Origin of the sequence: Saccharopolyspora hirsuta (assembly GCF_008630535.1) — a bacterium.
GTDB classification, from domain to species: domain Bacteria; phylum Actinomycetota; class Actinomycetes; order Mycobacteriales; family Pseudonocardiaceae; genus Saccharopolyspora; species Saccharopolyspora hirsuta.
Genome location: NZ_VWPH01000016.1, coordinates 114693 through 205768 on the forward strand (window position 1 = coordinate 114693; position 91076 = coordinate 205768).

Below are 91076 nucleotides of genomic sequence, written 5' to 3' on the forward strand. Positions count from 1 at the left end.
ACGAGGCGCTGGCCGCGCTGGCCGACGGCAGCCTGAAACCGCTGGTCGGGGACCCGTTCCCGCTGTCCCGGGCTGCCGCCGCGCACGAGGCGCTGGAGAATCGGCAGACTTACGGCAAAGTGGTGCTGGTGCCGGAAGGGCGCTGAACCAGCACGAGGAACCACGGAGGTCGCACCAGTGGAACAGGTGGTACTGCTCGACGAGTCCGGTCAGGCGGTCGGGGTCGAGGACAAGACGACCGTGCACCACCGGGAAACCCCGCTGCACCTGGCCTTCTCGTGCTACGTGTTCAACGACCGGGGCGAGTTCCTGCTGACGCAGCGGGCGCACCACAAGCGCACCTTCCCGAGCGTGTGGACCAACACCTGCTGCGGCCACCCGGCTCCCGAGGAGGAGATGAAGGCCGCGATCGCCCGGCGGCTCGGCGAGGAGCTGGGGTTGACCGTGCACGGCCTGGAGCTGGCGCTGCCCGGCTTCCGCTACCGCGCGGTGATGCCCAACGGGGTGGTCGAGAACGAGATGTGCCCGGTGTTCTTCGCGTTCACCGAGCACGCCCCGCGGCCCAACCCGGACGAGGTCGCCGAGACCCGCTGGGTGGACTGGGCGGAGTTCAGCGCCGGGGTGCTGTCCGGGGCGACCGAGGTGTCGCCGTGGTGCGAGCTGCAGGTCCGCCAGCTCGTCGAGCTCGGCCCGGAACCGGCCCGCTGGCCCAAGGGCACCCCGACCGGGCTGCCGCCCGCCGCCCGCGTCGCCTGACCCCGGTCAGCCGCCCGGGGCCTCGTACTGGTGCTCGGGGCGGCCGCTGGCGCCGTAGCGCAGCGTCATGCGGGCCTTGCCGTCCTGGGCCAGACCGGCCAGGTAGCGCTGCGCGGTGGCGCGGGCGATGCCCAGCTCGGCGGCGATCTCGGCCGCCGAGCGCGGGCCGTCCGCCGCGCGCAGCGCGTCCTGCACCAGCCGGGAGGTCACCGCGGACTGCCCCTTCGGCGCGCCGGGCCGGTCGCCCTCGTGCAGCAGGCGGATCGCGCGGTCGATCTCGTCCTGGCCGACCTGGCCGCCGGTCGGCGACAGCCGCGCGTGGTAGCGGGCGTAGGCGCTGAGCCGGTCCGCGAGCTGTTCCGCGGTGAACGGCTTGACCAGGTAGTTCAGCGCCCCGGCGGACAGCGCCGCGCGCACCGATGCGGCGTCGGCGGCCGCCGTCAGCATGATCGCGTCGACGTCGAGGTCGGCCAGCAGGGCGATGCCGGAGCAGTCCGGCAGGTAGTTGTCCAGCAGCACCAGGTCCGGGTTGCTGGAGACGATCAGGTCGCGCGCCTCGGCCGCCGAGTGCGCGGTGCCCACCACCTGGAACCCGGCGACCCGCTCGGTGAACTCGGCGTGCACCCGCGCCACCCGGAAGTCGTCCTCCACCACCAGCACGCGGATCATGCACCCTCCTCGCTCTCGGTCACCGCACCGGGCAGCCACGCGTGGAACACCGCGCCGCGCTCCGCGCCGCCCGGGTCGGCCAGCCGCACGTCGCCGCCGAAGCTGCGGGCGGCCTGCCTGCACAGCGCCAGGCCGAGCCCGTGGTCGCCGTCCTCGGTGGACACCCCTTCCACGAACAGGTCCTCCCGCAGTTCCGGCGGCACCCCAGCACCACTGTCCACAACGGACACGTGCAGTGTCGCACCGTCGGCCAGCAGGTCCACCTCCACCCGGGCCGGACGCCGCTCGCCGAGCTGCGCCGCGCGCACGGCGTTGTCCACCAGGTTGCCGACCACCGTGGTCACCTCCACCGGCGCGCGCACCCGGCCCGGCACCCAGCTGGTCTCCCCCAGCTCCAGCACCACCGACTTCTCCGCCGCAACCGCCTTCTTGGCCGCCAGGAACGCCAGCAGCACCGGGTCCCGCACCGCGTCCCCCGCCGGGCCCAGCCCGGCGACCGGCCCGCTGGTCAGGGCCTGCAGGTAGGAGACGGCGTCGTCCTGGTGCCCGGTCTGCAGCAGCCCGGACAGGGTGTGCAGGCGGTTGCTGAACTCGTGGCGCTGCGCCCGCAGCACGTCGGTCATGCCGCGCACCGACTCCAGCTCGCGGTTGAGCACTTCGAGGTCGGTGCGGTCCCGCAGGGTGAGCACGCTGCCCAGGTCCGCGCCGTCCCGGCTGACCCGGCGGTGGTTTGCCACCAGCACCCGGTCCCCGGCGACGGTGATCAGGTTCTGCACCGGCTGCCTGCTCTCCAGCGCGCTGCGCAGCCGGGCCGGGACCTCCAGCTCGCTGACCGGGGTGCCGGGTGCGACGCCGGTGCCCAGCAACTGCTCGGCCTCCTGGTTGGCGAACGACACCCGCCCGTCGGCGTCGACGGCCAGCACGCCCTCCCCGATGCCGTAGAGCACCGCCTCGCGCTCCCGCACCAGATCGGCCAGCTCGTGCGGCTCCAGCCCCAGGGTGCGGCGCTTGAGCCCGCGCGTGAGCAGCGCTGCACCGATCACCCCGACCACGAGGGCGCCGCCGGTGAAGATGGCCGTGGTGCCCAGCAGCCGCAGCAGCACGTGGGCGATGTCCTCGGTGTCGAACCCGACGCTGACCTGCCCGACCACGGTCCCGGTGCCGTCGCGCAGCGGAACCTTGCCGCGCGCGGAGTACCCGAGCGTGCCGCGCTGCACGTCGACCACCTCGTGACCGGCGAGCACCCAGCTCGGGTCGGTGCTGACCGGTTTGCCGATCTCGCTCGGGCTCGGGTGCGCCAGCCGGATGCCCCGCCGGTCGGCGACCACGATGAACAGGGCCCCGGTGCTGGTCCGGATCCGCTCGGCGCGGTCCTGCACCGCCCCGCTGCGGTCCTCGCGGGCCACGGCGGCGACGAGATCGGCGTCCGCGGCGGTCGCGCGCGCCACCGCGAGCGCCCGCTGGCCGAACTGGTCCTCCAGGGCGCGGTCCAGCAACGACGCGACGAGGACGAACCCGATCCCGACGACGAGCGCGATCAGACCGATCTGCAGCAGCAACGCCTGCCGCGCGAACCGCATCGGTCGGCGTGACATGCGTCGACCTTAGCTCGCGAGCAGAACGCGCAGAACGCGGAGAACGCGGCCTAGGCGGACAACGCGCACAAGACTCCCGGGATCCCGAACCGTTCACCTACGGTCTCGCGGAACGAAACACCGCTGTTACGCGGACCACTCCGGTCCGACGGGAAGGAGGAAGGCGTTGATCGCGCTCCTCGGCTTGTGCATGGTGACCGTCTTCCTCTTCCTGGTGATGACCAAACGGGTCTCGCCGATGGTCTCGCTGATCGTGGTGCCCGCGGTGTTCGCGCTGCTCGGCGGCTTCGCGCCGGAGCTGGGCGACATGATCGTCGACGGGATCGGGTCGGTGGCCCCGACGGCGGCGATGCTGCTGTTCGCCATCCTCTACTTCGGGATCATGATCGACGCGGGGTTGTTCGACCCGATCACCCGCGCGGTGGTCCGGCTCACCGGCAACGACCCGCTCAAGCTGATCGTCGGCACGGTGGCCCTGGTCGCCGTGGTGTCGCTGGACGGCGACGGCACCACCACCTTCATGATCACCGTCTCCGCGCTGCTGCCGCTGTACAAGAAGCTGGGCATCAGCCCGGTGCTGATGACCGGCCTGGCCTGCCTGACCAACGCGATCCTGAACGTGGTGCCGTGGGGCGGCCCGTCGGCCCGCGCCGCCAGCGCGCTGGGGCTGGACCCGCAGGAGCTGTTCGTGCCGATGATCCCGCCGCTGGTCGCCGGGCTGGCCACGGTCTTCGTGCTCGCCTGGGTGCTCGGCCTGCGGGAGCGCGCCCGGGTGCGCAGCGGCGAGCTGGTGCTCGCCGGCGGGGGCGGCGGCACCGGCGGGACCGGTGGCAGCGCCGGTGACCCCGCCGACGGCGACTTCGACGTGCTGGCCCCGGACCGCGAGTCGCTGCGGCCGAAGCTGATCTGGTTCAACGCCGCGCTGACCGCCGCCCTGCTGGTGTCGCTGATCGTCGGCGTGCTGCCGATCGCCGTGCTGTTCATGATCGGCACCGGGATCGCGCTGCTGGTCAACTACCCGCGCCTGGAGCAGCAGCGGACCCGCATCGCCGCGCACGCCGACAGCGTGGTCTCGGTGGTGTCGATGGTGTTCGCGGCCGCGGTGTTCACCGGCGTGCTCTCGGGCACCGGGATGATCGAGCAGATGGCGCACTACCTGCTCAGCGCCATGCCGGACGGCCTGTACCCGTTCTTCAGCGTGATCGTCGCGGTGCTCAGCGTCCCGTTCACCTTCTTCATGAGCAACGACGCGTTCTACTTCGGCATCATGCCGATCCTGGCCGAGGCGGGCGCCCAGCACGGGATCGCGCCGATCGAGATCGCCCGCGCCTCGCTGCTGGGGCAGCCGATCCACATGCTCAGCCCGCTGGTGCCCGCGATGTACGTGCTGATCGGCCTGGCCAAGGTGGACCTCGGCGACCACCACCGGTTCGCGATCAAGTGGGCGCTGGTGGTGTGCGCGGTGGTGATCGCCACCGGGCTCGGCCTCGGCGTGATCTCGATCCACTGAGCTGGACACCCATCTCGGACAGGTTAGCCTTAGCTAACCTGTCCGAGATTGCGAGGTCCACCCCAATGCCCCCGACCCTCCCCGCGCGCTTGCGGCGCCGCGCCGCCGCGCTCCTCAGCGCCCTTGCCGCGCTGCTGCTGGTCACCTCCTGCGGCAGCGCGAGCAACGACCAGGAGCAGCCGTCCGGCGACGGTGCCTTCCCCGTGACCATCCAGCACTCGCAGGGCACGACGGAGATCCCCAAGCGCCCCGAGCGCGTCATCGCGCTCGGCTACACCGACGTCGACCCGCTGCTCGCGCTGGACGTGATCCCGGTGGCCATGCGCCCGTGGAGCGACCTGCCGGGCCCCGGCTCGTGGGCGAAGGACCGGTTGCGCGGCGCGCAGCCGTACCTGTTCCAGACCCAGGGCGACGTCGACCTGGAGAAGATCGCCTCGCTGCAGCCGGACCTGATCGTGGCGGTCAACGCCGCCGTGGACGACGCGCTGTACCAGCGGCTGTCCGCCCTGGCCCCGACCATCGTGCGCCCCGCGGGCTACCCCGACTTCGGCACGCCGTGGCAGGACACCACCCGGATGATCGGCAAGGCCGTCGGCAAGTCGGAGCAGGCCGAGAAGCTGATCACCGACACCCAGGCCCGCATCGACCAGGTCGCCGCGCAGCACCCGGAGTTCGCCGGTGCCACCGGCGCGGTGGTGCTGATCAACCCCCAGGGCGGCTACTGGCCCTACACCCGCAACGACGCCCGCGGCCGGTTCCTGGACCAGCTGGGCATCAAGCTGCCGCCCGCCGCGCAGGCGCTCGACGACGGCAAGAGCTTCTACCTCAACCTCAGCCCCGAGCAGACCTCGGTGCTGGAGTCCGACGTGCTGGTGGTCATCGACCAGAAGGGCGACTCGCAGCGGCTCGCCCAGGACCCGCTGTTCCAGCGGCTGGACGCGGCCAAGCGCGGTGACGTGATCGTCCTGCCCTTCACCGAGGCCGGGATCGCGCTGGCGCACAACACCGTGCTCAGCATCCCGTACTCGCTGGAGACCGTGGTCCCGCAGCTGGCCGACAAGCTCAGGTGAGGCCGGTCGGTGCCGCGTCGGCGGCGCGGCACCGACCACCCGCTCACAGCTTGGTCGCGTCGGTGTCCGGCGTGCGGTCGGTGGCGTGGTCCTGCGCCGGGATCGCGGCCGCCGGGTCGGCCAGGACCTCGCGCGCCCGCTCCCGGTCGAAGGCGCCGTCCCACTTGGACACGATGAACGTGGCCACGCAGTTGCCGAGCAGGTTGGTGACCACGCGCATGGTGTCCATGAACCGGTCCGCGCCGAGCATCAGGGCCACCGCGGCGACCGGGATGACGCCGACCGCCGACGCGGTGGCCGACAGCGCGATGAACGCCGAGCCCGGAACACCGGCCATGCCCTTGGACGTCAGCACCAGCACGAGGATCACGGTGATCTGCTGGCCGACGGTCAGGTCGACGCCGACGGCCTGCGCCATGAACAGCGTGGCCAGCGAGAGGTAGATCGAGGCGCCGTCGAGGTTGAACGAGTACCCGGTCGGCACCACGAGCCCGACGGCTTCCCTGCGGCAACCGGCGCGCTCCAGCTTCTCCATCATCCGCGGCATGACGGCCTCGCTGGAGGCGGTGCCCACGGCCAGCGCGAACTCCTCCCGCGTGTAGCGCAGGAAGCGCAGCAGGCTGAGGCCGGTGACGGCGCGGAGCAGGACGCCGAGCAGCACGCAGAACAGCAGCGCGGCGCCGTAGCAGGCGGCGATCAGCTTGGCGTAGGTGCTCAGCGAGGACAGCCCGTACTCGCCGATCAAGTAGGCCATGGAGCCGAACACCGCGATCGGCGCGAGGCGCATGACGTAGCCGATGATCTTGAAGATGATCTCGCCGGTCTGGTCGACGAAGGCGAAGACCTGCGGGGCGCGGGTCACCCCGACGTGCAGCAACCCGGCGGCGAACAGCACGGCGAACAGCAGCACCTGCAGCAGCTCGTTCTCGGCGAACGCGGCGACCGCGCTCTCCGGGATCATGTGCAGCACGAACTCGGCCGGACCCGGCATCTGCTCGCCGTGGGTCTTCTCCACCACCCCGGAGGCGTCGAGGGTGGCCGGGTCGACGTCGAGACCGGCGCCGGGCTGCAGGACGTTGCCCGCGATGAGCCCGAGCGCCAGCGCGGCGGTGGTGACGACCTCGAAGTAGATCAGCGCTTTGAGCCCGATGCGCCCGACCGAGCGCATGTCGCCCGCCTTGCAGATGCCGACCACGACCACGCAGAAGATCAGCGGCGCGATCGCCATCTTGATCAGCCGGATGAACCCGTCGCCGATCGGCTTGAGCGCCGCGCCGAAGTCCGGCCAGAAGTGGCCGACCGCGATGCCGATCGCCGCAGCGATGAGGACCTGGACGAACAGCGAGGACAGGATCCTCCTGGCCCGGCTCGCGGGGGTCTTGCGTTCGGATGACCGCATGATCACACTCTTTCGCGCTGCGGAAAATCGATTTCGCCAAGTGGTCAAGGAGTTTCCGCAGCCGCGGCGCATCCGTCAAGAACCGCGGGAGAATCAACAAAAAGTTGAGAATCCGCCGCTCACCGCGAATCAGCGCGCAGCCGCGCGGACCAGTTCGGAGACGAACGCCCGCGCGGCCGGGGTGCTGCGGCCCTCGGGAGTGGCCACGGCGACGGAGCGGCCGACCCGCGGTTCGCAGGACAGGTAGCGGACCCCGGGCGCGCTGAGCCGCTGAGCGATGCCGGGGACCAGCGCCACCGCGAGCCCGGCGGCCACGATCGACAGCACGGTGGCGTAGTCGGTCACGCAGTAGTCCACCTCGGCGTCGACGGAATGCGCGCGCAACGTCTGGACCAGCGCCTCGTGCGCTTCGGTGCCGGGCGGGCAGCTCGCCCACCGCAACCCGGCCAGCTCGCCGACGTGCACCGATTCCCGCTCCGCCAAGGGGTGATCCGCGGGCACGGCGAGCTGCACGTCCTCGGTGAGCAGCTCGGTCAGCTCGACACCGGCGGGCATGCGCGCGGGCCAGCCCGCCCAGCTCTCCAGGACGACGGCGTCCAGCTTCCCCAGGCGCAGCGCGGGAATCAGGTCGACGACCTCGCCGTCGCGGATCGCGGGGCGCAGCCTCGGGTGCTGGGCGGTCAGCGCCCGCAGCGCGTCCAGGACGAAGAACCGCAGCGCGCTGGCCACCGCGCCGATCTGCAGCCGTCCGATGATCTGCTGGTGGATGTTGGCCAGGTCCCGTTCGGCCGCGGCGACCGAGGCGGTGATCGAGCGCGCCGCCTCGGCCAGCACCTGCCCGGCGTTGGTCAGCCGGATCCCGCGGCCCGCCGGCTCGACCAGGCGGCACCCGGCCTCGCGTTCGAGCTTGCGCAGGTGCTGGGAGACGGCGGGCCGGGTGAGGTGCAGGGCCTCGGCCGCGGCCGTGACGGACGACTGCTCGGCCACCGCGGCGAAGACCCGGAGGCGGTCCCAATTCATCATGAAGCCACGCTAACCAGCAGATGCCAGAAATGGTAAATAGTGCTTCCGGCTCTTCGCTGACACAGTGAACTCCGTGGTCACGACTTCCCGGCCCGCTGCCCGGCAGCGGAACTCCAGATCGCCCGCCCGGACAGCGGGCCCGGTGCTGGTGATGATCGCGGGAGCCGGTTGCCTGTCGATCTCGGCGATCGTGGTCAAGCTCGCGGAGGTCAACGCCGGGACCGCGGCGTTCCTCCGCTGCGCCCTCGCGCTGATCGCGCTGGTACCGTTGGCCGTCCGCGAGTGCCGGCGGCACGGCCGGTTCGAGCCCGGCCTGGTGTGGTGCGCCCTCGTCGCCGGGGCGCTGCTGGGCGCGGACTACGTGATGTGGACGGCGAGCGTCCTCGACGTCGGCGCCGGGATCGCCACCGTGCTCATCAACGTCCAGGTGGTCGTCTTCCCCCTGCTGGCAAGGCTTTTCGACCGAACCCCGATCTCGGCGCGCTTCGCGCTCACCTGCCCGGTCATGCTCGCCGGGATCGCGCTGGTCGGTGGCGCGCTCTCGCACGACCCGAACGCACAGCACCAGGTGCGCGGGACGCTGCTGGCGCTGGCCGCCGGTGCCGCCTACGCCGGTTACCTCTACCTCAACCGGCGATCCGGACAGCGCAGTCCGCAGCACGTGGTCACGCCCGTGTGCCTGGCGACCGCTTCTGCCGCCGCGGTCGCCGGGTTGCTCGGCTGGGCCACCACCGGGGTCGACCTCGACGTCCCACCTGCGTCCTGGCTGTGGCTGGCGGTGCTGGCCCTGATCAGCCAGGTCGCCGCGTTCCTGCTGATGGCGGCCGCGAGCCCGGAGCTGGCCCCCAACACCTCCGCCTCGCTGCTGCTGCTCCAGCCGGTTCTGGCCGTGGCGCTCGGCGTGGTCGTCCTCGCCGAGACACCCGCTCCGAGCCAGCTGGTCGGCTGCGCCGTCGTGGTCGCCGCGGTCTGGTTCGCCGGTCGCAACCCGCGCCACGAGTCGAACACCGGCTCCGGTTGAGGTCACACCGTCACGCGTGCTGCAGGTCGCGCGACCAGCACCACTCCCCCGGCTCCGGCGCGCCGACCAGCTTCAGGCCCGCGCCGCGCAGGGTCCGGGCGATCGCGGTGTTGTCGACGTGGGTGTGCGCGGTGAGCGCGCGCAGATCGAGCTGGCGGGCGTGCTCGACCAGCTGGCGCGCGAGCGCCGTGCCCACGCCGCGCCGCTGCCAGTCGTCGCGGACCAGCAGGGCGAGCTCGCCGGTGTCGCCGTCGTACATCAGGTTTCCCATGCCGACGACTTCGCCGTTCGCGGAGATCGCGAGCAGCGAGCGCCCCAGGGCCGGGGTGAGCAGCCGCTGCAGGCCGCGTTCGCCGGGGGCCGGGCCGGGGCTGAAGTAGCGGCGGAAGCGGGCTGCGCTGGAGCAGCGCTCGTGGAACTCGGCGACCGGACCGAGGTCGTCGCGGTCGGCGGGGCGGATCGTCAGCTCCTCGCCGTCCGCGGTGCGCGCGGTGTGGGACGCTGGGCGGAGGTGGGTTCGGCAGGCCGCGGCGAGGTCGACCATCGCGGTCGCCCGGGCGAACTCGGCCGGGGTGAACGAACCGCTGGGGCGCTCCAGGACCAGTGCGCCGCCGCCCGGGGCGGGCAGGCACATCGCCGAGTCGGTGTGCGCTGGCTCCTCCTGCCAGTGGACCTCCACCCGACCGAGCAGTGCGCGCAGTGCACGGACGAGGTCGGTTCGGCCCCGGACCAGGTCGGTGGCCAGGTTCGCGGTTCGCGTCGGCACGTCGTCGAGTTCGCGGACGTCCGCCCGGGCGACGACGACGTCCCGGCCGCCCGCTGCCTCGACCGCCTCGATCAGCTCCCACCGGCTGATCCGGTCGGGGACGTGCAGCAGCACCTCGTCGACCGCGCCGTCCGGAACCGGGTGCACCTGCATGGTTCGGATGTCGCCGCCGAGGGCGGCCAGGCCTCCGGCCAGGCGGGCGAGCCTGCCCGGGGTGTCGGTGACCGAGGCGCGCACCCGCCACAGCGTCTGCCGCACGGCGACCTCGTCCTGAACGGGCTCCGGGACGGGCGCCGAAACCCGGGGCGGCCGCCTGCGGCACCGGCGAACCGCCGCGACGCCCAGCAGGACGGCGCCGATCGACAGCAGCACGAACGGACCAACGGCCCCGGCGTGCACGCCGGTCACGGCGAGGTTCACCGCGCCCGCCGCCAGGAACAGCGCGGCCAGCTCGACGAGTTCGCGGGTCCAGTCCCCGCGCACGTGGCGATGCGGTGTGGGAGTCATGCACCCATGCTCGCGAGCTCGTGTTGCATCCGCTCGAACCCCGATTTCGGCGAGGTAACACGGGCGACGTCACACTCCGGGGCGGCGCTGTTCTCTCACCACCGCGCGGAAAGTTCTGCCCTCTGGGCGCTTTCCCGTTCATCGTGCGCGTTGTGCACCGGCGAACCGTTCCGGGGCACCACGTGCGGGGCGTCGGCTCCGCAGCGGCGGGACCGCGTCTCACCTCAGGTGGACCTGCGCACCGGGATGTGCATGGGGGCGCGAATTTTTCGCGTGCGGCTGACAAGTTTCGAACAGCGAGCTCGTCACCCGTTGCCCTCCACAACCGTCCGCTGTTGGCTCTGGTGTCGTCCAACGCGCATCCCCGCACGACCGCACCGCGAGTGCGGACGTGCGGCCGTCCTTCCCGGAGAGCGAACATGACAGCTGCACTGCGTCGCGGGGCGAGCGCGGTGATCGCGACGGCGATCACCGCCACCGCCCTGGTCGTCACGGGTCCGGCCGCGAGCGCCGACGAGGCGTTCTACCAGCCACCGGATCCGCTGCCCGCCGGGCGCGACGGCGATGTGATCAAGTCACAGCCGTCGAACATCGCCGGTGCCCAGGCGACCCGCATCATGTACCTGTCCCAGGACGAGGACGGCACGGCGATCCCGGTCACCGGGACGGTGCTGGTGCCCGACAAGCCCTGGGAGGGGCCGGGACCGCGCCCGATCGTCGGGTACGCCCCGTTCACCGCAGGCATCGGGGACCAGTGCGCACCGTCGAAGACCCTGGCCGGAGAACCGGGCGGCGACATCACCACCGAGTTCCAGCGCGGGTTCATCAACCAGCTGCTGGACCGGGGCATCGCCGTGGCCCAGACCGACTACCAGGGCCTGGGCACCCCCGGCGACCACACCTACGTGATGCGGGAGGTCAGCGCGCACGCGGTGCTCGACGGGATCCGGGCCGCCCAGCGGCTGCCCGAGGCCGACCTCCCCGACGACGGGCCCGTCGGCATCACGGGGTACTCCCAGGGCGGCGGCGCCGCGGCGGCCGCGGCCGAGCTGGCACCGCAGTACGCGCCGGAACTGGACCTCAAGGGCGCTTACTCGGGCGCCCCACCGGCCGATCTCTCCGTGCTGGCCGAGTCCATCGACGGCAGCTACGCCGCGGGGTTCGGCGGCTTCGCCCTGATCGGCACCAACGCCGCCTACCCGGAGCTGCGGATCGTCGAGGACCTGGCCAACGACAAGGGCAAGCAGTTCTTCGAAGAAGCGCGCAAGGTCTGCACCCTCGAAGCGCTGGTCAAGTTCGCCGGCATGAAGACCAGCGACCTCACCGCGGACGGGCGCTCGCTCGCCGAGTACCTGGCGGTCGAGCCGTTCCGGACGGTCGCCGAGCAGCAGCGGGTCGGCAACCTCGCCCCGGCGGTTCCGGTGCAGGTCGGCCACAACCCGGCCGACGACATCGTGCCCTACGAGCAGGGCAAGCAGATGGCGCGCGACTGGTGCGCCAAGGGCGCCAGCGTGCAGTTCACCGACCTGCCCGCGGCGCCGGTGTTCGCCCACGTCGGCGCCCTGCCACCGGCCCAGGCCGACTCGGCGAACTGGCTGGTCGACCGGTTCACCGGCAAACCGGCGCCGAGCAACTGCGGGCAGTTCTGAAGCGCCTCGCACCGCGACGTCGTCCGAGGTGCCGGGCGGGCTCGCCTCGCACCTCGGACGCGGAACCCGGATAGGAGCAGGGCATCGTGGTGAACGCAATCCCAGCGCGGACGTGGCAGCAGGTGGTGTGGCGCCGAACGCGCCGCGTGCTGTCCTCGCGGATCGTCAACGCCCTCGCCGAACCCCACGGCGTCGACCGCTATTTGGGCCTGATCAATCCACTGTGGTCGGTGGACGAGGTGCGGGCGCTGGTCGTCGCGGTGTCCAGGCGCACCGCCGACACCACCACCCTGACGCTGCGCCCGAACGCCAACTGGCGCGGAGCCGAGGCCGGGCAGCACGTGCGGCTCTCCGTCGAGATCGACGGTGTGACCCGCACCAGGTGCTTCTCGCTGGCCAACTCGGCCGACCGCCGCGACGGCACGCTCGAGATCACCGCCAAGGTGAACCCGGCGGGCACCGTCAGCCGATGGCTCCGCGAGCACGCGAAGCCGGGTCTGGTGGTCGGGCTGTCGCAGGCCGGAGGCGGCTTCGCACTGCCCGACCGGCCCGGTGAGCACGTCCTGCTGATCAGCGGCGGCAGCGGCATCACACCCGTGATGTCGATCGCGCGGACCCTGCTGGCCCGCGGCCACCCCGGCCGGATCAGCTTCCTGCACTACGCGCGCCGCCCGGAGGACGTCGTCTACCGCGCGGAACTCGCGGACATGGCCCGGGCGCACCCACACTTCGCGCTCGCCCTCTCCTTCACCCGCCGACCCGGACGAGGGCAGTTCGACGGGCGGTTCGACGCCGTCCACGTCCGCGCGCTCGCCCCCGACTACCAGAACGCCCTCACCTACGCCTGCGGACCGGCACCGCTGCTCGCCGACGTCGGTGCGATGTGGACCGGGGAAGGCCTCGCCGAACGGCTGCGGATCGAGCGGTTCGCGCTGGCCCCCGCGCCATCCGCCACCGCCGAGCAGACCGCGGGCGAACTGCGGTTCACCCGCAGCGGCATCACCGCGCCGGCCGACGGGCGAACGCTGCTCGAACAGGCCGAGAGCGCCGGTCTGCGTCCCGAGCACGGCTGCCGGATGGGCATCTGCCACACGTGCAGCAGCGTCAAGTCCTCCGGTGCTGTGCGCGACGTGCGCAGCGGTGCGGTCAGCACCGAACCGGACGAGCGGATCCAGCTGTGCGTGATGGCCCCGGTCGGGGACGTCGACATCGCGATCTGACCGCGCGCGGACCGCGTGCGGCACCGACAGCCGAGAAGGAGCAGAAGGTGAGCCGAACCAGCGTTGCCCGCCTGACCGACGAACAGCTCGACGCGCTCGGCGCGGAGCTCGACGCGATCCGGCGGGAGCTGATCGACGACCTCGGCGAGCAGGACGCCGCCTACATCCGCCGGATCGTCGACGTGCAGCGGCGGTTCGAGGTCCTCGGCCGCGCGCTGCTGTGGGCCGGGTGGTTCCCGCCCGCCTGGCTGGCCGGGACGGCGGCGCTGTCGATCTCCAAGATCCTGGACAACATGGAGATCGGCCACAACGTGATGCACGGCCAGTACGACTGGATGGGCGATCCCGAGCTGAACTCCAAGATGTTCGAGTGGGACACCGCCTGCCCGTCCGAGCAGTGGCGGCGCACGCACAACTACGTGCACCACACCTACACCAACATCCTGGGCAAGGACCGCGACATCGGCTACGGCCTGCTGCGCATGCTCGACGAGCAGCGGTGGCGCCCGTACTACCTCGGCAACCCGGTGTACGCGTTCCTGCTCATGGTCGCGTTCGAGTGGGGCGTGATGCTGCACGACCTCGAGATCGACCGGATCCTCAGCGGCCGTCGCACGTGGTCGGAGACCAAGGGCATCCGCAGGCAGATGTGGCACAAGGGCGTCAAGCAGGTGCTCAAGGACTACGTGCTGTTCCCCGCGCTCAGCGGGCCGAACGCGCTGCCGACGCTCACCGGCAACGCGGTGGCCAACCTGGTGCGCAACGTGTGGGCGTTCAGCATCATCTTCTGCGGGCACTTCCCCGACGGCGTGGCCAGCTTCACCGAGCACGAGTGCGAACGGGAGTCGCGCGGGCACTGGTACTACCGGCAGATGCTCGGCTCGGCCAACATCCGCGGCGGTGCGCTGTTCCACGTGCTGAGCGGGAACCTGGGATTCCAGATCGAGCACCACCTCTTCCCCGACATCCCCTCGCCCCGCTACCAGCAGATCGCGCCGCGCATCCGGGAGATCTGCGACCGATACGGCCTGAACTACACCACCGGGCCGCTGAGCAAGCAGATCGGCAACGTCTGGAAGAAGATCTTCCGGCTCGCCCTGCCACCCCAGCACGGCAGCCGATCGCGCGGTACCCCGGCACTTCGCGATGCGAAGAAGGTCGCATGACCGCCAACCCGAGTTCTGCGCCCGCCCAAGACCCGCACGACCGCACCCCGGGGGAACGTGACGCGACCCGGCCGCGGAAACCGCCGAACGCGAGATCAACGCGAAACGCGGCCACCGCTGTGGATCGCGGGGAGGAGGGATGGGGATGAGCACCGCTCCGGACGCGGTCGGCGTCGCCCCTCCGGCCGCTCACGCGTGCTCGGCCTCCCGGATCTCGCTGATCGTCGCGGTCGTGGCGTTCGTGACCACATTGGACAACACGATCATCGCCGCCGCCGCGCCGTCGATCGGCCGGGAGCTGGGGCTGGAGCTGTCCACCCTGCAGTGGGTGAGCGTGGCCTACATGCTGCCCTACGGCGGCCTGCTGCTCGGTGCGGGCGCGCTGATCGACCAGTGGGGCCGCCGCCGCGCTCTGCTCGTCGCGTGCGCGTTGTTCGCCGCGGGTGCGCTGTGCGGCGGGGTGGCGCGTTCGGCCGAACTGCTGATCGCTGCCCGGGTCCTGCAGGGCACGGCGGCCGCCTTCCTCGTGCCGGGCACGCTCAGCCTGATCCGCACCGAACTGCCCGGCTCCGAGCGCGCCCGGGCCATCGCGGTGTGGACGGCGTCGCTGGCCGCCGCGCTCGCGCTGGGGCCGTGGCTGGGCGGGGCGCTGGCCGAGCACGCGCACTGGAGCTGGATCTTCCTGTGCAACATCCCGTTCCTCGCGGTGGCGGGCGGGCTGCTGGCGCGCACGGCGGAGCTGGTGCACCGCAGGCCCGGTGCGCCGGGGCGGGTGGGCTCGGCGGTGCTGGTCACCCTCGGCCTGGTGCTGCTGACCGCGTCCGCGGCTGCCTCGTGGGAGTCCGGCGCCTGCCAGCTCGTCGCCGCCGGGCTCGGGGTGACCGGGCTGGTCGTCTTCGCGGTGCGCGAACACCGCTCCCGCACCCCGCTGGTCCCCGCCGCCCTGCGCTCGAACCGCGTGTTCCTCGGCGCGAACGCGCTGATCCTGCTGTGGGGGCTGGGAATCAGCGGGATCGTGTTCTTCACCCCCGCGGTCTTCCAGGAGTCGCTCGGGCTGGCTCCCCAGGCGGCCGGGCTGCCGCTGGTCGTGGTCGCCGTCGCGGTGGTCGGCGCGACCCCGCTGGTGCCCGCCGCGACCAGGGCGCTGGGCGCGCACCGCGCGGTCTTCCTGGGGCTGCTCGCGCTGTCGGCCGGTCTGCTGCAGCTGGCGGCGGTCAACGACGAGACCTCGATGGCACCGCGGATCGCCGGTCTGGTGCTGGCCGGGATCGGCTCGGCGTTCACCGCCCCGATCACCGGGCGCGCGCTCGACCTCATCGGCGCGCAGGAGTCCGGTGCGGCCTCGGGGGCGCTGACCGCCTCGCGCGAGCTGTCGAGCGCGTTCGGGGTGGTGCTCATCGGTTTCGTGCTCACCGCGGTGCAGGCCGCCGAAGTGGGCGGTGGTGCTCCGCGGGGACCGGCGCTGGCCAGCGGGTACGCGGCGGCGCTGGTCGTCGCGGCCTCGCTGCAGGCGGCCGGTGCAGTGCTCGCGCTCGTGGTGCTGCGCGCGCGGCGAGCCGGGGGATCGACGTCGGCCGAGAATTGCGAGGGAGCATGAGCAGCACGGAGCTGACCGCGAACTCCGCACCGCGCGGTGCGGCTCAGTGGCGGGCATGGCTGACCGAACAGATCGCGGCGGTGACCGGGGCGCCGCTCAGCGAGCACGACGCGCACCGGCCGCTGCTGGAGTTCGGGGTGTCCTCGCGGGATGCGGTGGCTCTGGTGGCGCGGGCGGGCGAACTGCTCGGCCGGGAACTGCCGGGCACGCTGGTGTGGTCGGCGCCCACGATCGCCGAACTGGCCGAGGTGCTCGCCGGTGATCCCGCAGGTCGAGCGATGTCCGGAGCTCCCGGGCCCCGGCGAGCTGCCGAGGAGGACGTCGCGGTCGTCGGCCTGGCCTGCCGGATGCCCGGGGCGCACGCGGCCGAGGAGTTCTGGCGGCTGCTCCGCGACGGCCGGTCGGCCATCGGAGCGGTTCCGGCCGGGCGCTGGGAGCGGTTCGTCCCCGACGTGGCCGAGCGCGATCTTCCCGCCCGCGGCGGGTTCCTCGACGACGTGGCCGGTTTCGACGCCGAGTTCTTCGGGATCAGCCCCGGCGAGGCGGAGGTGGTGGACCCGCAGCAGAGGTTGCTGCTCGAGGTGGTCTGGGAAGCGCTGGCGCACGCCGGGATTCCCGCGGGATCGCTGCGGGGCACCGACTGCGGGGTGTTCGTCGGCCTGTCGGCCACCGAGTACGCGCAGCTGACGATGACCGACCTCGACCGCATCGACACCTGGTCGGCCACCGGCGCCGCGGCTTCGATCGCCGCGAACCGGGTGTCCTACCAGCTCGGCGTGCACGGCCCGAGCCTCACCACCGACACCGCCTGCTCCTCCTCCCTGGTCGCGGTGCACCAAGCCGTGCGCGCGCTGGTGGACGGCGAGGCCAGCGCGGCGATCGCCTGCGGGGTCAACCTCCTGCTGTCCCCGGCGATCACGCAGAACTTCCACCGCGCCGGGCTGCTCTCGGCCGACGGCCGGTGCAAGCCCTTCGACGCCGCCGCCGACGGCATCGTGCGCGGCGAGGGCTGCGGTGCCGTGGTGCTCAAGCGGCTCGGCGACGCCGAGCGCGACCAGGACCGGATCCTCGCGGTGATCAAGGGCAGCGCGGTCAACTCCGACGGCCGCTCCAACGGCCTCATGGCACCCAACCCGGCCGCGCAGCAGCAGGTTCTGGCGCGCGCCTACCACCGCGCGGGGCTGCGAGCGCGCTCGGTGGACTACGTCGAGGCGCACGGCACCGGCACGCTGCTCGGCGACCCGGTCGAAGCGGGTGCGCTGGCCGCGGTCCTCGGCGCCGGGCGCCGTCCGCGCCAGCCGCTGCTGATCGGCTCGGTGAAGTCCAACATCGGGCACCTGGAGGGGGCGGCCGGAATCGCCGGGCTGATCAAGGTGGTGCTGGGCCTGCGGCACGGGCGGATCCCGCCCACGCTGAACTTCACCGCCCCCAACCCGGGAATCGACTTCACCGGCCTGGCCGTCGTCACCGAAGGCACCGAGTGGCCGCGCTACAGCGGTGTCGCGCGGGCCGGGGTCTCGTCGTTCGGGTTCGGCGGGACCAACGCCCACGTCGTGGTCGAGGAATGGCCCCGCACACCTCCCCCGGTCCGCCGGGACTCCCCCGGCAGGCCGGAAGTCGTCGTGGTGTCCGGACGTTCGCCCGAGCGGCTGCGCACCCGGGCACGCGCGCTGGCCGACTGGCTCGACGGTCACCGCGACGAGGGGATCGCGGCGATCGCCGCGGCGTGCGCCCACGCCTGCGACGACGAGCCCGCCCGCGCCGCGGTGTCCGCGCGCGACAACGGGGAGCTGGCCGAACGGCTGCGCCGGATCGCCGGGGGAGCCCCGGTGCGCACCGCCGAGCCCCGCGGCCCCGGTCCGGTCTTCGTGTTCTCCGGGTACGGTTCGCAGTGGCCGGGAATGGGCCGCCGCTTGCTGGCCGAGGAACCCGCGTTCGCCCGGGCCGTCGACGGGCTCGCACCCGCGTTCCGCCGGATCGCCGGGGTCGAGCTGGCCGACCTGCTGTCCGGTGTGGACGACGGCACCGACGCACCCGTCTCGATCGAGCAGCTGGCGCTGTTCGGCACCCAGGTCGCGCTGGCGGAGCTGTGGCAGGCGCACGGGGTCCAGCCCGCCGCGGTCCTCGGTCACTCGATGGGCGAGGTGGCCGCAGCGGTGGTGATCGGTGCGCTGGAACCCGACGACGGGCTGCGCGTGATGCTGCACCGCACCGGGGTGCTCGACGAGCTCCAAGCGCGCGGCGCCGGGGCGATGGCGGCCGTCGGCCTGTCCGCCGATGAGGTGGCCGAGCTCGCTGAGCGCTTCGACGGGGTGGCCGTCGCGGTGCACGCCTCCCCCGCTCAGTGCACTGTGACCGGTCCGGCCGACCAGGTGCGCGCGCTGGTGGACCACGTGGTGGCGGGTGGCGGTCTGGCCCGGGTTCTGCTGTCCGGCGCGGCGAGCCATTCCGCGGCGGTCGAGCCGCTGCTCGACGGGTTCACCACCGCGCTGGGAGGACTCCGGCCCGCACCGGGAAGGCCGGAGGTCGCGTGCTACTCGAGCGTGCTGGACGATCCGCGGCGACGACCGGACTTCGGCGCCGGGTACTGGGCGGCGAACCTGCGCGAGCAGGTGCGCTTCACGCAGGCGGTCGCGGCGGCCGTAGCCGACGGGCACCGGCGGTTCATCGAGATCGCACCGCATCCCGTCGTGGCCGCGGCGATCGAGCAGACCGCGGCCGCGACCGGCGTCGACGACGTGGCGGTGATCCCGACCCTGCGTCGTGATCCCGGCGGGACCACCGGTGGTTTCGCGGCCGCACTGGCCGATGTCAGCGCCTGCGACGGGGCCGCCGTCCTGCGGCGCCGCTATCCCCGGGTGGTGCTCGACCTCCCGGCACCGGTCTGGCAGCACCGGCACTACTGGGTCGACACCGGTGGCCGGGCGGGCGCCCGGAGCGGGCACCCGTTCCTCGGCGAGCCCGTCGAGGTGCCGGGGGCGGAAACGCGGCTGTGGCGGGCCGAGATCGGGTCGGCGGCGCATCCCTGGATGGAGCGGTGCGCCGTAGCGCCCGCTGCCGTGCTCGTCGAGCTGATGCTGGCGGCGGCGAGAGCGGTGTCCGGCGCGAACGAGCTGCGAGACGTGGTGCTGCACGAGCCGCTGCCGCTGGCCGACCGCACGGTGGTGTCGGTCGCCGCGACGCCCGCGCGCGACCGCGGTCTGGAGCTGGCGGTGTCGGCCAAGGTGGGTGGTGCGTGGACGTGCTGCGCCACCGCCGCGGCCAGCGCCTCGGTGGAGGCCCTGGAGGGGGCGATCGGTGCACACCTGTCCGAGGTCAGGCACCCCGACGGCCACGGGAACTCGGGGTTCGCGCTGCACCCCGCGCTCGCCGAGGACTGCCTCCGCGCGCTGGTGCCGCCGACCGAGGACGGCCAGGCGCGCCGGGTCTTGCGGATCGGACGCGTGCACCTCGCCGGGGACCCCCGCCAGGTCGCCACCGTGGCGCGTTCCGGCCCGAGGTCGCTCCGCCTGCTCGACCGGACGGGCGCGGTGCTGGCCGGGATGGACGACGTCGAGCTGACCGAGTTCTCCCGCGCCGAGATCGTCCTCCCCCCGGAACGGCTCGCCTTCGGCACGAGCTGGGTGCCCGCCGAGCCTGCCCCGGGCGGCAGCGGGCGTTCCGGGGACTGGCTCGTGCTCCACTCCCCCGACGCGGACCCCGCCCCGCTGCTGCAACGGCTTTCCGAGCGCGGTCGCCGCGCCATCGCCGCGCCGCTGGACCGGTGCGGCGAGCTCACCGGGCTCGTCGAGGGGTGCGATGCGCTGGCCGGTGTCGTCGTGCTGCCCCCGACACCGGGTTCGCCGGGCGCGTTCGACGAGGCGCGCGGGTCGGTGCTGGCCACCGCCGCGGTCGTCGGTCAGCTGACCGAGCTCACCGGCCGGGGCTGGGCACCGCCGCGGCTGTGGCTGGTCACCAGCGGCGCCTTCGCGGTGCGCCCGGATGAAGCCGGACGACCGGCGGTCGCCGCGTTGCGCGGCCTGGTCCGGGTGCTGGCCTACGAGCATCCCGAACTGCACGTCACCGCCGCCGACTTCGACCACGGGTCACCGGCCGGTGCCCCGGAACTGGTTCCCGAGCTGCTGTCCGACCCGCCCGAGGACGAACTCGCGTGGCGGGGCGGCCGCCGTTTCGCGCACGTCGTCGACCAGGCCGCGCTGCCGTCCGGGCAGCCGCGGGTCCCGGTGGTCGGCGACGGCGCGTACGTGATCACCGGTGGGCTCGGCGGTCTCGGCATCGAGGCCGCTCGGTGGCTGGCTTCCGCGGGCGCCGGGCGGATCGTGCTGTCCGGCCGCCGCCCGCCGTCGGCGCGGGCGCGGGACGCGATCGAGGAGATCACCGCACGCGGCAGCGATGTCGAAGTGGTGACCGGTGATCTCACCGAGCCCGGCATCGCCGGAGAACTGGTGCGCGCGGCAACAGCGGGCGGTGTCGCGCTGCGCGGTGTGCTGCACGCGGCCGGGGCGCTGGCCGACAGCGCCGTGCTCGCCACGTCGTCCGAGGACCTGGCGACGGCTTGGCGCGCCAAAGCGGAGGGAGCGCTGCTGCTGCACGAAGCGTGCGCGGGCAGCTCTCTGGACTGGTGGTTGTCGTACTCCTCGGCCGCCGCGCTGTTCGGCTCTCCGGGCCAGGCCGCCTATGCGACCGCCAACGCCTGGTTGGACTCCTTCACGACGTGGCAGCGCGCTCAAGGCGTTCCCGCTTCGGCGATCCAATGGGGAGCGTGGGCGCGGATCGGGGCCGCGGTCGGCAAGCACAACCCCGTGCTGGAACCGATGCCACCGCGCGAGGCGATGGCCGCGCTGCCCGCCGTGCTCGCTTCCGGACGCGCGCACACCGCGATCACCCGCCTGCGCACCGACGTGGTGTTGGAGATGTTCCCGGGGCTGGCCGACCGCCCGTTCTTCTCCGAGCTGATCGGCGCTGCCCGGCCAGAACCCGGTGGGTCCGAGGGCACCGCTGCCGCAGCGGAGCTGCGCGCACTGTCCGAAGAGGATCCGGAGCGCGCCGGGGAGGCGGTCGCCGACCACGTGGCGTCGCTGATCGCCGAGATGATGTGGCTGGACTCGGCGAGCCTCGACCGGCACGCACCGCTCACCTCGCTCGGCGTCGACTCGCTGCTGGCGATGCGCGCTCGCGGCGCGCTGGAGCGGGACTTCGGCCTCACCCTCCCGCTTCCAATGCTGCTGAGGGGAGCGACCATCGCCGACGTCGCCGAGCACGTGGTCGCCGTGCTGCGCGGCGGGGACCGCGCACCGCAGCGCCGGGCAGGACGCGGCCCGGGGCCGCGCGATTTCGCCGAACGCTGGGTGGCGGGCGAGGTCGCGCGCGCCCTCGGCCTGGCCGACGGCGACCTCGGCGTGCACGTGCCGCTCACCGAGGTGGGCATGGACGGCGAAGCGGCCGAGCGGCTGCTCGCGGCCATCGGCAACGGACTCGCCAGGCCGGTCACCAGGGCGGAACTGCTCGCGAAGCCGACCATCGCCGGGATGGCCGAAGTGCTGCGCGAGGAAGTGGAAGGAGCGGTGACCGGCCCGGTGCGAGCGCTCGGCGGCGGTGGTGGCGCACCGCTCTACCTCTTCCACGCCGCGGGCAGCCCGACGGCCGTCTACCGGCCCTTCGTGGCGCAGTTGCGCAGCGACGCCACGTGCTTCGGCATGGAACGCCTCGACGAGCTCCGCACCGTGGAGAGCAAGGCGGCGCGGTACGCCGAGATCATCCGGCAGCAGCAGCCGACCGGCCCGTACCGGCTGGGCGGCTGGTCGTTCGGCGGGCTGCTCGCGTTCGAAACGGCGCAGCGGCTCGCCTCCGCCGGGCACGAGATCGAGCTGCTCTTCCTGATCGACACGATCCTGCCGCTGCCCCCGGCCGAGCACGCGCCCGAGCGCGCGCGGCTGCGCCGCTTCGTCGACTACGTCGAGCAGACCTACCAGGTCGATCTGGGGCTGCCCGACGGCGAGCTGGCGGCGCTGCCGGAACCGGAGCGCGACGCCCTCGTCATGCGCAGGCTCGCCGAGCGGGTCGCGGCGATGGGCCCGGCCGTGCTGGAGCACCAGCGAACGTCCTATCTGGACGCCCAGATCGCCGAGCAGTACACCCCGCGCCACTACCCGGGGCGGGTCCTGCTGTTCCGGGCCAAGGACCCGCACCCGCTGACGACCGCGCTCGACCCGCGCTACCTGCGCACCGACGACGCGCTCGGCTGGGACGAGTTCTGCCCGCGCCTGGAGACCGTCAAGGTCCACGGCGACCACATCACGGTCGTCGACATGCCGCACGTGGCGGTCGTGGCCGAGCGCGTCTCCGACGAGCTCGACCGCCGCGAACCCGCGGTCACGCCCCCGCACAGGGAGAAGAGGACGAGATGAGAGGAACACGACAACGCCGTCGCCGTTCGCCGAGAGCGCTCACCGCCGGGATCCTGGCCGCGCTGGTCCTGCCGCTCGCCGGAGCCGGAGCGGCGGCCGAACCGGACCCGCCGGCGGCCGACGACGGGGCGCGGGTGGTCGCCGAGACCTGGATCGACGAACGCACCCTCGACCTGAAGATCGAGACACCGGCGCTGCCCGGCACGGCCATGGTGCGGCTGCTGGTCCCGCGGGGCTGGTCGAAGGACGCCACCCGCACCTGGCCGGTGCTCTACCTGCTGCACGGGTGCTGCGATCCCGCCGAGTACCAGTCCTGGACGGCCTTCACCGACGTCGAGGAGTTCACCGCGGACAAGCCGGCGATCATCGTCATGCCCAGCGGTGGCGCGATCGGCATGTACAGCCAGTGGTGGAACTACGGGCTCAGCGACAAACCGGACTGGCCGACCTTCCACACCACCGAACTCCGCCAGATCCTGGAGCGCGGCTACAAGGCCGGGACGGACCGGGCCGTCGCCGGGCTGTCCATGGGCGGCTACGGGGCGATGGAGTACGCCAGCCGCTTCCCGGGGATGTTCTCGGCGGCGGCCGCCTACAGCGGTGCGCTCAACACGCTGGCGCCGCCGATCCCCGAGGTGACGCAGCTGAACATGATCGCGCAGGGGTTCCCGGTCTGGGGCGTGCTGTGGGGCGACCCGTGGTCGCAGCGGCTGCGGTGGATGGACCACAACCCCTTCGACAAGGTGGAGAGGCTGCGCGGCACGAAGCTGTTCGTCTCGGCCGGTGACGGCCAGCCCGGCCCGATCGAGGACCCGTCCGGTCCGCCCCCGGCCGGGTCGCTGCTGGAGGAGGTCGCCCTCGGCAACTCCCGGACGTTCACCGACCGGTTGCAGGCTGCGGGCATCCCGGTCACCACCGACTACTACGGCCCCGGCACCCACACCTGGCCCTACTGGGAACGCGCGCTGAAGCGCTCGTGGCCGCTGCTGGCCTCCGGCATGGGCATCGCCGGTTGAGCCCAGCACCGCTTGCCCCTCGCCCCGACTTGGAGGAATTCATGACGAGCACCTGGAGCGTCCGCGACACCGGCAGCACGGCCGAGGCGGACGCCGAGACCCTTCCCTCGGTGCTGGCCCGCTGGGCGCGCACCCGCGGTGCCGACCGGGCGTTCACCTTCGTCGACTACCGCGACGATCCCGCTGGCGCGCCGGTGTCGCTGACCTGGCGCGAGCTCGACGACCGGGTGAGCGCGGTGGCGCAGTGGTGCCAGCGGCACGCCTGCCCCGGCGAGCGGATCGCGGTGCTGGTCGAGCAGTCGCTGGACTACGTGATCGCGTTCCTCGGCGTGCTGCGCGCGGGGTCGGTCGCCGTGCCGATGTACGAGCCGAGCCCGCTGCCGGGGCACCTGACGCGGCTGGCCACCGCGCTCGCCGACGCCGCTCCGTCGGTGGTGCTGACCACCCGGCGGCACACCGACGCGGTGCACGACTTCCTCGACGAGCACGACCTCGACGCGCACCTGGTGGCCGTGGACGTGCTGCCGCACCGCCCCGGCGAGGAGTTCCGGCCACCGGCGCTGTCGCCGGACGACCTCGCCTACCTGCAGTACACGTCGGGCTCCACGCGGAACCCGGCAGGCGTGATGATCTCGCACGGCAACGTGGCGGTCGCGGCCGCGCAGACCGTGCGGGTGTACGAGGGAACCCCCGGCAGCGAGGTGGTGAGCTGGCTGCCGCTGTTCCACGACATGGGGCTGATCGTCGGACTGGCCGCACCGCTGATGGGCGGGCTGTCGTCGACCCTGCTGGACCCGCTGGCGTTCCTCACCCGCCCGGTGCGCTGGCTGGAGCTGATGGCCGAGGCGGGCCGGGCGATCACGGTCGCGCCCAACTTCGCCTACGGCTACACCGCGTCGCGCACCACCGACGAGGACAAGGCAGGGCTGCGGCTCGACGACGTGGCGACCTTCGGCGACGGCAGCGAGCCCGTCGTCGAGTCCACCGTGGACACCTTCTACGCGCGGTTCGCCGACTGCGGCGCGCGGCGGAGCATGTTCCGCCAGGGCTACGGGCTGGCCGAGGCCGTGCTGCTGGTGTCCTCCTCACCGGCCGGTGAACCGCCGAAGCCGCGGACCTTCGACCGCGAGCTGCTGGCCGCGGGCCGGGCGGTCGAGGTGGCGTCGGGGTCCACCCTGGTGTCGGCGGGACAGCCGGTGGAGCAGCGGGTGCGGGTGGTGGATCCGGACTCCCACCGGGTGCTGCCCGACGGCCGCGTGGGCGAGATCTGGACCAGCGGCCCGAACGTCTGCCGGGGCTACTGGGGCAGGCCCGAAGCCGAGTCCGCGGCGGTGTTCCGGGCCGTGGCGCGCGACGCCGACGGGCGGGAGGTCGAGCCCTACCCCGGCTGCCGGGGCTGGCTGCGCACCGGCGATCTCGGGGTGCTCGTCGACGGCGACCTGTTCGTCACGGGGCGGTTGAAGGACCTGATCATCGTCGACGGGCGCAACCACTACCCGCAGGACGTCGAGCACACCGCGGAGAACGCGCACCCGGCGGTGCGGCGGCACGCCGTCGTCGCGTTCGCGGTGTCCGACGAGACCGGTGAGCACGCGGTGGTGGTCGCCGAGCGGGCCAGGCAGGTGCCGCCAGCGGAGCTGGACCGCGCGGAAGTCGCGGCGGCCGTCCGCGAGGCGGTGGCCGCCGAGCACGGGCTGGCAGTGCGCGATGTCGTGCTCATCGAGCCCGGTGAGCTGCCGCGCACCTCCAGCGGCAAGGTGCGGCGCACCACCTGCCGCGCGGCCTACCTCGACGGCGCTCTCGTCACCGCCGCCTGACCGCGATGGCGACCACGGAAGCACCGGCGGTCGGCGAAGTCCAGCGCCAGCAGCCCGCGCCGTTCGCGCGCGGGCCGGTGCTGGCCATCGCCGCCGCGGTGGGCGCGGTTCTGCTGGCGGTCAGCGGCCAGTTCGGCTACTTCGGCGACGAGCTGTACTTCCTGGCCTCCGGCCGCTACCACTGGGCGTGGGGGTACGCGGACAACCCGTGGCTGCTGCCCGCGCTGGCCCGCGGGCTCGACGTGCTCTTCCCCGGCTCGGTCGTCGGCCTGCGGCTGCTGCCGATGCTGCTCACCTGCGCCGGAGTGGTGCTGGCCGCGCTGATCGCCCGCGAGTTCGGCGGCGGGCGGCGGGCGCAGGTGCTCACGGCCGGTGCCTACGCCCTGTCGTTCCAGCTGCTGGCGTCCGGGCACGTGCTGGCCACCTCGACGGTCGACCCGTTCTGCTGGGTGCTGGTGAGCTGGCTGGTGGCGCGCTGGGTGCGCACCGGCAGCGACCGCCTGCTGCTGGCGGCGGGGCTGGTCACTGCGGTGGCCATGCAGGGCAAGTTCCTCATCGCGTTCTTCTGGCTGGCGCTGGCCGCCGGGGCGCTGCTGGCCGGACCGCGCCGCCTGCTCACCCGCCCGCGGCTGTGGGCGGGCGGAGCGGTGACGGTGCTGGTCAGCGTGCCAACGCTGCGCTGGCAGATCGACCACGGCTGGCCCTACCTGAGCATGCACGAGGTGGTGGCCGAGCAGAACGCCCGGATGCTCGGCGGACCGGCGGCGATGATCCCGCTCGCGCTGCTCGCCTCCGGGCTGCTGGTGGGCGTGTTCCTGGTGTGCCACGGCGGGTACGCGCTGCTGCGGGCACCGGAACTGCGCCCGTACCGGTTGTTCGGCTGGGCATCGGTGCTGGTGCCCCTGATCTTCCTGGTCACCGCGAGCCGCTACTACTACGTGGCCGGGTTGTACGCGGTCCTGTTCGCCGCGTCGGCGGTGGTGATCGAGCGCCGCAGCACCGCCCGCTGGTGGCGGTGGGTGCCCACCTGGCCGGTGTACGCGCTGTCGGTTCCCCTGATGGTGTTCCTGGCGCTGCCGGTCCGCCCCGCGACGGCGTTCACCGGAGTGTCCGTGGTGGACTTCGTCGCGAGCGGGAGCTACGGCTGGACGCGCTTGGCCGACACCGCCGCCACCGAGTACTGGAACCTCGACCCCGGTGCGCGCCACCGCACCGCGGTCATGGGCGACAGCTACTGGCAGGCCAGCGCGCTGGACGTCCACGGCCGCGAACGCGGCCTCCCCCGCGCGTACGGCCCGGAACGCGGCTACTGGTACGCCGGGCACCCGCCGCGAGAGGTCGACCAGGTCCTCTACGTCGGAGGCGATCCGGCCTGGCTGCGCCAGTTCTTCGGCGAGGTCCGCCAGATCTCCGCGGTGCGCCTGGACGTCGAAGCCCAGGTGGCCAACCAGAACGTCCCGATCTGGCTGTGCACCCGCCCCACCGACCCGTGGCCGCAGCTGTGGACCCGCATGCACCGGCCCTGACCGCTGCTCCCCGCACGCAGAACTTCACTCTTCGGCCCGGCGGGGCACCCCCGCCGGAACGCTGCCCCGCCGATGTCGGCTGCCTGTGATTCGGCGCCACCAGGTGACGGGAAGACCTCTCAGCTGGCAGGCGCGCGGCCGAGGAGGAGGACCACCGCGCGGAGCGCCATTTCCAGGGCGAAACGCGCGTCCGGGTCGCGCAGCACCTGGCCGTACAGCGGCTCCAGCGCGTCGAGGCGCTCGCGCACCTGCCCGGTGGTGGTGCCCAGTCCAGCGGCGATCGCGGCCACCTCGCCACCGCCGCGGATCCACCACAGCAGCGTCTCGGCCAGCGGGAGCCAGCCGTCCGGGTCGAGCGCGATCAACCGGCCGAGGTGGCGTTCAACCAGTTCCAGCACCAACGCCTCATCGCTGAGCAGCAGGACGCTGGGCAGGTGGTCGCCGCACCAGGTCACCCGGCGATCCGGCAGCAGCCCCTGCCGCACCAGCGCCGAGGTCCGCCTGGCCCACCGCAGCGCGTTCGGGGCGTCGTGCAACGCCACCGGCCCGGTGACCACCAGCCGCCGTCCGGCGAAGGCGGAATCCCAGTCGACGACCACGTCGGCGGGGACCAGCACGCACGGCTCGCCCGCCTCCAGGTCGGCCAATCCGCCGGTCGGGACCTCGAACTCGCCCACCGGCCGGTCGGCGACCGCGACGACCACGTCCGGCGGCAGCGGCCACCGCGCGGCCACCGCCGCCTCTTCCAGCGCGGCGGCCGGTGCCAACGGCTCGTCCACCAGCAGGCCGAGCAACCGGCGGCGATGACGGGCCAGCGCCCTGAGATCGACCTCGGCCGCCAGGTAACCGTCGACGGCGGAGTTCGCCAGGGCGTCGACGTGGGCGATGATCTCCTCACCGAGCAGGGTCAACGTCCCGCGCGGAATCTGCGCGCGTTCGCCGACGGTCATGAACCTCCGCAGGCTCAGCCGCGCCCCGATGCGGTAGGCCCGGTGCAGGCCGTCCAGGCTCCGACCGGCCAGCATCTCGTTGCGCCCCAACGCCCGGTGGGTGTGCTCGCACCGCTGTTGGGGGCTGCCGCGGGCGATGCGCTCGATGAACCCGTGCAGCGACTCCGCCACACCGCAGCTGAGCGAGCCCACCCGGTCGGGGCCGACCGGCGGCCCGAGCTCGGGAATCTCGCGCCGGATCTCGTCGAGGATGCGCGCGGCCAGGTCGTCGACCTCCGGCCGGAGCAGCCCCGCCAGCCACCGCGGCAGGGTCTGCACCTGTGCGATCTCGGTGGACGTCGCGCTCATCGGCCACTCCCTCGGAGCCGGTCACGAACTGCCTGCTGTCGAGCAAGAAGAGCCTACTGGCGAGCACCGGGAGTCCGAACGGTCTTCTCGCGCGGCCGTCGGAGATGCTCAGCGGGAGCAGAGGAACGCCCGCCGGAATTAGCAGCGGTATCACAACAGCGGGCCCGGTGCGGAACGGGCGCTTGCCGCTTCGCACCGCAGCGGATTGAGTGGGAGGTCATCCGGGATCTCCGGGCACACCGCGCCCCACACCGATTGGACTTCCTGTGAACGCCTTTTCGCACGCCTGGCGCAGATCCGCGCGAACAGCTCACGGGCTGCGCGTGATGGCCCGCGCCGGAATGGTCCACGGACTCGCTCTCGGTCGAGCGCTGGGCGCGCTCAAGGAGGTGCGCCGCTGGGGGCCGCTGGTGAGCAGCGTGCGCTACTCCGCCCGCAACCACCCGGACTCGATCGCGCTCGTCGACGAGATCGGCCCGCTCACCTACCGCGAGCTCGACCTGCGGTCGACCGCGCTGGCCGCGGCCCTGCACGCGCGCGGGCTCCGCGCCGGAGCGACCGCAGCGGTGCTGTGCCGCGATCACCGCTGGATGATCGAGTCGATGCTGGCCTGCGGCAAGCTCGGCGCGCACGTGCTGCTGCTCAACACCGGGTTCGCCGGGCCGCAGCTGGCCGACGTGCTGGAACGCGAGCGGGCCGAAGTGCTCATCCACGACGAGGAGTTCACCGAGGTCACCGCCGCGGCTGGCGCCAAGCTGCCCCGCTACCTCGCTTGGCCCGGCTACGAACCCGTCCGCCCCGGGCCGCCCGCGCTGGAAACGCTGATCGCCGAGCGCCCCGAACCGAAGGCGGAGGCGCCGCCGCGGCCGGCCACCGTCGTGCTGCTGACCAGCGGCACCACCGGGTTGCCCAAGGGCGCCAAGCGGGAGGTCCGCTCCGGAACCACCGCTGCCGACTTCCTGGACCGGATCCCGCTGCGCGCCCAGGAATGCACCTTCATCGCCGCACCGGTGTTCCACGCGATCGGATTCTCCCAGCTGACCCTGGGATTCGCCCTCGGGTCCACTGTGGTCGTCAACCGGCGGTTCGACGCCGAGGAAGTGGCGCACGCCGTGGAGCGGAACCGGTGCTCGGCGCTGGTTCTCGTGCCGACGATGCTGCGGCGGATGCTCGATCACCACGGCGAGGCGCTGCGGGAACGGCTGGCGACCGTGCGAGTGCTGCTGGTCTCCGGGTCACCGCTGCAACCGTCGCTGGCCGAGCGGGCGCAGGAGGTGCTCGGCGACGTCCTCTACAACCTCTACGGTTCCACCGAGGCGGCCGTGGTGTCGGTGGCGACCCCGGAGGAGCTGCGCACCGCTCCGGGCACCGTCGGCCGAGCACCGCGCACCTGCGCGCTCCGGCTCTACGACGAGAGCGGAGCGGAGATCACCGAACCGGACGTGTCGGGCCGCGTCTTCGCCGGAGGCGCGCTGGCGTTCACCGGCTACACCGACGGCAACCGGGGAGCGCGCCGCAGCGGACTGGTGAGCACCGGCGATCTGGGGCACTTCGACCGCAACGGGCTGCTGTTCCTCGACGGCCGGGCCGACGACATGATCATCTCCGGTGGGGAGAACGTCTTCCCGGTCGAGGTCGAGAACCTGATCGCCCGGCACTACCAGGTCAAGGACGTCGCGGTCGTCGGGGTGCCGGACGAGGACTTCGGGCAGCGGCTGCGCGCCTTCGTCGTGCCCATCCCGGGATCCGGCCTGCGGCCCGAGGAGATCACCGACTACGTGCGCGCTTCGCTGGCCCGGCACAAGGTCCCGCGCGAGGTGGTGCTGGTCGACCAGGTGCCGCGCAACGCCACCGGCAAGGTGCTGCGGCGGGCGCTCATCGACCCGCGGCGCTGAGCGCAGCAGCCCGAAACCCGTTGCCGGTACCGGGAATTTCCGGTGCCAGCAGCGCCCTGTTCAGCGCCGTCGCGCCGGTGACCGCCGCTGCCGCTCGACCTCGGCGATGATCCAGCGCACCGGATACCCGCCGTCGTCGGCGTGGTGCTGCGCGCGCGGCACCCGGCGCCAGCGCCGGGTCAACGCACTGCCCGCAGCGGCTCCCAGCGCGTTGAGCAGCACGTCGTCGGTGGAGGTGACCCGGCCGCTGACCAGCAGCAGCTGCGTCAGCTCGATCCCGGCGGAGACCGCCAGCGCCGCCAGGAACACCTTCGGCGTGCGGCTCAGCCAGCGCACCCGCATCGGCGCCAGCACCCCGAACGGCAGCAGGAGCAGCAGGTTCCCGGTCAGCTGCAACCACGGCAGCAGGTCACCGGGCTCGGCGCGCAAGGCCACCAGCACGTCGGCGCCGGGCTGCAGTTCGATCCGCGATCCGGTCCCGGACTGCGGGGCGAACACGATGCCCCCGATGAGCACCGCGCTGTAGACCAGCGCGGCGTCCACGAACGGGTCGCGCGGCTGCGACCGAGAACCGACGAAGGTCCGCAGCACCAGCGAGACTGCGGTGGTCAGCACCGCCAGCGGAACCGGCGCGCACACCACCGGGAGGATGCCGTCCACGATCGCTGGAAGCTGGTCCACGAACACGCCCCGTCATCAGTGCCGCTCTCGAACTGCCCCCGGCCCGACTGCCGGATGACGGGCCTCGCCGCGGCCGGAGACCTCCTCCGGAGCACGCCTCAGCGAGCCCGCACACCGGTGATGCGCCACCTCCCGCCGATCTCCTCGGCGGTCACGCTCAGCTGCGCCCCACCCGAGCTGCTCTCCCCGGTATCCCCGCGGGTGGCGAGCTGGTCCAGGAAGACCACGACGTGCGCCCGCGATCCCTCCAGCGAGCGCACACCGGACGCTGCGACGCGGGATCTGAGCGTGAGCTGTTCCTGCTCGCGCACCGGCGCGAAGAGCCGCTCGTACTCGGCGACCGCCGGGCCCCCGAAGGCCTCGGCCACCGCGCGGCGCGTCGGCTCCGGGTCGTCGTGGCGGTAGGAGAACGCCGCCTCCAGCGCCGCGCCGACCTGATCGCGCACGGCAGCGGTGCGGGCGGCGTCGACGAGCGCCTCGTTGCCGGTACCGCGCGGCTGCACCGCGAACCAGCAACCCAGTCCGCTGAGGACGATGGCCAGCATCGCCAGGAACTGGGAGATCCGCAGGCGCAGCAGCACGATCCCGCGCTGCGGCCACCAGTGCCCGCCCACTCCTGCTCCCCTCATGGTGCGGCGACGGCCACCTGGCCGATCGCGCCGAGCTTCCAGCCCGCTCCGGTGCGGACGAGCCGCGCCTCGATGCGGTCGACCTTGCGCCCCGGCGGCGCCCCCTCCCGGGAGATCTCGACCTCCACCGAGGCGATGACCACCGCGGTCCCGGCCACCTCGTCCAGTTCGGTCACCGCCGCGTCCAGCACCCCCGCCCCGGTGGCCGCCGCCGTCCCGGCGAGCCGTCGCACGGCGTCCCCGCGCTGCCGCGCGAGATCGTCGTGCAGCGCACCGGTCGAGATCGCCAACCAGCGGTCGAAACCCTCCTCGGCACGCCGGGAATCGAGCGTGTTGAACGCCACCACCGCCTGCTCCCCCGCTCTCAGCGCGTCGTCCCGCGCCACCTCCCGGGCTCGGGACGAGGCCCACCACGCCCATCCCGCCGTCGCGGCGAACACCGCCGACAGCACGACCAGAGCGGTGGCCACGACCACCGGCCAGCGGCTCGTCCACAGTGGAGCTCTCATCGCGGCACCGGCACGTTCTGCGATCCCCGCACACCGGTCGGGTCGCCGTAGGGCAAGGTGCAGGCGGCGTCGAGGTTCAGCGGCGCTCCCGGCGAGACGTCGAGCCCGTCGCGGTAAGGCGTGCCCTCGTATCCGCTGTTGCAGGGCGGCGGGTCGAAGAAGGTCAACGACAGGCCGAAGTGCGCGCCGCCGGGGCGCACCGCCGACTCCCCGGCCGCGACCGCTCGCGGCCCCATCACCAGCAGCTGGCGCAACCCGGACCGGCGGATCTCGACCACGTCCGCGGTGGTCAGCAGGTTCGCCATCAGCACGCCCATCCGGGGGCCGGTGTCCCGCAGCACCGAGCTGACCTCCCGAGCGGCTGGCGGGATCGCGGTGATCAGGCCGCGGATGTCGCCGTCGGAACGGCGCACCTGACCGGCCAGCAGCCGGGCCTGCGCGCCGAAGTCCCGGATCGCGTCGGCGTGTTCCAGCTGGGTGCGCAGCACCACCTCGGCGTCGCCGATCAGGCTGGTGGTCTGCGGCACGTGGTCGGTGGCGGCCCGGACGAACTCGATGCCGTTGTCCAGCAGCCCCTCCAGGTGCGGCCCCGCCCCGGAGGTCGCCTCGTGCAGTTCGTCGACGACGGTGCGCAGTTCCTCCCGGGGCACGGAGGACACGAAGGAGTCCAGGTTGGCCAGCACCGAGTCCACCGGCAGCGGGATGGCGGTGTCGCTCTCCTCGATCACCGACCCCTCCCGCAGCACCGGGCCCGAGGGGCGGCGCGGGCGCAGGTCGACGTACTGCTCCCCCGCCGCCGACCGGTTGGCCACCACCGCCTCGGTGTCGGCCGGGACCGACGTGCCGGATTCGAGGAGCAGATCGGCTTCCACCCCGGTGGCGGTCAGCCGCAGCTGCCCGACCCGGCCGACCGGCACCCCCCGGTAGGTGACCTCGGCGTTGGTGAAGATGCCGCCGGACTTGGCGAACCGGGCGCGCACCGTGTAGCCGTCGTCGCGCACCAGCTCGTGCAGCCCCGCGTAGTTCGCGCCCACGTAGCTGACGCCGAGCAGGGCGATCACCAGGAACAGCGTGACCTGCCTGCGGACGACCCCGCTCAGCATCAGCCGCCACCTCCCCCGGTCGTGCGGGCGTCGAAGTTCAGGTAGGAGTTGAGGTAGTCGCCCCGGACGGCGTTGAGCGCCTCGTCGGGGAACGGGAAGGTCAGCAGCGTCTGCATCGCCTCCGGCAGCGCCGCACCGGATTCGGCGAGCCGGCGCAGCGTCGGTTCCAGGGCGCGCAGGTCGGCGACCAGGTCGTCCTTGCCCCGGTTGACGGTGTCCACGGTGACGTCGCTGAGCTCGGCCAGCGACTTGAGCAGGCCCACCAGCGCCTCCCGCTGCTGCGACAGCGCCGCCACGCCCGGGGGCAGATCGGTGAGCGCGGTGCGGATCAGCGGTTCCTCCCCGTCCAATGTGGCGGAGAGCCGGTTGACGCCGTCCAGCGCCCGGGTGATCTCGGCGCGGTGCTCGTCGAGCCCGCCGATGAAGGTGTCGAGGTTGCCCAGCAGTTCCCGAGCCGCGGTCTCGTTGCCGCCCAAAGCGTCGTTGAGCTCCTGGGTGATGTTCTGGATCTGGCCGATTCCGCCGCCGTTGAGCAGCAGGGACAGCGCACCGAAGACCTCCTCGACCTCCGGGCTGCGGTCGGTGCGGTCGGCGGCGATGCGCGCCCCGTCGGCGAGCTCGCCCCGCGGCGACTCCAGCTCCGGCGGCGCCAGCTCCACGAACTTCTCGCCGAGCAGGCTGGACTGGCGCAGCCGCGCGACGGCGTTGGCGGGCAGCTGGACGTCACCGTTGAGCACCAGGCCGACCAGCGCGGTGCGCCCGTCCGGCGCCAGCTCGATGCGCTCGACCTTGCCGACCGCGACGTCGGCGACCTTGACGCTGGACTGCGGCACGAGGTCGAGCACGTCGGGGAAGGCAACGGTGACCCGGTAGCCGTGGCTGCCGACGTCGGGGCCGCCCGGCAGCGGGACGTCGTAGAGCCCGTTGTGCCCGCAGCCAGCTGCGATCAGCAGCACCAGCACCGCTACCACCGCTCGCAACCGCCGCATCAGCGCTGCCCTCCCGCGCTCGGCAGCGGCAGGACCGGGCCCTGCGCCGCGAACTCCAGCAGGTTGCCGCGCGCCTCGATGAGCCCGGTCCGCGGGTTGTAGGCCTCGACCACGTTGGTCAGCGCGTTCGGCGCGGTGTCCAGCGCTTCGGCCACCGACTGCTTCTGGTCGGCCAGGATCCGGCTGATCGCCGCGAGCTTGTCCACGTTGGAGTGGATCCGGCCCCGGTTGTCCCGGATGAAGTCGCGCACCGCGGTCACCGCGTCGTCGAGCTCGGCCAGCGCGGCGCCGAGGTCGTCGCGGTCGGCGGCCAGCACCTCGGTGATCGAGGACAGCTGTTCCAGCGCGTGCCCCGCCTGCTCGTCGTTGGCGGCCAGCACCGCGGTGAAGGCGCTGAGCTCGTCCACCGTGGTGAACAGATCTCCCTTGGAGTCGTTGAGGGTCCGGGCCAGGTCGCCGAGCTGGCGGATGCTCTCGCCCAGCGGAGCGCCGTTCCCGGCCAGCGTCCGGGCGCTCTGCCGCAGCAGTTCGCTCACCGCGCCGTCGGCGTTGGCGCCCTCCGGGCCCAGCGCGGTGGTGAGCTGGTCGAGACTGGTGAACAGCTGGTCCAGCTCCACCGGGGTCGCGGTTCGGCTCACCGGGATCTGGGCGCCGTCGGGCAGTTCCGGGCCCCCGGTGCGGACGGAGGCGAGCTGGACGTAGCGGTCGGCGACGACGCTCGGCGTGACGATCAGCGCGGTGGCCTCGGCCGGTACTGGCACGTCGGCGTCCACCGTCATCGTCACCGCCACGTGATCACCGCGCGGGACCACCGAGTCCACGGTGCCCACGGTCACGCCCAGGACCCGGACGTCGGACTGCGGGTAGATGCCGACCGCGCTGGTGAAGTGCGCGGTGATCCGCTTGCCGCCGCTGCCCGCCAGCGCGAACCAGCCCGCGCCGGCCAGCAACGCGGCCACCGCGATCGCGATCCACCACTTCCGCCCGCGCATCAGCGACCTCCTGCTCTCGGCGGGGTGCAGCTCCCGGAGGGGCTGGGGACCAGCCCGCAGATGTAGGTGTCGACCCAGCGGCCGTTGCCGACGGCGTTGCCGATCATCCGGTAGAACGGCCCGGCCCGGACCAGGCTCTCGGTCAGCCTGTCCTGGTTGCGCTGCAGCACGGTGCTGACCCGCTCCAGCTGGTCGAGGGCGGGCCCCAGGGTCCGCTGGTTGTCGGCCACCAGTCCCTTGAGCTCCACGGCCAGGTTCCGGGTGCCGGTGAACAGCTTGCCGATGGCCTCGCGGCGGGCGTTGAGCTCGGTGAGCAGCCGGTCGCCGTCGCGGATCAGCGACTCGAAGGCCGCGCTGCGGTCGCCCAGCGTCGTGCTGATCCGCGCGGTGTTGTTCAGCAGGTTCGTCAGCTCCTCGTCACGGGAGGCCAGCGTGTGCGACAGCGCGGAGAGGCCGTCGAACGCCGCCCGGACGTCCTGCGGCGTCGAGGCGCTCAAGGTCGCCGACAGGGTGCGGAAGCTCTCCGCGAGCTGGGCGGTGTCGATGGCACCGGCCGCCTCGGCCAGGTCGCCGAAGGCGTCGTTGACGTCGTACGGCGAGGTGGTGCGCTCGCGCGGAATGACCTCGTCCGGGTCGAGCTCGGCCGAACCGACCGGGTCGAGCACCAGGTTCTTCTGCCCCAGCAACGTCTTGATCCTGATGGCGGCGCTGGTGCGGTCGCCCAGCCAGACGTCCTCGACGCGGAAGGCGACCCGCACCCGGTCCCCGGCCAGCGCCACGTCGCGGACCTCGCCGACCTTCACCCCGGCCACCCGCACCTCGTCGCCCGGTTTGAGCCCGGCGGCCTCGTCGAACTCGGCCGCGTAGGTGGTGCCACCGCCGATGACCGGCAGCTCGTCGGAGAAGTAGGTGCCCAGCCCCAGCAGGGTCATCAGCAGCGCGCCGACGATGCCGACGGCGACCGGGTCGCGTTGCCGGAACGACTTCACCGCAGGCACCTCGCTTGCTCGACGGGACGCCCGACCGGCGGGCCGCCCGGGGCGGGCGCGGCGTCGGAGGACACCGAGCACAGGTAGAAGTTCAGCCACGACCCGTAGGAGGCGATCCGGCCCAGCCGCTCGTACTTGACCGGCAGGTTGTGCAGGAACCGCTCGAAGGTCGGGGTGTTGTCGGCCAGGCCCTTCGCCAGGTCCCCGAGGGCGACGATGTCCTGGCGCAGCGGCTCGCGCCCCTCGGCCAGCAGCGCGGCCGTGCTGGAGCTGAGCTCGCCCAGACCGCCGATCGCCTCGCCGATCGGCTCGGCGTCGGCCGCCAGGCCCCGCACCAGCTGCTGGGTGGTGGTCACCAGGGTGCCCAGCTGGTCGCCCTTGCCGTTGATGGTGTCCAGCACCCGGTTGAGGTTGGCCACGACCTCGCCGATCACCCGATCCCGGTCGGCCAACGCGGACGTCAGCGACGCGGTGTGCCGCAGCACGCTGTCGACGGTGCCGCCTTCGCCTTGCAGCACCTGCACGATCTCGAAGGACAGCTGGTTGACGTCCTGCGGGGACAGCGCCTGGAACAGCGGTTTGAAGCCGTTGAACATCGCGGTCAGGTCCACCGCCGGGCGGGTGCGCTCCAGCGGGATGCGGCCGCCGGGCGGCAGGACGCCGTCCACCGGTCGCGGCCCCTGGTCCAGCGCCAGGTAGCGCTGGCCCACCACGTTGCGGAAGCGGATCGCGGCGGTGACGTGCCGCGACAGCTGGCGGCGCGCGTCGACCGCGAAGGTGACCTCCGCGAACCGGCGGTCGGCGACCTCGACCTCGGTGACCTCGCCGATGCGCACCCCGGCCATCCGCACGTCGTCACCGGGGTTCAGCGACGTCGCGTCGGTGAACCTGGCGGTGTAGGTGGCCTGGTCGCCGATGCCGCGGTTGGCGATGGTCACCGCCAGCACCGAGGTGGCCAGCACCGTCACCACCAGGAACACCGCACCTTTGACCAGCGGTCCGAGCAGTCCTCTCATCGCGGTCGCACCTCCGGTCCGCGCAGCAGCGGGCCGACCAGCAACGTGCCCCAGTCCGGCACGTGCGCGGGCGGGACGCCCGGCGCCACCAGATCGGTGACGAGTCGCCGTTCCTGCGGCGAGTTCGCCGCAGGCACCCCGCCCGCGGGGCCGCTACCGGGCGGGTAGCACTCCGGGCCGCCGGCGGCGTCGTAGACCGGGTCGTCGCGGCCCGGCAGGTACTTGCCCCGGGCGGGCTGGGCGGTCAGGTTCACGTGCAGACCGGGCTCGCCGGTGCCCTTGCCGAGCACCCGCTCCATCCGCGGGGTGAAGCGGTTGACCGCGTCGAACAGGCACGGGAACTCCGGGGAGTACTCGCCGAGCAGCTCCAGAGCGGGGCGGCTGGACTCGGCGAGCCCGGTGAACTCGTCGCCGTGCTCCCGGACGAACCCGGTGAGCTCGTCGGAGGCGGCGGTGCCGTCGCGGTACAGCGCGGCCAAGTCCGCCCGCTGCTCGTCGATCGTGCGACCGGTCACCGACAGGTCGGCCAGCGCCCGCAGGATGTCGGGCGCGGCGGTGTCGTAGACACCGGACACGTCGGCCAGCGCGCTGATGTCCGAGCGCAGCTGCGGCAGCAGCGGATTGGCCTGGTGCAGCAGGTCGTTGAGCCTGCGCACGCTGTCGCCCAGCGGTTCGCCCCGGCCGTCGAGGGCCAGCGACACCGACCCCAGGGAGGCCGCCAGCTTCTCCGGTTGCACCGCGCGCAGCAGCGGCAGCGCGTTGCTCAGCACCCGTTCCAGCTCGATGGCGTTCTCCGAGCGGTCCTGCTCGATGACGTCGCCGTCGGACAGCGGTCGGCGGGCCGGTTCGGCGGGCAGCACCAGGTCGACGTAGCGCTCGCCGAACAGGGTCTTCGGCACCAGCCGGGCGGAGACGTTGCGCGGCAGCTGGTGCAGGGTCGCCGGGTCCATCGCCAGCTCCAGCTCGGCGCCGCCGCCGCGGGTGCGCACCGCCCGGACGGTGCCGAAGGGCACGCCGCGCACCTTGACCTCGGCGTTGGGTTCCAACTGGTTGCCGATCCGGTCAGTGCGCAGCGTCACCAGGCTCACCTGGACGAACCGCTTGTCGTAGACCGCGACCGCCAGCCACAGCACCAGCGCCATGATCACCAGCAGCGCGATTCCGGCCAGCTGCGTGCGAATCCGGCTCATCCGGCCACCTTCACCGTCGTGTTCGCACCCCAGATCGCCAGGCTCAGCAGCAGATCCAGCACGCTGATGAGCACGATCGAGGTGCGCACCGCGCGGCCGACGGCCACCCCGACCCCGGCCGGGCCGCCGCGGGCGCGGTACCCGTAGAAGCAGTGCGCGAGGATCACCGCGACGCTGAAGACCAGCACCTTGCCGAACGACCAGAGCACGTCCTCGGGCGGCAGGAACAGCGAGAAGTAGTGGTCGTAGGTGCCGCCGGACTGCCCGAAGAACCACACGGTGACCTGCCGCGAGGCCACGTAGGAGGTCAGCAGGCCGATGACGTACAGCGGGACCACCGCGACGAACCCGGCCACGATCCGCGTCGTCACCAGGTACGGCAGGCTGCGCACCGCCATCACCTCCAGCGCGTCGATCTCCTCGGAGATCCGCATCGCCCCCAGCTGCGCGGTGAAACCGGCGCCGACGGTGGCCGACAGCGCCAGCCCGGCCACCAGCGGCGCGATCTCGCGGGTGTTGAAGTAGGCGGTCATGAACCCGGTGAGGGTGGAGATGCCGATCTGGTTGAGCGCGCTGAAGCCCTGCAACCCCACCGTGACGCCGGTGAACACGCACATGCCGAGGATCACGCCGATGGTGCCGCCGATGACGGCCAGCGCCCCGCTGCCGAAGGTGACCTCGGCCAGCAGCCGCACCACCTCCCGGAAGTGGCGGCGCACCGCAAGCGGCGCGGCGCTCAGCGCCCGCAGGTAGAACAGCAGCTGGTCGCCGAGTCCGAACAGGAGGTCGCCGGGCCGGCGCAGGGCGAGCCGGGCGCGCTGACGGATGGTGGTCACGTCTCACGTCCCCTTCGCCGGTACGAGTTGCAGGTACAGCGCGGTGATCACGGTGTTGACGAAGAACAGCAGCAGGAAGGTGATCACCACCGACTGGTTCACCACGTCGCCGACGCCCTTCGCCCCGCCTCGGGGATTCATGCCCCGGTAGGCGGCCACGACCCCGGCCGAGAAGCCGAACACCAGCGCCTTGAACGTCGAGACCCACAGGTCGGGCAGCTGCGCGAGCGCGTTGAAGCTGGCCAGGTAGGCGCCCGGGGTGCCGCCCTGCACGACCACGTTGAAGAAGTAGCCACCGGCCACGCCCACGACGCTGACCAGACCGTTGAGCAGCACCGCGGCCAGCATCGCCGCCAGCACCCGCGGCACGACCAGCCGCTGCACCGGGGAGACGCCGAGCACCTCCATCGCGGCGATCTCCTCGCGGATGGTGCGCGAACCGAGGTCGGCGCAGATCGCCGAGCCGCCCGCACCGGCGACGACCAGCGTGGTGACGATCGGGCTGGCCTGCTGCACGACCGCCAGCACGCTGGCCGCGCCGTTGAACGACTTCGCGCCGATCTGGGCCGTCAACGTGCCCAGCTGCAGCGAGATCACCGCGCCGAACGGGATCGCCACCAGGATCGCCGGGGTGATGGACACGCTGGCCAGCAGCCAGAACTGCTGGACGAACTCGCGGAACTGGAACGGTCGCCGCACCAGCAGCACCGCCACGTCCAGGCCGAGCGCGAACATGCGGCCGAACTCGCGCACCGCCGCCGTCGCGCGCGCCGCGACAACTCCGGTCATCGGTGATCACGCCCCTTCCGGCGGGCAGTTCTGGTCCCGGAAGCAGCGCAGCACCAGGTTGGTGCGCAAGGTGTTGCCGGGTCCGGAGATCAGGCCGGTCAGCAGCGGGTCGAGGTCCTCGGTCGCGCCGCACCCGGTGAACGGGGGGATGTCGTAGGTGGTCTCGACCGGCGTCGGCGGCACGCCCTGGGGGTCGTTGCGGAAGATCAGCTTGCCCTGGATGCGGATCGCCGCCGGGCTCGCGGTCCGGCAGTCCGGCCCGACGTCCAGCGGGATGCCGTCGACGGCGACCGCGCGCAGCGCGATGGTCACCGGGATGGTGGTGTCGACCTCGCCGACGACATCACCGTCGACGAACTGGATGTTCTTGAGGTTGCCGGTGGTCCCGCCGCCCTGCACCAGTTCGACGGTGCTGGTCACCGGCGCGAAGCCGAAGGTGACGAAGTAGCCCTCTGCCGCGGGCAGCTGCACCGTCCCGGTGATCGGGTAGGGCGCCTGGAGCACCGCCCTGGCGTCGAACCGGCCCCGGCCGATCGACAGCTCCGAGCCGAGCTTGGCGATCCGGGTGACCGAGTCGTCGATCCAGTACGACACCGGCAGCCCGGCGGGCGCGGCGGGCGCGGGCAGCGGTTCGGGGTCCGCTCCCGGCCCGGCCGCGCCCGCCACCGGCACCTCGGCGAGCACTGCGGGCGCTGCGGCCCCGGGGTCGCAGGCCACGCCGGATGCCGGTTCGCGGAGGCTCAGAGCGGCGGTCACGCCGTGCAGTTCGAAGCTCACGTCACCCTGCGCGGTGACTTCGGGCGAGTCCGCGCGGGCCTCGACCCGGAGGCCGCCGACCGCGGGCAGGGCGGTCTCGGCCAGGGGCACGGGTCCGGTGGACAGGTCGTGCACCTGACCTCCGGTGCGCGCGGCCAACCGGATGGTGACGGCGCCACCGATTCGGCTGATCCCGTTGTCCCGCAACGCGTTCACCAGTTCCGGGGCGAGCTCCAGCACGGCGGTCAGACCGGTGGCGCGCACCGGCCGCCCGCGCGGCACCGAGGTCGGGAAGGTCGCCGCCACCACCGCCGGAACCCGCTCCGCCCCGTGCGGGAAGGCGCACTCGGTCGTGGTGCCGCGCGACACCGGCTCGGCAGTCGCCACGACCCCGCTCGCACCGGCCGCGGTCACGATGGCGGCGGTGGCGAAGGCGGCGGCGCGCGGCACGACCGAACTCGGAGTCCACATCAGACCGAATGTCCCCTCGACGGGAGAGTTCCTGAATTCGCCGCGGTTTTCCGACGGCGCGACGGGACGTTACCGACCTCTCGAGAACGGCGACAAGGAGGAATCCGCCCCGCTGCGGGGATTTGTCATCCGCATGACTGCCCGCACCGGGACGGCACGTTCGCGGAGCACAACTCCGCCTCCGCACCGCACCGGTTCGCGCACCCCGGTGCTAAGAACCCGTCGGCGAACTGCGACGCGGATGACTAGTACCGGCATCGCCCGCTCCGCAACACTGCCCGGGGCAGCAGCGAACCTCCCCTCATCGCCCGGTGGCCGCGAGAAGGCGCCCGGCACCGATCGGAAGGCATCGCCTGCGCCGCAATGCCACCGAGCCCGTTCCCCCGGGGCACCGCCGCGCAAGCCGAGTCGGAACGAGCTCACCGGAACCGCGGACCGAAGGAGTCGAACATGCGGCGGGTTCTCGCAGCTGCGGCAGCACTGGCCATCCTCTGCGGTGCGGAGACGCCCGCGCTGGCCGGTGCTCCGCCGCGCGCTGGCGCACCCTGTTCAGCCACCGACGAGGAGATCTACGCGCCTCCGGCGCAGCTTCCGGGCCGACCGGGCGACGTGCTCGCCTGCACCCCGGCGCAGTTCCCGAAGATCCCAGGCGAGATACCGATGCGCGCCTGGAAGGTGCAGTACCAGTCGACCGACGTGCGCGGAGCCCCGGTCGCGGTGTCGGGCATGGTCGCCGTCCCGGAAGCCGCCTGGCCCGGCCCCGGGCCTCGCCCGGTGGTGGCGTTCAACCCCGGAACCGTCGGGCTGGGTCCGCAGTGCGCGTACTCCAAGCAGATGTCGGGGGCCTACGACGACGCCTACGAGCTCGACCAGCTGGCCGCCGCCCTCCAGGCCGGATACGCCGTGGTGGCCACGGACGGGGTCGGCTACCTCGACGGCCAGCAGCACACCTACATGGTCGGGCACAACGCCGGGCACGCCCTGCTCGACTCGCTGCGAGCCGCTTCGCGGCTGCCCGGATCCGGCATCGACCCAGCAGCGCCCGCGGCGTTGTGGGGTTACTCGGAGGGCGGCCAGGCGGCGTTGTGGGCGACCCAGCTCGCCGCGTCCTACGCACCGGAACTCCCGCTGGTCGGCACCGCCGCGGGCGGGGTTCCCGGCGACCTGCGCATGGTCGGCAACGAGCTCAACGGCAGCCGGTTCGCCGGGTTCGCCGCCGCCGCGCTGGTCGGGTTCCACGCCGGGTACCCCGAGATGCCGTTCGACGAGCTGCTCAACGACGACGGCCGGGAGGCGGTGGCCAGGCTCGGCGCCAGCTGCCTGGTGGACACCATCTTCGGCTTCTCCGGCGAACGCGTGGAGGACTACACGCTGGACGGGCTCACCATCGACGAGATCTACGCCCTGCCCGGACCGGACGGCACCACCTGGGGACAGCTGGCCGACCGGCACCGGCTCGGCGACGGCATCGGCACGCCGGGATCCGGTGCGCGCTACGAGATCGCGATCCCGGTCATGCAGTACCGGGGCGCCGACGAGCAGATCATCCCGGTGCTGACCGAGGAGCGGACCCGCGACGCCTACTGCCGCGCGGGGGTGCCGACCCGGTGGAAGCCCGACGTCGACGGCGACCACCTGATCGCCGCCAAGGCCGCGATCCCCGACGTGCTGGCGTTCTTCGCCGACCGGTTCGCCGCGAAGCCACCCGCTGACGACTGCTGAGCGGACCGGGGAGCCGCCCGGGTTCCCCGGCCCCGATCGACCCGCTGGTGGTGATCGCGTGCTCGACCCGCCGTCCTCGACGCCCGTCGGCTACGACTCGCTGACCGCGCCGGCCCACGCCGACGCCGGCCGGGCTCGGCGGTTGTGGGAACTGCTGCCCAGCGGCCTGGCCGGGGTGTTCCGGCCCAAGGTCGCCGACGTCACCGGCGAGGTGGTGCGCGAGATCCAGCAGTCGTTGCCGGAGTACACCGGTCGGCTGGAGGGCGAGTTCGGCAGCACCGTCGCGCTCGGCGTGCAGCAGGCCATCCACCACTTCCTGGACCGGCTGGGCAACCCGGCCCAGGGCCACGAGGACCGCAGCCGGGTGTTCTACCAGCTCGGCAGGCACGAGATGCAGCAGGGCCGCAGCCTGGACATGCTGCAGCGGGCCTACCGGGTCGGTGCTCGGATCGCCTGGCGGCGCACCTCGTCGGTCGGCATCCGGGCAGGCATCCCGGTCAGCACCCTGTGCCTGCTCGCCGAGGCGATCTTCGCCTACATCGACGAGCTCTCGGCGCTGTCGATAGCGGGTTACACCGCCGCGCAGGCCGAAGCCACCGGGACGCTGCAACGCAGGCGGCGCCGACTGCTCGACCTGATCCTCGCCAGCCCGCCCAGCGCACCGCACGTGCTGGCCGAGTGCGCCGAGAGCGCGCGCTGGCCGCTGCCGGACCGGGTGGTGGCGGTGGCGCTGGAACCGGTGGAGGACGACGCGGCGGTCCCCGCACTCGGTGACGGGGTGCTGGTGAACTTCGAGGACGCGGCCCCGTGCCTGGTCGCACCGCACCGCAGTCCCGTGCTCGCGCAAGGGGTTCCGGGGTGGCACGCCGCGGTCGGACCGGCGACGCAGATCCGCCACGCCTCCGACTCGCTGCGCTGCGCGCGGCGCGCGTTGGACCTGGCCCGCCACGGCGTGCTGCCCTCGGCACCGGTGCTGCACTGCGACCAGCACCTGCTCGAACTGTGCCTGTTCGACGATCCGCTCCTGCTCGGCGAACTGGTCTCGGCGACCCTGGCACCGCTGGCACCGCTGGCGGCCAAGCAGCAGCGCAAGTTGTCGGAAACGTTGCTGGTGTGGCTGGAAGCGCGCGGGAACGTCCGCGAAGTCGCGCAGCGGTTGTCGCTGCACCCGCAGACCGTGCGCTCGCGGCTCCAGCAGCTGGAGGACTTGTTCGGTCCCCGGCTGCAAGATCCGCTGCACCGCTTCGACCTGATGCTCGCCCTGCGCGCGCGACGATCGACCGACTAGCGCCGCATCGCGTTCCGCACCAACGGGTTTCCGGCGGCCCCCACCGGAGCCAGGCGTTTCCGGGTCACCGGTTCAGCAGGCGTTCGGCGCGCAGCGACACCTCCAGGCTGAGGCGCTCATCAGGGTCGTTGAGGCGGTCGCCGAAAAGGCGCTCCAGCTGGTGCATCCGGTAGCGGATCGTCTGCGGGTGCACGCCGAGGCGTTCGGCGAGCTCCGGCGCGCTGCCCCGGGACTGCAACCAGGCGAGCAGCGTCTCGGTCAGCCGCGCTCGCTGCTTGACGGTCAGGCCGTCGAGCGGCGCGAGACTGCGCGCGCTGAGCTCGCGGATCAGGAACTCGTCGTTGAGCAGCCACAGCGTCGTGAGGTGGTCGGTGCAGCAGGTGACCGGCGCGCTGGGCAGGATCCCGCGCTGCACGAGCCCGATGACCCGGCGCGCCCAACGCAACGACAGGGCAGCCTCGCTGAGGCGCACGTGCGGGCCGATCGCCGCGCGCCAGCCGCGCAGTCCGCTCTCCAGCGCGGCAACGTCGGTGATCTGCCCGGCGACGAGCAGGCACGGCTCGGCCCCTTCGAGGTCGACGAGCACGTCCGCGTCGATCGAGGGCGTGCTGCGCGCGTGCTGGTCGGCGATCGGTTCCAGCGCGATCATCGTGACCCACTCCGGCAGCTTCCAGCGGGCGTTGTTGGCCAGGTCGGCCAGCGTCTGCGGGGATGCGGGAGGATCGGCCAGGATCAGCTCCAGCAGCCGCCGGCGGCGCCGCGCCATGGTGCCCGCAGCGCGCTCCTGCGCCTCGGCGTAGCCCTCTATCGACAGCGCGGAGAGCTCGTCGACGTAGGCGAAGATCGCCTCCGCGCAGGAGCACAGCACCTCGACCGGTGCTCCGTGCCGCTGGCCGAACTCCGCGATGTGGCGCCACGCGACCCGCCCGCCGACGCGGTAGGCGGTCTGCAGGCAGTCCAGGCTGCGTCCTTCGTGGAACTCCAGCTTGCCGCGCAGCCGGAAGACCTCCCGCCAATCCTCGTGCGAGCGGACGTCGTCGCGGATGTTCGACAGCGGGTAGAGGATCGCCTGCTCGATGGCCTGCGTGAAGTAGACGCCGAAAGCGCTGTTGAGCGGCTGGGCGTAGGCCGGGACCACCTGCTGGATCTCGCGCACCATGGCCTTGGCGAGCCTGCCGACGTAAGGCCGGAACCGCTCGGCGTACTCCTTGGGCAGCACCGACCAGAGCCTCCTGGCGCGACCGACCGCGCTCTGCTCGCCTTCGATGGCGGTGCGCACCTGCGGTGCGCCCCGGGGTGGATCGCCGCGCCGGACGCGCGGTGTCCGATCTCGGCTCGCGCGCGGGCTGAACCGGGTGTCGCTGGTACCGACGTCGAACGTCATCGTTTCCCCTACGTCACAGAATCAACGGCACATGCAATCACCACGCAACACCGCTTTGTGACCCCGGAAACATAATTTCGCCGCGCAGGCCGTGTCAACACGACCCATTTCATATTCACCAAAGCAAACGCTCCCCGGCGCCGTTCGGGTGAATCACGCGGAAATTAACAACAATTTTCGCCCCCGATTCGCGCGCCCCGGCCGAAAGTTGTCACGCCCGCACCATCCGGACCGGTCGGTATGCCACCCGAAGCGCGGGACCCCCGGTCAAATCTGACACCCTTTCATGTTTAAGCATAAACTACCCGCCTTCACCACCGGCGCCGGTCGCCCCAGCGCGGCCCGCACCAGTCACCACGACGCGGGGCACCGCACCAACGATTCGTCCGCCCGTGACAATTTCCCGAGAACGCGGCGAAACATGCGCAACGGGATCGACGCGGCCTTGCCACCGCTGTTCACGCCGCACTAATCTCCTCCGGCACCAGGGCATTCGGATTCGCCGAAACGAATTCCGGCCACTCCCCCTTTCACCGGCCACTCCCCGATCGGGCCGGAAAAAGCACGCCCGGAATCGGCCCTGCGCATTCCCCGAGCACGACGAGGAGACGACAATGCCAGTCACCGCGAAGTCCGTCCGCGCGACCGCCGCCGTCCTGGCGGCCGCCGGAATCGCCTCGCTGACCGCGGTCGGCACCGGCTCGGCACTGGCCGAACCGGACACCGCGAGCGACCCGCGCGGTCAGGTGACCAAGGAGGTCAGCTTCACCTGCGAGTTCCCGATGGTCGGCGCTCGCCCGACGAAGGCCGTGGTGAACGCGACCTTCCCGGACGCGGGCAAGGTCGGCGAGGCCATCAACGTCACCGATTTCAAGGTGGACGTGGTGATCGACGCGCAGACAGCCGACGCGCTTCGCCTGGTCGGCGGGGCCAGCGTGGAGGGTTCCGCCTCGACCGGGGTCGACCTCAAGGTCAACGGCACCGACCTGGGCGTCACCCTCAACGGCCTGAGCATCCCGTCGACCCCGGTCCCGGAGAGCGGGGAGCTCAGCACCACCATCACCGGACCGGTGCCGGGCCTGACGATCCACCAGCCCGGCGAGGTCACCTTCGCCGTGGGCAGCACCTTCCTCGGCAAGATCACGCCGAAGCAGGCCGACGGCAGCGAGACCGAGCTCGGCACCTTCGACCTGCCGTGCACCCTCGACGAGGGCCAGGACCCGGCGCTGGCCGCGGTGCCGGTGCAGTGACCCCCTCCGGTGGCTGGCCCCCGCGCCAGCCACCGCACCCCGTCGCAGCCCGGCAAGTGCTGCTCCTCCCCCTTCCCAGCGCCGACCTGCCGCTCGGCGTTTTTCCCCGATACCAGGAGATCCGGACATGGTGCGAATTCAACGTCGCTGGAAGACCGCCGGTACCGCCGCGCTCGGCACCGCCGCAGCGCTGGTGGGCACGCTGCTCGGTCCCGGCAGCGCGGCGGCGGCCATCGACCTGAGCTACGAGGTCAGCGGCACCGCGCACGTGGTGAAGATGAACGCCGACATCCCCGTCGAAGGCGTCATCGATGTCCAGCTGAGCCCGACCGGCGAGTTCACCGGCAAGTTCCGCCAGACCAACGTGCCGAGGGTGAAGTTCAAGGCCTTCGGTGCATTCGACAGCGAGGTCGACGTGGAGTTCTTCGAGGCCGCCCCGTCGCGCGGCAAGATCGAGAACGGGCAGGTCGACTTCGAGCTGCCGCTGCAGATCCGGCTGCAGAACGTCACCGCCCTGGGGGTGCCCATCGGCGGTGGCCCCGACTGCGTGCAGCAGCAGCCGCCCTCGCTGGTGCTGAAGTCCACGACGCCGTTCGTGCCCGCCGAGGGCGGCGAGCTGGCCAGCGCCCCCTACGAGCTCTCGGAGTGGTCGGAGGGCTGCGGCCCGCTGACCGGCTTGATCAACATGAACTCGACCGGACCGGACAACACCGCCGAGGTCAAGCTCACCCACGTCGGCTGACCCGGCACGACCGCTCGCCCCGGCGCGACCGCGCTGGGACGAGCTCCCCCCGGTGGCGGGCGGGGTCCGCGACGAGATGGCCCGCGTCGCCCGGCAGCGGCTCTTCCCAGCCGCCGCGAGGATTCCGGAACCAACAGGAGGTGCTGCGATGGCCGAGCGCGCCGAGCGGCTCACCGCGGTCGTCACGGGACTGCTGCTGGCGCTCACCCCGGTCCTGGCGCTGTCCGGTGACGCGGTCGTCGAACCAGTGGCCGCCGCAGCGCCCGGACCAGAACCGGTGCCCGGCGATCCCGGTGCCACCGGGCGGCTTCCGGTCAGCACCCGGTTCGACTTCGCGCACGTCGGGGCCGAGGAGTCCCGCCGCACCGACGCCGCGCCGGCGGCCCGGCCGACCGGGCGGGGCGTTCCCGGCATCGTGCTGGAGGCCTACCAGCAGGCCGCGCAGGACCTGGCGCGGACCCGGCCCGGCTGCGGGCTGCACTGGTCGGTGCTGGCCGGGATCGGCCAGGTCGAGTCCGGCCACGCCCGTTCCGGCCGGGTCTCGGCCAACGGCACCACCACGTCGCCGATCCTGGGCCCGGTGCTCAACGGCGCACCCGGCGTCGCGGCCATCACCGACACCGACCGGGGCGCGCTCGACGGCGACCGCACCTGGGACCGGGCCGTCGGGCCGATGCAGTTCATCCCCACCACCTGGCGCCGCCACGGCGCCGACGGCAACGGCGACGGAATCCCGGACCCGCACAACGTCTTCGACGCCGCACTGACGGCGGGCCGCTACCTGTGCGCCGCCGGAACCGACCTGCGACGGCGAAACCACCTGGCTGCGGCGGTCTTCCGCTACAACCACTCCGATTCCTACGTGCGCACCGTTCTCGCCTACGCCGACGCCTACGCCGACGGGAGGGCCCTGCGGCCGATCGTGCTCGCCGACCCGCCGCCCCCGTTGCCGCCACCGCCGACGACGGCACCACCGGTCGAACCACCGCAGACCACGCCCCCACCACCGTCGACAACACCGCCACCAACGACTTCCGAGCCTCCGCCGACCAGCGGAACACCGCCCACCACAGAACCTCCGCCCACCACAGAACCTCCGCCCACCAGCGGAACACCACCCACCACAGAACCTCCGCCCACCAGCGGGACACCAACGACTACCAGTCCGCCTCCCACGACCTAGCCCACCTCGCGAACGCAGTTCAGGTGAAACGAATACCGCACGAGCAATTTCGGCTCCCGGGGCCGCAGACGGGGAAGCGGACGGAAAGAGGCCGCACCGGGGGAATCACGAGCACTCGTTCCGCACTTCGCGCGTTTCCGGTCGAACGTGCGCTCACGCGCCTTGCCCGGGCAGTTCGGCGAGACGGCGTTCCAGCTCGGTCACCGCGTCCTCGAACGCCGCGTTGACCCGCTCTTCGTCGCCGGTGGTGATCAGGTCGACCAACAGGCCTCGCACGGCCGCGAGCACCGATGTCGCGATCGGCTGCGCGCTCGTTCGCGGGCAGCCGCGGAGGACCAGGCCGTCCGCGATCAGCTGGGTTCGCTGCCGCATCGAGGATGCGACAGCTTTCCGCAGCACGGGGTCGCCGTACACCGCCTGGGCGATGATCGCGGCGAAAAGCTTGATGTGGCGGCGTCCCTCCGCCCCGGTCGCTCGGCGCCAGACCTCGCGCAGCGGATCCGGGTGGTCCAGCGGCAGGTCGGGAACGGCCAGCGTCTCGGCCAGCACGCCCTCGACGATCTCGGTGATCAGTTGTTCCTTGGTCGTGAAGTGGTGCACCAGGGTCGCGTGGCTGACCCCGACGGCCTGCGCGACCTTGCGCAGCGTCAGGTCTTCGAGCCCGTGGTCGAGCGCGTGCTCGGTGGCGGCGCGGAGCATTTCGCCGCGTCGGTGCACGTAGCGCAGCTTCCGGCCGTCGACACGTTCGGTCATGCCACCAGGCTAACGACCGGTCCGCGATGATTGATTGACCAGTTGGTAGAGCTAGTTTACGATCAGCCGCATCACCGCGTTCACCCGCTTCACTTCAGGCACGTCGCTCCACACCGGTCACCGCCTCGCGGATCAACCGGGACGACCGCACAGCTCGCGCAGCGAGCGGCCGGGACGCCCGGGAGGTCGGGGCGCGTCCCAGGAAGGACGGTTCCATGTTCGCAACGCGTGCTCCTGCAAGACCTTCACCGCTGCGCCGCTCACTGATCGTCAGCACGGCCGTGCTCGGACTGCTGGTGGGCAACACAGCGCTGGCGCAGTCGGCCGAGGCCTCGCCACCGCACGGGCCCGACCCGACAGAGGAGAGCATCACCGCCCCGCGGGGGCCGTTCGAGATCGATCAGAAGACCGTGTCGCGTGCCAGCGTCCGGGGCTTCGGGGGCGGGACCATCTACTACCCCACCGACACCTCCGAGGGCACCTTCTCCGCGGTGGCCATCGCCCCCGGCTACACCGCCGGGCAGGAAAGCCTGGCCTGGTTGGGCCCGCGGCTGGCCTCGCAAGGCTTCGTGGTGTTCACCATCGACACGCTCACCCGCTACGACCAGCCCGATTCCCGCAGCCGACAACTGCTGGCCGCGCTGGACCACCTCACCGACGACAGCGACGTGGCAGACCGCGTCGACCCGGCCCGGCGCGGCGTGATGGGACACTCGATGGGCGGTGGCGGCTCCCTGCAAGCCGCTCTGGACGACCCCGACCTCAAGGCCGCGATCCCGATGACTCCGTGGCACACCACCAAGGACTTCTCCGGCGTGCGCACCCCGACGCTGATCATCGGCGCGCAGAACGACACCGTCGCCCCGGTGTCCCAGCACGCCAAGCCGTTCTACGAGAGCCTGCCCGACGACCCGGGCAAGGCCTACCTGGAACTGGCCGGTGCCAGCCACTTCGCACCGAACGTGGACAACACCACCATCGCCAGGTACAGCATCGCCTGGTTGAAGCGGTTCCTCGACGACGACACCCGCTACGAGCAGTTCCTCTGCCCGCCGCCCCCGGATCCAGCCATCTCCGACCACCAGTCGACCTGCCCGTACTGACCCGCGGCCGGGAAGCCCAGCGGCGAGCGCGGTGGCACCACCCGGGACCGGGCAGCGCCACCGCGCTCGTCGACATGATCATGCTGTGCGGGCGCACCACCGCGGCGTTCCCCGGGCACATCGCCCCCGCACTGCGGAAGACCGGCACTCACACCGTCCGATGTGGATCCACCGGGGCGGGGAGCAGAGCGCTGCCGCAGCGCACCGCGACGCCCTCGGGAACTTCGCGTGACGGCCGCTCCCGCTCAGCGGGGCTGCTGGCCGTACCCGGCGAAGAGCTCCGCGCAGCGGGCCATTTCCTCGTCGCTGAGCAGGTTCGGGTCGCCGACCCGCTTCGCGGTCAACCAGAGCTCGCACAGCCACTCCAGCTGGCGGGCGCGGTTGTAGGCCTTCGGCAGCGAATCCGCGATCGTGACCGTGCCGTGGTTGCGCAGGATGCAGCCGGTTCGGTCGGTCAGCGCCTTCGACATCGACTTCGCCAGCTCGTCGCTGCCGAACGTCGCGTACTCGGCCACGCGCACCGGGCCGCCGAAGTCCGCCAGCTGGTAGTGCACCGCCGGAACGTCGTCGCGCAGCAACGACAACGCCGTCGCGTGCAACGAATGCGTGTGCACCACCGCACCCGCGTCGTGCTCGCGGTAGGCGGTGAGGTGCATCGGCAGTTCCGAGGTGGGCTTGAGCTCGCCCTCCACCACTTCGCCGTCGAGGTTCACCACGGGGATGTCGGCGACCTGCAGGTCGTCGTAGTCGACGCCGGACGGCGTCACCGCCACCAGATCACCGCAGCGGACCGACACGTTGCCGGACGTGCCGACCACCAGCCGGTCCGCCGTCATGCGCTGGGCGATGGCGATGACCTCGCTGCGCTGCGCGGCCAGTCGCGAACTGCTCACATCACACCTTCGTTCAACAGGAGACGCCGGGGACGTCCGACGCCGACTCGTAACCGCTGATCGCCGCCACCTTCTCAGCCGACGGCGACGACTCGTCGAAGCGGTAGCCCAGCCACTCCGACGCGAGCTTGCGGGCCAGCTCCAAACCCACCACGCGCTGGCCGAAGCACAGCACCTGGGCGTTGTTGCTCAGGATCGAACGCTCCACCGAGTAGCTGTCGTGCGCGGTGACCGCGCGGATGCCCGGCACCTTGTTCGCGCTGATCGCCACGCCCAGCCCGGTGCCGCACACCAGGAGCGCGCGGTCCGCCTTGCCCTCGGCGACCAACCGGGCCGCGTTGACCGCCACGTGCGGGTACGCGGTGTGCTCGTCCGAGCCCACGCCCACGTCGACCACGTCGGCGACCCGCGGGTCGTTCTCGAGGTCCTTCTTCAGCGCGTCCTTGTACTGCAGCCCCGCGTCGTCGGAGCCGACCACGATGCGCAGCGGCGCCTGCTCAGTCACTTCTGTTCGTCCTTCCTGTCACCGGCGAGCACCTCGCCGATCCGGGTCAGGGCCAGCGCCAACGACGTCGCGCCGGGGTCCGGCGTGCCGACGCTGCGCTCCGCCAGCGGGCGGGCGCGGCCGGTGCGGGGGCGCAGGTCCGCGGTCTTCGCCGCCGCGTCCGTGGCGACCTCCGCTGCGCGCGCCCAGGCCTCTCGGCCGCTCGCGCCGCCGTCGACCTCGCTGCGCAGCGCCTCCACGAACGGCACCAGCGCATCGACCAGGGTCTTGTCGCCGAGCTCCGCGCGACCCAGGCGCTGCACCGCGGCCAGCGCCGCCGACGCTCCGGCCACCAGGTCGCCCGGCAGCGCCGCGCGGTGGTCGGGCAGCAGGTCACCGAAGGAGCGCAGCGCCGCACCCCACAGGACACCCGAGGTGCCACCGGCCTTGGCCGCCCACGCGTCACCCGCAGCGACCAGCACCGCGGCCGGGCCGACGCCCTGCTTGGCCGCTTCCTCCGCCGCTTCGATCGCCGCCGCGCTGCCGCGCGTCATGCCGCGGCCGTGATCGCCGTCGCCAGCGATCGCATCGAGACGCCCCAGCTCCTCTTCCTTGTCGTGCAGCAGGTCCGCGATCGCGCGCAGGCCCTGCACCACGGTCGCCGCCGTCGCCTGGCCCTCCGGCGGGGCCACCACGGCCACCTTCTCCGGCAGCTCCGGCAGCTCCTCGTCCTCCACCGCCGCATCCGCGGCCGCGAGTTCGACGTTGCCCTTGCGGTAGGCCGGGGTGTCCGCCGGGGCCTGCCACAGCCGCTCCAGCTCGTCGTCCAGCCAGGTCAGCGTCAGCGAGCAGCCCGCCATGTCGAGGCTGGTCACCAGCTCGCCCACCTCCGGTGCGACGACCTCCACCCCGGCCTCGGCCAGCAGGCGGGACACCGTGCCCCAGACCACGAACAGCTCTTCGTACTTGGTGGCGCCCAGCCCGTTCAGGATCGCCGTCACGCGGCGGGAACCGGTCTCCGGCGCCTCCGCCAGCAGGCCGTCCACCAGGATCTTCGCCAGCTCCGACGCCGACGGCATCTCCCGCTCCGACACACCCGGCTCGCCGTGGATGCCCAGCCCCAGGCCCATCCGGCCCTCCGGCACCTCGAACAGCGGCTTGTCCTGGCCGGGCAGCGTGCAGCCGTCGAAGGCCACGCCCAGGCTGCGGGTGCGCGCGTTGGCGTGCTCGGCGACCCGCACCACCTCGTCGAAGTCGTAGCCCTCCTCGGCCGCCGCCGAGGCGATCTTGAAGACCACGAAGTCGCCCACCACGCCGCGGCGCTTGTTCTGCTCCGCCGCCGGGGCGCTGGCCACGTCGTCGGTGACCACCACGTTGTGCGCGCGGATCCCGTCGCGCTCCAGGCGCTCCACCGCCAGGCCGAAGTTCATGTTGTCCCCGGCGTAGTTGCCGAAGGAGAACACCACCCCGGCACCGCGGTCCACCGCGCGGCCCACCGAGTACGCGTCGTCGGCCGACGGCGAGGTGAAGACGTTGCCGATCACCGAACCGTCGGCGAAGCCCGGACCGACCACCCCGCAGAACGCCGGGTAGTGCCCGGACCCACCACCGGTGACCACCGCGACCTTGCCCTGCCGGGGCCGCTTGGCCCGCACCACACCGCCCGGCACCTGCCGGACGTAGGAGGGGTGCGCGGCCACGAAGCCGGTCACCATGTCCTCGGTGAACGTCGCCGGGTCGTCGTACAAGCGCGTCATCGCACTTCTCCTCAAGCAGCAGTCAGGAGCTCGCGCCCCAGTGCGGGCGGGCGCGGTCGATCGAAACCAGGTACTCGCGGTAGCCGCGTTCGTAGAACTCCACCGCGTTCGGGTGCGGCTGCACGGTACGCCGCGCCGCGGCCCACAGCTCGCGGTCCACCGGCTCGCCCAGCGAGTCCCACGCGGTCATGGCCGCGCCGCGCGCGCCCACGCCCTCCTCGTAAGGCACGTGCAGCGGCCGACCGAGCACGTCGGCGAAGATCTGGCTCCACGCCGCCGAGCGCGCCCCGCCGCCGCAGGCCGAGACCTCGCCGGTCAGCCCGGCGGACTCCAGGTTGTGCCGGGCCGCGTAGGCCACCGCCTCGCACATCGCCCGCACCAGGTCCGCCTGCGAGGTGTCCAGCGACAGCCCGGTGAACTGGCCGCGCGCGTGCGGCGCCACGAACGGCGCCCGCTCCCCCGAGGTGGACAGGAACGACAGCGCCGAGACGCCACCGGCACCGGGCTTGCTGCTGGCCAGCAGCGTCTCCAGCTGGTCCACCCCGGCACCGACCATGGCCAGCACCCAGTCCAGGTTCGCGGTGCCGACCATCGCCGGCATCACCCGCAGGTAGCGCTCCGGCAGCGGGGTGGCCAGCCACATGCCCGCGACCTCGCCCCGCGGGTCCACCGCGAACTCGTCGCGCAGCACCTGGCAGCCCAGGGTCGTGCCGATGACCAGGCTGCCGTCGCCGACGTTGCTGACGCCGGAGCCGAAGGCGCAGGCGGGCAGGTCGAACGGGCCGGCCGACACCGGCAGCCCGGCGGGCAGCCCGAGCTCCTTCGCCGCCTTGCCGTCCAGCGCGAACAGCTTGTTCGGCGGGGCGGGTTCGGCCAGCAGCCTGCGGTGCTCGGCGATCCCGCACGCCTCCAGCGCCTCCACCGAGTAGCTGCGCGTGGTCACGTCCAGGAACGGCAGCGAGGCGTCGGAGGCGTCCACTGTGATCTCACCGGTGAAGCGCTGCACGATCGCGTCCACGCAGTAGCCGGCGACCGCGGCCCGCTCCAGCCGCTCCGGGGAGTGCTCGGCGAGGTGTGCCAGCAGCGGACCCGCCGACCCCGGGAACATGCCCGACCCGGTCAGCCCGAAGACCTTGCGCTGCACACCGGACTCGCCCCAGCTGTCCAGGACGTCGGCGGCCCGGGCGTCCAGCCAGGAGATGGCCGGGCCGACCTGCTGGCCCTGGTGGTCGCGCAACCACAGGCCGTCGCCCTGGCCGGTGATGGCCAGGGCCTCGACCGGTTCGCCGGTGCTCTCGGCCACCGCGGCGACCTCCCGCACCACGCGGACCACCGAGCTGATGACCTCGTCGAGGTCCTGCTCCACCCGGCCGCCGGGCAGCCGGTTGAGGGTGCTGCGCATGCTGTGCGTGACCAGGGCGGTTCCGTCGCGGTTGAGCAGCGACGCCTTGGTCACCGACGTTCCGACGTCAACCCCGATGATCATGGCTGCAGGCCCTCGAACTTGGCCAGCACGTCCGGGTTGGCCACGAAGCGCGGGCGCTTGCCGTCGAGGAACAGCGCCACCTCACCGGCCACGATCTGCGCGGCGCGGTGCGCGGTCTGGCGCGTGGCACCGGCCAGGTGCGGGGTGGTGATGACGTTCGGCGCGTCGAACAGCGGCCAGTCGCGCGGCGGCGGCTCGATGTCGTAGACGTCCACCGCCAGCGCGCCGAGGCGGCCGGACTTCAGCATCTCCGGCAGGGGCGCGTAGTCCAGCAGGCCGCCGCGCGCGGAGTTGATCAGCACCGCGCCTTCCGGCAGCAGCTTGAGGTTGTCGGCGTTGAGCAGGTTCTTGGTCTCCGGCGTCAGCCGCGCGTGCAGGCTGACCACCGAGCTGCGCCGCAGCAGGTCGTCCAGGTCGACCAGCTCGACGCCGTCGCGCGCGGCGTCCTCGGCCTTGACGAACGGGTCGGAGACCAGCACGTGCGAGCCGAAGGCCTTGAGCACGCGGGCCACGATCTTGCCGATCGCGCCGTAGCCGACGAGACCGACGGTGGCGCCCTCGAGCTCGATCCCGGCGTTCTCGTAGGCGTAGTAGTCACCGCGCCAGTTGCCCGACTTCAGCTCGGCGTCGGAGCCGGGGATGCGGCGCAGCGCCGCCAGGGTCAGCCCGACGGCGAACTCGGCGGCAGCGGCGGCGTTGCGGCCCGGCGCGTAGCTGACGATCACGCCGTTGTCGGTGGCGGCCTGCAGGTCGACGTTCACCGGCCCGCCGCGGCAGACGCCGACGAACTTCAGGTTCGGGGTGGCGGCCAGCACGTCGGCGGTGAACGGCGCCATCTGGGTGGCCACGATCTCGGCGTCGCCCAGCGCGTCGAGCAGCTGCTGCTCGGTGCCGCTGGCCTCGTGCACGTTGCCGACCGGCCCGAACGGCTCCACCGGCCACGGCAGCTTCAGGGTGCTGAACTGCAGGTCGTGCGCACCCGCGCTGCTGCGCAGCGCGTCGACGAACACTTCGGGGGCGACGAAGTGGTCACCTGCGGCCAGGACGCTGGTCATGAGGACTCCTTTGTCACGGGGCTGGCTTGCGGCGCCACCCCGATTCTGCGTGCTCAGAACCGGGGTCGGCCCGCCTGGGGGAACGTGGTCGTCAGCTGCCGACCGGCTCGGGCAGCGAGCTCACCAGGCGCTGCCGCACGTCGTCGAGGTCCGAGGCGATGTAGCTGGCACCGGCCAGCGCGTCCTCGGCCGGGGGGTAGTCGGAGTTGGGGATGGCCACCACGGTCATCCCGGCGGCGGCCGCGGCGCGCAGCCCGTTGCTGGAGTCCTCGACCGCCAGGCACTGCTTCGGGTCCTGGCCGAGCTTCTCGGCGGCGGCGAGGTAGACGTCCGGGCTGGGCTTGCCCTTGGGCACCTCGGCGCTGGAAACGGTGGCGCTGAAGTGCTTGATCAGGCCGTGCCGGTCCAGCACGGCGTCGATCAGGCGGCGCGGCGCGGAGGAGGCGAGCGCGATCGGGGCGCGGGCGGCGGCCTCGGTGACCATCCGGGCCGAGCCGGGCAGCAGCTCGATCTCACCGCCGTCGAGGGCGGCGATCATGTCGTCGACCACGATCTTCTCGGTGGCCTCGGCGGATTCGGTCGCCTCGGCGAACTCGGCGAGGAAGGCCGACCACTCGGGAGCGCTCATGCCCTGGACCTGCCGGGTCTGCTCGACGGTCCAGGTCTTGCCGCGGGCGGCGGCGAACTTGGCCCACATCCGCTCCCACAGGTGCTCGCTCTCGACCAGGACGCCGTCCATGTCGAACACGACCGCGCGGTGGGCGCCGTTCGGCTGCTCGGACAGGGTCATCTCATACCTCCCGCACACTCACTGACGGGTCTCAAATTAACATGATCAACGTTAATTGTCACCCTTTGAATGATAGTTCAGTGTCACGTCCCTACCGGCCCGCTGCGCGCGGCAAGATGGCCGCATGGCGTCCGCACCGAAGAAGCAGTCCCCCCGCCTCCTGCGCCAGCAGAAGATCATCGACCACGTGGTCGCGCAGGGCTTCGCCAGCGCCGCGGAGCTGTCCGAGCTGACCGGCGTCAGCCTGATGACGGTGCACCGCGACCTGGACGACCTGGTCACCCGGGGTCTGCTCCGCAAGTACCACGGCGGGGTCTCCGCCCAGCCGTCCACGGTGTTCGAGAGCAGCTCGGACTTCCGGCTGCACACCCACACCGCCGAGAAGGACGCGCTGGCCAGGGACGCGCTGCGGTTCATCACGCCCGGCATGTCGGTGATGCTGGACGACTCCACCACCGCGCTCGCGCTCGCCCGGCTGCTGCCGGACGTCGGCCCGCTCACCGTGGTCAGCAACTACCGGCAGGTGCAGGAGACGCTGCGCGACGTGCCCGACATCCGGCTGATCGGCCTGGGCGGCGAGTACTCCCGCACCCACGACTCCTACCTGGGCCTGCCCTGCCAGGAGATGATCAGCGCGTTCTCGGTGGACATCGTGTTCCTGTCCACCTCGGCGATGAACGCGCGCCTGACCTACCACCAGGAGCAGGAGATCGTGCTGGTCAAGCGGGCGATGCTGGCCAGCGCGACGACCAAGGTGCTGATGATGGACGCCAGCAAGGTGGCCCGCTCCGCGCTGCACCAGTTCGCCCCGGTGAGCGCCTTCGACCACGTCCTGCTGGCCGGCGAGCTGGACCCCGCCCTGGTGGAGGAGATGCGCGAGCAGACCGACGTCCGCCTCGCGCCCCTGGAGTGACCCCTGGTACCGGTGTGAACACGCGGTGTGCTCCGGCGGGCGGTGCGCCGAATTTCTCCAAATTAACGTCTTGCGCGTTAATATGAACGAGGTGCATGATAGCCAGCACTCGTAGACCGGCCCGCTGTGAGCGTGCGCCGAGAACTTCCAATCCTTGGAGACAGTGATGTCCCAACAGACCACGGCGGAGACCGAGGCGACTCGCCCGGCCAGCGGACTCGACCGCATCGGCATCCCCAAGCCCCTGTTCTGGGGCTTCGTCGCCGTGCTGATCTTCATGATCGGCGACGGCGTGGAGACCACCTTCCTCTCGGACTACCTGCAGCAGCCCGAGGGCGGCGGCCTGCCCGGCTCGACCGCGGCGTTCGCCACGGTCACCATCTACGGCGTCGCGGCGATGATCGCTTCGTGGTTCTCCGGGACGCTGTCGTCGATCTGGGGCCCGCGCCGGGTGATGTGGCTCGGCGGCGCCTGGTGGATCGTGTTCGAGCTGCTGTTCCTGTTCGTGGCGCTGCCCTCGCACAACGCGACGCTGATCGTGGCCACCTACGGCATCCGCGGCTTCGCCTACCCGCTGTTCGCCTTCGCGTTCCTGGTGTGGGTGCAGATCGCCAGCCCGGTCAAGATGCGCGGTTCGGTGGCAGGCTGGTTCTGGTTCGCCTTCACCGGCGGCCTGCCGACCCTGGGCGCGGCGCTGGCCGCGGTCGCGATGGGCGGCTTCGGCCTGAGCCAGCACGGCACCCTGGTGCTGTCGCTGATCGTGGTCACCGTCGGTGTGCTCATCGGCAGCTTCGCGGTCCGCGAGAAGCACGGCCTGCAGCCGATCGCCGACGAGACCGTCGAGAACCCGCGCAGCCTCAAGCGGCTGACCGAAGGCGTGGACATCCTGTGGCGCGACCGCCGCACCCTGGCCGGTGGCCTGATCCGGATCGTCAACACCGCGCCGCAGTACGGCTTCTTCGCGATGTTCCCGTTCGTGCTGGGCCCGGCCACGCCGGGCGGCGGCTTCCTGACCGCCTCGCAGGTGGCGACCCTGGCGTCGATCAGCTACGGCGCGAACATCGCCGCGAACCTGTTCTTCGGCGTCTTCGCCGACCGCTTCGGCTGGCGGCGCACCATCACCTGGTTCGGCTGCGTGGGCTGCGCCATCGCGACCCCGGTCTGGTACTTCACCGCGGTGACCACGCAGAGCTTCGCGGTGACCGCCACCTTCGGCGTCGTCTACGGCATCCTGCTGGCCGGGTTCGTCCCGCTGTCGGCGCTGATGCCGTCGATGGTCTCGCCCAAGGACAAGGGTGCCGCCCTGGCCATCCTGAACTTCGGCGCCGGTGGTGCCGCGTTCGTCGGCCCGGTCGTGGTCACCGTGCTGTTCCCGCTGGTCGGCGGTGGCGGTGTGGCGATCGCGTTCAGCGTCCTCTACATCCTGGTGGCGATCCTGAGCCTGAAGGTCAAGGACCCGTCCGACCCGGGCGAGGCGCGCAAGCTGGCCGCGGCGGCGGGTGCCGTGCGGACCGCAGCCTGAGCGCACTGATCGTGGAGCCCGCGTCCCCGTCCGGGGGCGCGGGCTCACTCGCATCTTGCCGTCGTCGCCCAGCGCGACCACGAACCGGCCGTCCGGGGTGAGCGCCGGATCCCCCGCGGTCGGCCCGGGCACGGCGGTTCGGGCTGTGTCGAACACCTCGACCCGGCCGTCCGCACCGCGGACCGCGAGGATCGGCGGATTCCCCGCCGCCAGCGCCGGATCGGAGGTGGCCGCGGCCGCCACCCGGCGAACGACAGCCCATCCGGCCTGCTCTCCCAGCACCACCAGGTGCCCGGTCCCCGCCTCGCGGAACGCCGCGCAGGAGAACTTCCCGCGCGCCACCGCGATCGCCCCGGCCGGACGGTGCGCGGACGGCGGTGAGACGAGCTCCGCGCCGGTCCCGGTCAGCTTCCAGTGCAGCAGCCCGGCCCGAGCCGCGGCGAACACGTGCACCTCCCCCGCCGACGTGGCGAGCACCGACACGTCGTCGTGGACGTCAGCGCCCCCGAGATCGGTCCACTCCGGCGCGTCGGCGAACCTGGTGCTGACCCCGCCTGCGGGGTTCTTGACCGCGACCACGACCCGACCGCCGGGAACCACAGCAGCTGCTGGTGCGCCCACGTGCGTCAGCTGTTCGGCAGCACGGGGCGCACCGAGCGCGAGCCACGGATTCCCGTTCGCCCGCAGGAAGATTCCGCCGGTGTGCCGATCCTGCGCGACGATCGTGCGCGCGTCCGCGAGAACCGGCGAGCGCGGCACGAAACCGGGCGTGTCCACCACGGACTCCTCCGCCCCGGACCCCGCGATCAGCCGATCACCGCGCACGAAGACGTGCACTTCCCGTCCGCTGCTGCCGGTCGCGGCCCAGTTCGCCCCGCGCGGCCAGCGCTGCCGCATGCTCCGCAGCCACGTCGCGTACGGCTCGTCGAGGCTCACCACGGGATCGTGCCGGGCGTAGCGCTCGAAGATCGCCCGCTTGTCCGCCACCACCTCCGGTGGCAGGTTCGGCGGCGCGTCGGCGATGTCGTAGTCGCGGTAGTTCACGAGGTGCGCCGGGATCGCGGCGCGGCGCACCGCGGTTTCGGCGAACCGCGCGGTCATCACGTGGTCCGGGTGGTTGTGGTGGACTCCCCACTGCGGCTGGTTGCGGGGATCGGGCTCGGGATCGTGGGTGCGGACGATGGCAGGCTCGAACCGCCGGTGGAGATCGGCCAGCAGCCCGATGAGCGACGCCCGGTCGTGCTCGGCGACCGCCACCGCGGACCCCTCCGGCCGCAGCGTGGCAACCCGCGCGGCCGGGTCCTGCCAGAGCCGTGTGAGCGCGTGCTTGCCGCCGCTGGCGTCCGGGTCGTTGTCGTCGGGCAGGTTCAGGAAGACCAACCGGATTCCCGGCCGGGCCCGCAGCGCCTGCACCTCGACCTCCCGGCCGCCGATCCGCAGCACGCCGCGGCGCCAGTCGTCGACGGCCCCGGCCATCGCCGCGAACGCTGCTCGCGCACCGGCTTGCCGCTTCGCGGCGTACTGCGCGGCCGGGCGCACATCGCTCTCCCCGGCCGTCAGGAACACCGTGGTCACCTCCGCCCCGGACCGCACCGACATCGCCAGGTCCGGGTTCATGAACAGGATGTCGTCGTCCGGGTGCGCCACGACCTGGAGGTGCGAGCGCCCCGGATCCGCAGCGACCGGCGCGGCCAGCACCACGAGCAGCGCCACGACGACGAAGACGACAGCTCTCATCTCGACCCCCGCAGCGGTACCGCGGAGAGGACGGCGGCCAGCGCCGCTCCGACGCACAGCAGCGCGATGTGCCAGGCGAAACCGGGCGGGCTCCAGGAGAGCGCGAGCACGCCGTTCGAGGAGCTCGGGAGGCTCACCCGGAGCAGCCCGGCCTCGGTCGCTCCGACCGGCACGGGACGGCCGTCCACCTCGGCCCGGTAGCCGGGCCAGGCGAGGCGCGCGAACACGAGCTCGGACCGCTCCCCCGCATCAGCGAAGCGCACGGTCTCCTGAACCTGCCCGTGCTGCACGTCGTCGAGCACCCGCACACCGCGCGCCGCCCCCAACCGGCCCTCCGGCCAGGCGATGGGCGCTTCCCTGCTGAGCACGACGACTTCCGGGTCCCGCCGTGCGATGCGCCAGCCTTCAGGAGCCGCCGACACCTCGCGCAGCCGACGCTGCACCACGACGTGTTCGGCGCGGAGCTGATCGGCCAGCCCGTCTGGTTTCCACAAGCGGTCGTAGGCGTGCGGACAGGTGGCGCCGAAATAGTTCAGGCAGAGCTCGGTGTGCAGGGCGTCGTACCCGATTCCGGTGTAGGATACCAGATTCGCCATCCCCGCCGCCGCTGGCATGTTGCCGAACAGCAGCCGCGACCACGCCTGCCGCGAGGCGATCTGCTCGGGCGGGATCAAGCCGCGGTCGGCGATCTGCACGACGGTTCCGGTGTTGAGCGGGGCGAAACGCGCGCGCAACTCCCCCACGTCCGTAGGGAAGTTGTAGGCCGCAATGTCGCGGTTGACCGGGAACCACAGCACCTGCAACGCCAATACGCAGGCCGTACCCAGGTGCAGCACCGCAGCGAGCATCCGCGTGCGCAACACCAGCAGGACCAGAACGCCGACCACGAGCAGCGAAACCAGGTGCTTGGGCGCTTGCGCGGGCCACGCGGCGACCGCCAGGTACCCGGCCACCAGCATCGAACCGGCCGAACACGCCAACCTCACCTTGAACCGGTCGGTGCGCAGGCCACCGGACAGCGCGACGGCGAGCAGGACGGCGACGGCCAGGTGCAGCACCACGACGTTGCGCAGCGGCCAGCGGAACAGCCACAGGTTCGACGGCCCCAGGCAGAGCAGGAAGTAGCAGCCCGCCAGCACCACCGCGCAGCTGCGCCACCGGACGGCGCGCCAGTCCAGCCAGGCCAGCAGCGGAACCGCGAACCAGGCGAAGTAGGTCCCGGGCACCGACATCCGGAACGTGCCGAACGTGGGGATCTGCGGGAGGAACGACGGCAGGCTGGCGTTCAGGAGATCGCCGATGCCGGGCACCAGCTGGCCGATGTTGAAGAACGCGTACCCGGACCGCCACCCCACCTCCGATGCCGACAGCACCGGGCCGTAGACCAGCGGCAGCACAGCGGCCACCGCGACACCCAGCAGCACCAACCGCACCCGGCTCCGGCCGCCCTCGACCAGCAACCCGACGAACACCAGGCACAAGGCCAGCACGCTGTAGGGATCACCGGCCGAGACGCACAGGAAGCACAGCAGCCAGGCCACGAACGCCGGAACGCGGTCGGTGCCGCGCAACGCCCACCAGGCCCACGGCACCCAGGCCAACCCCATGAGCCCGCCAGCCCACGAACCGGCCTGAAAGTACAGCACGAATCCGGAGACCGGCAGCGCCGCACCGAGCGCCGAGGCGATGCCGCGGGTCGCGCCGTAGCTGCGGCACAGCAGGAACGTGCCGACACCGAGGATCACCAGGAACTGCGTCTTCACCACCGCCGCGGCGATCGCGAGGTCGCCGATCCACACCACCAGCAGGAAGTCCAGCAGGTGCACCGGGTTCCAGATCCCGAACAGCGCCTCGGCGGCCAGGTTCCCGCCCATCCACGAGTCCAGGTCCAGCGCCAGCGGCCAGTCCCCGGCCAGCAGCCGCTCCCCCAACCGGTGCCACATCGGCAGGAACTGCGCCGCGCTGTCGTCCCAGAAGTAGAACGACGGGTTCACCAGCAACGGGATCTGGCCCAACACCGCGACGACCGCGGCAACACCGGCCGCGACCGGCCAATCACCGCGGGGCGCCCCGCGCTGCGAGGTCAGCACCGCGCGGCTCGCGACGAACGTCGCGGGCAGCACGGCAGCACCCCCGACGAACGGCGCCAGCACCGGGTCCACCCCGACCGCGACCGCACCGGCCACCGCCGCCGTGCTCAGCCCGATCAGCGCCAGGTTCGCCAGCGGGAACAGCAGCAAGGTGCGGGCCTTGACCGGAACGCCGAAGGTGAACCGGCAGTTGAGCAGGTAGGAGCACAGCGTGGCCACCGCGGTCGCGACCACGTGCGCCAGCAGGTACGGCAGCAGCGCGAACAGGCCGAAGTAGACCGCGCAGTGCACGGTCGTGTTCGCCCCGCCGACCAGGGCGAACCGCCCGAGCTGCGCCCCGCGCCGCATCACGACACCAGCTCGGCGGGCCACAACCGGCGCGCCGCGACGTCCGCGCCCAGCTCCGGGCTGAGCTCCTTGACCAGGTAGTGCGGTCGGCGCTTGGCCTCGAAGTAGCTCCGCCCCAGGTACTCCCCGAGCACCCCGAGGAAGCACAGCTGCAGACCGCCCATCCCGGCCAACCCGACCAGCAGCACCGCACCGGCCGACGGCCACGAACCGTCCACAATGGCCTGCCACGCCGAGCGGACCGCCCACGCGCCCGCCGCCGACACCACCAGCGCACCCAGGTAGATCGAGGACCGCAGCGGTTTGGCGTTGAACGAGGTCAGCCCGTCGATCCCGTGATCGACCAGCGCGCCGAACGTCCACTTCGAACGACCGGACCGCCGCGGCACGTCGCGGAAGGAGACGTAGGCGGTGCCGAAACCGATCCAGGCGAACAGCCCCTTGGAGAACCGGTGGTGCTCCGGCAGCGCCAGCACCGCGTCCACCGCACGCCGCGACAGCACCCGAAAATCCCCCGCACCGTCCGGGATCCGGACCCCGGTGAACCGGCGGGCCGCGCGGTAGTAGGCCCGGGCCGGGAGCGACCGCCAGCGCCGCTCCCCGCTCCTGGTGCGGCGCGCGACGACCTGGTCGTAACCGGAGTCCAGCAGCGGCACCATCCGGCGCAGCAGCTCCGGCGGGTGCTGCAGGTCGGCGTCCAGCAGCGCCACGCGGTCGCCGCGCGCGTGCCGCAGCCCGCAGAGCATCGCCGGTTCCTTCCCGAAGTTGCGGCTCAGCGACACGTAGCGGAAGCGCGGGTTGGCCGCCGCCAACCGGCGGGCCTCGCGCAGCGTCCGGTCGGTGCTGCCGTCGTCGACCAGGATCACCTCGTAATCCCGGACGTGCTCGGACAGCGCTGCGACCAGCGCGTCGTGGAACCGTTGCAGTCCGCGCTCCTCGTTGAAGCACGGCACCACCAGCGACAGGTACATGGCAGGTCTCATCCGTCTCGGCGGCCCCGGCTGATGAGCCGAAGCCGCTGCGGTCCTTGAAGATTCGCCTCGAAGGTAGGTTCGACGCCGACCCGCACCCCCGCCCGACACACCGGCGGATAATCCGTCCGCGTGGCAGATCGAAGCCTGCTCGCACCGCGGCGCACCGCGAATGGCAGGCTGGATCCATGTCGTCCGCGTCATTCCCCCGCCGCAGCGCCCGAACGCAGGGCTTCACCCTGGGCGCTCCCCGGAACTTCACCGCCACCGCCGACGGTGCGGCGGTGCTCTTCCTGCGCTCGGCCTCCGGCACCGATCCCCGGAACTCCCTGTGGGCGCTGGACACCGCGACCGGCCAGGAGCGCGTGTTGGCCGACCCGACGGCGCTGCTGGACAGCGACGAGGTGTCCCCCGAGGAGCAGGCCCGCCGCGAGCGCGCGCGGGAACGCGCCGGGGGAATCACCGGCTACGCCGCGGACCGCGCCGGCAGCTCGGTTGTCTTCATGCTGTCCGGTCGGCTCTTCCACACCGCAGTCGCGACCGGCGAGACCCGCGAGCTCCCGGTGCAGCGCCCCGTCGCCGACCCGCGGCTGGACCCGGACGGCCGCCGGGTGTCCTACGTGTCCGGCCGCGCACTGCGTGTGATCGAAGTGGACGGTTCCGGCGACCGGGCGCTGGCCGCGCCCGACGGCCCGAACATCACCTGGGGCGCGGCGGAGTTCATCGCCGCCGAGGAGATGAGCCGCTTCCAGGGCTACTGGTGGGCGCCGGACGGCTCGCGGCTGCTGGCGGCCCGGGTGGACGAGTCCCCGGTGCAGAACTGGTACCTCGGCGACCCGAACGACCCGGGACGCGTCCCGACCCCGGTGCGCTACCCCGCGGCCGGGACGGCCAACGCCGAGGTCACCCTCGCGCTGGTCGACCTCGACGGCAACCGCGTCCCGGTGGACTGGGACCGGCAGGCGTTCCCGTACCTCGTCACCGCGCACTGGTCGCGGCACGGCCGCCCGCTGATCGCCGTGCAGACCCGCGACCAGCGCACCCAGCTGGTCCTCGCCGTGGACCCGGACACCGGGCGCACCACCGAGGTGCACCGCGACACCGATCCGCACTGGGTGGAGATCAAGCCCGGCTGGCCCGCCTGGACCCCGGACGGCCGCCTGGTGCGCATCAGCGCCGAGGACGGCGCGTACCGGCTCGTCGTCGGCGACCGGCCGTGGACCTCGGCTCCGCTGCAGGTCCGCAGCGTCCTGGACATCGGCGAGGACGACGTCCTGATCTCCGGTTCGGAGCAGGACCCGACGCAGGTGCACCTCTACCGCGCCACCGAAACCGGCGTCGAGCGCCTGACCACCGCGCCCGGCGTGCACACCGGTACCCGCGGCGGCGACGTGCTGGTGGTCGCCAGCGCGACCTTGGACGAGCCGAGGACCCGCGTCTTGGTGCGGCGGGACGGCCGGGAGGTCGCCGAGATCGCCAGCCGCGCCGAGGACCACGGCATGGACCTCAACGTCGAGCTGCTGCGCCTCGGCGACCGCGACCTGTACAGCGCCCTGCTGCTGCCCAGCGGCTACCAGCCGTCGGACGGTCCGCTGCCGGTGCTGCTGGACCCCTACGGCGGCCCGCACTCGCAGCGGGTGCTGTCCCGCCAGCAGGGCTTCCTGACCTCGCAGTGGTTCGCCGACCAGGGCTTCGCGGTGCTGGTCACCGACGGCCGCGGGATGGCCGGGCGCGGCCCGGACTGGGACCGAGCCATCGCCGGGGACCTGGCCAACCCGCCGCTGCAGGACCAGGTCGACGCGCTGCACGCCGCAGCGGCGCAGCACCCGGAGCTGGACCTCGACCGCGTGGCGATCCGCGGCTGGTCCTTCGGCGGCTACCTCGCCGCGCTGGCGGTGCTGCGCCGCCCGGACGTCTTCCACGCCGCAGTGGTCGGTGCCGGAGTGGTGGACTGGCGCCTGTACGACACCCACTACACCGAGCGCTACCTCGGCGACCCGAACGAAGCGCCCGAGGTCTACGAGGCGAACTCGCTGCTGGCCGACGCCGCGAAGCTGGACCGCCCGATGCTGATCGTGCACGGAACGGTGGACGACAACGTGGTCCTGGCGCACGCCCTCCGCCTGTCGGCGGCGCTGACGGCAGCGGCGCGACCGCACACGGTCCTGCCGCTGCCGGGCGTCAGCCACATGCCCACCGACGAGACGACCAGCGAGAACCTCCTGCTCCTGCAGGTCGACTTCCTCCGCAAGGCCCTGGCCGACTAGCGGCTCAGAGGATCTCCAGCGGGACGGGGTGCTCCGGCGCCGGGAAGGCCGCGTCGAGCTCGGCGAGGTCCTCGGCGGTCAGCTCGATGTCCAGCGCCGCGCGGTTCTGGTCGACGTGCTCCGGGGTGGCCGCCTTCGGGATCGCGCACACCCCGTCCTGCGCCAGCACCCAGGCGATCGCGATCTGCGCCGGGCTCGCCGCGTGGCGCTCGGCGACCCGGCGCAATGCCGGTTCGCCGAGCAGGCGGCCCTGCTCGATCGGCGAGTACGCCATCACCGGCAGCTCCTGCTCCCGGCACCACGGCAGCAGGTCGACCTCGATCCCGCGCCGGGTCAGGTTGTAGAGCACCTGGTTGGTCGCCGACTGCCGACCGAGGTCGCTGGCGAACAGCTCGTCCACGTCCTCCGGGTCGAAGTTGCTCACCCCGAAGCGCTTGATCTTGCCGTCGGACCGCAGCTGCTCGAACGCCTCCAGCGTCTCGGCCAGCGGCGTGCTCCCGCGCCAGTGCAGCAGGTACAGGTCCAGGTGGTCGGTGCCGAGGCGGCGCAGGCTGCGCTCGCAGGCCTCGACCGCGCCGCGACGGCTCGCGTTGTGCGGGTAGACCTTGCTGACCAGGAACACCTCGTCCCGGCGCCCGGCGATGGCGGCGCCGACGACCTCCTCTGCCCCGCCGCTGCCGTACATCTCGGCGGTGTCGATCAGCCCGACGCCCAAGTCCAACCCGCGGCGCAGCGCGGCCACCTCGGCCGCTCGCTGCCCGCGCCGCTCCCCCATGCCCCAGGTGCCCTGCCCCAGCACCGGCAGTTCTCCGCCACCGGGCAGTTGGATGCCACGCATGCACGCTCCCAAGATCGCTGATTCCATCGCTGCCGGGCGTGCGGCCAGCATACGGTTCAGCGCTGGTGGGGCTGGACGGGCTGGTTGGGCAGGGCGGGCTGCTTGGGCAGGACGGCCGTCAGCTGGAAGCCGCCGTCCTCGGACGGCCCGGCGTCGAGCTGCCCGCCCGCCATCCGCACCCGCTCCGAGAGCCCGGCCAGTCCGGAACCGCCACCGCCCACGTCGACGGTCCCGCCGCGCGGCGCGCCGTTGGTGACGACGATGTGCAGCGCACCCGCCCTGCTCGCCAGGTCCACCTTGATCACCGCGCCGGGCGCGTGCTTGGAGGCGTTGGTCAGGGCTTCCTGGACCACGCGGTAGGCGGCCCGCTCCACCGCCGGTGGCACGTCCGGGTCGCCGAGTTCGCTGGACAGCTCCACGTCCACCCCGGCCGCGCGGGCCTGACCGACCAGCTCCGGGATGGTGTCCAGCCCGGTCCGGCCGGTGCTGCCCAGCCCGAGCGTCGCGCGCATCTCGTCCAAGGCCTGCTTGGCCAACCCGCGCAGCCGACCTGCCGTCTCCACCGCCTCGGGATCGGTGGTGGTGGCGCCGAGCGCGGCCGATTCCACCGCGATCAAGGTGACGTGGTGGCCGACGGCGTCGTGGATCTCCCGCGCGATCCGCGCCCGCTCATCGGCCCGCGCGGTCTCCGCCTTCGCCTCCAGCTCCGCCGCGGTGGCCGCTTCCAACCGGCGCAGGCTCTCCGCCAGCTGCTGCCGCAACGACACCAGCGCTCCCAGCGCGACCGGTGCACCGGCGGCCAGCACCACGTACGCCAAGGTCAGCAGGATCGCGCCGACCGGCAGCGACTGCAGGATCAGCACCGGGGCGACGGCGACCGCAGCGGCCAGCCCGCCCCAGGCGACCAACGACCGGGCCTGCGGCTGAGCCCGGCCGAGCGCGAACAGCGCCACGAGCGTCGCGGGCCAGCCGAGACCACCGGCCAGCGCGGGCATGCACAGCAGCACCGTGGTGCGCGGCCACCGCCGCCGCAGCGGCAGCAGGAATGCCGTGATCAGCCCGGACGCCGTGGCGTAGCTGAACGGGTCCGGGGCGGCCAGCACCGCGGCCGCCGGGATCGCGACGACCAGCGCTTCAACTGCGAGGGTGCGCCACCGCACGGCGCTCACCAGCGGTCGCCCACGCCCGCGACGCGCTGCGCGATCAACGCGGCCTGCACGCGGTTCTGCGCGCCCAGCTTGCTCAGCACGGTCGAGACGTAGCTCTTCACCGTCGCCTCGGTCAACCCGAGCCGCATCCCGATGTCGGCGTTGGAGCGACCGTCGGCCAGCAGCTCCAGCACCTGCCGCTCCCGGGCGGACAGGCCCCGCACCAGCTGCACCTCGTGCGCGTTGTCGGTCGCGCCGCGGAACCGGGGCAGCAGCCGCGCGGTGATCCGCGGGTCCAGCACCGCACCACCGGCCGCCAGGTCGTGCACCGCCCGGACCAGCACCGCCGGGTCGGCGTCCTTGAGCAGGAACCCGTTCGCGCCGTGGCGCAGCGCCTCGGACACGTAGTCGTCCAGGTCGAACGTGGTCAGCACCGCCGCCGCGGGCGGGTCCGGCAGCACCATCAGCTCCCGCAGCGCGGACAGGCCGTCCTTGCCGGGCATCTGCACGTCGATCAGGGCGACGTCCACCCGGTGGGCGCGGACCGCGGTGAGCAGCTCGTGCCCGTCGCCCGCCTCGGCGACCACTCGGATCGTGCCGCTGGTCTCCAGCAGCAGTCGCAGGCCCCGCCGCAGCATGGCCTCGTCGTCGGCCAGCACCACCCGGATCGGCTCCCCGCCGTCCTCCGCCTGCACCTCTCGGTCACCTCCCCTGCTCCGAAAGGATTGCTCGCAGACTAGCGGGGTGGTGCGAACGCAGCGCGCACACCACCCGAGCGGAAAGTGATCAGCGACGCCCGCCCTTGGCCGCCTTGCGCTCGCGCACCCGCACCGAGATCCGCACCGGGCTGCCGACGAACCCGAAGGTCTCCCGGAGCTTGCGCTCCAGGAAGCGCCGGTACCCGGCCTCCAGGAAGCCGGTGGTGAACAGCACGAACGTCGGCGGCCGGGTCTGCGCCTGGGTGGCGAACAGGATCTTCGGCTGACGGCCGCCGCGCACCGGCGGCGGGTTGGCCGCGACCAGCTCGGACAGCCAGCCGTTCAACCGGCCGGTGGGCACGCGGGTGTCCCACGAGTCCAGCGCGGTGCGCAGCGTCGGGGCCAGCTTGGCCACCGCGCGCCCGGTCTTCGCCGAGACGTTGACCCGCTCGGCCCACCGCACCCGCACCAGCTCGCGGTCGATCTCCTTCTCCAGCTGGCGGCGGCGGTCGTCGTCGACCAGGTCCCACTTGTTGTAGGCGATCACCAGCGCCCGACCGGCCTCCACCACCATGGTGATCACCCGCAGGTCCTGCTCGCTGAGCGGCTCGGACCCGTCGATCAGCACGATGGCGACCTCGGCCGCCTCGATGGCGGCCTTGGTGCGCAGCGAGGCGTAGTACTCGGTGCCGCTGGCGGTCTTGACCCGCTTGCGCAGGCCCGCGGTGTCGACGAACCGCCACACCTCGCCGTCCAGCTCGACCAGCGAGTCCACCGGGTCGACCGTGGTGCCCGCGACGTCGTGCACCACCGACCGCTCTTCCCCGGTCAGCTTGTTGAGCAGGCTCGACTTGCCCACGTTCGGCTTGCCGACCAGCGCGACCCGCCGGGGCCCGCCGGACGCGCCGAACACCTCGCGCGGGGTTTCCGGGAACGCCGCCAGCACGGCGTCCAGCAGGTCGCCGGAGCCGCGGCCGTGCAGCGCGCTGATCGGCATCGGCTCGCCCAGGCCCAGCGACCACAGCGAGTGCACGTCGGCGTCACCGCGCTGGTCGTCGACCTTGTTGGCGGCCAGCAGCACCGGGCGCTTGGAGCGGCGCAGCACCCGCGCCACGGCCTCCTCGGTCTCGGTGGCACCCACCCGCGCGTCGACCACCAGCAGCACCGCGTCCGCGGTGTGCATGGCCAGCTCCGCCTGCGCGGCCACCGACGCCATCAGGCCCTTCGCGTCGGGCTCCCAGCCGCCGGTGTCCACCACGGTGAACCGGCGGCCGTTCCACAGCGCGTCGTAGGCCACCCGGTCCCTGGTCACGCCGGGGGTGTCCTGCACGACGGCCTCGCGACGGCCCAGCAACCGGTTGACCAGCGTCGACTTGCCCACGTTGGGGCGGCCGACCACGGCCAGCACCGGCTGCGGCACCGGCGGCGCGGCGTCCTCGGGCGCGGAGACCTCGTCGAACTCGGCCCACTCGGCCTCGTCGGACCACGTGCCGTCCAGGCCTTCCAGCGACTCCTCGGTCACGCTCGTTTCCCTCTCACATCGTCATCGCGGTGGTCGGCGACCAGCCGGTCCAGTTCGGCGATCAGCTCGACCAGTTCGGTGCGCACCGCTTCGGTCGCCACGACCAGGCCGGTGCGGCCCTTGCCCGCGGGCAGCGCGATCGGCTCGCCGAACAGCACGTCGATCCTGGGCAGCAGCCTACGGCCCCGCCCTTCCGGACGCCGCGTGCCCCGGACCGCGACCGGCAGCACCTGGGCCCCGGAGGCCCGCGCCAACCAGGCCGCGCCGTGCTGCGCGCTCTCCACGTCGCCGGACCCGCGGGTGCCTTCGGGGAAGACCCCGACCAGCCCTCCGGCTTTGAGCACCCGCACCGCGGTCAGCAGCGGCGTGCGGTCCGCCTCGCCGCGCCGCACCCCGATCTGCCCGATGCGGCGCAGGAACCAGCCCAGCGCGCCCTTGAACATCTCCTGCTTGATCAGGAACACCGCGGGGCGCGGCAGCATTCCGATCAGCAGCGGCCCGTCCAGCAGCGAGCTGTGGTTGGCCACCAGCACCACCGGGCCGGTGCGCGGGATCCGCTCGGCCCGGTGGACGCGGACCCGGAACGGCAGCCGCACGATCCGCCGCGAGATCCACCGGCCGAACCGGTGCAGCCGCGGGGACGCACCCTCGGGCAGGGTCTGCTCGCTCATGGCTGTCCCGCCTCTCCGCGCTTCACAGTCGTGGTTGCGTCCGGCTCGACCTCACGTTTCGCGGTTTCTTGTGGCTGGTTTGCGTCCCGTTCCCCTGAGGTGCGGTTGAGCAGAACTGGGGTTGCCACAGGACTACTCATTCCGCGAACTCCTCTCCCTGAGCAGGCCGCGGCTCTCGACGTGCTTGTGCAGCTGCTCGAGCACGCCCGCCACGTCCAGGTCGGTGGTGTCCAGCTCCAGCGCGTCGTCGGCCTTGCGCAGCGGCGCGACCTTGCGCCCGGAGTCCAGCGCGTCGCGGCGCTGCACGTCGGCGTGGGTGCGGTCCAGGTCCCCCGCGCGCCCCTCGGAGAGGTCCTGCGCGGTGCGCCGCTCGGCGCGGGCCGTGGAGGACGCCGTCAGGTAGACCTTCAGCCCGGCGTCGGGCACCACGACGGTGCCGATGTCGCGGCCCTCGACCACGATGCCGCCGGGCTCGACCAGGGCCTCGCCGATCAGCCTGCGCTGCAGCGCGACCAGCTGGTCCCGCACCTCGGCGACCGCCGACACCGCGGACACCGCCCCGGTGACCTCCGGTCCGCGGATCTCCCGCCCGACGTCCTGGCCGTCGAGCAGCACCGCGGGCCGCTCCGGGTCGGTGCCCATGGTCAGCTCAGCCGCGCGCACCACCCGCACGACCTCGGCCTCGTCGGACGGCTCGACCTGCGCGCGCAGCACGGCCAGCGTCACGGCGCGGTACATCGCACCGGTGTCGAGGTAGGTCGCGCCGAGCGCCGCGGCCAACTTGCGGGACACCGTCGACTTGCCGGTGCCCGACGGACCGTCGAGGGCCACCACACCGCGGAGCTTGGCGTGTGCCACGTGCTCTTCCTCCTGATCGTCGCCGCACCCGGCCGACGGCCGGACCAACCGTCCATTCTGCCTGGTCCCCGGCGGCAGGTCCCAATCGCATCCCGATCCACCCGAACTACCGGTCGAACTCCGGTGCTCGCGGAATATGGTGGGCGGGTGGACGTAACAGTGACCCCGCTGCCGGGACTCGGCACGCGGCAGGACTTCACCACCCGCTCCGGCCACCGCATCGGTGTGATCACCTACCGGGACGGCCGGTTCGAGCTGATCGTCTCCGACCACGAGGACCCGGACAAGGTCGCCGCCTCGGTCGACCTGACCACCGCCGAGACCAGCGCGCTGGCCAACCTGCTGGGCGCCCCGCAGCTGGTCGCGCAGCTCACCGAGCAGCAGCGCGAGGTCACCGGCGTCACCACCTGGCAGCTGCCGCTCACCCCGGGTTCGCCCTACGACGGCCGCACCCTCGGCGACACCGAGATGCGCACCCGCACGTCGGTGTCGATCGTCGCGGTGGTCCGCGACGGCACCGTGCACCCCTCGCCCCGCCCGGACTTCGCGTTCGCCGGCGGTGACCTGGTCGTCGTCGTGGGCACCAGCGAGGGGCTGCGCGCCGCCAGCGAAATCCTGGAGAAGGGCTGACCCCGGTCCGCTCCACCCGCCCGGTCGCCGACCGGGACACGCGTCGCCAACGGTGGTCCCACGCGTGCCGAACCCAGAACAACTCCATACGCAGGCAACACGCGAGAGGAACACCACGGTGCACGACACGGCGATCTCGTTGATCGAGCTCGGCGCGGTCTTCTTCGGTCTCGGCCTGCTCGGCAGGCTCGCCTGGAAGATCGGCATCTCCCCGATCCCGCTGTACCTGCTGGGCGGGCTGGCGTTCGGCACGGGTGGGCTGGTCCCGCTGCACGGCATCGAACCGTTCACCCACCTGGCCTCCGAGATCGGCGTGGTCCTCCTGCTGCTCCTGCTGGGGCTGGAGTACTCGGCGGGCGAGCTGGTCACCGGCCTGCGCCGCTCGTGGCTGGCCGGGCTGATCGACATCGCGCTGAACGCGTTACCGGGCGCGGTGGTCGCGCTGATGCTGGGCTGGGGCCCGATCGGCGCGCTGACCATGGCCGGTGTCACCTACATCTCCTCGTCCGGCATCGTCGCGAAGGTCCTCGGGGACCTGGGTCGACTGGGCAACCGGGAAACCCCGGTGATCCTGTCGATCCTGGTCTTCGAGGACCTCGCGATGGCCGTCTACCTGCCGATCCTGACCGCGCTGCTGGCCGGGGTCAGCTTCCTCGGCGGGCTCACCGCCGTCGGGGTGTCGCTGGTGGTGATCACCCTCGTGCTGGTGATCGCGCTGAAGTTCGGCAAGTACGTCTCGGCGCTGATCGACAGCGCCGACCCGGAGGTCTTCCTGCTGCGGCTGCTCGGCTCGGCCCTGCTGGTCGCCGGTATCGCCTCGGAGCTGCAGGTCTCGGCCGCGGTCGGCTCGTTCCTGCTGGGCATCGCGATCTCCGGGTCGACCGCGGCGAACGCGACCCGGATGCTGGAGCCGCTGCGCGACCTGTTCGCCGCGCTGTTCTTCGTGGTGTTCGGGCTGAACACCGACCCCTCGCAGATCCCGCCGGTGCTGCCGGTGGCGCTGGTGCTGGCCGTGATCACCGCGGCGACGAAGGTCGTCACCGGCTGGGTGGCCTCGCAGATGCAGGGCGTGGGCCGGATGGGCCGGGCGCGGGCCGGTGCCGCGCTGGTGGCGCGCGGCGAGTTCTCCATCGTGATCGCCGGGCTGGCGGTGGCCTCGGGCGCGGTGTCCGGTGAGCTGGCCGCGCTGGCCACCGCCTACGTCCTGCTGATGGCGATCCTCGGTCCGGTCGCGGCCCGCGTGGTCGAGCCGGTGGCCCGCCTGGTCGTCCGCCGCCCGGCGGCCAAGGCCTGACCCGGGGTCACATCCCGACGATGCGGTACAGCGAGCCGACTTCCTGGCGGTTGAGCGGGCGGATCGCGCCGGGCCGCTCGGAGGTCAGGCGGACGTCGCCGATGCGGGTGCGCACCAGGCGCTGCACCGGGTGGCCGACGTGCTTGAGCAACCGGCGCACGATGCGCTTGCGGCCCTCGTGCAGCACGATCTCCACCAGCGCGCGGTTCTGGTTGGTGTCCACGACCTTGAACCGGTCCACCTTCACCGGGCCGTCCTCCAGCTCCACGCCCTTGCGCAGCTGCTGGCCCAGCTCCTTCGGGATCGGGCCGATGACCTCGGCCAGGTAGGTCTTGCGCACCTTGTAGGACGGGTGCATCAGCCGGTTGGCCAGCTCGCCGTCGTTGGTGATCAGCAGCAGGCCCTCGGTGTCCTGGTCCAGCCGCCCGACGTGGAACAGCTTGCCCTCGCGCTCCCGCAGGTAGTCGCCGATGCACGGGCGGCCCTTGTCGTCGGACATGGTGCACAGGATGCCGCGCGGCTTGTTCAGCATCAGGTGGGTCAGGTTGTCGTTGACCATCACCCGGTTGCCGTCGACGTGGATCACCGCGGTCGCCGGGTCGACGCGGCGGCCCAGCTCCGTGACGACCTCGCCGTCGACCTCGATGCGCCCCTCGACGATCATCTCCTCGGCCGCGCGCCGCGAGGCGACCCCGGCCTGGGACAGCACTTTCTGCAGGCGCACGCCTTCCTCGGCGGCGTTGGACGGGCGGTGTTCAGACGTCATCGATCGAATCCACTTCGGGCAGCAATGGGGCGAGCGGCGGCAGTTCCTTCAGCGACGACAGGCCCAGCCGTTCCAGGAACAGCTCGGTCGTGCAGTACAGGATGCCGCCCGTCTCCGGGTCGGTCCCGGCCTCTTCGATTAGGCCGCGCCCCACCAGGGTACGGATGACGCCGTCGACGTTCACACCCCGTACGGCTGCCACCCGGGACCGGGTCACGGGCTGCCGGTAGGCGATGACCGCCAGCGTCTCCAGCGCGGCGCGGGTCAGCTTCGAGCGCTGCCCGTCGAGCAGGTAGCGCTCCACGTAGGGCGCGTAGGTCTCCCGGGTGTAGAACCGCCACCCGTCGCCGACGCGGCGCAGGTCGATGCCGCGCTCGGCCTCGGCGTAGCCGTCGGAGAGCCGCCGCAGCGCCTGGCGGATCCGCTTGACGGGCTGCTCCAGGGTGTCGGCCAGCAGCTCCTCACCGGCGGGCACGTCGACGACCAGCAGCAACGCCTCCAGCGCGGCGTCGAGCGCGGAATCCGACGTCAGGTCCGGCGCACCCTGGGGCTCCACCACCTCGTCGGCCGCGACCTCCGGCTCGGCTGCGAGCTGCGGCTCCAACTCGCCGCTCATACCCATTCCGCCTCCCCGCGATTCACAGTCGTGGTTGCGTTCGGGGTCTATCTCGCGTTCTGCGGTTTCTTGTGGCTGGCTTGCGTCACGGTCCCCTGAGGTGCGGTTGAGCAGTTCTGGGGCTGGCACAGGATCGCTCATCCGTACTCCTCTTCCTCTGCGTTGGCGCGCTGCGCCTCGGCGTCGACCTTGGCCTGCTCCAGGCTGCCGCCCACCCACCGCACGAGCAGCTCGCCCAGCGGCGTCTCCTGCTCGAACTGCAGCACCTTCTCGCGGTAGAGCTCCAGCAGCGCCAGGAACCGGGCCACCACCTCGACGGTGTGGCCGCAGTCCGAGGTCAGCTCCGGGAACGTGGCGCTGCCCTTCTCCGCCAGCCGCACCCGCAGCAGCGCCGCGTGCTCGCGGACGGACACGCCGTGCTGGTGGATGTGGTCCAGCGACACGGTGGGCGGCGGCTTGGGGCGGAACACCGCGGCCGCGATCTCGGCGAACCGCTGCGGCTCGACCCCGATCCGCACCTCCGGCAGCAGGTTCTCGAACCGCTCCTCCAGCGACACCGAGCGCGGGTAGCGCCGCAGCGCCCCGGCCTCCAGCTCGCCGAACAGCGCCGCCACCTGCTTGTACGCCCGGTACTGCAGCAGCCGCGCGAACAGCAGGTCGCGCGCTTCCAGCAGCGCCAGGTCCGCCTCGTCCTCCACGTCGGCCGCGGGCAGCAGCCGGGCCGCCTTGAGGTCGAGCAGCGTCGCGGCCACCACCAGGAACTCGGTGGTCTCGTCGAGGTCCCACTGCTCGCCGAGCGCCCGGGTGTAGGCGATGAACTCGTCGGTGACCTTGTGCAGCGCCACCTCGGTGACGTCCAGCTGGTGCTGCGAGATCAGCTGCAGCAGCAGGTCGAAGGGGCCCTCGAAGTTGTCCAGGCGGACGGTGAACTTGCCGGTGCTGCCGGGATCCCCAGGTGCCTGCTCCTCCCCGGCAGCGGGTTCGGTCACTCGCCGGGCTCCCGCAGCCGGCGGACCAGCTCCGAGTCGGCACCCCGCTCGTCGAGGTCGGCCAGCGCCGCGGCAACCGCTTCGCGCACCACCCGGCCGCGGTCCACGGCGATGCCGTGGTCGGCCCGCAATGCCAGTCGCGCCTGCTCCAAGCCCAGCAACTCCTCGTCGGAGACGTACACGGTGATCTTCGCATCGTGCTTGCGCCGACCCGACCCGGACCGCCCGGAACGGGCGGGCGCGGCCGGTGCCGCTTCCGGCGCGTCGGCGTGATCCGCGCGAGGAACAGTAGTACGGAACAGTTCGGCGGCTCCCGGCAGGGCTGCCCGCCGGGTCATCTGGCGATCACCTCGCGGGCCAGCGCCCGGTACGCCTGGGCCCCCGCGGAGCGCGGCGCCCACCTGGTGATCGGCTCCCCGGCCACGGTGGTCTCCGGGAACCGGACCGTGCGGTTGATCACCGAGTCGAACACCACGTCGCCGAACGCCTCCACCACGCGCGCCATGACCTCGCGGGAGTGCAGCGTGCGCGGGTCGAACATGGTGGCCAGTATCCCGCTGATCTCCAGCTTCGGGTTCAGCCGCTCCCGCACCTTCTCGATGGTGTCGATCAGCAGCGCCACCCCGCGCAGGCTGAAGAACTCGCACTCCAGCGGGATGATCACGCCGTCGGCGGCGGCCAGCGCGTTGACCGTGAGCAGGCCCAGCGACGGCTGGCAGTCCACCAGGATGTAGTCGTAGTCGGCCAGCGCGGGCTGCAGCACCCGGTGCAGCGTCTGCTCCCGGCCCACCTCGGCGACCAGCTGCACCTCGGCCGCGGACAGGTCGATGTTGCTGGGCAGCAGGTCCATGCCGTCGACGGTGGTCCGCCGCACCACGTCCTGCACGGTGACCGACCGCTCCATGATCACGTTGTAGATCGTCTGATCCAGCTGGTGGGGCTGGACCCCGAGGCCGACCGAGAGCGCGCCCTGCGGATCGAAATCCACCAGCAGCACCCGGCGTCCGTACTCCGCCAGGGATGCGCCGAGGTTGATCGTCGACGTGGTCTTCCCCACCCCGCCCTTCTGGTTGCACATCGCCAGCACCGCGGCGGGACCGTGCCGGTCCAGCAGCGGCGGTTCCGGGATGTGCCGACGCGGCCGGCCGGTGGGACCGAGACCGCGGGGATTCGGCGCCAGGTCAGCGCCTTCCACGTGGCCCGTCGTCTCGGGGGCGATGCTCAGGTCGACCGCGCCCCGGGACCGCCCGTCGGCGGAGGGCTGCGGCAGCGACATGGCGATCAGACTCCTTTTGGTACCGGTGGCGATCAACCGCAGCCTAAGTGGCATTCACTACCAGCGGCAACGCGCCTCGCCGGGGTGTCCGAAGTTCCTTGTGATCTCCGTGTGATCAACGTCTACCGCCAACGCGGCCCGGCCGCATGCGCAGCGCGACCAACTCACCCCGAAGCGTGGGCGCGCGGGTGGGCCGTCGCGTAGACCTCGCGCAGCGCGTTCACGGTGACCAGCGTGTAGACCTGGGTCGTGGTCACGGAGGCGTGCCCGAGCAGCTCCTGCACCACCCGGACGTCCGCGCCGCCCTCCATCAGGTGCGTGGCGAAGGAATGCCGCAGCACGTGCGGGGAAACGTCACCGCCGATGCCGGAGCGCCGCGCCGCCGTCTTCAACGCGTTCCACGCGCTCTGGCGGGAGAGCCGACCGCCGCGCGAGTTCACGAAGATCGCCGCGCTGCCCCGACCGCGCGCCACCAGCGCTGGCCGCGCCCGCACCAGGTACGCGTCCAACGCCTCCAGCGCGGGGCGCCCGACCGGCACCAGCCGCTGGCGGCCGCCCTTGCCGTCGAGCCGCACGGTCCGGTCGGTGCGGTCGACGTCGTCGAGGTCCAGCCCGATGGCTTCGGAGATCCGCGCCCCGGTCGAGTACAGCAGTTCCAGCAGCGCCCGGTCCCGCAGCCCCTTGGCGTCGTCTCCCCCGGCGTGCTCCAGCAGGGTGTCGACATCGCCGACGGACAGCGCTTTCGGCAACCGCTTCGGCAGGCTGGGCGGCGCGACCTCGCGCGCCACGTCGACGGCGAGCTTGCCCTCGGCGTGCGCGAACTTGTGCAGCCCGCGCGCTGCCACCAGGGCCCGCGCCGCCGAGGACGAGGCCAGCGGCGGCCGCTGCTCGGTGCCTTCCCGTAGCTCGGCCAGGAAGTCGGAGAGGTGCTGCGCGCGCACCTCGCCGAGCCCGGCTATCCCAGCACCGACCAGGAATTCGGCGTACCGGCGCAGATCCCGGGCGTAGGAGTCCAGCGTGCTGCGCGCGGTGCCGCGCTCCACCGCGAGGTGGTCGAGGTAGCCGCTGATCGCCTCGCGCAGCTCGGGCGGGAGTGCGTCGAAACCCCTCACCCCAGCCGCCGGCGGAACCGCTGCGGCCGGTCCGTCCACTCGGCGTCGACCGGCCGCCCCGACCGGCCGCCGTCGCGCACCGCCTTGGCGGCGAGCAGGCCCGACACCGCGGGCGAGTTCACGATCTCCCCGGCCAGCACCATGTCCACCGCCTCGGCGAACGGCACGCGGCGGATCACCAGATCGGCCTCCTCGTCCCCGACCGCCTCCGGCCGGTCCACATCGGACAGACCGGTGGCCAGGAAGATCCGGATGCTCTCGTCGGTGAAACCGGGCGAGGACGCGACGTCGACCAGGACCGACCACTCCTCGGCCGCGATCCCGGCCTCCTCGGCCAGCTCCCGCTGCGCGGTGCGCACCGGCTCCTCGCCCGCGACGTCCAGCAGGCCCGCGGGCAGCTCCCACAGCCGCCGCCCCAGCGGGTAGCGGTACTGGTGCAGCAGGACCACCCGGTCCTGCTCGTCGACGGCGACCACGGCCACCGCGCCGAGGTGCTCGACGACCTCGCGCCGCGCGTGCCCACCGCCGGGCATCCCGACCTCGTCGGCCCGCAGCGCGAGGATCCTGCCGACGTAGACGTCCTCGCTGGCCAGGGTGGTGAATTCGTGCTCGCCGTTGGTGCGCTCGACACCGCGTTCCGTCATGTCCACGCCGAACACCCTAGAGCCGATCGGCGCGGCGCAGCGAGCGGCGCGATCCCGCCGGAGGCGGGCCGCCCCCGGCCTCCGGCGGGATCACCTGGTCACGCGCTCGGCGCGGGCTCCTCCACCGGCTCCAGCTCGACCGGCAGCCGCTCCGCGGCGCGGTAGTCCAGCGCGGCCTTGACGAACGCGGCGAACAGCGGGTGCGGACGCGTCGGGCGGCTCTTGAGCTCCGGGTGCGCCTGGGTGCCCACGAAGAACGGGTGCTCCTCGCGCGGCAGCTCGACGAACTCCACCAGCCGACCGTCCGGCGAGGTGCCGGAGAACACCAGGCCCGCCTTGCTCAGCCGGTCGCGGTAGGCGTTGTTCACCTCGTAGCGGTGCCGGTGCCGCTCGGCGACCTCGGTCGAGCCGTAGGCCTCGGCCACGATCGACTCGGCGCGCAGCTTCGCCGGGTAGGACCCCAGCCGCATGGTGCCGCCCATGTCCCGGTCGCCGGAGACCACGTCGTGCTGGTCGGCCATGGTGCTGATCACCGGGTGCTGGCAGGGCTCCTCGAACTCGGTGGAGTTGGCCCGCTCCAGCCCGGCCAGCGACCGCGCCGCCTCGATCACCATGCACTGCAGGCCCAGGCACAGCCCGAGGACCGGGATGCCGTGGGTGCGGGCGTAGCGGATGGCGCCGAGCTTGCCCTCGATGCCGCGCACCCCGAAGCCGCCGGGGATCAGCACACCGTCCATTCCGGACAGCGCCTGCGCGGCACCGGCGTCGGTCTCGCAGGTGTCCGAGCCGACCCAGGAGATCTCCACCTTGGCGCGGTGCGCGAAACCGCCGGCGCGCAGCGCCTCGGTGACCGACAGGTAGGCGTCGGGCAGATCCACGTACTTGCCGACCAGCGCGATGCGCACCTTCTCCGACGGGTTGTGCACCCGGTCCAGCAGGTCGCCCCACACCGACCAGTCCACGTCGCGGAACGGCAGCCCCAGCCGCCGCACCAGGTAGGCGTCCAGGCCCTCGCCGTGCAGCACGCGCGGGATGTCGTAGATCGACGGCGCGTCCGGGCAGGCCACCACGCCGTCGGTGTCGACGTCGCACATCAGCGCGATCTTGCGCTTGAGCTCCTCCGGCAGGTCCCGGTCGGAGCGGCAGACCAGCGCGTCGGGCTGGATGCCGATGTTGCGCAGCGCGGCCACCGAGTGCTGGGTTGGCTTGGTCTTGAGCTCACCCGACGGCGCCAGGAACGGCACCAGCGAGACGTGCAGGAAGAAGCAGTTGTCCCGGCCGACGTCGTGGCGCACCTGGCGGCAGGCCTCCAGGAACGGCAGCGACTCGATGTCGCCGACGGTGCCGCCGACCTCGGTGATCACCACGTCGGGGGTGCGGCCGTCCTCGTCCGGCTCGGCCATCGCCCGGATGCGCGCCTTGATCTGGTCGGTGATGTGCGGGATGACCTGCACGGTGTCGCCCAGGTACTCGCCGCGGCGCTCCTTGGCGATGACCGCGGAGTACACCTGGCCGGTCGTCACGTTGGCGTTGCGGGTCAGGTCGCGGTCCAGGAACCGCTCGTAGTGCCCGATGTCGAGGTCGGTCTCCGCGCCGTCCTCGGTGACGAACACCTCACCGTGCTGAAACGGGTTCATCGTTCCCGGATCGACGTTCAGGTAGGGGTCGAGCTTCTGCATGGTCACCCGCAGGCCGCGGGAGGTCAGCAGTTCGCCCAGGCTGGACGCCGTGAGCCCCTTACCCAACGAGGAGGCCACGCCCCCCGTGACGAACACGTGCTTGATCGTGCGTGCTTGCGGCGCCAACAAATGCTCCCCGTGGTCAAGCCGTCGCCTGGCTGGATTTCTGCACTGGCAGGACGGCTGGATCCGTCGCTCCCACGGAATTCCAGCCTAACGCACGTCAGCCGGGCCGCGCACCGAGACCCACCGCAGCCGAACCAGACCCGAACGTCCAGGTCAACCGCCATCCGGGCGGCTGATCACCGACCGGTCAGCCGCGCGTGCTCGGCACCGGCCCCTGCGCGCTGCTCGCCACGCCGTAGTGCCCGGCCTGCCGGTCGGCCTGCTCGCGCACCGCCAGCACCACCGCGACCCGGCCCGAGCCGCCGTCGACGTTGTCCACGGTGGACAGGTTCGACGCGATCGCCGGATCGGCCCGCGCCACGCCGACCGCCCCGGTGCCGTCGGCCGAACCGGGCCCACCGGCCAGCACCGCGCCCTGCCCGGCCCGGTCGATCTGGGTGGCGAACCGGGCCAGCGTGGCGGCCTCGTCCCCGGCCCGGTCGCCGTCGAGGTGACCGCCGGTGAGCACCACCGCCAGCTGCGCGGGCCGCAGGCCCGGCGAGGCGGTGGCGAAGCCGCCGTCGGCCAGCCCCGCGAACGCGGCCGCCCGCTCCGGGTCGCCGGTCTGCGGCTGCCCGCTCTGCGGGTCGAGCAGGGCCAGCGGGCCGATCAGGCCACCGGCCAGAGTGCCCGGGTCGGCCGCGGTGGGCAGCTGGACCCCGGCGGGCAGCAGCTCGGTGACCACGCGGCGCAGCTGGTCGGCCCGGTCCGGGTCGGCGAAGCCCTCGCCCAGGCGCACCTCACCGGTCAGGTCCGCGCCCGCATCGCGCAGCAGCTGCGACATCGCCTCCCGCTGCTGGTCGGGCGCCTCCGCCGAGCTGATCAGCACGACGCTGCGCTGCGCCAGCTGCCCCTGCACGGCCATCGGCGCCACCGCGGAGTCGAACTGCTCGGACGCCGCGACCTGCGCCTTCAGCGCGCTGCGCTCGGAGTTGAGCTGCTCGACCTGCTCCTGCAGCGAGTCCCGCTGGTTGCCGACACCGGCCAGCAGCCGGTCGCTCATCGAGGTCGAACCGAGCACCACGCCGACCGCCAGCGCCAGGAAGACCGCGGCGATCGACACGATGTGATACCGCATCGAGATCACGTGAAAAGCCCCTTGAAGTATGCCGCCACCTGGTCGCCCGCACCGGCGACCACGTCCATGAATGCGGTGCCCAGACCGGAGACCAGCAGCGCCACGACCACCACCAGCAGCACCGCGACCACCAGCAGCACCACGGCGCTGGTCGGCGTCCGGCTGCGCTGCAGGGCGGCCACCGCCCGGCCGTCGATGATCTTGCTGCCCATCCGCAGCCGGGTCAGGAAGGTCGACGGGTTGGAACCGGACCGCCCGCTGTCCAGGAACTCGCCCAGCGTCGCGTGGAAGCCGACCGTGACCACCAGGCTGGCCTTGTGCGCGTCGGCCAGCAGCAGCGCCAGGTCCTCCGGGTTGCCCGAGGCCGGGAACGTCACCGCGCCGATGCCGAGGTCCTGGATGCGCTCCAGCCCGGGCGCGTGCCCGTCCAGGTGGGCCGGGATCACCAGCTCAGCGCCGCACTTGAGGGTGTCGGTGCTGATGATGTCCGGGTCGCCCACGATGACGTCCGGCTTGTATCCGGCCTCCCGCAGCACGTCCGCGCCGGTCTCGACGCCGATCAGCACCGGCTTGTACTCGCGGATGTACTTGCGCAGCCGTTTGAGGTCGTCGGCGTGGCCGTAGCCCGGCGCCAGCACCAGGACCTGGCGGTCCTCCAGCGAGATGCTCAGGTCCGGGACGCCGATGCCGTCCAGGATGAGCGTCCGCTCCTTGCGCAGGAACTCGATGGTGTTCGCGGAGAACGCCTCCAGCTGCGCCGACATCCCGGCCTTGGCCTCGATGAGCAGGTCGGCGACCGAGTCGGCGTCCTGCGCCGTCCCGCGGCCGATCTCCCGCTCGCCGACGAACACCCCGCCCTCGTGCAGCCGGATCTTCGTGCCGTCCTTGATCTGGCGCGCGAGCTCGGGGCCGACGCCGTCGACGAGCGCGATCCCGGCGGACAGCAGCACGTCGGGCCCCAGGTTCGGGTAGCGCCCGGAGATCGACGGCGCCGCGTTGACCACCCCGACCACACCGGCCGAGACCAGCGCTTCAGCCGTGCGCCGGTCCAGGTCGGCGTGGTCGATCACCGCGATGTCGCCGGTGCGGACCCGGCGCAGCACGTCGTCCGAGCGGCGCTCGATCCGGGCCACCCCGACCACACCGGGCAGGTCGCCCTGCTGGCGAGCAAGCAGACCGCTGAGTTTCATGCACCGATGGTGACAAACCGATCACCCGATTTCGGTCCGCCACGCCGATACCCCTGGTCCACCTGGATCACAAAATGTTCGGCCAAATGGCGCAGATCACTTCCCGCTCTTCGCCTTCTTCTTCGCGGGCTTCTTCCGCCGGAAGCGGGCCTGCGCCAGCTTGTACGCGGTGGCGGTGTTCAGCAGCTCCTCGGCGTGCGCGCGACCGGTCTCGGTGGAGTCCATCCCGGCCAGCATCCGGGCCAGCTCCACCACCCGCTGCTCGTCGGCCACCACCCGCACGTCGCTGCGGGTCAGCCCGCCCTCGGCGTTGCCCTTGTCCACCACCAGGTGCCGGTCCGCGTAGGCGGCGACCTGCGGCAGGTGCGTGACGACCACGACCTGGTGGGTGCGCGCCAGCCTGGCCAGCCGCCGCCCGATCTCCACCGCGGCGCGCCCGCCGACCCCGGCGTCGACCTCGTCGAAGACCAGCGTGGGCACGGTGTCGGCGTCGGCCAGCACCACCTCCAGCGCCAGCATCACCCGCGACAGCTCACCGCCCGAAGCGCCCTTGTGGATCGGCAGGGCGGGAGCGCCGGAGTGCGCGATCAGCTGGAGCTCGACCTCGTCCACGCCCTCCGGGCCCGCGTGCACGCTCTTGCCGCGCACCTGCAGCGCGTTCGGATCCCCGGCCTCGGCGGGTTTCGGCTGCACCACGACCTCGAGGCGGGCCTGCGCCATGGCCAGCCCGTCCAGCTCCTCGGACACCGCCTCGGACAGCCCGACCGCCGCCTCCCGCCGCGCTTCGGTGAGCGCGACGGCGAGCTCGGCCAGCTCGGCGGCCAGCTCGTCGCGGCGCGCGGCCAGCGCGGCCAGCGCCTCCTCGGAGGTGTCCATCCCGGCCAGCCGGGTGCGGGCTTCCTCCGCCCAGGCCAGCACTCCGTCGATGTCCGCCGCGTACTTCTTGGTCAGCTGCTTGAGCTCGGCCTGCCGGGCCAGCACCTGCTCCAGGCGGGCCGGGTCGGCGTCCAACCGGTCCAGGTACCCGCCGAGCTCGCCGCCGACGTCGGCCAGCACCGCGACGGCTTCGGCCACCCGCGGCTCCAGCTCCCGCAGCGCCGGGTCCTCGGCGGCCGACAGGCGCCGCCGGGCCTCCCCGATCAGCCCGATCGCACCGGGCGCGTCCGGGTCCCCGTCCGCCGAGCCGGTCAGCGCCAGGTGGGCACCCGCGGCGATCTCCCGCAGCTGGTCCACGTCCGCCAGCCGCCGGGCCTCCTCGACCAGCGCGACGTCCTCGCCGGGTTCCGGCGCGACCGCCTCGATCTCGCCCAGCCCGTGCCGCAGCAGGTCCGCTTCCCTGGCCAGCTCCCGGGAGCGCTCGGTGCGCTCGGTCAGCTCCCGGACCGCCTCCACCCATTCAGCGCGCACCCGCTGGTAGTTCGCGAGCACCTGCAGCACGGGTTCCCCGGCGAAGCGGTCGAGCACCGCCCGCTGCTCGCCGGACCGCAGCAACCGCAGCTGGTCGTTCTGACCGTGCACCGCGAGCACCTGCTCGGCCAGCTCGGACAGCACGGCGTTGGGCACCGAACGGCCCCCGAGGTGGGCGCGGGAACGCCCGTCCGCGGTGACCGTGCGCAGGGCGATGAGGCTTCCGTCCTCGTCCGGTTCGGCCCCGGCTTCGGAAGCGACCTTGGCCGCGGGTGAGTCGATCGTGGTCTGGAACCGGCCCTCCACGACGGCACGCTGCGCACCGGAGCGGACCCGGGAGGCGTCGGCGCGACCACCGCCGAGCAGGTGCAGCCCGGTGACCACCATCGTCTTGCCGGCGCCGGTCTCGCCGGTGACCACGGTCAACCCCTCGTGCAGTGCGAGCGTGGCGTCGTCGATGACGCCCAGTCCCTGGATGCGCATCTCCGCCAACACATCAAGCACCCTACTGGCACGCCCGGACGCGCGATGCCCCGCTGGGAATAACGAAACGCTCAACTCGTCCGCGCGCTGCTCAGCGCGTGGCCGGGCCCCGCCACCCCTGCACCGGCAACTCGAACTTGTGCACCAGGCGATCGGTGAACGCGGTGTCGTGCAGCCGCACCAGGCGCAGCGGGCTGTCCCCCGCCACCACCTCGACCCGCGCCCCCGGCGGCAGGTCGAAGTGCCGCTGCCCGTCGCAGCTGAGCACCGCGTGGTGGCCGTGCTGGTCGATCTCCACCGCCACCAGCGATTCCCGCGACACCACCAGCGGCCGGGCGAACAGCGCGTGCGCGTTGCTCGGCACGACCAGCAGGGCCTGCACCTCGGGCCACACCACCGGTCCCCCGGCGGAGAACGCGTACGCGGTGGATCCGGTCGGCGTCGAGCAGAGCACGCCGTCGCAGCCGAACGCCGACACCGGGTGCCCGTCGACCTCCACGACCACGTCCAGGATCCGCTCCCGGCTGCTCTTCTCCACGCTGGCCTCGTTGAGCGCCCAGGTGCTCGCCAGCACCTGGCCGTCGAGCTTCGCGGTGACCTCGACCGTCATCCGCTCCTCGACGTGGTACCGGCCCTCCACCACGGCGGCCAGCGCCTCGTCCAGCGCATCGGAGTCGGCACCGGCCAGGAAGCCGACCCGGCCCAGGTTCACGCCGAACACCGGGACGTCGGCCAGCCGGGCCAGCTCTGCCGCGCGCAGCAGCGTGCCGTCCCCGCCGAGCACCAGCACCAGCTCGGTGCCCGCGGCCGCCTGCGCTCCCGGGGCCACCACCCGGCTGTAGCAGTCGGGCCTGAGCTCGGGGGCCTCCTCCGCCAGCACCCGCACCCGCAGCCCGGCGCCGATCAGCTGACCGGCGACCTTCTCCGCGGTGCGCACGTTGTGCTGCCTGCCGGTGTGCACCACCAGCAGCACCTCTCGGGTCAACTCCCACTCCTCACCGGTGCGAGTTCTTGACGGCGGTCTGCGGTCCCCGTCGAACCGCGTCCGCCACCAGCGCTTCCGCCGCAGCTGCGTCGGTGCGCTCGCCGGGCCTCAGCCACAGGAAGTACTCCACGTTGCCGGACGGTCCGGGCAGCGGGCTGGCCACGACGCCGCGCAGCCCCAGCCCGTTCTCGGCGGCGACCTGCACGACCTCCAGCACCGCCTCGGCCCGCAGCTGCGGGTCGCGCACCACCCCGCCGGAACCCAGCCGCTGCTTGCCGACCTCGAACTGCGGCTTGACCATCGGCACCAGATCGGCGTCCGGGGTCGCGCAGGCGGCCAGCGCGGGCAGCACCAGCTTCAGCGAGATGAACGACAGGTCCGCCACGACCAGGTCCACCTGCCCGCCGATGTCCTCCGGGGTCAGCGAGCGGACGTTGGTCCGGTCGTGGATGTGCACCCGATCGTCGGTCTGCAACTTCCACACCAGCTGCCCGTAGCCGACGTCGACCGCGACGACCTCGCGGGCCTCGCGGCGCAGCAGCACGTCGGTGAACCCGCCGGTCGACGCACCCGCGTCCAGGCACCGCCGCCCGGCCACGGACAACCCCTCGGGCTCGAAAGCTTCCAGCGCGCCCAGCAGCTTGTGCGCGCCCCGCGACGCCCAACCGGGGTCGTCCACGTCCTCGGCGACCACCACCGGAGCGTCGGTCTCGACCGCGGTGGCGGACTTGCGCGCGACCATGCCGCGCACGCTCACCCGACCCGCCTCGACCAGTTCGGAGGCGTGCTCGCGGGACCGCGCCAGCCCGCGACGAACCAGTTCGGCATCCAACCGCGCCCTGCGTGGCACTGCGTCAGCTCCTGTGTGCACTCGTTCCGGAGAGGAGGTGATCGGCCTTCGACAGCGCGTCGGTGAGCGCGGTGTGCACCGCCTCGAACCGTTCGACGTGCTCGGCGACGGGCCGCTCCCGCACCTCGTCGAGGTCGGCGACGGCCGCCGCGATGGCGTCGATCGCCGACTGGCCGTCGTCGGCCGGGCGCGCCAGCATCGCGGGATTCGGCATCTGCCCCGGAGAGGTCATCCGCTCCTGCTCCCCTCGATCACGCCGCGACCGCTGTGCGGCGACGTCTCCACGCTATCGGAACGCCCCGGCGGTGACACCGCGGCGTCCGCCGCTTCAGGCCAAGCCGAGCTCGCGCAACGCCGCCTTCGCGGGCTCGTCCGCCGCCCGCACCTCGACAGGTCCGGACGAAGCGGCCCACCACGCCGCGCACAAGGTCCGCAGCGCGGCGAGCGCATCGGCCTCGCCCTCGGAACGCGCCAGCTCCAGCACGCCGTCCTCGACCCGCGCGCGCCACCCGGGCTGCGCTGCGATCGCCACCTCCGCGGGATCCTGCAACAACCCGCGCAGATCGGCCGCGACGTGGTCGGGGCGCATCTCCGGGGCGGCGCCGAGCAGATCGGCGGGGGTGTTCACCCCGGTCAGCACCATCAGCGACGGCATCCCCGCGTTGACCGCGCCCGCGATGTCGGTGTCCAGCCGGTCCCCGACCATCAGCGGCGACCGCCCGCCCGCCGAGTCGACCGCGCGGTCCAGCAGCGGGCGCTCGGGCTTCCCGGCCACCAGCGGCTCCTGGTCGGTCGCCGCGCGCAGCAGCTCGACCAGCGCACCGTTGCCCGGCACCAGACCGCGTTCGGTCGGCAGCGTGCGGTCCCCGTTGCACGCCACCCACAGCGCCCCGGCGCGGATCGCCAAGCAGGCCTCGGCGAGGTCGCGGTACGCGATCTCCGTCGAGAGCCCCTGCACGACCGCGGCCGGGTCGTCGGCGAAGTCCGACACCGGAACCAGCCCGACGCGGTCCACTTCGGACGCCAGGGCGGCGGAACCGACCACCAGCACCCGGGATCCGGCGGGCAGCTTCTCGGCCAGCACGGCGGCACCGGCCTGCGCGCTGGTGCTCACCTCGGCCCGCTCCGCGGTCAGCCCGAGACCGGCGAGGTGGTCGACCACCGCCTGGTCCGGTTTGGACGCGTTGTTGGTGACGTAGCGGACCTGGACGCCGCGGCGGTGCACTTCCCGGACTGCCTCCAGGGCACCGGGAACGAGTTCACCGCCGCGGAAGACCGTGCCGTCCAGGTCGAACAGCACGACGTCGTGGCCGTCGAGGAGCGTCCCGCTCACTGCGCTCGCGCGCCCCCTTCGGCTTCGCCGTCAGCGGCGTCCTTCTTCAGCTCCTCGGCATCCGCCGAGTCCACCGCGTCCTCGGCGACCGCGTCTTCAGCGTCCTCGTCGGGGGAGCCGTCCTCGTCGTCGAGCTCGTCCTCGTCCGAGATCCCAGCGGCGGCCTCGGCCTCGGTCACCAGCTCTTCGACGACCTCCGGCCCGCCGATCTTCTCGGCCAGCTCCTCCAGGCGCTCCGGAGCGTCGGTCTCCTCCTCGTCGTCGGCGTGCGCGGCGTGCACGAACCAGGTGAAGGCCTCGCGCTCGCGGCCAGCGGCCAGCAGGTTGTCGGCGTAGGCGTAGAACAACCGCGCGCTCCACGGGTCCTGCCGCTGCGGGTCGAGCTCGGGGATCTGCAGGCTCACGACGGAGGCCTCGACCTCACCGAGGTCCCGGCGCGCCCCGGCCGCCACGATGCGCAGCTCGACGGCGTCCTCCTGCTCGAGCTGGGTCGCCTCCTGGCTGCGGGCGAGCTCCACCGCCCGCTCGGGCCGCCCCAGCGCGCGCTCGCAGTCGGCCATCATCGCGAGGTGGCCGGGGCCGCCCGCGATGCGACGAGCCGCGCGCAGCTCGGACAGCGCCTCGCTCCACTCACCCGCCAAGTACGCGGCGAGCCCGTTGGCCTCGCGCACCGACGGGATGCGGGACGCCTTCTGCCGGGCGAACCGGGCGTGCGCGAGAGCCTTCTCCGCGTCCTCGTCGACCAGCTGGCCAGCAGCGACGAGGTGCAGCGCGACCTTGTCGGCCAAGCCCTTGGGCAGCGGCAGCAGCTCGCGGCGCACCTCGGCGTCGAGCTCCTTGGGGTCCAGGCCCTCGGGCAGCTCCGGCTCCTGCAGCTTCGGGCTCGACTCGGCAGCCTCGTTCGACTGCTTCGCGGCGTCCTCGCGGGACCCGCTGCGCTCCCGGTCGCCCCGCCGGTCATCACGACGCGGCCGGTCCCGGAAGTCGCGGTCGTCACGACGCGGCCGACCACCGCGGTCGAACCGGTCCCCGTCCCGCCGCGGGCGGTCATCCCGACGCTCGTCCCGGCGAGGCCGGTCGTCGAAGCTGCGGTCGTCACGACGCGGCCGCTTGTCGGAACCCCGGTCGTCGCGACGCGGACGATCCTTGAAGTCGCGGTCGTCGCGGCGCGGCCGGTCGCGGAAGTCCCGATCATCCCGACGGGGCCGGTCATCGCGACGCGGACGGTCGTTGAAGTCCCGGTCGTCCCGACGCTCGTAACCGCCACGTCGGTCGTCGCGGCGGAAGTCCCCGCGGTCGCGGTCATCCCGACGGAAGCCGCCGCGGTCGTCACGCCGGTCGTCCCTGCGGAAACCGCCCCGGTCATCACGCCGGAAATCACGACGGTCGCGGTCATCCCGACGGAACCCACCGCGGTCGTCACGCCGGTCATCCCGACGGAAGTTGTCCCTGCGGTCGTTGTCACGTCGGAAGCCGCCGCGGTCGTCACGCCGGTCCCGGTTGTCCCGGCGGAAGTCGCCGCGATCGCGGTCATCGCGGCGGAAGTTGTCGCGGCGCGGTCCGCGATCGTTGTTGAAGCCGCGGTCGCGGTCGTCGCGGCGGAACCCACCGCGGTCATCGCGCCTGTCATCGCGCCGGTTGTCGAAATCCCGGCGGTCGTTGTCACGGCGGTCGTTGTCGCGGCGGAAGCCACCGCGGCGGTCCTGGCCGCCCTGGCCGCGGAACCGGTCGCGGCCGCCGAAGTCGTCGCGGCCCCGGCGGTCGTCGCGGTAGCCGCCGCGGCCGCGGTCATCCCGGTCGTTGCGGAAGCCGCCGCGGTCGTCCCGCGAGCCGAAGCGGCGCGGGCCGCCCTGTGAACCACGGCGCTCGAAGCTCCCGCGGCCGCCTTGGCCGCTTCGGCCGGCACCGGCCCCGCGGCGAGAGTCGCCGCGCCTGTCGTCGGAACCGGACACCGAACCTCCTGAAGCAGAAAAACTGAAGTACCCACCAGCGTAGCCCCACGTCTCGGCGGGCCGCGGCGGGCCGCACCCCGATGTGAGCGGGGGCAACTCCCGGTCATGAACTCGGTCATGAAAAAAGGGGCCGACCGGAGATCCGTCCCGCAAGGACGGGTCCGGTCGGCCCCTCTCAAATTGTGTGTCGGCGGTGTCTTACTCTCCCACACCCTGTCGAGTGCAGTACCATCAGCGCTGGGGAGCTTAGCTACCGGGTTCGGAATGGGACCGGGCGGACCCTCCCCGCCATCGCCA

Annotated in this window: 77 protein-coding genes, 1 rRNA gene and 1 pseudogene (1 of these 79 only partly in view); 27 read left to right on the forward strand and 52 right to left on the reverse strand. The window is 72.5% G+C overall.

The features are described from left to right. Both F1721_RS29460 and idi read left to right on the forward strand, forming a co-directional pair. Positions 1-146, forward strand: partial view of a zinc-binding dehydrogenase gene (locus tag F1721_RS29460; RefSeq protein ID WP_150070084.1) — the final stretch only. Its footprint begins 841 nt before the window's first position; only the last 146 of its 987 coding nucleotides appear in the window; the start codon falls outside the window, past its left edge; the stop codon is at positions 144-146. Between the two features lie 31 nt (positions 147-177). Further along, on the forward strand, positions 178-756 hold the full coding sequence (gene idi, locus F1721_RS29465; protein ID WP_150070085.1) for an isopentenyl-diphosphate Delta-isomerase: 579 nt from the start codon (positions 178-180) through the stop codon (positions 754-756). A gap of 6 nt (positions 757-762) precedes the next feature. Here idi and F1721_RS29470 read toward each other — a convergent pair whose 3' ends face one another. Continuing rightward, a complete protein-coding gene (locus tag F1721_RS29470) occupies positions 763-1425 on the reverse strand; it encodes a response regulator (RefSeq protein WP_150070086.1) in 663 nt (220 codons plus the stop codon). Next, positions 1422-3020 carry a sensor histidine kinase gene (locus F1721_RS29475; protein WP_246155385.1) on the reverse strand — a complete coding sequence of 533 codons (1599 nt, stop codon included), beginning with the start codon at positions 3018-3020 and terminating at the stop codon, positions 1422-1424. The genes F1721_RS29470 and F1721_RS29475 overlap by 4 nt, the downstream gene beginning before the upstream one ends. Positions 3021-3186: 166 nt before the next feature. Here F1721_RS29475 and F1721_RS29480 point away from each other — a divergent pair, with 166 nt between their 5' ends. After that, positions 3187-4530 (forward strand): CitMHS family transporter, encoded by a 1344-nt coding sequence (locus tag F1721_RS29480; RefSeq protein ID WP_150070087.1) that lies wholly within the window; start codon positions 3187-3189, stop codon positions 4528-4530. Between the two features lie 65 nt (positions 4531-4595). Then, positions 4596-5600 (forward strand): iron-siderophore ABC transporter substrate-binding protein, encoded by a 1005-nt coding sequence (locus F1721_RS29485; RefSeq protein WP_150070088.1) that lies wholly within the window; start codon positions 4596-4598, stop codon positions 5598-5600. Between the two features lie 43 nt (positions 5601-5643). Here the strand turns inward: F1721_RS29485 and dctA are convergent, their stop codons facing one another. Beyond that, positions 5644-6999 (reverse strand): C4-dicarboxylate transporter DctA, encoded by a 1356-nt coding sequence (dctA, locus tag F1721_RS29490; protein ID WP_150070089.1) that lies wholly within the window; start codon positions 6997-6999, stop codon positions 5644-5646. Positions 7000-7128: 129 nt separating this feature from the next. Next, a complete protein-coding gene (locus tag F1721_RS29495) occupies positions 7129-8022 on the reverse strand; it encodes a LysR family transcriptional regulator (RefSeq protein ID WP_150070090.1) in 894 nt (297 codons plus the stop codon). A 73-nt stretch (positions 8023-8095) separates the two neighbouring features. Between F1721_RS29495 and F1721_RS29500 the strand changes: the two genes are divergently transcribed. Continuing rightward, positions 8096-9043: a DMT family transporter gene (locus tag F1721_RS29500; protein ID WP_211840684.1), complete on the forward strand. Its 948-nt coding sequence runs from the start codon at positions 8096-8098 to the stop codon at positions 9041-9043. 10 nt (positions 9044-9053) lie between these two features. On the opposite strand, the gene F1721_RS29505 is transcribed toward F1721_RS29500, so the two are convergent. Then, positions 9054-10316: a GNAT family N-acetyltransferase gene (locus tag F1721_RS29505; protein ID WP_150070091.1), complete on the reverse strand. Its 1263-nt coding sequence runs from the start codon at positions 10314-10316 to the stop codon at positions 9054-9056. Between the two features lie 419 nt (positions 10317-10735). Here F1721_RS29505 and F1721_RS29510 point away from each other — a divergent pair, with 419 nt between their 5' ends. From F1721_RS29510 to F1721_RS29545, 8 genes are all read left to right on the forward strand, one after another. Then, positions 10736-11965, forward strand: coding sequence for a lipase family protein (locus F1721_RS29510; protein WP_150070092.1), 1230 nt, complete (start codon positions 10736-10738; stop codon positions 11963-11965). An 86-nt stretch (positions 11966-12051) separates the two neighbouring features. Then, positions 12052-13185, forward strand: coding sequence for a ferredoxin reductase (locus tag F1721_RS29515; protein ID WP_246155386.1), 1134 nt, complete (start codon positions 12052-12054; stop codon positions 13183-13185). A gap of 47 nt (positions 13186-13232) precedes the next feature. After that, complete coding sequence (locus tag F1721_RS29520) at positions 13233-14351, forward strand: fatty acid desaturase family protein (RefSeq protein WP_211840685.1); 1119 nt, start codon at positions 13233-13235, stop codon at positions 14349-14351. Between the two features lie 145 nt (positions 14352-14496). Further along, positions 14497-15948 (forward strand): MFS transporter, encoded by a 1452-nt coding sequence (locus F1721_RS29525; RefSeq protein WP_150070093.1) that lies wholly within the window; start codon positions 14497-14499, stop codon positions 15946-15948. Beyond that, a complete protein-coding gene (locus tag F1721_RS29530) occupies positions 15945-22355 on the forward strand; it encodes a type I polyketide synthase (protein WP_150070094.1) in 6411 nt (2136 codons plus the stop codon). Before F1721_RS29525 ends, F1721_RS29530 begins: the two co-directional genes overlap by 4 nt. Next, positions 22352-23371: an alpha/beta hydrolase gene (locus tag F1721_RS29535; RefSeq protein WP_150070095.1), complete on the forward strand. Its 1020-nt coding sequence runs from the start codon at positions 22352-22354 to the stop codon at positions 23369-23371. The genes F1721_RS29530 and F1721_RS29535 overlap by 4 nt, the downstream gene beginning before the upstream one ends. 41 nt (positions 23372-23412) lie before the next feature. Beyond that, positions 23413-25188, forward strand: coding sequence for a fatty acyl-AMP ligase (locus tag F1721_RS29540; protein ID WP_150070096.1), 1776 nt, complete (start codon positions 23413-23415; stop codon positions 25186-25188). Positions 25189-25193: 5 nt separating this feature from the next. After that, positions 25194-26714 carry an ArnT family glycosyltransferase gene (locus tag F1721_RS29545; RefSeq protein WP_150070097.1) on the forward strand — a complete coding sequence of 507 codons (1521 nt, stop codon included), beginning with the start codon at positions 25194-25196 and terminating at the stop codon, positions 26712-26714. 119 nt (positions 26715-26833) lie between these two features. Here the strand turns inward: F1721_RS29545 and F1721_RS29550 are convergent, their stop codons facing one another. Next, positions 26834-28012, reverse strand: coding sequence for a PucR-like N-terminal domain-containing protein (locus tag F1721_RS29550; protein WP_150070098.1), 1179 nt, complete (start codon positions 28010-28012; stop codon positions 26834-26836). A 326-nt stretch (positions 28013-28338) separates the two neighbouring features. On the opposite strand from F1721_RS29550, the gene F1721_RS29555 reads away from it, so the two are divergent. Further along, positions 28339-29907 carry an AMP-binding protein gene (locus F1721_RS29555; RefSeq protein WP_211840686.1) on the forward strand — a complete coding sequence of 523 codons (1569 nt, stop codon included), beginning with the start codon at positions 28339-28341 and terminating at the stop codon, positions 29905-29907. A 60-nt stretch (positions 29908-29967) separates the two neighbouring features. On the opposite strand, the gene F1721_RS29560 is transcribed toward F1721_RS29555, so the two are convergent. The 12 genes from F1721_RS29560 to F1721_RS29615 all read right to left on the reverse strand — a co-directional run bounded on the left by F1721_RS29560 (position 29968) and on the right by F1721_RS29615 (position 40857). Further along, positions 29968-30588, reverse strand: a complete 621-nt coding sequence (locus tag F1721_RS29560) for a VanZ family protein (RefSeq protein ID WP_150070100.1) — start codon at positions 30586-30588, stop codon at positions 29968-29970. A gap of 98 nt (positions 30589-30686) precedes the next feature. Next, positions 30687-31202: a hypothetical protein gene (locus F1721_RS29565; protein ID WP_246155387.1), complete on the reverse strand. Its 516-nt coding sequence runs from the start codon at positions 31200-31202 to the stop codon at positions 30687-30689. Positions 31203-31213: 11 nt separating this feature from the next. Next, the gene (locus F1721_RS29570) at positions 31214-31726 is read right to left on the reverse strand and encodes a hypothetical protein (RefSeq protein ID WP_150070102.1); all 513 of its coding nucleotides are present in this window, start codon (positions 31724-31726) and stop codon (positions 31214-31216) included. Continuing rightward, positions 31723-32829 carry an MCE family protein gene (locus tag F1721_RS29575; protein WP_150070103.1) on the reverse strand — a complete coding sequence of 369 codons (1107 nt, stop codon included), beginning with the start codon at positions 32827-32829 and terminating at the stop codon, positions 31723-31725. The genes F1721_RS29570 and F1721_RS29575 overlap by 4 nt, the downstream gene beginning before the upstream one ends. Further along, complete coding sequence (locus F1721_RS29580; protein WP_150070104.1) at positions 32829-33818, reverse strand: MCE family protein; 990 nt, start codon at positions 33816-33818, stop codon at positions 32829-32831. Before F1721_RS29580 ends, F1721_RS29575 begins: the two co-directional genes overlap by 1 nt. Further along, the gene (locus F1721_RS29585; RefSeq protein WP_150070105.1) at positions 33818-34810 is read right to left on the reverse strand and encodes an MCE family protein; all 993 of its coding nucleotides are present in this window, start codon (positions 34808-34810) and stop codon (positions 33818-33820) included. The genes F1721_RS29580 and F1721_RS29585 overlap by 1 nt, the downstream gene beginning before the upstream one ends. Next, entirely contained in the window at positions 34810-35799 is a 990-nt protein-coding gene (locus F1721_RS29590; RefSeq protein WP_150070106.1) for an MCE family protein, read from the reverse strand. The genes F1721_RS29585 and F1721_RS29590 overlap by 1 nt, the downstream gene beginning before the upstream one ends. Beyond that, positions 35796-36815 (reverse strand): MCE family protein, encoded by a 1020-nt coding sequence (locus F1721_RS29595; protein ID WP_150070107.1) that lies wholly within the window; start codon positions 36813-36815, stop codon positions 35796-35798. Before F1721_RS29595 ends, F1721_RS29590 begins: the two co-directional genes overlap by 4 nt. Next, the gene (locus tag F1721_RS29600) at positions 36812-38005 is read right to left on the reverse strand and encodes an MCE family protein (protein WP_150070108.1); all 1194 of its coding nucleotides are present in this window, start codon (positions 38003-38005) and stop codon (positions 36812-36814) included. The genes F1721_RS29595 and F1721_RS29600 overlap by 4 nt, the downstream gene beginning before the upstream one ends. Next, the gene (locus F1721_RS29605; protein ID WP_425474426.1) at positions 38002-38832 is read right to left on the reverse strand and encodes an MlaE family ABC transporter permease; all 831 of its coding nucleotides are present in this window, start codon (positions 38830-38832) and stop codon (positions 38002-38004) included. Before F1721_RS29605 ends, F1721_RS29600 begins: the two co-directional genes overlap by 4 nt. 12 nt (positions 38833-38844) lie before the next feature. Next, positions 38845-39630 (reverse strand): MlaE family ABC transporter permease, encoded by a 786-nt coding sequence (locus F1721_RS29610; RefSeq protein ID WP_150070110.1) that lies wholly within the window; start codon positions 39628-39630, stop codon positions 38845-38847. A 6-nt stretch (positions 39631-39636) separates the two neighbouring features. Then, the gene (locus F1721_RS29615; RefSeq protein WP_150070111.1) at positions 39637-40857 is read right to left on the reverse strand and encodes a DUF6801 domain-containing protein; all 1221 of its coding nucleotides are present in this window, start codon (positions 40855-40857) and stop codon (positions 39637-39639) included. Positions 40858-41307: 450 nt separating this feature from the next. On the opposite strand from F1721_RS29615, the gene F1721_RS29620 reads away from it, so the two are divergent. Next, the gene (locus F1721_RS29620; protein WP_150070112.1) at positions 41308-42579 is read left to right on the forward strand and encodes a lipase family protein; all 1272 of its coding nucleotides are present in this window, start codon (positions 41308-41310) and stop codon (positions 42577-42579) included. 58 nt (positions 42580-42637) lie between these two features. Beyond that, entirely contained in the window at positions 42638-43867 is a 1230-nt protein-coding gene (locus F1721_RS29625; protein WP_246155388.1) for a PucR family transcriptional regulator, read from the forward strand. A 64-nt stretch (positions 43868-43931) separates the two neighbouring features. Here the strand turns inward: F1721_RS29625 and F1721_RS29630 are convergent, their stop codons facing one another. Then, complete coding sequence (locus tag F1721_RS29630) at positions 43932-45251, reverse strand: PucR-like N-terminal domain-containing protein (RefSeq protein ID WP_150070113.1); 1320 nt, start codon at positions 45249-45251, stop codon at positions 43932-43934. Between the two features lie 614 nt (positions 45252-45865). On the opposite strand from F1721_RS29630, the gene F1721_RS29635 reads away from it, so the two are divergent. The 3 genes from F1721_RS29635 (at position 45866) to F1721_RS29645 (ending at position 48426) form a co-directional block, all read left to right on the forward strand. Further along, complete coding sequence (locus tag F1721_RS29635; protein WP_150070114.1) at positions 45866-46501, forward strand: DUF6801 domain-containing protein; 636 nt, start codon at positions 45866-45868, stop codon at positions 46499-46501. A gap of 127 nt (positions 46502-46628) precedes the next feature. Then, positions 46629-47243 carry a hypothetical protein gene (locus F1721_RS29640; RefSeq protein WP_150070115.1) on the forward strand — a complete coding sequence of 205 codons (615 nt, stop codon included), beginning with the start codon at positions 46629-46631 and terminating at the stop codon, positions 47241-47243. A gap of 148 nt (positions 47244-47391) precedes the next feature. Next, positions 47392-48426, forward strand: a complete 1035-nt coding sequence (locus tag F1721_RS29645) for a lytic transglycosylase domain-containing protein (RefSeq protein ID WP_150070116.1) — start codon at positions 47392-47394, stop codon at positions 48424-48426. Between the two features lie 153 nt (positions 48427-48579). Here the strand turns inward: F1721_RS29645 and F1721_RS29650 are convergent, their stop codons facing one another. Further along, positions 48580-49179 carry a TetR/AcrR family transcriptional regulator gene (locus tag F1721_RS29650; RefSeq protein ID WP_150070117.1) on the reverse strand — a complete coding sequence of 200 codons (600 nt, stop codon included), beginning with the start codon at positions 49177-49179 and terminating at the stop codon, positions 48580-48582. Positions 49180-49394: 215 nt separating this feature from the next. Here F1721_RS29650 and F1721_RS29655 point away from each other — a divergent pair, with 215 nt between their 5' ends. Continuing rightward, the gene (locus F1721_RS29655) at positions 49395-50282 is read left to right on the forward strand and encodes a poly(ethylene terephthalate) hydrolase family protein (protein ID WP_150070118.1); all 888 of its coding nucleotides are present in this window, start codon (positions 49395-49397) and stop codon (positions 50280-50282) included. Between the two features lie 245 nt (positions 50283-50527). On the opposite strand, the gene F1721_RS29660 is transcribed toward F1721_RS29655, so the two are convergent. From F1721_RS29660 to F1721_RS29685, 6 genes are all read right to left on the reverse strand, one after another. Then, positions 50528-51175 (reverse strand): class II aldolase/adducin family protein, encoded by a 648-nt coding sequence (locus F1721_RS29660; RefSeq protein ID WP_150070119.1) that lies wholly within the window; start codon positions 51173-51175, stop codon positions 50528-50530. A 13-nt stretch (positions 51176-51188) separates the two neighbouring features. Next, positions 51189-51680: a ribose-5-phosphate isomerase gene (locus F1721_RS29665; RefSeq protein WP_150070120.1), complete on the reverse strand. Its 492-nt coding sequence runs from the start codon at positions 51678-51680 to the stop codon at positions 51189-51191. Next, positions 51677-53416 carry a dihydroxyacetone kinase family protein gene (locus tag F1721_RS29670; RefSeq protein WP_150070121.1) on the reverse strand — a complete coding sequence of 580 codons (1740 nt, stop codon included), beginning with the start codon at positions 53414-53416 and terminating at the stop codon, positions 51677-51679. The genes F1721_RS29665 and F1721_RS29670 overlap by 4 nt, the downstream gene beginning before the upstream one ends. Positions 53417-53438: 22 nt before the next feature. Further along, positions 53439-54902 (reverse strand): FGGY-family carbohydrate kinase, encoded by a 1464-nt coding sequence (locus F1721_RS29675; protein WP_150070122.1) that lies wholly within the window; start codon positions 54900-54902, stop codon positions 53439-53441. Continuing rightward, positions 54899-55957, reverse strand: a complete 1059-nt coding sequence (locus tag F1721_RS29680; RefSeq protein WP_150070123.1) for a 2-hydroxyacid dehydrogenase — start codon at positions 55955-55957, stop codon at positions 54899-54901. The genes F1721_RS29675 and F1721_RS29680 overlap by 4 nt, the downstream gene beginning before the upstream one ends. Positions 55958-56048: 91 nt before the next feature. Next, entirely contained in the window at positions 56049-56747 is a 699-nt protein-coding gene (locus tag F1721_RS29685; RefSeq protein ID WP_170301651.1) for an HAD family hydrolase, read from the reverse strand. A gap of 124 nt (positions 56748-56871) precedes the next feature. On the opposite strand from F1721_RS29685, the gene F1721_RS29690 reads away from it, so the two are divergent. The 3 genes from F1721_RS29690 (at position 56872) to F1721_RS34620 (ending at position 60140) form a co-directional block, all read left to right on the forward strand. Beyond that, positions 56872-57660 (forward strand): DeoR/GlpR family DNA-binding transcription regulator, encoded by a 789-nt coding sequence (locus F1721_RS29690; RefSeq protein ID WP_150070124.1) that lies wholly within the window; start codon positions 56872-56874, stop codon positions 57658-57660. Between the two features lie 166 nt (positions 57661-57826). After that, positions 57827-59182 (forward strand): MFS transporter, encoded by a 1356-nt coding sequence (locus F1721_RS29695; RefSeq protein ID WP_150070125.1) that lies wholly within the window; start codon positions 57827-57829, stop codon positions 59180-59182. Between the two features lie 769 nt (positions 59183-59951). Then, positions 59952-60140: a hypothetical protein gene (locus tag F1721_RS34620; RefSeq protein WP_170301652.1), complete on the forward strand. Its 189-nt coding sequence runs from the start codon at positions 59952-59954 to the stop codon at positions 60138-60140. A gap of 128 nt (positions 60141-60268) precedes the next feature. On the opposite strand, the pseudogene F1721_RS35715 reads toward F1721_RS34620, so the two are convergent. The 3 genes and pseudogenes from F1721_RS35715 to F1721_RS29710 form a co-directional block, all read right to left on the reverse strand. Further along, positions 60269-60919 (reverse strand): annotated as a pseudogene (locus F1721_RS35715) (PIG-L family deacetylase); the annotation flags it as partial. After that, positions 60916-63357, reverse strand: a complete 2442-nt coding sequence (locus F1721_RS29705; RefSeq protein WP_150070164.1) for a GtrA family protein — start codon at positions 63355-63357, stop codon at positions 60916-60918. The pseudogene F1721_RS35715 and the gene F1721_RS29705, both read right to left, overlap by 4 nt. Next, positions 63357-64328, reverse strand: a complete 972-nt coding sequence (locus F1721_RS29710) for a glycosyltransferase family 2 protein (RefSeq protein ID WP_150070126.1) — start codon at positions 64326-64328, stop codon at positions 63357-63359. Before F1721_RS29710 ends, F1721_RS29705 begins: the two co-directional genes overlap by 1 nt. A 188-nt stretch (positions 64329-64516) precedes the next feature. Between F1721_RS29710 and F1721_RS29715 the strand changes: the two genes are divergently transcribed. Next, positions 64517-66595, forward strand: coding sequence for a S9 family peptidase (locus tag F1721_RS29715; RefSeq protein WP_150070127.1), 2079 nt, complete (start codon positions 64517-64519; stop codon positions 66593-66595). Positions 66596-66599: 4 nt separating this feature from the next. Here F1721_RS29715 and F1721_RS29720 read toward each other — a convergent pair whose 3' ends face one another. The 6 genes from F1721_RS29720 to cmk all read right to left on the reverse strand — a co-directional run bounded on the left by F1721_RS29720 (position 66600) and on the right by cmk (position 72330). Further along, positions 66600-67433 carry an aldo/keto reductase gene (locus F1721_RS29720; protein ID WP_150070128.1) on the reverse strand — a complete coding sequence of 278 codons (834 nt, stop codon included), beginning with the start codon at positions 67431-67433 and terminating at the stop codon, positions 66600-66602. Between the two features lie 56 nt (positions 67434-67489). Next, a complete protein-coding gene (locus F1721_RS35435; RefSeq protein ID WP_150070129.1) occupies positions 67490-68602 on the reverse strand; it encodes a sensor histidine kinase in 1113 nt (370 codons plus the stop codon). Next, on the reverse strand, positions 68599-69276 hold the full coding sequence (locus F1721_RS29730; RefSeq protein WP_150070130.1) for a response regulator: 678 nt from the start codon (positions 69274-69276) through the stop codon (positions 68599-68601). The genes F1721_RS35435 and F1721_RS29730 overlap by 4 nt, the downstream gene beginning before the upstream one ends. Before the next feature lie 91 nt (positions 69277-69367). Next, complete coding sequence (der, locus tag F1721_RS29735; RefSeq protein ID WP_150070131.1) at positions 69368-70801, reverse strand: ribosome biogenesis GTPase Der; 1434 nt, start codon at positions 70799-70801, stop codon at positions 69368-69370. Beyond that, positions 70798-71472 (reverse strand): lysophospholipid acyltransferase family protein, encoded by a 675-nt coding sequence (locus F1721_RS29740; protein WP_150070132.1) that lies wholly within the window; start codon positions 71470-71472, stop codon positions 70798-70800. The genes der and F1721_RS29740 overlap by 4 nt, the downstream gene beginning before the upstream one ends. Before the next feature lie 132 nt (positions 71473-71604). Beyond that, the gene (gene cmk, locus F1721_RS29745; protein ID WP_150070133.1) at positions 71605-72330 is read right to left on the reverse strand and encodes a (d)CMP kinase; all 726 of its coding nucleotides are present in this window, start codon (positions 72328-72330) and stop codon (positions 71605-71607) included. A gap of 147 nt (positions 72331-72477) precedes the next feature. Here cmk and F1721_RS29750 point away from each other — a divergent pair, with 147 nt between their 5' ends. Then, positions 72478-72960, forward strand: a complete 483-nt coding sequence (locus F1721_RS29750) for a cation:proton antiporter regulatory subunit (RefSeq protein ID WP_150070134.1) — start codon at positions 72478-72480, stop codon at positions 72958-72960. Between the two features lie 118 nt (positions 72961-73078). Continuing rightward, positions 73079-74254: a cation:proton antiporter gene (locus F1721_RS29755; RefSeq protein WP_150070135.1), complete on the forward strand. Its 1176-nt coding sequence runs from the start codon at positions 73079-73081 to the stop codon at positions 74252-74254. Positions 74255-74261: 7 nt separating this feature from the next. On the opposite strand, the gene F1721_RS29760 is transcribed toward F1721_RS29755, so the two are convergent. The 16 genes from F1721_RS29760 to F1721_RS29835 all read right to left on the reverse strand — a co-directional run bounded on the left by F1721_RS29760 (position 74262) and on the right by F1721_RS29835 (position 89648). Then, entirely contained in the window at positions 74262-75020 is a 759-nt protein-coding gene (locus F1721_RS29760) for a pseudouridine synthase (protein ID WP_150070136.1), read from the reverse strand. Continuing rightward, positions 75010-75636, reverse strand: coding sequence for an SMC-Scp complex subunit ScpB (gene scpB / locus F1721_RS29765; protein WP_425474425.1), 627 nt, complete (start codon positions 75634-75636; stop codon positions 75010-75012). Before scpB ends, F1721_RS29760 begins: the two co-directional genes overlap by 11 nt. Before the next feature lie 137 nt (positions 75637-75773). Then, complete coding sequence (locus tag F1721_RS29770; protein ID WP_150070137.1) at positions 75774-76625, reverse strand: segregation and condensation protein A; 852 nt, start codon at positions 76623-76625, stop codon at positions 75774-75776. Further along, complete coding sequence (locus F1721_RS29775; RefSeq protein WP_150070138.1) at positions 76622-76963, reverse strand: hypothetical protein; 342 nt, start codon at positions 76961-76963, stop codon at positions 76622-76624. The genes F1721_RS29770 and F1721_RS29775 overlap by 4 nt, the downstream gene beginning before the upstream one ends. Further along, entirely contained in the window at positions 76960-77901 is a 942-nt protein-coding gene (locus F1721_RS29780) for a ParA family protein (protein WP_150070139.1), read from the reverse strand. Before F1721_RS29780 ends, F1721_RS29775 begins: the two co-directional genes overlap by 4 nt. 164 nt (positions 77902-78065) lie before the next feature. After that, entirely contained in the window at positions 78066-79013 is a 948-nt protein-coding gene (gene xerD / locus F1721_RS29785; RefSeq protein WP_150070140.1) for a site-specific tyrosine recombinase XerD, read from the reverse strand. Beyond that, positions 79010-79657 (reverse strand): NUDIX domain-containing protein, encoded by a 648-nt coding sequence (locus tag F1721_RS29790; RefSeq protein WP_150070165.1) that lies wholly within the window; start codon positions 79655-79657, stop codon positions 79010-79012. Before F1721_RS29790 ends, xerD begins: the two co-directional genes overlap by 4 nt. A 98-nt stretch (positions 79658-79755) precedes the next feature. Beyond that, complete coding sequence (locus tag F1721_RS29795; RefSeq protein ID WP_150070141.1) at positions 79756-81462, reverse strand: CTP synthase; 1707 nt, start codon at positions 81460-81462, stop codon at positions 79756-79758. A 187-nt stretch (positions 81463-81649) separates the two neighbouring features. Further along, positions 81650-82588 carry a copper transporter gene (locus F1721_RS29800; RefSeq protein WP_150070142.1) on the reverse strand — a complete coding sequence of 313 codons (939 nt, stop codon included), beginning with the start codon at positions 82586-82588 and terminating at the stop codon, positions 81650-81652. Beyond that, positions 82585-83769, reverse strand: a complete 1185-nt coding sequence (gene steA, locus F1721_RS29805) for a putative cytokinetic ring protein SteA (protein WP_150070143.1) — start codon at positions 83767-83769, stop codon at positions 82585-82587. The genes F1721_RS29800 and steA overlap by 4 nt, the downstream gene beginning before the upstream one ends. A gap of 96 nt (positions 83770-83865) precedes the next feature. Further along, a complete protein-coding gene (gene recN, locus F1721_RS29810; protein ID WP_150070144.1) occupies positions 83866-85671 on the reverse strand; it encodes a DNA repair protein RecN in 1806 nt (601 codons plus the stop codon). 79 nt (positions 85672-85750) lie between these two features. After that, positions 85751-86644 carry an NAD kinase gene (locus F1721_RS29815; RefSeq protein ID WP_150070145.1) on the reverse strand — a complete coding sequence of 298 codons (894 nt, stop codon included), beginning with the start codon at positions 86642-86644 and terminating at the stop codon, positions 85751-85753. Between the two features lie 10 nt (positions 86645-86654). After that, positions 86655-87494 (reverse strand): TlyA family RNA methyltransferase, encoded by an 840-nt coding sequence (locus F1721_RS29820; protein WP_150070146.1) that lies wholly within the window; start codon positions 87492-87494, stop codon positions 86655-86657. Between the two features lie 4 nt (positions 87495-87498). Next, positions 87499-87726 (reverse strand): hypothetical protein, encoded by a 228-nt coding sequence (locus F1721_RS29825; RefSeq protein ID WP_150070147.1) that lies wholly within the window; start codon positions 87724-87726, stop codon positions 87499-87501. A gap of 96 nt (positions 87727-87822) precedes the next feature. Next, on the reverse strand, positions 87823-88827 hold the full coding sequence (locus F1721_RS29830; protein WP_150070148.1) for an HAD-IIA family hydrolase: 1005 nt from the start codon (positions 88825-88827) through the stop codon (positions 87823-87825). Beyond that, complete coding sequence (locus tag F1721_RS29835; RefSeq protein WP_246155390.1) at positions 88824-89648, reverse strand: tetratricopeptide repeat protein; 825 nt, start codon at positions 89646-89648, stop codon at positions 88824-88826. Before F1721_RS29835 ends, F1721_RS29830 begins: the two co-directional genes overlap by 4 nt. On the opposite strand from F1721_RS29835, the gene F1721_RS34625 reads away from it, so the two are divergent. After that, on the forward strand, positions 89592-90683 hold the full coding sequence (locus tag F1721_RS34625) for a hypothetical protein (protein WP_170301644.1): 1092 nt from the start codon (positions 89592-89594) through the stop codon (positions 90681-90683). The two genes, F1721_RS29835 and F1721_RS34625, sit on opposite strands and share 57 nt — an antisense overlap. Positions 90684-90964: 281 nt before the next feature. Here the strand turns inward: F1721_RS34625 and rrf are convergent. Further along, a 5S ribosomal RNA gene (gene rrf, locus F1721_RS29845) occupies positions 90965-91076 on the reverse strand; the annotation flags it as partial.

Coding starts and splice junctions, on each gene's coding strand:
- F1721_RS29620 (WP_150070112.1), top strand. CDS start 41,308: ATGCGGCGGGTTCTCGCAGCTGCGGCAGCACTGGCCATCCTCTGCGGT.
- F1721_RS29760 (WP_150070136.1), bottom strand. CDS start 75,020: ATGACGTCTGAACACCGCCCGTCCAACGCCGCCGAGGAAGGCGTGCGC.
- F1721_RS29710 (WP_150070126.1), bottom strand. CDS start 64,328: ATGTACCTGTCGCTGGTGGTGCCGTGCTTCAACGAGGAGCGCGGACTG.
- F1721_RS29705 (WP_150070164.1), bottom strand. CDS start 63,357: ATGCGGCGCGGGGCGCAGCTCGGGCGGTTCGCCCTGGTCGGCGGGGCG.
- F1721_RS29695 (WP_150070125.1), top strand. CDS start 57,827: ATGTCCCAACAGACCACGGCGGAGACCGAGGCGACTCGCCCGGCCAGC.
- F1721_RS29580 (WP_150070104.1), bottom strand. CDS start 33,818: ATGCGGCGGTTGCGAGCGGTGGTAGCGGTGCTGGTGCTGCTGATCGCA.
- F1721_RS29635 (WP_150070114.1), top strand. CDS start 45,866: ATGCCAGTCACCGCGAAGTCCGTCCGCGCGACCGCCGCCGTCCTGGCG.
- F1721_RS29780 (WP_150070139.1), bottom strand. CDS start 77,901: ATGTCGCTGCCGCAGCCCTCCGCCGACGGGCGGTCCCGGGGCGCGGTC.
- F1721_RS29690 (WP_150070124.1), top strand. CDS start 56,872: ATGGCGTCCGCACCGAAGAAGCAGTCCCCCCGCCTCCTGCGCCAGCAG.
- F1721_RS29595 (WP_150070107.1), bottom strand. CDS start 36,815: ATGAGAGGACTGCTCGGACCGCTGGTCAAAGGTGCGGTGTTCCTGGTG.
- F1721_RS29675 (WP_150070122.1), bottom strand. CDS start 54,902: ATGATCATCGGGGTTGACGTCGGAACGTCGGTGACCAAGGCGTCGCTG.
- F1721_RS29545 (WP_150070097.1), top strand. CDS start 25,194: ATGGCGACCACGGAAGCACCGGCGGTCGGCGAAGTCCAGCGCCAGCAG.
- F1721_RS29680 (WP_150070123.1), bottom strand. CDS start 55,957: ATGACCAGCGTCCTGGCCGCAGGTGACCACTTCGTCGCCCCCGAAGTG.
- F1721_RS29650 (WP_150070117.1), bottom strand. CDS start 49,179: ATGACCGAACGTGTCGACGGCCGGAAGCTGCGCTACGTGCACCGACGC.
- F1721_RS29470 (WP_150070086.1), bottom strand. CDS start 1,425: ATGATCCGCGTGCTGGTGGTGGAGGACGACTTCCGGGTGGCGCGGGTG.
- steA (WP_150070143.1), bottom strand. CDS start 83,769: ATGAAACTCAGCGGTCTGCTTGCTCGCCAGCAGGGCGACCTGCCCGGT.
- F1721_RS29475 (WP_246155385.1), bottom strand. CDS start 3,020: ATGTCACGCCGACCGATGCGGTTCGCGCGGCAGGCGTTGCTGCTGCAG.
- F1721_RS29685 (WP_170301651.1), bottom strand. CDS start 56,747: ATGACCCTGTCCGAGCAGCCGAACGGCGCCCACCGCGCGGTCGTGTTC.
- F1721_RS29790 (WP_150070165.1), bottom strand. CDS start 79,657: ATGACGGAACGCGGTGTCGAGCGCACCAACGGCGAGCACGAATTCACC.
- F1721_RS29570 (WP_150070102.1), bottom strand. CDS start 31,726: ATGAGAGCTCCACTGTGGACGAGCCGCTGGCCGGTGGTCGTGGCCACC.
- scpB (WP_425474425.1), bottom strand. CDS start 75,636: ATGAGCGGCGAGTTGGAGCCGCAGCTCGCAGCCGAGCCGGAGGTCGCG.
- F1721_RS29610 (WP_150070110.1), bottom strand. CDS start 39,630: ATGACCGGAGTTGTCGCGGCGCGCGCGACGGCGGCGGTGCGCGAGTTC.
- F1721_RS29825 (WP_150070147.1), bottom strand. CDS start 87,726: ATGACCTCTCCGGGGCAGATGCCGAATCCCGCGATGCTGGCGCGCCCG.
- F1721_RS29510 (WP_150070092.1), top strand. CDS start 10,736: ATGACAGCTGCACTGCGTCGCGGGGCGAGCGCGGTGATCGCGACGGCG.
- F1721_RS29540 (WP_150070096.1), top strand. CDS start 23,413: ATGACGAGCACCTGGAGCGTCCGCGACACCGGCAGCACGGCCGAGGCG.
- F1721_RS29775 (WP_150070138.1), bottom strand. CDS start 76,963: ATGACCCGGCGGGCAGCCCTGCCGGGAGCCGCCGAACTGTTCCGTACT.
- F1721_RS29585 (WP_150070105.1), bottom strand. CDS start 34,810: ATGCGCGGGCGGAAGTGGTGGATCGCGATCGCGGTGGCCGCGTTGCTG.
- F1721_RS29630 (WP_150070113.1), bottom strand. CDS start 45,251: ATGACGTTCGACGTCGGTACCAGCGACACCCGGTTCAGCCCGCGCGCG.
- F1721_RS29655 (WP_150070118.1), top strand. CDS start 49,395: ATGTTCGCAACGCGTGCTCCTGCAAGACCTTCACCGCTGCGCCGCTCA.
- F1721_RS29555 (WP_211840686.1), top strand. CDS start 28,339: ATGGCCCGCGCCGGAATGGTCCACGGACTCGCTCTCGGTCGAGCGCTG.
- F1721_RS29550 (WP_150070098.1), bottom strand. CDS start 28,012: ATGAGCGCGACGTCCACCGAGATCGCACAGGTGCAGACCCTGCCGCGG.
- F1721_RS29740 (WP_150070132.1), bottom strand. CDS start 71,472: ATGAGCGAGCAGACCCTGCCCGAGGGTGCGTCCCCGCGGCTGCACCGG.
- F1721_RS29535 (WP_150070095.1), top strand. CDS start 22,352: ATGAGAGGAACACGACAACGCCGTCGCCGTTCGCCGAGAGCGCTCACC.
- F1721_RS29720 (WP_150070128.1), bottom strand. CDS start 67,433: ATGCGTGGCATCCAACTGCCCGGTGGCGGAGAACTGCCGGTGCTGGGG.
- F1721_RS29525 (WP_150070093.1), top strand. CDS start 14,497: ATGAGCACCGCTCCGGACGCGGTCGGCGTCGCCCCTCCGGCCGCTCAC.
- F1721_RS29645 (WP_150070116.1), top strand. CDS start 47,392: ATGGCCGAGCGCGCCGAGCGGCTCACCGCGGTCGTCACGGGACTGCTG.
- dctA (WP_150070089.1), bottom strand. CDS start 6,999: ATGCGGTCATCCGAACGCAAGACCCCCGCGAGCCGGGCCAGGAGGATC.
- F1721_RS29600 (WP_150070108.1), bottom strand. CDS start 38,005: ATGAGCCGGATTCGCACGCAGCTGGCCGGAATCGCGCTGCTGGTGATC.
- F1721_RS29715 (WP_150070127.1), top strand. CDS start 64,517: ATGTCGTCCGCGTCATTCCCCCGCCGCAGCGCCCGAACGCAGGGCTTC.
- F1721_RS29670 (WP_150070121.1), bottom strand. CDS start 53,416: ATGACGCGCTTGTACGACGACCCGGCGACGTTCACCGAGGACATGGTG.
- F1721_RS29640 (WP_150070115.1), top strand. CDS start 46,629: ATGGTGCGAATTCAACGTCGCTGGAAGACCGCCGGTACCGCCGCGCTC.
- F1721_RS29495 (WP_150070090.1), bottom strand. CDS start 8,022: ATGATGAATTGGGACCGCCTCCGGGTCTTCGCCGCGGTGGCCGAGCAG.
- F1721_RS29485 (WP_150070088.1), top strand. CDS start 4,596: ATGCCCCCGACCCTCCCCGCGCGCTTGCGGCGCCGCGCCGCCGCGCTC.
- F1721_RS29530 (WP_150070094.1), top strand. CDS start 15,945: ATGAGCAGCACGGAGCTGACCGCGAACTCCGCACCGCGCGGTGCGGCT.
- F1721_RS29615 (WP_150070111.1), bottom strand. CDS start 40,857: ATGTGGACTCCGAGTTCGGTCGTGCCGCGCGCCGCCGCCTTCGCCACC.
- F1721_RS29505 (WP_150070091.1), bottom strand. CDS start 10,316: ATGACTCCCACACCGCATCGCCACGTGCGCGGGGACTGGACCCGCGAA.
- F1721_RS29575 (WP_150070103.1), bottom strand. CDS start 32,829: ATGCTGAGCGGGGTCGTCCGCAGGCAGGTCACGCTGTTCCTGGTGATC.